The following is a 113,018-nucleotide window of genomic DNA, read 5'->3' on the forward strand; positions in this document are numbered from 1 at the left end:
CAGCCGGAAGTTCTCGCGGGTGGCGTAGGTGCCGGCGTAGCCCTCGCGGGTGGCGCCCTCGGGGACGAAGTCGAGCAGCGACTGCCCGGTGGAGCGGATCACGGCGACGACGTCGGCGCCCTCTCGGGCGGCCGCCTGGGCCTGCGGGATGTCCTCGTAGATGTCGCCGGTCGCCACGATCAGGTAGACCAGCGGACGGGGCGGGTCGGCGGTGTCGGGCGTGGGCAGTCCGGCGAGCAGCCGGTCGCGTTCGGCGCGGCGCCGGTCGATGCGGGCCATGCCGGTGCGGGCCGCCTCGCCGGCGGCCTTGCGGGCGTGGTCGGCCTCGGTCCCGGACGGGAGCCGGAACGGCACTCCTCCCCTGGCGACCGCCCGGGCGAGGTCGCCGAGGGATTCGTGCCCGCCGGTCAGCAGCGCGTCCCAGACCGGCATGGCGAGGCCGTGCTCCAGGCCGACCTGGTCGCGGACGGCGTCGGCGAGGTGGTTGGCCCAGGGGCGTCCCTCGTCGTCGGCGCCGGTGAGACCGGCCAGCCGCAGCAGGGCCCGCTCAACCGAGACGGTGGTGTGGGAGCGCGCCATGTCGATGATGGGCTCGGCGGCCCGGGCGGCGAGCCGCCGGGCGGTGCGCACGGCCTCCGGATCGAGGTCCAGCTTTCCCTGCGGCGCCATTGCCGTCTCCCCTCACGCAGCCGCCCCTCTCAGGCCGGTCCGAACAATCATCCGCCTTGCCGGGTTCTCTACAGGAGATCTTCCGGCATGAACACCGTATTTCACAAGAAGTGCCAGAAGGACTCCCCTCCCCGTTCCCTATCCTCCTCGCATTGACCTCCTTCCCTGGCCGGGCGGTCACGTCACCTCCAGGTGACGGTCAACGCGAAACCCGCCGGTAGCAACGGTCTGTGAAATTACAATCACCTGACGTGACGAACGGTCGGACTGGAGGAGCATGATCGTTTACTGTGCGGCCGCGGCCTGCGCCGTCGGCGTGGTTCTCGTGGCGAGCCGGCTCGTCCGGCGATGGCGCGGCGTCGACGACCCCGACCCCGACGGCCCGACCGCCGGGCACACCGGGGCGATGCTGTCGGCGCTGTTCCTGCTGGCGTTCGCCATCGCCATCGTCGTGCCCTGGACGACCAACGACGCCGCGCGCTCCAACACCTACGCCGAGAGCCAGGCGATCTCCGAGGCGTACTGGTCCGCGAGCCGGCTGCCGGCGCCCCACGCCCAGCACGTCCAGGCCGGGCTGAGCACGTACGTCGCCCTCGTCCGCGGCCCCGAATGGAAGCTCATGGAGCACGGCCGGCTCAGCCCCCGCGGCCAGCGGCAGCTCGACGGCCTGCGCCGCGACGTCATCGCCGTCAAGGCCGACACCGACGAGCTGAAGGACGCCCGCACCTCCGTGCTCGGCCACCTCACCGAGATCTCCGCCGCCCGCGGCCAACGGGCCATGGACGCCCGCACCACCCCGCCCCCGGGGCTGCTCGCCGTCACCGTCCTGACCGGCCTCGCGGTGGTCCTGCTGCCGTTCCTGTCGGGGGCCCGGCCGCGCGGCGCGACCCTGGTGCCGCTGTCGCTGATGGCGGCGCTACTGGCGGCCGGCACCTACCTGACCGTCGACATGTCGCACGTGTTCACCGGCGCCCTGGCGGTCCGCCCCGACGCGTTCATCGGCCTGCAGGCCGAACTGCAGCGCGTCGCCGGGGGTGGCTGACCATGCGCCCGTACGCTCTGCCCGCCGTGCTGCCCTTACTGCCCGCCGCGGTCGCCGGCGCGCTCGCCCTGCCGGCGACCGCGGCCGCCGCCCCGCCCCCGCTGCCGCTGCCCGTGCCCGATGTCAGCATCTGCATCGACGTGCAGATCGGCCTCGGCGCCGATCCGGGCGGCTCCGCCTGCGCGCCGCCCCCGCCGGACACACCAGAACCCCAGCCGCCCGAACCCGCCGAGCCCCCGGACGAACCGCCTCCCGCGCCGAAACCGGAACCCGCGGCGCCCGGCACCCCGGCCCCCGCACCACCGCCGCCAGAGCCGCACCCGCGCCCGGCGGCGGTGCGGCCCACTCCCCCACCGGCCCCGCGTACGCGACCGCGACCCGCACGTCCACGGCCCGCACCTCCACGGCCCACCGCGCCGGAGGCGGAGCCGCCCCGGGAGCACACGGCCCCCGCCGCGGTCGACATGCCGCAGCGGCGCCGCAACCCGCTGAACGCCCCGCTGGTGCTCGTGGTGATCGCGGTGGTGATCAGCGCGGGCACCGCCATCGCGTTCGCCCGCTGACGCGGGTCAGGGAAGGCGGCCCACGCCGCCGAACACCAGGAACCGCTCGGGGTCCTCCACCGTGTCGCCCTCGTCGGGACGCCACAGCGGCACGTACACCAGGCCGGGGTCGAGCAGGTCCCAGCCGTCGAAGAACCGCAGGATCTCCGCGTGCGACCGGGAGACCGCCGGAGAGGTCGCCCGGTCGTAGAGCTTGCCGATCGCGGCGGTCTTGCCCGGCTGCGCCTCGTGGGTGAGGTGGGAGACCACCAGGTGGCCGCCGGGGGCCGCGGCGTCGCGCAGCGTCGCGACGATCCCGGCCGGGTCCTCGGCCGGCTTGACCAGATGCAGCGCCGCCACCAGCAGGAACGCGACCGGCTCGGACAGGTCGATCAGCCGCTTCAGCTCCGGGTCGGCGAGGATGCCGTCCGGGCGGCGCATGTCGGCCTGCAGGATCGCGGTCCGGTCGTCGCCTGCCAGGATGCTGCGGCTGTGCGCGACGGCCACGTCGTCGTTGTCGACGTACACCACCCGCGCGTCCGGGTTGACGCTCTGCGCGACCTCGTGCACGTTGCCCTGCGTCGGGATGCCCGACCCGATGTCGACGAACTGCGCGACGCCGGCCGCCGCCACCGTGCGCACCGCGCGGCGCAGGAAGGCCCGGTTCGCCCGCGCCAGCTCCCGGGCCTGCGGCTCGACGCGCAGCAGCCCGGTCGCAAGGTCACGATCGGACGCGAAATTGTGGGCTCCGCCGAGCAGAAAGTCGTACACCCGTGCGACGCTGGGCCTCTGACTGTCGACCTCGGGTGGGATCCACTCGGAGTCCATGCATCGTCTCCCTTTCGACCGAGGGGTGCCGTCGCGGGGCGGGCTCAGCGTAACGCGGGTCGCTCGGACGTCCCCGAAAACGGGACAGCGAGGACAGATGTCCGAACAGCCCGCAGGGACGGAGCCGGTGACCGTCCTGCTCGCCCCCGACGGCAGGGTCACCGGATGGAGCGGCGGCGCCGCGCGCCTGTTCAGCCGCGCGGCCGACGAGGCGGTCGGCGCGATGCTTCCGGCGCTGCTCGGCCGCCCCGTCGCGGCCGAGCCCCTCGCGGCCGCGCTGAAAGTGGCAGGGTCCGGCCGCTCCTGGTCCGGCGTGCTGCCGCTCGCGGGCGTCGGCGTGTCCGTCACCTGCGCCCCCATCGCCTGCGACGGCGGCGCCACCGTCGTCGCGCTGACCGTGTCGCCGCCGTGGGCCGGCGGCCTGGAGCTGCTGAACGAGGCGGGCCGCCGCATCGGCTCCACCCTCGACCTGCACAGGACGGCCCGGGAGGTCGTCTCCGTCACCGTCCCCCGGTTCGCCGACGCGGGCGCCATCTACGTCCTCGAGCGGCTCCTCGCCGACGACGACCAGCCCGCCGCGGAGGCCGACGGCTCGGCGGTCGTGCGGCGCCTCGCGGTGGCGTTCGCCGAGGACGACCCGCGCGAGTGGTCCCACGAGTTCCCCGTCAACGAGGTCATCGTCTACCCGCCGTCCACCCCGTACGCCCGCTGCCTCACCACCGGAGGCATGATCGAGTTCGGCGGCGACGCCATCCAGGACACGATGGCGCAGCAGACCGGCCGCGTCATCGACGGGCTCCTCGACCACGTGTCGCTGCTGGCGGTGCCGCTGGTGACGCGGGGCCGGGCGCTCGGTTTCGCGGTGTTCAGCCGCAAGCGCGGCAGGCTGCCGTTCGCCGCCGCCGACACGGCGCTGGCCGCCGAGCTCGCCGGGCGCGCCGCGACGTGCGTCGACAACGCCTGCCTGTACCGCCGCGAGCACCGCACCGCGACCGCGCTGAAGGCCGGGCTGGTGCCCGCCGGGGTCACCGCCCCGCCGGGTCTGGAGATCGCGCACCGCTACCTGCCGGCGGCCAGCGGCGTCGGCGGCGACTGGTACGACGTGGTGCCGCTGCCCGGCGACATGGTCGCGGTGGTGATCGGCGACTCGGTCGGGCACGGCGTCACCGCCGCCGCGGCGATGGGGCAGCTGCGGGTCGCCGCGCACACCCTGGCCAGCTGCGAGTTGCCGCCCGCCGAGGTGCTGGAGCGGCTCGACTCGATCGCCCAGGACCTGGACGCCGCCCAGTTCGCGACGTGCCTGTGCATGGTCTGCGACCCGGCGACGCTGCACTGCGAGGTGGCGTGCGCCGGGCACCCGCCGCCGCTGCTGGCCCTCCCCGACGGGACGGCGCGGCGCTTCGCGCTACCGCACGGGCTGCCGCTCGGGGTGTCCGACCCGGCGCACCCGCCCGCGTACGAGCAGGCGGCGGCGGCGATCCCGGCGGGCGCCACCCTCGCCTTCTACACCGACGGGCTCGTCGAGAGCCGGATGCGCAGCGTGGACGAGGGCATCAACCGGCTGGCGTCCGCCCTGGTCGCCTCGCAGGCGGCCGGCTCGCTGGAGGCGACCGCCGACGGCGTCCTGGCCCTGCTGTCCGACCAGCAGGGCCACGACGACATCGCCCTCCTCCTGATCCGCCCGGCGCCCTGACCTGGGCTGGCCGGGCCCTGACCTGGAGCTACAGACCGGGAATCTCGTGGTTGCGGAACGCGTCCACGAAGTAGGCGTGGTCCTGGCGGACGATCTCGGCGTACTGGGTGCCGAACGCGACCATCGCCTCGACGAACGGGGACTCGTCCGCCCCGATCACGGCGTGGATGGCGTCCTCGACCTGGAAGCCCACCAGGCTGTGGTCGGAGTCGGTGTCGGACACGCAGTGCACCTTCGCGGTGGCGCGGCCGAGGTCGTCCAGGACCGACAGCATGTCCTCGGGTTCGGTGAGGCCGCCCCAGTCCAGGTCCTCCTCGTAGGGGGACAGTTCCTGGACGACGTAGCCGACCCCGTCGATCTGGGTGTGCCCGAGCCACGGGTCGCTGTTGGCCTGCAGCGCCCGGCGGGACACGGCGGTGCGGTGACCGTGGTGCTGGAAGTAGTCGCGGATGCGCTCGTCGTGGACGACGCGGCTGGGCGCGGCGACGTTGCCCTGCTTCATCGACAGGATGACGTCGTTCTCCAGCGCCTGCGTGTTGCCCTCCACCAGGATGTTGTAGGCCGACAGCCCGGCCGAGCCGATGCCGAACCCGGACGCGCCCACGATGTCCTTCACCTGGTAGGTGAGGCTGCCGAACCGCTTCTCGGTCGGGATGGTCGTCAGGTACTCCTGGTAGGCGGCCTCGACCTCGGCGCGTTCCGCGTCGTCCAGGCGGCGGACGCCGGCGCGGTCGCGGAACCGGCGGTCGGGCCCGTCCACGACCGTCATGCCCTCCAGCAGCCTGATCCGGGTGCCGCCCATCGCGGCGACGAGCACGTCGCGGACGTAGCCGTCGGTGTTGTCGAGGGTCAGCGCGAACCTCTCGTCGCCCTCGTGCGCGGCGAAGCCGCGGACCTGGTCGACGTAGGCGCGGACGTAGGCCTCGATGAGCCGCCGGATGTCGGCGTCGGAGATCGCCTTCTGCCAGGCCAGCAGCGCCAGGCTCGCGACGAGCCGCTTGACGTCCCAGGTGAAGTGGCCGACGTAGGCCTCGTCGTAGTCGTTGACGTCGAAGACGAAGACCCCGTCGTCGTTCATGTAGGTGCCGAAGTTCTGCGCGTGCAGGTCGCCCTGGATCCACACGCGGGACGTGCGCTCGTCGGCCCACGGGTCGTCGTCGTGGGCGATGTCGGCGTAGAACAGGCAGGCGCTGCCCCGGTAGAACGCGAACGGGTCGGAGGCCATCTTGCGGAAGCGGCGGCGGAACTCGGCGGGGCTGCGCTCCATCAGGTCCGAGAACGCGTCGACCAGGACGGCGACGATCTGCGCCCGGCGTTCCTTCGGGTCCCGGCCGCGCAGCTCCTCGGTGATGCTCGCCATTCTCTCTCCCTCAATGATCGGGTGAGCCCCGCCGCTGCCCCGGGGCGTTCCCGGTCATTGTGCCGAATCCGGACCCGTCCGGGAGGTGAACAGCGCGCGCACGGCCGGTTCCGACCGCACGAGGTCGAGGGCGGTCTCGGCGTGCCCGGGTACGTAGCCGTTGCCGATGAGCATCGTGACGTCGGCGGCGAGGCCCTCGGCGCCGAGCGCGGCGGCCGGGAACGAGGTCGCCATCGAGAAGAACACGACGGTGCCGCCGGGCGCGGTGGCGAGGATCGCGCCGTGCTCGCAGCCGGGCACGTCCACGCACACGACGGTGACGTCCACCGGCTCGCCGATCGCGGCGGCGACGGCGACGGGGTCGCGGGCGTCGGCGCGGACGACGGCGTCGGCGAGCCCGGACGCGGTGAGGCGGTCCTCCTCCTCGGCGGTGGGGACGAGCCCGACCACGCGGGACGCGCCGGCGCGGCGCGCGGCGGCGAGCGCCAGGCAGCCGCTCTTGCCGGCGGCGCCCAGCACGGCCACGGACGGGGCGTCCCTGGATCCGACCACCCGCGCGGTCAGGGCGGGGGCGCCGCACACGTCCATGACGGCGAGGGCCAGCGGCACCGGCAGGTCGGCGGGCAGGACGGCGGCGATGGAGCGGGCGAACAGGATCGCGTGGCCCCGCGCGGGCACCTGCTCCGACAGCCCGTCCCAGCCGGCGAGGCCGTCGGTCACGGCGAGCGGGGTGAGGGTGAGGGAGACGAGCGTGGCGACGCGGTCGCCGGGCTTCAGGCCGAGCGGCGAGACCGGCCCCGCCTCCTCCACGACGCCGACGAGCATGCCGCCGGACCCGGTGACGGGGTTGTGCATCTTGCCGCGCTCCCCGATGATCCGCAGCACCTCGGCGCGGATCGCGTCCGGGTCGCCGCCGTGCGCGGTGTGCAGCTGCCGGTAGGACGCGGCGTCCAGGTTGAGGCGCTCGACGCCGATGCGGACCTCGTCGGGCCGGATCGCCGGGTCGGCGTCCAGCCGCAGCGCGGCCTGCGGCAGGACGCCCGCGGGCTCCAGGACCCGGTGCAGCCCCACCGCCGTCCCTGTGTTCGGACCCGCGCCCGGACCCGTCCCGCCGTCGGTCATCGCCGTCCTGCCTTTCTCCCGAAATCCGCTGGTGTAGCGCAAGATGTACAGGGCATCACTGGTTTCATCGAAAGTCTTCCCGTAACGTCGGGCCTATACAAGACTTTTACGCGATCAATGTGAGGCTAGGAGGCGGTCGACGATGACCACTGCCCTGCACCCGGACGCGGCCGTATCCGGCGACCACGCGTCCGCGGAGACCGCACGCCAGCCGTACGCCTACCGGCGCCGGCCCCTGGAGGAGCCCGACTGGCGGCGCCTGCCCGGATGGCGGGACGTCACGCGGGACGAATGGGAGTCGGCGCAGTGGCAGCGAGCCCACTGCGTGAAGAACCTGCGGCAGCTCCGCCAGGTCATGGGCGACCGGCTGGACGAGAGGTTCTACGCCGACCTGGAGCGCGACCATGCCGAGCGCGCCACGATGTCGATGCTGCTTCCGCCGCAGATGCTCAACACGATGGACTCCTCGTCCACCGGCGCCTTCTACGCCGACCCCGTCCGGCGCTACATGCTGCCGGTGTTCAGCGACCGGCGCACCGACTGGCCGTCCCACCCGCACGCCTCCCGCGACTCGCTCCACGAGGCCGAGATGTGGGCCGTCGAGGGCCTCACCCACCGCTACCCCACCAAGGTGCTGGCCGAGATCCTGCCCACCTGCCCGCAGTACTGCGGGCACTGCACCCGAATGGACCTGGTCGGCAACTCCACGCCGAACGTCGACAAGCACAAGTTCACCGTCAAGCCGCCCGACCGGCTCGGCGCCATGCTCGACTACCTGCGCCGCACCCCGGGCGTCCGCGACGTGGTCGTCTCCGGCGGCGACGTCGCCAACATGCCGTGGCCGCGGCTGGAGTCGTTCGTCGGCTCGCTGCTGGACATCGACAACATCCGCGACATCCGCCTCGCCAGCAAGGCGCTCATGGGCCTGCCGCAGCACTGGCTGCAGGACGACGTCCGCGCCGGCATGGAGCGCCTCGCCGCGAAGGCGCGCGAGCGCGGCGCGCAGATCGCGATCCACACCCACGTCAACGCGGCCCAGTCGGTGACGCCGCTGGTCGCGAAGGCCGCCCGCGCGATGCTGGACACCGGCATCCGCGACGTCCGCAACCAGGGCGTCCTGCTGCGCGGCGTCAACGACACTCCCGAGGCCCTGCTCGACCTGTCGTTCGCCCTGCTCGACGAGGCCGGGATCATGCCGTACTACCTCTACATGTGCGACATGATCCCGAACAGCGAGCACTGGCGGCTCGCGGTCTGGGAGGCGCAGGAGCTGCAGCACGCGATCATGGGGTACCTGCCCGGCTTCGCCACCCCGCGCATCGTCTGCGACGTCCCCTACGTCGGCAAGCGGTGGGTGCACCAGCTCGCCGACTACGACCGCGAGCGCGGCATCTCCTACTGGACGAAGAACTACCGCACCGGCCTGGAGCTGTCCGACCCGGACGCGCTGACCCGCCGGTACGAGTACCACGACCCGATCTACACGCTGCCGGAGGCCGGCCGGGAGTGGTGGCGGGAACGTTCCGAAGCGGCCTGACGCGCTCCCCGCCCGGGACCTTTACGTTGTAGATCAGATATCGGCCGGAATATGCTCGGACGGTGGCCACCGACCTGACCGCCGCCGACCTGACCGCGGCCGTTCTGGCGGACGACCCGCATCCGCACCTCGCGCGGCTGCGGGAGCGCGAGCCGGTCGCCCGTGTCCCCGCGCTCGGCGGCTGGCTGGTGACCTCCCGCGACCTGGCGCTGCGGGTGATGCGCGACGCCCGCACCTACACCGTGGACGACCCGCGCTTCTCCACCGCCCAGGTGGTCGGGCCGAGCATGCTGTCGCTGGACGGCCCCGACCACACCCGGCACCGCGACCCGTTCGCGCGCCCGCTGCGTCCCGCGCGCACCCGCGCGAGGTTCACCGCGTTCGTGGAGGCGGAGGCCGGCCGGCTCGTGGCCGCGCTCGCCCCGGCCGGCCGCGCGGAGCTGCGCGGCGAGCTGGCCGGGCCGCTCGCCGCCGCGGTCGTCACCGAGGCGCTCGGCCTGGACGGCGTGGACGCCGCGACCGTCCGGTCCTGGTACGGGGCGTTCGTCGAGGCGGTGTCCGCGATCACGGCGGGCGGCGACGTCCCGCTGAGCGCGGCCGAGGCGTACCGGCTGCTCACCACCGCGGTTGAGGAGGCGATCACCGCGTCCCGCCCCGGTTCCCTGCTGGCCGCGGCCGCCCGGGACGAGGCCGGGCTCGGCGCCGCCGAGGTCGTCGCGAACTCCGCGGTCCTGATGTTCGGCGGCATCGACACCACCGAGGGCATGATCGCCAACGCCGTGCTGCACCTGCTCGGCCACCCCGACCAGCTCCGGCTCGTCCTGGACGACCGGGGCCTGCTCCCCGCGGCGATCGAGGAGTCGCTGCGGCTGGAGCCCTCGGCGTCGGTCGTCGACCGGTACGCCACCCGCGACGCCGACCTCGGCGGGACGAGGATCCGCGCGGGCGACCTCGTCCGGGTGTCGCTCGCGGGCGCGAACCGCGACCCGGCCGTCTTCCCCGATCCCGACCGCTTCGACGTGCGGCGGCGCAACGCGGCCGAGCATCTGGCGTTCGCGCACGGCCCGCACTTCTGCTTCGGCGCCCCCCTCGCCCGGCTGGAGACCCGGACGGCGCTCACCGCGCTGCTCGACCGCCTCCCGGGGCTGCGGCTCGACTCCGCCCGTCCGGCGCGTCCGCACGGGCTCGTGTTCCGCAAGCCGCCGCGCCTGGACGTCCGCTGGGACCGCTGAAGGCCAGTTCAGGCCCCGTCGCCCCGGCATACGGGCCCTCGGGATATGGGAATATGACGCCATGATCGTGGAACGCCGGGTCGAGCTGCGCTTCGGGGCGGAAAGCCGGGAAGCCGGGACGCACACCAATCTGTCCGCCGTGCGGCAGGACGGCCGCTGCCTGTGGGTGGCGGGCGACGAGACGGCCACCGTCGAGCGGCTGACCGCCGTGCTGGACGGGGACGGGCGCGTCACCGGCTACGAGGGGCAGACCACGGTCGCGCTCGCCGACCTCGTGCCGCTGCCCGCGGGCCCCGGCGAGGAGGCCGACATCGAGGGCCTCGCGCGCGCCAACGGCTGGCTGTGGGCGGTCGGGTCGCACAGCCTCAAGCGCAAGAAGATCAAGCCGGGGCAGAGCGAGGCGAAGGCGCGCAAGCGCCTCGCCACCGTCGTCCGCGAGGACAACCGCTTCATCCTCGCCCGGCTCCCCCTCGTCACCGGCGAGGACGGCCTGCCCGCCGTCGTCCGCGCGGACGGGGACCGCACCGCCGCCGTCCTCGGCCTGGACAAGGACTCCATCACCGACCTGCTGGAGGACGACCCGCACCTCGCGCCGTTCCTGTCCATCCCGAGCAAGGACAACGGCATCGACATCGAGGGCATCGCCGCGCACGGCGACCGCCTCTACATCGGGCTGCGCGGGCCGGTCCTGCGCGGCTGGGCGGTGCTGGTGGAGATCCGCCCCGAGACCGACCCGGGCGACCCGCGGCGGCTGCGGCTGCTGCCCGTCGGCGACGGCGGGGACCGCTACCGCACGCACTTCCTCGACCTCGGCGGCCTCGGCATCCGCGACCTGTGCCCGCACGGCGACGACCTGCTCGTCCTCACCGGCCCCAGCATGGACCTGGACGGCCCGGTGCGGGTCGTCCGGTGGCGGGGGGCGGCCACGGCGGACGCGGCCGAGATCGTCGCCGCGGACGAGCTGGAGACGCTGGGCGAGCTGCCCTACGGCGACGGCGACGACCACGCCGAGGGCATCGCGGTGCTGGACGAGCCGGGCACCCGGCTCCTGGTCGTCTACGACAGCCCGTCGCCCGAGCGGCTCACCGCGGACGGCGGGGTCGTCGCGGACGTGGTGGATCTCGGCTGACGGAACCCGAATAAGCGCTCGCTTTCACGCTCTGCTTGGATGGGCCCCGGCAACCGGCAGCACGCGAAGGGGCAGGACAGAGCATGATCGAGTGGTCCGACGAAGACCTGATGATCCGGGACGCGGTGCGCGGCTGGATCGACGCCGAGGTCCGGCCCAACCTGGACGCCCTGGAGTCGGGCGACCTCCCGCCGTACGACCTGCTCCGCGGCCTGTACAAGACGTTCGGGATGGACGAGATGGCCCGCTCGTCCTTCCAGTCCCGGATCGCCAGGGAGAAGGCGGGCGAGTCCGGGGACGGGGAGGAGCGGTCCGGCGGCGGCAACGCGGCGATGACCATGCTGCCGGTCATCGAGCTGTGCAAGGTCGCGCCCGGTCTGGTGTCGGCGATGGGCGTCGGTCTGGGCCTCGCCGCCGGAACGATCATGAAGCGCGGGACGCCCGAGCAGAAGGAGCGCTGGGCGCTGCCCCTGCTCACCATGGAGAAGGTCGGCGCCTGGGCCATCACCGAGCCCAACTCCGGGTCGGACGCGTTCGGCGGCATGCAGGCCACCGCGAAGAAGGTCGGCGACGAGTACGTCATCAACGGCAGCAAGACCTTCATCACCAACGGCCCCTACGCCGACACGATCGTCTTCTACTGCAAGCTCGACGACGGGAGCGACCCCTGCGACCGCGAGATCCTCACGTTCGTCCTGGACCGCGGCATGGAGGGCCTGGAGCAGAGCAAGCCGCTGCGCAAGATGGGCCTGCACTCCTCCCCCACCGGCGAGCTGTTCCTGAACGACGTCCGCGCCGGCGCCGACCGCCTGCTCGCCTCCGGCTCCCAGGGGGGCAAGGAGTCGGCGAAGCAGAACTTCGTCACCGAGCGCGCCGGCGTCGCCGCGATGGCTCTCGGCGTGATCGAGGAGTGCCTGAAGCTGTCGGTCGAGTACGCCAAGACCCGCGAGCTGTGGGGGCAGCGGATCGGCGACTTCCAGCTCATCCAGCTGAAGCTGGCCAAGATGGAGGTCGCGCGGCTCAACGTCCAGAACCTGGTGTTCCGGCACATCGAGATGCAGCGCGCCGGCCGCGCCCCGACGCTCGCCGAGGCGTCCGCGATGAAGCTGTACGCGGCGCAGGCCGCCAGCGAGGTCGCGCAGGAGGCGGTGCAGCTGTTCGGCGGCAACGGCTACATGAGCGAGTACCGGGTCGAGCAGCTCGCCCGCGACGCCAAGTCGTTCCAGATCTACGCGGGCACCGACGAGATCCAGGTGACGCACATCGCGCGCGACCTGCTGTCCCGCTGACCCGGGGCGGCCGAGCCGGAAATGCGCCGCCCCGCGCGAACTTTCGCGCGGGGCGCGCCGTCGGACAGGTGGGGGGCGGGTGAGGGCGATCATCCGTCCCCGCGGGCCGACGGCCCTTTCTGGACAGCCGACGATGGGGACTGGATACTCACAGCCATGGACGGTCAGCCCTCATTCCCGGTGAGAGCGTCCGACACGCAGCGGGACCGGGCCCTGCGCGTCCTCGGCGACCGCGTGGCCGAGGGCAGGATGTCGACCGACACGTTCGAGCGCCGGGTGGACCAGGTGCTCCGGGCCCGCAACCAGGCCGAGCTGGCCAGCATCGTGCACGACCTGCCGCCGCCCAGCCGCGTCGTCGACCGGCTGACCGGGCTCATCTCCTCGGTGTCGCAGGTGACGGCGCGGATCGAGGCGGCCTGGCGGGCGCCCCGGCTGCCCCGGTTCATGCTGCCGCAGGCCGACCTGAAGCGGATCGTCGTCGGCCGCGCGCCCGCCTGCCAGTTCATCCTCACCGATCTGACCGTCTCGCGCTTCCACGCCGAGATCTACCGGACCGACGAGGGTTGGATGATCTCCGACCTCGGGTCGATGAACGGCACCCGGGTGAACGGGTGGCGGCTGACCGGCCCGATCCGGGTGCGGCCCGGCGACGAGGTCGGCTTCGGCAACTCCTGCTTCATCGCCGCCGTGCCCTGAAACCGGGCTCCGCGCCCACCCCGCCCCTGCCTGCCCACCTGCCCGCGACACGCGATGCGCCGGGTCCCGCCGCCTGCGGCCTTGACGTTGTAAGGTTCGGCTTGGGAGGGCAGAGGCATGCTGATCGGGTTCGCCGTCCCGGGGTCGGGCGCCTGGGCCACCCCGGAGAACCAGTCGCTCGTCGCGCGGCGGGCCGAGGAGCTCGGCTACCACTCGCTGTGGACGCTGCAGCGCGTCCTCACCCCGGCGGGCTCGGACGACCTCACCTACCGAGCCGTCCCCGACCCGCTGGTGACGCTCTCCTACCTCGCCGGCCGCACGAGCCGGGTCCGGCTCGGCGTCGCCATCGTCAACCTGCCGTTCGTGGCGCCCGCGATCCTCGCCAAGCAGGCCGCGACCCTCGACCGCGTCAGCGGCGGGCGGCTCGACCTCGGGCTCGGGCTCGGCTGGATGCCCGAGGAGTTCGCCGCCGCCGGGGCGCCCATGGCCCGGCGCGGCGCCCGCGCCGAGGAGTTCCTCGCCGTGATGCGCGGCCTGTGGAGCGGCGCCGCGACCGAGTTCCACGGGGAGTTCTTCGACTTCCCGCCCGTCGTGATGGAGCCGCCGCCGGTGCAGTCTCCGCTGCCGGTCCTGCTGGGCGGCGCGTCCGAACCGGCGCTGCGCCGCGCCGGGCGGCTCGCCGACGGCTGGGTCAGCTCGAGCCGCGCCGACCTCGCCGCGATCGGCCGCCCCATCGGCATCGTCCGGGACGCCGCCGAGCGGGCCGGGCGGGACGCGGCCGCGCTGCGCTTCGTGTGCCGGGGGGCGGTGCGGGTCCGTCCCGGCGGCCGGGCGGACCGGCGCCCGCTCACCGGGTCCGCCGGCGAGATCCGCGGCGACCTGGAGACGCTCGCCGGCCAGGGCGTCACCGAGACGTTCATCGACCTGAACTTCGACCCCGAGATCACCGGGCCGGACGCCGACCCGCGCGCCTCGCTGGACCGGGCCCTGCAGGCCCTGGACGCCTTCGCCCCGAACTAGATCCGCCCCGCGTTGGATCCGTCCCGTTGGATTCGTCCGCGCTAGAGCGGCGGGCGGCGCGACTCCCAGGGGGTGCTGAGGACGACCGTCGTCCGCGTCGCGACGTTCGCGGCGGCGCGGATCTTCTGGAGCAGGTCCTCCAGCTCGTTCGGCGACGCGACCCGCACCTTTAGGATGTAGCTCTCCTCGCCGGCGACCGAATGGCACGCCTCGATCGCCTGGAGGTGCGCCAGCCGGTCGGGGGCGTCGTCCGGCGCGGCCGGATCGATCGGCTTGATCGACACGAACGCGGTCAGCGGCAGCCCGATGTGCTGGGCGTCCAGCTGCGCGGCGAACCCCGTGATGACGCCGCGCTTCTGCAGCCGCCGGACGCGCTGGTGCACGGCCGACACCGAAAGCCCCGTCTCCTTGGCCAGGTCGGTGAAACTCATCCGCCCGTCGTCGGCGAGCAGCGCCATGATCTGACGATCGATCTCCTCCACGCGGGAAATCTAGCGTGCCGGGGGCGTCCGCGCGTCCCCATTGATCACGGAACCGCCGTCATCGGCGGGTTTCAGCGGCGCGCGGGCCGCAGCGGGCCGCAGCTGCCGCGCACGACCAGCTCGGTCGGCAGCAGCACCGGCTGGCCCCTGCCCCGCCGGGCGGGCTCGCGCAGCAGCAGCTCGCAGGCGCGGTACCCGATGTCGTGCCCGGGGCGGGCGACGGCGGTCAGCGGCGGGTCGCACAGCTCCGCCCACGACACGTCGTCCACCATCGCGATCGACACGTCGGCGGGGACGCGCAGGTCCAGCTCGCGGGCGACCAGCACGGCCGCCTCCCCGAGCAGGTGCCCGGCGGCGAGGACGGCGGTGACGTCGGCGCGGCGCTGTAGCAGCCCCGCGGCGGCGGCGTAGGCGGCGTCGCGGGCCGCGCGGGCGGCGACGACCAGGTCCTCCTCCACCGGGACGCCGAGCTGGGCGAGCGTGTCGCGGAACGCGCGCTCGCGCACCCCGGCGGGGGCGCCGGGGGCGCCGCCGAGGAAGCCGACGCGCCGGTGCCCGAGCCCGGCGAGGTACTCGGTGAGGGAGCGGACGCCGCCCGCGTCGTCGGCGAGCACGGCGGGGATCTCCGGCAGGTCCGGCAGCATCCGGTCGGCGAAGACGACGCTGGAGCACACCCGGGCGGCGGCCCGCCAGTCGGCCCGCGCCCCGGCGGGCACCGCGATGATCCCGTCCACCCGCTGCTCGACGAGCCGCTCCACGATCTCGGCCTCGCGGGCGGGGTCGCCGTACGCGGCGTCGACGATGACGTGCTCGCCCAGGCCGCGGGCGCAGGCGAGGACGCCCGCGACCAGGTCGGCGTGGAAGGGGTCGGTGACGTCCGGGACGATCAGCCCGATGCCGCCGCTGCGGCGCAGCTTGAGGCCGCGGCCGAGGGCGCTCGGACGGTAGTCGAGCTCGCCGGCGGCGGCCAGCACGCGCTCGCGGGTGGCCGCGCTCACCGAGCCGGTCCCGGAGAACACCCGGGACACGGTGGCGATGCCGACGCCCGCCGCCGCGGCCACGTCCTTGATCGTCGCCGTCCGCCGCTGCGCCACCCGAGACCTCCCGTTCCGCGCGGTTGCGGTGATCTTATCCGGCGTATCACTCCCTTGGAAACGATTCCATGATGTTTACTCCCCTGAGAGACATGAAACCCCTGCTCGCCAGGGGGCGGTGGAAACGTTTCCATGGAGGGGTTCGGATGGCCAAGATCGTGCTGGACCGGGTCGACAAGGTGTACAGCGGCGGCGTCAAGGCCGTGGACGGGCTCGACCTGGAGATCCGCGACGGCGAGTTCATGGTGCTGGTCGGCCCGTCCGGCTGCGGCAAGTCGACCGCGCTGCGGATGATCGCCGGGCTGGAGGAGATCAGCGGCGGGAAGATCTCCATCGGCGACCGGGTCGTCAACGACCTCGCGCCGAAGGACCGCGACATCGCGATGGTCTTCCAGAACTACGCCCTCTACCCGCACATGACGGTCGAGCAGAACCTCGCGTTCGGCCTCAAGCTGCGCGGCACGCCGAAGGCGGAGATCAAGCAGAAGGTCCGCGAGGCGGCCAAGATGCTCGGCCTGGAGCAGTTCCTGTCCCGCAAGCCCGCCGCGCTGTCGGGCGGCCAGCGGCAGCGGGTCGCGATGGGCCGCGCGATCGTCCGCGAGCCGCAGGCGTTCCTGATGGACGAGCCGCTGTCGAACCTGGACGCCAAGCTCCGCGTGTCCATGCGCGCCTCGCTCAGCCAGCTGCACGAGCGGCTCGGCGTCACCACCGTGTACGTCACCCACGACCAGGTCGAGGCCATGACGCTCGGATCGCGGGTGTGCGTGCTGCGCGAGGGCGTGCTGCAGCAGGTCGACACCCCGCAGCGGCTGTTCGACAACCCCGTCAACCTGTTCGTCGCCGGGTTCATCGGGTCGCCCGCGATGAACTTCGTCCTCGCCGACCTGGCCTCGAGCGACGACGGCGCGCAGGTCTCCTTCGCCGGGTACACGCTGCCGGTGCCGGCCGCGACGCTGGAGGAGAAGCCGGACCTGCGCGAGTACATCGGCCGCAAGGTCATCCTCGGCGTCCGCCCGTCGGACTTCGAGGACGCCGCGCACGCCGACGCCGGGTGGGCGCCGATGGCGGCCCGCAGCAGCGTCACCGAGGAGCTGGGCAGCGAGATCAACGTGATCTTCGCGATCGACGCCCCGCCGGTCGAGCACAAGGACACCGCCGACCTCGCCGAGGACGCCGAGGCCGACGGCGACATGGCGATCCCGCTGGCCGACAACAAGGCGCTGTGGACGGCCCGCGTCAACTCCCGCTCGCACGTCCGGCCGGGCCAGGACGTGCGGCTCGCCGTCGACACCCGCCGGCTGCACTTCTTCGACCCGTCCAGCGGCCTGGCCATCGGCCACCCCGGCGCCGCGGACCTCGGCGACTAGCGCCCGGACACGCGGACGCCGATGCCCCGGCCCGCGGGGGCCGGGGCATCGGCGTGTCCGATCCGCGCGGCGGCTACTTCACCGAGCCCGCGAGGACGCCCTGGACGAAGTAGCGCTGGAAGGCGAAGAACACGATCAGCGGGACGATCAGCGACAGGAACGCGCCCGGCGCGAGGATGTCGATGTTGCCGGTGAACTGCCGCATCTGGGACTGCAGCCACTTGGTCATCGGCTGCGACTCGGTGTCGGCGAACACCAGCGCCACCAGCAGGTCGTTCCACACCCACAGGAACTGGAAGATGCCGAGCGAGGCGATCGCCGGGCCGCCCAGCGGGAAGATCACCCGGCGGAAGATCGTCCACTCCGAGCCGCCGTCCATCCGCGCCGCCTCGAGGAGGTCCCGCGGGATCGCCGCGAAGAAGTTGCGGAGGAGGAAGATGGCGAACGGCAGGCCGAACGCGACGTGGAACAGCACCACGCCGGTCACCGACCCGAACATGTGGAACCCGCCGAACTCGATCCGGCCGTACAGCTTGGCGACCGGGATCAGCGCGACCTGGACCGGCACCACCAGCAGCGCCACCACGAGGACGAACAGCCAGTCGCGGCCGGGGAACTCCATCCACGCGAACGCGTAGGCGGCCAGCGAGGCGATCATCACCACCAGCACGGTCGCCGGGACGGTGATCAGCACGGTGTTCCAGAACGAGTCGACGAAGTCGCCCTTGTCCAGCAGCGAACCGTAGGACTCCATGGTCAGCTGCGCCGGCTTGCTGAAGACGCTCCACCAGCCGTCGGCGTTGTTGTCCTCGTTGGACCGCAGCGACGCCACCAGCAGCCCGAGCGTCGGCACGAGCCAGAACAGCGCGATCAGCACCAGCAGCGCCTGCGCGGCGCCGCCGCCGACCCTGCCGACGATCCGGGCGGCCAGTCCCCGGCGCGGCGCCCCCGCCGCGCCGTTCCCGCCGGTCGCGGGCGACGGCGTCCCGGCGGCCTTCTCCGCGGTGCTCATTTGCGCTCCTGCCGCAGTCGCCGGATGTTGAACAGCATGGCGGGCAGCACGAGCACGAACAGCAGCACGGCGATGGCGCTGCCGGCGCCCTGGTCGTTGCCGCCGCCGAACGACACCGTCCACATCTGCAGCGCCAGCACGCTGGCGTTCGGATCGCCGCCGCCGATGATGAAGACGAGGTCGAAGACCTTCAGGACGTTGATGACCAGCGTCACCAGCACGACCATGAGGACGGGCATGAGCAGCGGGATCGTCACCCGCCGGAACACCTGCCACTCGGTGGCGCCGTCCACCCGGGCCGCCTCCAGCGCGTCCCGCGGGATGGCGGCGAGCCCGGCGGCGATCAGCACCATCGCGAAACCGGACCACACCCACAGGTAAGACCCGATGATCGCGGGAGTGATCAGCGTGCTGCCGAGCCACTCGGCGCCGCGGTAGGCGGGGGTGAAGTTGTCCTTGGGCAGCCGGAGCGTGAACGCCCCGTCCGGGAGCTTCTTCATCGTGAACGTGCCGTCGGCGTCCGTGGTGGCCTCGGCGACCACCTCGCCGCCCCGCACGGCCTCGACCTTGATGCCGGGCAGCCCCACCTCCCCGGCGTTCGGGGCGTTCAGCTGCCCGCCGCCGCCGCGGGTGAAGTCGAACCAGACCGCCCCGGTCAGCTGCCCGGGCTTGGCCGCCGGCGGCTGCGCGGCGGGTTCGGCGTCCTTGGGCAGGTACTCCGGCTTGACCTTCACCAGCGGGACGAGCACGCTCTGCCCGGCCTGGTAGGACCTGACCGCGACGACGCCCCCGCCGTCCTCGCGGAGGAGCGCGTCACCGCCGCCGCGGGGCCCGGCGCCCGGGTAGGTCGTGCCCTGCGCGAAGGTGTCGTGAATGGCGACCAGCGCCGCGTTCGCGACGCCCTTGTCGGGGTCCATCTGGTACACCAGCCGGAAGATCACGCCGGAGGCGAGGAAGGAGATCGCCATCGGCATGAACACGACGAGCTTGAACACCGTCGCCCACCGGATCCGCTCTGTGAGGACGGCGAACAGCAGGCCGATGATGGTGACCACGGTCGGGGCCACCACGACCCAGACGGCGGTGTTGCGCACCGCGACGAGGTTGTCGTGCCCCTTGAAGACCCCGGTGTAGTTGTCGACGCCGACGAACGTGCCGCCCGAGGCGTCGAAGAAACTGCGGATCACCGAGTAGACGATCGGGTAGACCACCAGGAAGCCGAGCAGCAGCAGCGCCGGCAGCAGGAACGCCATGGCGAGCCACGACGGCGGGGCCAGTTTCTCCCGCCCCCGGCCGGGCCGCCGGGCGGCGGGCGCGGGGGCGGCGGCGCCGCCGGCCGTGACGGCCGGCGGCGCCTCCTCATTCGGAGCGGTCATCCAGGATCCCTACTTGTACGCCTTGGCGGCCTCGGCCTCCAGCTTGGCCTGCGTGCCCTTGACGTCGGTCGGGTGCGACACGAACTGGCGCAGCGCCTCCCACTCGCCCTTGCCGGGGGTCGCGCCGAACGCCGCGGGCGTCAGGTCCGACAGGTCGTAGCGGGCCGCGTCGCCGGACTGCTGCAGCTGGCCGATCAGCTGCTTGGCGATCGGGTCGGAGTAGGCGTCCGGCGGGACGTTCTTGTTCGGCGTCAGGTAGCCGCCGAGCCCGGCCCAGACCTTGCCGGCCTCCGGGGAGGCGAGGAACTTCATCAGCTCCTGCGCGCCCTTGCCGTCCTTCAGCGCGACCGCGACGTCGCCGCCGAGGATCGCCGGGGCGGTGTCGCCGGCCTTCGGGAACGCGAACACCTTGGCGTCGGTGCCGACCTTGGCCTTGGTGGTGGCGATGTTCGCGGCGGCGAAGTCGCCGCCGTAGACCATCGCGGACTTCTGCTGGCCGAAGGTCTGGGTGACCGACTCGTCGAACTTGGTCTTGGTCGCGGTCGCGACGCCGCCGTTCAGGAAGTCGGGCTTGCCCCAGATCTCGGCGAGGGTCTCCAGCGCCTTGCCGACCGTCGGGTCGGTCCACTTGATCTCGTGCTTGGCGAGCTTGTCGTAGTTGTCCGGGCCCGCCTGCGAGAGGTAGACGTTCTCGAACCAGTCGGTCAGCGTCCAGGAGTCCTGCGGGCCGGCGGCCAGGGTGAACGGGGTGGTGCCCGCGTCCTGCAGCGTCCCGGACGCCTTGACCAGGTCGGCCCACGTCGCGGGCGGCTGCACGCCCGCCTCGGAGAACGCGTCCGGCCGGTACCACAGGATCGACTTGTAGGCGGCCTTGACGATCACGCCGTAGGTCTTGCCGCCGGAGGAGCCGAGCTCCTTCCAGTAGGGCGAGAAGTTCTGCCCGACCTGGGCGACGACGTCGTCGCCGAGCGGCTTCAGCGAGCCCTTCCCGGCGTACTGCTGCATCAGGCCGGGCTGCGGCAGGATCGCCACGTCCGGCGGGTTTCCGGCCTCGATGCGCGGGCCTAGGTAGGCGTCGGTGTTCTCACCGGTCGAGGCGTAGTTGACCTTCGCCCCGGTCTTCTTCTCGAACGCCTGCAGCACCTTGCGGAAGTTGGTCTCCTCCGGGCCGGTCCACTTGGCCGCGACCTCGATCGTGGTGCCCTTCAGCTCCCCGCCGCCGGCGGGCGTCGACCCGTCGCCGTCGTCGTCGCCGCCGCACGCGGCGGCCGAGGACAGGAGCAGTCCCGCCGCCACGGCGGCTCCCATCACACGCCTGCTGATCCTCATTCCTCATCCTCCCTGGACGAACCGGCGGCGTCCGATCCCCAGATCGCCGCGCCGGACTCGATATCGAAGAAGTGCAGGCGGCCGGTGTCGACGCGGACCGTCACCGGGTCGCCTACCTTCACGCGGGTGCGCGGGCTGAACCGCGCGACCAGGTCCGTGCAAGGGCCCTCCAGATGCCCCAGCACGTCGGTCCCCGCGTCGCGGGCGAGTTCCTTGGTGTCCTCGGTGACGACCTGGGACGCCTCGATCGCGAAATGGACCAGCACGTCCGAGCCCATCGCCTCCACGAGGTCGGCGGTGGAGACGAGCCCGGACCCTTCGGGCGTCTCCACGAGCTCGGCGTCCTCCATGTCCTCGGGGCGGATGCCGACGACGACGTCGCCTCCGAGGTGGGACGCGAGGGCCGGGCGGTCGGTCAGCACCTCGGCCGGCAGCGCCAGGGTCTGGCCGCCGACCTCCAGGCGCGGGTTCTCCGCGTCCCCGGACAGCGTGCCCTGGACCAGGTTCATGGCGGGTGAGCCGATGAATCCGGCGACGAACAGGTTGACCGGCCGGTCGTAGAGCTCCTGCGGCGGCGCGACCTGCTGCAGCTCGCCCTTCTTCATCACCGCGACCCGGTCGCCGAGCGTCATGGCCTCGGTCTGGTCGTGGGTGACGTAGATCGTGGTGACGCCGAGGTCGCGCTGGATCCGGGCGATCTCGGCGCGCATCTGGACGCGGAGCTTGGCGTCGAGGTTGGACAGCGGCTCGTCCATCAGGAACGCCTGCGGCTCGCGGACGATCGCGCGGCCCATCGCGACGCGCTGCCGCTGCCCGCCCGACAGGTTGCGGGGCTTGCGGGACAGGTGGTCGGTGAGGCCGAGGATCTCCGCGGCGCGGTCGACCTTCTCCCGGATCTCGGCCTTCGGCAGCTTGCGCAGCGACAGCCCGAAGCCGATGTTGTCGCGCACCGACAGGTGCGGGTAGAGGGCGTAGCTCTGGAACACCATCGCGACGTCGCGGTCGCGGGCCGGGACCCGGTTGACGACCCGGCCGCCGATCGTGACCTCGCCCTCGGAGATGTCCTCCAGCCCGGCGACCATCCGCAGCGCGGTCGTCTTGCCGCAGCCGGAGGGGCCGACGAGGACGAGGAACTCCCCGTCGGCGATGTGGAGGGTCAGGTCGGTCACGGCCCGCGTGCCGTCGGGATAGACCTTCCCGACGCTGGTCAGGTCGACCTCTGCCACGGCGTCTCCTCTTCTTCCCGGCACGGCTCCGGCAGGGGCCCGGCCCGTTCCCGCACGGCGGATTCTCGCCATGCGCAGGAGAACGGTTTTACCCCCGCGTAACAACGCATCTAGGTGGTACAGGGCAGACCGCCTCAACCGCAATACGCGCGGTGCTCCCAGACACATTTGGTGCAGAGATCGTTACCGACCCGTTTCCGCCCTAATTTGTGCTGCCCGAAATGGCGCGAGGGTGCGGACGGAAAACCCGTCCGCACCCTCGCGCGGTCTGCTGCCGGCGCGGTCAGTCCACGATCACCAGGCCGCGCCCGACGGCGTTCATCGACTCGTAGCCGTCCTCGGTGCACACGACGATGTCCTCGATGCGGGCGCCGTGCGGGCCGGTGTAGACGCCCGGCTCGACGGAGAACGCCATCCCCGGCTCCAGCGGCTCGCGGTTGCCGGCGACGATGTAGGGGTCCTCGTGCGTCTCCAGGCCGATGCCGTGGCCGGTGCGGTGGAAGAAGTGCTCGCCGTGCCCGGCGGCGGCGATGAGGTCGCGCCCGGCCTTGTCCACCGCCTCGGGCGTCGCGCCCGGCCGGACGGCCTCGCACGACGCGCGCTGCGCCTCCTCCAGCACCGCGTAGTACGCGCGGTACTCGGCGGGCGGCTCCCCGACGCAGTAGTTGCGGGTCGAGTCCGAGCAGTACCCGCTCGGCATCGTCCCGCCGATGTCGACCACGACGGGCTCTCCGGGCCGGATGACGCGGTCCGACAGCTCGGCGTGCGGGTTCGCGCCGTTCGGGCCGGAGCCGACGATGACGAAGTCGACGCGGGCGTGCCCCTCGGCGATGATCGCGTCGGCGATGTCGCGGCCGACCTCCCGCTCGGTGCGCCCGGCCCTGAGGAAGCCGGGGACGCGGCGGTGCACGCGATCGATCGCCGCGCCGGCCTCGCGCAGCGCCGCGACCTCGGCGGCGGACTTGCGCATCCGCAGCCCGCGCAGCACCGTCCCGGCGGCGACCTGCTCGGCGCCGGGCAGCGCGGCGCGGAACCGCAGCGCCATGACCGCCCACATCCGGTCCGCGACCCCGACCTTGGCGATCCCCGCGGGCAGCCGGGCGGCGGTCAGCGCGAACGGGTCGTCGGTCTCGTCCCAGGGCACCAGCTCGACGCCGAGCGACCCCGCCGGGGACTCCCGCGCGGCGGGCAGCTCCAGCCGCGGGACGACCAGGAACGGCTCCCCCTCGGCGGGCACCGCCAGGCACGTGAGGCGCTCCAGCGGCATCGCCTCGTAGCCGGTGACGTAACGCAGGTCCGGTCCGGGCGTCAGCAGCACCGCGCCGAGGCCCGCCGTCGCCGTCGCCTCCTGTACCCGCCCGATGCGCTCGCGCGGATACAACTCCGTTGTCACACCCGTCTCCATTCGTCGGTCCTGTCCGATGGCGGTACCAGGATCGCAGGAGCGGCGGAGCGGCGCGGCGTCGGACCCGCGTGGGAGCATGTCCCCCATGAGCGGGCTGATGCTGCTGGACACGCCGTCGCTGTACTTCCGCGCCTTCTACGGGGTGCCCGAGTCGGTGACGGCTCCCGACGGGACGCCGGTGAACGCGGTGCGCGGGCTGATCGACATGATCGCGCGGCTCGTCCAGGACCGGGCGCCGGACCGCCTCGTCTGCTGCATGGACGCCGACTGGCGGCCCGCGTTCAGGGTCGCCGCGCTGCCGTCGTACAAGGCGCACCGGGTGGCCGAGGACGGCGGCGACCAGACCCCGGACGCGCTGGAGGCGCAGCTCCCGGTCATCGACGCGGTGCTGGACGCGTTCGGGCTGGCGCGTGCCGGCGTCCCCGGCTACGAGGCCGACGACGTGATCGGGACGCTCGCGGTGCGCGGCGCGCCCGGCGGGCCGGTCGACATCGTGACCGGCGACCGCGACCTGTTCCAGCTCGTCGACGACCGCGGCCCCGTCGCCGTCCTCTACACCGCGCGCGGCATCCGCAACCTGCAGATCATGGGCGAGAAGGAGGTCGCGGCCAAGTACGGCATCCCGGGCCGCGGCTACGCCGACTACGCGACGCTGCGCGGCGACCCGAGCGACGGCCTGCCCGGCGTGCCCGGCGTCGGGGACAAGACGGCCGCGGCACTCGTCACCCGGTTCGGGTCGGTCGAGGGCATCCTCGCGGCGCTGGACGCGGGCACCGACGCGGGTTTCCCGGCGGGCGCCCGGCGGCGGATGGAGGCCGCCCGCGAGTACCTGGCGTCCGCCGAGACGGTGGTGCGGGTCGTCACCGACATCGACGCCCCGGAGCTGGCGCTGCTGGACGACCGGCTGCCCGCCGGGCCGCGCGACGCCGAGGCGCTCGTCGAGCTGGCCGACCGGTGGAATCTCAGCAGCCCCGTCAATCGCCTGCTCAACGCCCTTTCCCGCACTTAGGGAGGCGTGGGAGGCGCCCTCTACCGGGAAACGCCGCCTCGATTTCACTGCAATTTTCGCCAAAAGTGTCATAAGACGCAGACAGCGCGTTCACCGGCGTGCAGCATCCGAGTCGGTGACGGGTTGTCCTGGAATGGTGCAGACGACCGGTACCCGCGGCACTGGGCCTCACCGCCCCACTCCCCCCATCTGCCGCGGGTGCCGGTTCCCCGATCCAGGACGGAACGGACGTGGCGTGAGCGAGCGGACCACTTCTCGCGGCGGGCTCGCCGCGGACCCCGGCGGCGGGTTCTGGGACGCGCTGGACGGCCGGGAGCGCGCGGCGCTCCGCGACGCCGGCCGGCCGCGGACCTACCGGCCGCGCGCGCCCCTGTGCTACCAGGGTGACGACTCCGACCACATCATCGTCATCGAGGCGGGCTGGGCCAAGGTCGTCTCGTCCAGCCCGGCCGGGCACTCGGTGGTGCTCGCCGTGCGCGGCCCCGGCGACCTCGTGTGCGAAAGCGCGGTGCTCGGCCGGCGGGAACGGTCGGCGACCGTGCAGGCGCTCGACGAGGTCCGCGCGCTGCTCGTGCCGGCGGCGCGGTTCACCGCCTTCCTGGACGCGCATCCGCGAGTGTGGATGCTGGTCAGCGGGACGTTCGTGCGGCGGCTGGACGACGCGGGCCGGCGGCTGCGGGCGCACGTCTCGGCGCAGGGCGCGCGGCGGCTGGCGATCCTGCTGGCGGGACTCGCCGAACGGTCGGCCCGGCACGTCCCGGCGGGCCCCGGCGGCGAGATCACGCTCGGGCCGCCGCTGTCGCAGGAGGAGCTCGGCAGCTGGATGGACGCCTCCCGGGAGACGGTCGCGCGGGCCCTGGCGGTGCTGCGGGACGCGGGCCTCGTGCACACCGGCCGGCGGCAGATCACCGTGCTGGATCCGCCGGGGCTGCGGGCGTTCGCGGAGAGCCCGGACGACTGAAGGCGCCCGAACCCGCCACGAACCGGTCATCGGACCGGCCGCCCGCCTTTACATTGTAGATTCTGATCGCTTCGGGGCGTTCGTCCCGTACGCTCGACTCTGTGCAGCGCCGACCCCTGCGACTGCGTACCGCCGAGGCCGACGCCGAGGTCCGTGCGGGGCTGGACCGGATCCGCGCCGAGTTCGCGGTGCCCGGCCCGTTCCCGCCCGCCGTGCTCGCGGAGGCCGCACGGCCCGCGGTGCCCTCGGCCGGCCGCGCCGACCTGCGCGGCGTCCCGTTCTTCACCCTCGACCCGCCCGGCTCGATGGACCTGGATCAGGCGATGCACCTGGAGCGGCGCGGGTCCGGGCACCGCGTCCGGTACGCGATCGCGGACGTGGCCGGGTTCGTGCGGCCCGGCGGCGCGCTGGACGCCGAGGCCCGCGCCCGCGGCGTCACCCTCTACCTGCCGGACGCGAACTCGCCGCTGCATCCGCGCCGCATGTCCGAGGGCACCGCGAGCCTGCTGCCGGGCCGCGAGCGCCCGGCCGTCGCGTGGACGATCGACATCGACGACGCCGGGCTGATCACCGGCGTGGACGTCCGGCGCGCCCTCGTCCGCAGCCGGGACCGGCTCGACTACGCGACCGCCCGGCACGATGACGGCGACCCCCGGATCGCGCTGCTCGGCGAGATCGGCGAGCGGCTCATCGCGGCGGAGGCGGCGCGCGGCGGGGTCAGCCTGCCGCTGCCCGAGCAGGAGGTCGTGCACGCCGACGGCGGCTGGGCGCTGAAGCTGCGCGGCGACCTCGCGACCGAGGCGTGGAACGCGCAGATCTCGCTGCTGACCGGGCGGGCGGCGGCCCGGCTGATGCTGGACGGCGGGATCGGGCTGCTGCGCACGATGCCGCCCGCGCCCGCCGAGGCGGAGGCGCGGCTGCGGCTCGCGGCCCGCGCGCTCGGCGTCGCCTGGCCGGCGGGCGCCTCCTACGGCGACATCGTCCGCGCCCTCGACCCGGCCCTGCCCCGGCACGCCGCGTTCCTGCACGACGCGGCGGGGCTGATGCGCGGCGCCGGCTACACCGCGTTCGACGGCGCGCCGCCCGAGCAGGCCGCGCACGCCGCCGTGGCCGCCCCGTACGCGCACGTCACCGCGCCGATCCGGCGGCTGGCGGACCGGTACGCCTCGGAGGTGTGCCTGGCCCTGGCGGCGGGACGTCCAGTGCCGGGCTGGGCGCGGGAGGCGCTGCCGGAGCTGCCCGAGGCGATGCAGCGGGCGCTGCGCCGGGCCGCCGACGTCGACCACGCGTGCGTGGACCTCGTCGAGGCGCTGCTGCTGCGCGACCACGTCGGGGACGTCTTCGACGCGGTGGTCGTGGACGTGAACGGCGACCGGTCGGGCGGGCGGGTCCAGCTGGTGGCGCCGCCGGTGTTCGGCCGCTGCGAGGGCGGGGATCTCCCGCTCGGCGAGCAGGTCAGGGTGCGCCTGGAGGAGGCGGACCCGGCGCGGCGCCGGGTCCGCTTCTCCCGTACCTCCTGATCGTTCAGCGGCGGCGGGCGGAGCGGCGGGGCCGCCAGTTCGTGGACGTCCCGACGCCGGCGAGGTGCAGCGCGATGAGCAGCAGGCCGAGGACGGTCAGCGTCCCGTTGTTGATGGCGTCCGAGGACACGTCGGCCAGGTCGAAGAGCAGGGCGAGAACGAAGACGATCGCGGCGACGATCGCGAGCATGTCGGCCTCCGGTCGGGGGTCGGGGGCCCCGTCGCGGGCCCCTCGGCTGCCTACCGGATGTCCGCAGGCCCGCCGGGCAAACCGCGACCCCTTTTCGGCCCGACCGAAATCTGACCAAAACCCGGCCCGGGTGCCACGGCACAGCTGGTCAGGCGGGACGGGTCAGGCGGCGCTGGGCCGGAGCCGCTCGCCGAGTTCGGCGGTGACGGCGGCGTTCAGCCGGTAGGCGGCCTTGACCTCGCCGATGACGCGGTCCTGCTCGGCGGCGTCCCACGGCGCGGAGTCGAGCAGCTCGCGGTAGCGGTCCTTGTAGCCCTTGGGCTTGCCGGGGAACCGGTAGAAGCGGACGCCGTCGTCTCCCGCGGCCAGGTCCAGCGTCTGCCGGACCTGGCGGCCGATGTACTGGCCGCCGGACAGGTCGCCCAGGTAGCGGGTGTAGTGGTGCGCCACGAAACCGCCGGGCCAGTCGAAGCACACTTCGCGCAGCCGGTCGCAGTACCGGGCGGTGGCGGCGTTCGGCTCGATCCGGGCGCGCCAGCGGGGCCCGTAGAAGTAGCCGAGGTCGGCCTCCAGCGCCTCGCGGCGGCGCAGCCCGGGGAGGTCGAAGCGGCCGGCGACGGGATCGGAGGCCATCCGGTCGGCGGCCTCCTCCAGCAGGTCGTAGACCGGGTGGAGCTGCGCGACCAGGACGGCGTATTCGTCGCGGGCGAGACGGCCCTCGACGAGCGCGCTCATGTAGGCGGAGGTCTCGTTGTCACCGTGGTCGTCCCAGGTCGCGGTGCGCAGCCGCGCCGAGAAGGTCTCATTTTCCGACGCCATGTCGGCTACTTTACCGACAGGGCGTCGGAAACGTCCAGTCCCGGCGGTCAGCCGCCGTGGGGCGGCGCCGCACCGGCCGCCGCACGGGCCTCCTCGGTCATCCGGACGACCTCGTGCCGGACCTGGACGCGCTCGGTGAGCCGCTCGCTGAACGGGATCCGGACGGGACGGTCCGCTCCCCCGTCGGTGACGGCGAACTCGATCCCGTCGGCGTCCAGTCCAGTCATCCGGGCGGCGGTCGCGCCGGGCCGGCCGCCCAGCGCCCGGCAGATCGCGAGGCAGTCGGCGGCGTGGTCGTCGTTCATGTGCCGCATGATCTGCCGCACGACGTCCTCGGTGAACGGGCCGGCGTCGGTCATGGGTCAGTCCTTTCCCGCGGGTGATGGCTGAACGGACAGGCCTCTGTAGACCTGGAGGGCGTCGGCGCCCTCGTCCTCGAAGTAGGCCTCGACCCGCTCGGGCACGAGGGACCCGCCGGCGTCGTAGAGGTCCTGCCAGGGGTGGGACGAGCCGAACTCCTCGCCCCACCGCCGCCACGCCGGGGTCAGGGTCGGCAGGCGGGCGGCGTGCACGTGGGCGTCGATCAGCGGACGTCCGTCGAGCATGGACGCCTCCCCGCCCGGCGTGTGGACGGCCATGCGGCGGAGCCTACCCCCCCGCCGGATCATGCGACGTGCACCGGATCAGGCGACGTCCGCCCGATCAGGCGACGTCCGCCGGATCAGGCGACGTCCGCCGGATCAGGCGACGTCCACCGTGTCCTGGTCGTCCAGCCACGCGACGATGCCCTCGACGGCGGCCCGGCAGCCGCCGCAGCCGGTGCCGGCGCGGGTCTCGCGGCCGACGTCGGCGGCGGTGCGGGCCCCGGCCTGCCAGCAGGCGCGGATCTCTCCCTTGCTGACGTTGTTGCACTGGCAGACGGTGGCGGCGTCCGGCATCCGCAGCGGCGAGGCGGCCTCCGCCGCGCCGCCGGCGCCGGGGAACAGCAGGCCGAGGCGCTCGGCGGGCAGCGGCGCGGCCCGGTCGTAGAGCTGGGTGAGCGTCCCGGCGGTGGAGGTCTCGCCGAGCAGGATCGCGCCGATCAGCCGCCCGTCCCGGATGACCGCCTTCTTGTAGGTGCCGCGCGCGGCGTCGGTGAACCGGACGACCTCGACGTCATCGTCGTCGTCGCCGAAGTGCGTCTCGCCCATCGAGGCCAGCTCGATCCCGGCGGCCTTGAGCCGGGTGATCTGCCGGGCGCCGGTGAAGCGGGCGGCGGGGTCGGTGCCGGCGAGCAGCCCGGCGAGAACGCCGGCCTGCTCCCAGGCGGGCGCGACCAGCCCGTACACCTCGTCGCGGTGCTCGGAGCACTCGCCGATGGCGCGGACGGACGGGTCGGTGACCGACCGCAGCTCGTCGTCCACGATCACGGCGCGGCCGATCGCCAGGCCGGCGTCCCGGGCGAGCGTCACCTCGGGCCGGACGCCGCAGGAGAGGATGACGAGGTCGGTGTCGATGACCTCGGTCCCGCCGCCGGGCAGGGCCAGTTCGACGCCGGTGACGGCGCCGCCCTCGGTGCGCAGGCCGGCGACGTTGGCCTGGAGGCGCGTACCGATGCCGAGCGCGGCGAGGGTGCGGGCCAGGACCTTGCCTGCGGCGGGGTCGAGCTGGCGTTCCATGAGGTGCCCGGCGAGGTGCAGGACGGTCACGTCCAGGCCGCGGCCCATCAGCCCCCGGGCGGCCTCGATGCCGAGGAGCCCGCCGCCGACGACGACCGCGCGGCGCGCAGACGCGGCCAGTTCGGTGATGCGGCGGCAGTCGTCCAGGGTGCGGAACACGAGGGCGCCCTCGGGCAGCCCGTCGCGCAGGCCCGGCATCGGCGGGATGAACGCGGTGCTGCCCGTCGCGAGGACGAGCGTCCCGTACGGGGTGACGGTCCCGTCGGAGGCGTGCACGGTCTTCGCGGCCCGGTCGATGCGGGTGACCTCGACGCCGAGGCGGGCGTCCACGCCGTGCGAGGCGTACCAGGCGGCGTCGACCAGGCTGATGTGGTCGGGCCGCGTCACGCCGGCGAGGACGTTCGACAGCAGCACCCGGTTGTAGGGCCGCTGGGTCTCGGCCCCGAACACCGTGACGGGGGTCGCGGTGTCGCGGTCGCGCAGCTCACCGACGAACCGCGACCCGGCCATGCCGTTTCCCACCACCACTACGGTCATCTCTTCACCTCCAGGGGGAGGGGCTTGATCTGGTCGCGCTCGACCTCGAAGGCGATGCTCGGATCCGGGGTGCGGGGCGCGTTGACGAACGAGACGAACCGGCGGAGCCGCTCGGGGTCGTCGAGGGTGTCGCGCCACTCGTCGGAGTAGGCGGCGACGTGGCGTTCCATGGCCGCGTCGAGGTCGGCGCAGATGCCGAGCCGGTCGTCCACGATGACCTCGCGCAGGTAGTCCAGCCCCCCGTCGAGGGACTCGAGCCAGCTCGCGGTGCGCTGCAGCCGGTCGGCGGTGCGGATGTAGAACATCAGGAACCGGTCGATGCAGCGGATCAGCTCGTCGTCGCTGAGGTCGGTGGCGAACAGGTCGGCGTGCCGGGGCCGCATGCCGCCGTTCCCGGCGAGGTAGAGGTTCCAGCCGTTCTCGGTGGCGATGACGCCGAAGTCCTTGCTCTGCGCCTCGGCGCACTCGCGGGCGCAGCCGGACACGGCCGACTTGAGCTTGTGCGGGGCGCGCAGCCCCCGGTACCGCAGTTCGAGGCGGATCGCCATGGCGGCCGAGTCCTGGACGCCGTAGCGGCACCAGGTGGATCCGACGCACGACTTCACCGTGCGCAGCGCCTTGCCGTAGGCGTGGCCGGACTCGAACCCGGCGTCGACGAGCCGCCGCCAGATGTCGGGGAGCTGCTCGACGCGGGCGCCGAACAGGTCGATCCGCTGCCCGCCGGTGATCTTGGTGTAGAGGCCGAAGTCGCGGGCGACCTCGCCGATGACGATGAGCTTCTCGGGGGTGATCTCGCCGCCGGGGACGCGCGGCACGACCGAGTAGGTGCCGTTCTTCTGCAGGTTCGCCAGGAAGTGGTCGTTGGTGTCCTGCAGCGCGGCCTGCTCGCCCTCCAGGATGTGGCCGTTGCCGAGGCTGGCCAGGATGGAGGCGACGGCGGGCCTGCAGATGTCGCAGCCCCGGCCCGTCCCGTGCTCCTCGACGAGCTGGGTGAAGCTGGTGACCTGCCCGGCCCGGACGATGTCGAACAGCTCGGCGCGGCTGTAGTCGAAGTGCTCACAGATCGCCCTGCTGACCTCGATCCCGGCGGCGGTCAGCTCGGCGTCCAGGATCCGCTTCACCAGCGGGACGCAGCTGCCGCAGCTCGTCCCGGCCCTCGTGCAGCCCTTCACGCCCGGCACGTCGGTGAGGGAGTGCTCGGAGATCGCGCAGCGGATGCCCTCGGCGGTGACGTTGTTGCAGGAGCAGATGACGGTGGCGCCGGGCAGGTCGCCGCCGGCCGCCTCGGTTCCGCCGAACAGCATCTGCTCGGGCGCGCCCGGCAGTTTCCCGCCGACGTAGGCGCGCAGCGTCCCGTAGGACTCGGCGTCGCCGACGAGGACGCCGCCGAGGAGGGTCTGCGCGTCGTCGCTGACGACGAGCCTCTTGTAGACGCCGGCGACGGGGTCGGTGTAGGTGACGCCGAGGGCGTCCTGCTCGGGTCCGGCGAACGGGTCGCCGAAGCTCGCGACGTCGACGCCCATGAGCTTGAGCTTCGTCGACATGTCGGCGCCCTCGAACACGGCGGTGCTCGCGTCCGACAGGAGCCGGTCGGCGACGACCTCCGCCATGGAGAAGCACGGCCCGACCAGCCCGTAGACGGCGCCGCCCACGAGGGCGCACTCGCCGATGGCCCAGATGGCGGGGTCCTCGGTGCGGCACGTCTCGTCCACCACGATCCCGCCGCGCTCCCCCACCGGCAGACCGCAGCCGCGGGCCAGCTCGTCGCGCGGGCGGATGCCGGCGGAGAACACGACGACCTCGGCATCGACGGCCTCGCCGCCGTCGAGAACGATGCGGCGGACGGAGCCGTCCTCCCCCGCCTCCAGGGCGCGCATCGGAGTGCCGGCGTGGACGGCCATGCCGAGGCCCTCGATGTGGCGGCGCAGCATCGCGCCTCCGCCCTCGTCCAGCTGGCGCGGCATGAGCCACGGCGCGACCTCGACGACGCCGCTGCGCAGCCCGAGGCCCTGGATCGCGCGGGCCGCCTCCAGGCCGAGCAGCCCGCCGCCGACGACGGCACCGGTCGTCCTGCCCCGCGCGTACTCGCGGATGGCGTCCAGGTCGTCGATCGTGCGGTAGACGAACACGCCGGGCAGGTCCGCGCCCTCGACCGGCGGCACGAACGGCGCGGACCCGGTGGCGAGGACGAGCGCGTCGTAGGGGACGGAGTGCCCCGCCGAGGTGGTGACCGTCCGCGCGTCGCGGTCGACGCCGGTGACGCGCTCGCCGAGGCGGACGGCGACCTCGCCGCCGTGCGCCGGGTAGGCGAGGTCGGCGCCCTCCAGGTGCGTGGTGAGCGCCACCCGGTCGTAGGCCGCCCGCGGCTCCTCCCCGATGACGGTGATGGTCCAGGTCCCGGCGGCGTCGCGCGCACGCAGGGCCTCCACGAGGCGGTGCGCGGCCGGTCCGTGCCCGGCCACGACCAGCCGCTTGTCGGGTCTGCTGTCGGCTCCCATGAACCCCGATGCTCGGCGGCCCGTATTTCCCGGATGGATCCCCTCTGTCACCCGCGCGTTAAGTGGCCCTCACCGCGGCGCGGTCCCCGAGGCAGGCTCCGGACCGGTCCGGCTGTGCGGCGGCACAGCCGTTCCGGCGCCGCGCGCGGGCCCGTTTCCTTCGGGACGGCGGTGCGGGACACTCGGAAAAGATGAAAGATCGAACGTAATCGCGGTTCCGACTGCGGGCCGGGAGGCGGCAGTGCGACGGATCATCGGTGCGTCCCTCATCGGGCTCGGCGCGTTCCTGCTGGCGGCCGGCGTCCTCACCCGCTTCTACGTCGCCCCCACGCTGATCGGCGCCCCCGCGGACGTGTACCAGGTGACGCGGCTGAAGGCCGAGAACGCCTCCTACTTCGACGCCACCGCGACGACCCCCCGCACGGGCGCGACGATCGTGGCGACCAACACCGTCCGCGGCGATCCCGGCTCCACCCACGACGGCGTCGCCGTGTGGGACTCCGCGACGATCGTCCAGGACGCGGACCGCGGCACCACGATCGAGATCCAGAGGCAGCGGTACGCGTTCGACCGCCGCACCGGTGAGCTGCGCAACTGCTGCGGCGCGGCGATCGGCGGCGACGCGAGCGTCCCGCAGTCCGGGGTGGGCCTGTTCTGGCCGGTGGAGGCCCGCAAGAAGGGCCTGGAGCTGTTCGACCCCGCGACCCTGCGCACCTGGCCGGTCGCGTTCGACGGTGAGGAGCGCGTCGGCGGCGTCCTCACCTACCGCTTCGTCGAGCGCATCCCGGAGACGAGGGTGCCCGGCGCGACGCCGGCCGTTCCGGGCGAGCTGCTCGGCCGCGCCAAGGGCGGCCCGGCGGTGCCGGTGGACCGCTACTACCGGGCCGAGGGCACGTTCTGGGTGGACCCGCGGACGGGCGCGCCGATCGACCAGCGGCAGCGGGTGCTGTCGACGCTGCGTCCCAGGGAGGGGCCCGGGCGTCTCGTGGTGGCGGACCTGACCCTGCGGATGACCCCCGAGTCGCGGCACGCCCTGCGGGCGCGGTCCGCCGACGGCGCCGCGAAGATCCGGCTGCTGGAGACCGGCGTCCCGCTCGCGCTCGGCGGGGCCGGGCCGCTGCTCGCCGCCGCGGGGTCGCTGCTCACCGCGCGCGGCGGGCGGGCCGGCCCGCGGGACGGCGCGGCGCCGGAGCCGGCGCTCAGGCGGGGGTGAGGACGAGCGTCGCGTCGTGCCCGCCGAACCCGAACGAGTTCGACAGCGCGGGCGCGGCGGACGCGATCGTGCGCGGCTCGCCGTGCACGACGTCGATGAGGGCGGTCTCGGCGTCGGGGGCGGTGAAGTTGGCGGTGGGCGGCACCAGGCCGTCCACCGCGCTGAGCAGCGCGACCATCGCCTGCAGTGCGCCGCCGGCGCCGAGGATGTGCCCGGTGACGCCCTTGGTCGCGGTGACGGGCGGGACGCGGTCGCCGAAGCAGCGGTCGATCGCGAGCGCCTCGGCGCCGTCGTTGCCGCGGGTGCCGGTGGCGTGCGCGCTGATGTGCCCGATGCGGGAGGGGCCGAGCCCGGCGTCGGCCAGCGCGGCGGTCATGCACCGCGCGGCGACGGCCCCGTCCGGGCGGGGCTGGACGAGGTGGGCGGCGTCGGCGGCGCAGGCGTAGCCGGCGACCTCCCCGTACACGCGGGCGCCGCGCGCCGCGGCGTGGTCGGCGCGCTCCAGGACGAGGAACGCGGCGGCCTCCCCGACGACGAACCCGTCGCGTTCGGCGTCGAACGGGCGGCCCGCCGTGTGCGGCGCGGGGTCCCTGCGGGCGAGCGTGCCGATGCGGGCGAAGGCGGCCATCACGAACGGGGTGAGGATCGCGTCGACGCCGCCGGCGACGGCGGCGTCGATCCGGCCGGCCCGGATGGCGAGGACGGCCTCGCCGATCGCGGTGGCGCCGCTGGCGCAGCCGGTGGAGAAGGTGAAGCAGGGGCCCTCGCAGGCGTGCCGGATGGAGATGTTCGCGGCGGTCGCGTTCGGCATGATCTTCGGGACGGCGGGGACCGGCACCCGGTCCAGCGTCCCGGCGTGCTCATGGCCGCCGAGCGCGACGGCGGAGGCGAGCCCGGCCGCGGCGGTCCCGACATAGACGCCGCGCCGGGCGGGATCGAGGCGGGGGTCGCCGCCGTGCCGGAGCCCGGCGTCGGCCACGGCGTCGTCGGCGGCGGCCACGCCGAGCTTGGTCATCCGGTCGAGGCGGCGCCGCTCGGGCTTGGTGAAGTAGCGGTCCTCGTCCAGCGGCTGGGCGGGGCAGCCGAATGACACGGCGGTCCCGGCCTCCATCAGCTCGGGGACGTGCACAGCCTGCGACTTGCCCGAGAGGACGGTCGCGAACACCTCCGCCGGCGTGCCGCCCGCCGGGCTCTTGACACCGAAGCCCGTCACCACGACGCGGGGCGTCCCGTCGGCGCGGCGCTGATCGGATCGGTGCTGATCGGATCGGTGCTGACCGGCACGTTGTGCAGGGGTCATCCGCCACCTCGCGGTCTGGGGGGATCCCGCAAGGACAAGCGGGGTTTCGGAAGCTAGCGCGGCGCCGCTCGCGGGGACTTGCCACCCCGGGAACATTCTCCCGGCCGTTTTTGTCACGCGGATGACACGCGACCCGGTGGTATCAGGCGTTTCGTCCCTCACTCGTCCCGGTCGTGCACCATGGAGGGGTGACGCAGGTTGTGGAGAACGCGGCGGGAACGGGGATCACGGAGCCGGGGCTGCGGCTGCTGGCGGACCTCGTGTCGGACGGCGAGGTGGTGGTGCTGAGCGGCGCCGGGCTGTCCACCGAGTCGGGCATCCCCGACTACCGCGGCGAGACGGGACGCCGGCGGCGCGCGGACCCGATGACCTACCAGGAGTTCACCGGGAGCGAGGCGGCGCGGCGCCGGTACTGGGCGCGCAGCCATCTCGGCTGGCGGCACGTCGCGCGGGCGCGCCCGAACGACGGGCACCGGGCGGTCGCGGAACTGCAGCGCCGCGGGCTGATCGCGGGGATCATCACGCAGAACGTCGACGGGCTGCAGCAGTCGGCCGGCGCCGCCGGCGTGATCGAGCTGCACGGGGCGCTGGGCCGGGTCGTGTGCCTGTCGTGCGGGGAGCGGACGCCGCGCGGGCGGCTGGAGGCGCGGCTGCACGCCGCGAATCCCGGCTTCGAGGCGCGCGCGGACGCGATCAACCCCGACGGCGACGCCGTGCTCCCCGGCACGGTCGTCGACACCTTCCAGATCGTGGGCTGCGAGCGGTGCGGCGGCCCGCTCAAGCCCGATGTGATCTTCTTCGGCGAGAACGTGCCGCCGGCCCGGGTCCGGGACTGCTACGCGCTGACCGAGGGCGCGGGCGCGCTGCTGGTGCTCGGGTCGTCGCTGACGGTGCTGTCGGGGTACCGGTTCGTCCGGCACGCGGCCCGGCACGGCGTCCCGGTGGGGATCGTGAACCGGGGCGCGACGCGCGGCGACGAGCACGCCCTGGTCACGCTGGACGCGCCGCTCGGCGGGGCGCTGACGGCCCTCCTCGACGAACTGGGCGGCAGGTAGCAGGGCGAGGGAACAGGGGCGTCATCCTCCCCCGGACAGCACCGTCGTCGCGGCGGGCGCCGGGGCCGCCCGCCCGCCCGGCTGCGCGGGCGGGGGCGGCTCGGTCACCTCGGGCGGGTCGGGCAGCACGTCGCCGGTGACGAACCCGGTGGCCTCCAGCCGCCCCATCTGGTCGTCGACGAGGGGCTGGGCCCGCTGGGCGAACTCGCGCACGAGCGTGTTGCGGGTGCCGGCGCGGACGGCGCCGAGTTCGGCGTAGAGCAGGCCCTGCGCCATCCGCATCCGCGCGACGGCGGTCCTGTCGTAGTCGTTGCCCGACTTTCCGGTGATCTCCGACATCCAGCTCTGCTGGTCGGGGGTGGGCCGGTCGGGCAGCGGGAGGTTCAGCCGGGCGGCGACCTGGCGGTCCAGCAGGTCCAGCCGGACGTGCCCGCGGGCGATCGCGCCCAGGGCGCGGCGGGTCGCGGGACGGGCGGCGCGGCGCTGCGCCTGGCGGGCGACGGCGATCTCCCACAGCGCGGCCTGCCGGACCCGGACGATGACGTCGCGGTCGGCCGGGCCGAGCGGGCCCCAGTCGGTGGTGACGGTGGACTGGGCGGCGGCCTCGTCGCCGGCCTTCGGCGCCACCGCGGCGCCGTCGGCGGCCTGCCGGCCGACCGGCTGGCAGGCGCTCAGCGGCACGGCGCCCAGCAGCACCGCGCCCAGCAGCACGGCGGTCAGCGCCGGCGCGGCGGCCGCGCCGGCCGGTCGGGGTCGGGGCATCCGGGCACCGCCTCTCGGTCGGGGTAGGGGCGTCACGGCAGCAGTACGCGCGTCGCGGCGGCGGGGGTTCGACGGAAGCGACGGCGGGGTTCGGCGGGAGGCGGCCGGGTGCGGCGGCGGGCGGCCGGTTCCGTCAGGCCCAGCCGAGCTCGGCCACGGCGGTGACCGGAGGCTCGCCGCCGGCCTCGGCGAAGGCGCGCAGGGAGTCGACGAGGGCGTGCCGCTGCCCGGCCGGCATCCGGGAGACGACCCGGGCGATGTCGGCGCGGCGGCGGGCGGTGACGTCGTCGACGATGCCGCGGCCGGCGGCGGTCACCTGGATGCGGATCTCGCGGCCGCTCTCCGGGCTGGCCTCGCGGCGCACGAGCCCGGCGGCGGCGAGCCGGTCGACCATCCGCATCGCGGTGGACGGGTTGACCTCCAGCCGGCCCGCGAGCGTCACGAGCTTGGACGGCCCCTGCGCGGACAGCACGACGAGCAGCCGGAACTGCGGCGGCGTGACGGCTCCCCCGACCGCGGCGAGGGAGCGCGCGGAGATCGCCACCAGCAGCCGGGACGCGGTCAGCATCGCCGAGGTGACCTCGTCGACCCCGGCGTCCCCGTCCTCGCTCATGACGACTTTCTACAGGGCCGGGCGCCGCGCGCGCCAACGCGCCCGCGAACGTCCCGGCCTGCGTCCGGCGGACCGCGCCGGCACCGCCGGGACCGGGCCGGCGAGCGACCCGGCGGGCGAGCCCCGGACCCGGCCAGCCGATCAAAGATTCTGTCTTGACAAACTGATTTGTCGGCAGCCATGATGGAGGCATGCTGGACGTGACGGTGATCGAGGACGCGGAGGCCGCGGCGGCCTCCCTGGACCCCATGCGGGCGCGGCTGCTCGCCGAGCTCGGCGAGCCGATGTCGGCCGCGGCGCTGGCGGCCCGCGTGGGGCTGCCCCGGCAGAAGGTCAACTACCACCTGCGGACGCTGGAGCGGCACGGCCTCGTCGAACTGGTCGGCGAGCGCCGCAAGGGCAACATGACCGAGCGGCTGCTGCGGGCGACGGCGGCGTCCTACGTCATCTCCCCGCTGGCGCTCGCGGGCCTGCAGCCCGACCCGGACCGGCATCGCGACGCGCTGTCGGCGCGATGGCTGCTGGCGATCGCGGCGCGGCTGGTCCGCGACGTGGGCGCGCTGATCTCCGGGGCGGCGCGGGCCAACAAGCGGCTGGCGACCTACGCGCTGGACGGGGAGGTCACGTTCGCCTCCGCGGCGGACCGGGCGGCGTTCATCGAGGAGCTGACCGCCGGGGTGGGCGCGCTCGTCCGCAAGTACCACGCCGATCCGGCGGGGGGCGGCCGCGCGCACCGCGTCGTCATCGCCGTCCACCCCGCGGTGAAGAGGGAGACGCTCGACAACGACTCGCCGGAGAGCGAGCCCGGGGCGCCGGCGCGGCCGGACACCCCCGGGGAGATCGAAGCCTGAAAAGCAGCGAGGAGAGCATCATGGGCAGGGAATTCGAGATCGTCCGGGAGTACGAGACCGAGGCGGCCCCCGAGCAGGTGTGGGAGGCCATCACCACCGGCAGCGCCGGATGGCTGTGGCCGATGGAGTTCGAGCCCCGCGAGGGCGGCAGCGCGGGCGGCGGGGGCGTCGTCACGGCGTGGGACCCGCCGCACCGGCTGACCAGCCGCGTGGAGGACCCGGACGGCATCGGCGGCATGCCGCAGACGCTCAACGTCCTGGACACGGTGATCGAGCCGCGCGCGGGCGGCGCCTGGGTCCGCTACGTGCACAGCGGCATCTTCACCGGCAGCTGGGACGACCAGTACGACGGCGCGAGCCGGCACACCGACTTCTACCTGCACACGCTGCGCCAGTACCTGACGCACTTCACGGGCCGGGCGGCGGTGCACTCCGACGTGCAGGGCCCGGAGGCGTCCATGAAGCCGGGGTCGTTCGCGGCGGCCGTCCGGGCGCTCGGGGTGGACGACGCCGCCGAGGGAGACACCGTGCGGGTCGACCTGCCCGGCGCGGGCCCGGTCGACGCCGTGCTGGACTTCCGCAACGAGCACTTCGTCGGGCTGCGGACCGGCGACGCAATGTACCGGTTCTTCGGGCGCGACGCGTGGGGCGGCCCGGTGGGGATCGCCCTGCACCGGTTCGCTCCGGACGCCGCCGCGTCGCGGGACCAGGTGCAGGCGGCGTGGAAGTCCTGGCTGGACGGCCTCTACGCCTGAGCGGACGCGAGGGGGCCCGCACGCGGTCGCGTGCGGGCCCCCTCGCGTGTGTCGCCCGCCCGCGCATGGGCGGCAGGGGAACGGGGCAGGTGCGCAGAGGGGTGCACGAGGAGGCGCACATGGGCTGCAGGAAACCGGCGGCGCGCGGGCCCGCGGTGGTGCGGGCGGGCGCGCGGGGGCTGGTCGCCGCGATGGCGATGACGGGCGTCCGGACGGTCACGGCGGCCGTCGGCCCGCACGAGCAGAGCCCGCCCGCGGCGATCGTGGAGCGGCACGTGCCGGTCGTGCGCCGGCTGCCGGAGCGCTACCGGGAGGCGGTGACCGAACTGGCGCACTGGGCCTACGGGGCGGGCGGCGGCGCGGTCTTCGGGCTGCTCCCGCCGGGCGTCCGGCGGCATCCGGCGGCGGGCCCCGCCTACGGCCTGGCGGTGTGGCTCGGCTTCGAGGCGGGAATCGCCCCGCTGCTGGGCGTCCACCACGTCCACGAACGGAGCCTCGCGTGGCGGGCCGTGGTGGCGCTCGACCACGTCCTGTACGGCGTGGTGGTGGCGGGACGGCTCGCGCCGGAGCATCCCCGCGCCTGACTCGCGGCGGGGACGCTCCGTGAAGCGGGCAGGGCGCCGGACTAGGCGTCGCGGCGTTTGAGGAGAAAGGCGGCGATGGCGAGGAGCGCGGCCGTCCAGAGGGCGAAAACGCCGTAGCCCTGCCAGGGCGTGAGGAGGTCGTCCGGGCCCTGGTGGGCCTTGGCGATCAGGTTGCCCGCCTCGGACGGCAGGTAGGCGTGGACGTGGTCGCCGACGCTGCCGGGCAGCAGCGTCGTGAGCGGCGCCAGCACCAGCACGAACGCGATGACGCCGGTGATGCCGCCGGCGGTGTGCCGCACGATCGCGCCGACGGCGAGCGCGAACAGGCCGAGCATCGCCAGGTACAGGCCGCCGCCGATGACGGCGCGCAGCACGCCCTGGTCGCCGAGGGAGACCTCGACCGTGTCGCTGCTGATCGCCGCGCCGATGAAGAACGACGCGAACGACACCGCGACGCCGAGGACGAGCACGACCAGCGCGAACACGATGGCCTTGGCCCACAGCATCGGCAGCCGCCGCGGCACCGCGAGCAGGCTGGCGCGGATCATGCCGGTGGAGTACTCGGAGGCGATCACCAGCACGCCGAGGACGCAGATGGCGAGCTGGCTGAGGAAGAACCCGCTGCCGAGGATGAAGCTGACCGGGTCGGCGGCGATCTGCGCGCGGTCGGCGGGGCTGGCGTCGTCCCACTGCGCGGTGGTGAGGCCGACGATCAGCGTCGTGAAGCCGAGGTCGAGGACGACCAGCAGGATCAGCGACCACAGGGTGGACCGGACCGTGCGGATCTTCGTCCATTCGGCGAGCAGCAGCCGCCCGAAACCGGGCCGCTGGTGGGCGGCGGCCGGGTCGGTGCCGGGCCGGGCGGTGGCCGTGGTCATCAGGTCTCCCCTTCCTGGCCGGTGGCGGCGCCCGGCACGGCTCCGGGCACGGGCCCGGGGACGGGCGCGTCACCGGCCGCGGGAACGGGCCCGGGAACGGCTCCAGCGGCCGTGCCGTACTCGACGCTTTCTCGGGTCAGTTCCATGAACGCCGACTCCAGGGAGCCTCGGCTCGGGGTCAGCTCGTGCAGGACGATCCCCTCGGCGGCTGCCAGTTCCCCGACGCGGGGCGCCTCCATGTTGGTGACCGTGATCAGGTCGTCGGCTCCCTCGCCGCCCGGGGCGACCTTGCCGCCCGCGGCCGCGACGACGTCGGTGAGCCGCGCGGCGTCGGGGCTGCGCACCGTCACCGTCTTCTCGGTGCTGCGCTCGATGAACTCCTCGGTGGAGCAGTCGGCGATCAGCCGGCCGCGCCCGATGACGATGAGGTGCTCGGCGGTGACGGCCATCTCGTTCATCAGGTGGCTGGAGACGAGGACCGTCCGCCCCTCGGCGGCGAGCCGCTGCATGAGGGTGCGGATCCACACGATGCCCTCGGGGTCCAGGCCGTTGACGGGCTCGTCCAGGATCAGCACGGACGGGTCGCCGAGCAGCGCGGCGGCGATGCCGAGCCGCTGCCCCATGCCGAGGGAGAACGCGCCCACGCGCTTGCGGGCGGGCGCGGTGAGGCCGACGAGGTCGATGACCTCGTCGACGCGCCTCTTGCCGATGCCCTGCGTCTGCGCCAGGCACAGCAGGTGGTTGTATGCGCTGCGGCCGGTGTGCACGGACCGCGCCTCCAGCAGCGCGCCGACGACGCGCAGCGGCGCGTCCAGGTCGCGGTAGTGGCGGCCGTGGATGCGGGCGTCGCCGCGGTCGGGCCGGTCCAGGCCGAGCAGCAGCCGCATGGTGGTCGACTTCCCCGCGCCGTTAGGGCCGAGGAATCCGGTCACCCGGCCGGGGACGACCGTGAACGACAGGTCGTCCACGGCGGTCTTGTCGCCGTAACGCTTGGTGAGGTTCTCCGCCTCGATCATTCGCACTTCCCGGGCCGGTTCGGCGGTCTCGGTGACCCTGATCACACTAGCGCGCCGGGCGGCGTGCCCGGCTCATCCGCCGCGCGGAACCCTCTCCGGCCGAGAACGCCGAACGCCCTCCCGCGACCGGGAGGGCGTTCCTTCGCGAGGCGCATCAGGCGGCGACGCCGTCGGCGGCGTTGACGTCCTTGTGGAACCGCTTGTGCACGTAGAGCTTCTCGCCCAGGGTCTCGCAGCGCCACCACAGGCCGCTCGGCGGGCCGATCCTGGTGCCGCGGGGCAGTTCGCGCAACACCTCGTTGACCGGAGTCATGCGCATCCGCCCGGACCCGCACACGAGGATGCGGCGGTCGGTGACGACGACGACGCGGTAGGCGTTGGCGAAGATGATGATCCAGTAGGAGAGCAGCGCGAAGTACTGGCTCACGGTCTGGGCGCCGAACACCGCCTGGATGTTCTCGCCCGGCTGCAGGACGTGGGCCGCGTTGGCGCGCATCTTGTCGCGGATGGCCACGGTCGGGACCTTTCTCTCTTCCATGGGGGACCCGACTCCCACGAACCGGCTGGTCATCGGGCGCCCTGATTGTGCCACCGATTGCCGTCGTTCCCTACGAATTTCACATCTTTGGCCCGTTCAGGCCGCCGCGCGGCGCGCGACGCTTTATTGACCATTCGTCAATAGTTGGGCCAGGATGGCGGCGAGGTTCCGACCGCCGGGAGGCCCGCTTGCCCGCCACACCCCCGATCCCCACGCCCGGGCGGCTCGACGAGCGGCTCGCCGACCGGGACGTCCTGCGGAAGCTGGCCGCCGAGCCCCTCGTCGGACTCGCCGCCGGGCGGGCCCTGCTCATGCAGCTCGCACACCCGGGCGTCGCCCAGGGCGTCGCCGAGCACAGCGACTTCGCCGACCGGCCCCTCGCCCGCCTCTTCGGCACCCTCGACTTCCTCCTCATCGTCACGTTCGGGACGCCGGAGCAGGTCGCGCGGATCGCCGCGAAGGTCCGCGGCATCCACGGGACGGTCCGCGGCGAGGGCTACTCCGGCAATGACCCCGACCTGCAGATGTGGGTCAACGCGACGCTGATCGACTCGGCCCTGTACATCCACGAGACCCTCATGCGGCCCCGCGACGACGAGCTGCCCGAGGCCTACTACCGGCAGGCCCGCATCGTCGCCGAGGTCCTCGGCTGCCCGCTGGAGTCCCAGCCGGCCGACCTGGCCGAGTTCCGCGCCTACATGGCCGGGACGCTCTCCGCCCTGGAGGTGGGCGACGCCGCCCGCGAAGTCGCCGCCGCCGTGCTGTGGCCGCGCAGGCTGCGCGCCCTGTTCCCCGCCCTGGCCGTCTTCCGGCTGGTCACCACCGCGCTGCTGCCCGAACCTCTGCGCGCCGGGTACGGGCTGCCGTGGACGCCGGGCCGCCGCCGCGCCGCCGGGCTGCTGCTCGGCACCGCGTCCGCCGCCCACCGGCTGACGCCGGGGCCGCTGCGGCGCCCGCCGCAGCCGCTCCTCGTCCGGCTGGCGACCCACCGCGTGAACCGCACCCTGTCCGCCCACCGCGACCGCCGCCGCGGCGAGCGCACCCGCCCAGGCCGGCCCGCCCACGGCCAGGCCGCCCACCGCCGGGCCGCCGGCGCCCAGGCCACCGGGGTTCAGGCCACCGACGAGTAGGCGACGACGCCGCGGCGCATCGCGTCCATGGCGCGGCGGGCGGTCTTGCGGATGTGACTGTTGGCCGGGGCCGCGTCGACGATCTGGCCGAGCAGGTCCAGGAGCTGCTTGACCGCGCGGACGAAATCCCCCGCGGTCAGGTCGCTCTCCAGCAGGACCTCGTCGAGGTCGTCGCCCTTCGCCCACCGGTACGCCGTCCACGCGAACCCGAGGTCGGGCTCGCGCAGGAACGAGACGCGGTTGTCGCGCTCGACGGCGTCCAGCTCCCCCCACAGCCGCACCATCGCGGCGAGGGCGTCCTGCGCCGCGCCGGTCGGGGTGCGGGGCGGGGTCGCGTCGTCGGGCTGCCGCGACTCGTACACCAGCGCGGACACGCACGCGGCCAGCTCGGCGTGGTCGAGCTTCTCCCACAGCCCGTCGCGGAGGCTCTCGGCGGTGAGCAGGTCCAGCTCGTTGTAGATGCGGCCGAGGCGGCGGCCCTCCGCGGTGACGGAGTCGCCGTCGAGATAGCCGAGCTGCTGCAGGACCGCGCACACCCGGTCGAACGTGCGGGCGATCACCTGGGAGCGGCCCTCGACGCGGCGGCGCAGCTGCTCGGTCTCCCGGTCCAGCCGGTGGAACCGCTCGGCCCAGCGGGCGTGGTCCTCCCGCTGGTCGCAGCCGTGCACGGGGTGGCGGCGCAGGTCGGCGCGCAGCCGGGCGATCTCGGCGTCCTCGGTCGCGGCGGAGTCGCCGCGGGCCCGCTTGCGGTCGCGGACGTCGTCGGGCACCCGGTTGCGCAGCGTGGACGCCAGGTCGCGGCGGTCCTGCGGGTTGCGGGGGCTGAACGACTTCGGGATCCGGATCCGGTCGACCGGTTCGACGGCGCGCGGGAAGTCCTGCACCGACAGCCGCTGCACCGACCGGTTGACGGTCAGCACCAGCGGCGCGGGGCCGTCCGAGCGGCGCCCCACCCCCGGGTCGAGGACGACGGCGAGGCCCGACCGCCGGCCCGAAGGCACGATGATCACGTCGCCGGGCCGCAGGTGCTCCAGCGACCTCGCGGCCTCGGCGCGCCGCGCCGACGACCGCTCCCGCGACAGCTCCGCCTCCCGGTCCGACAGCCGCCGCCGCATCGCCGCGTACTCCATGAAGTCGCCCAGATGGCACTGCGCGGCCTTGGCGTACCCCTCCAGGGCCTCCTCGTTCTTGTGCACCTGCCGGGCCAGGCCGACGACGGCGCGGTCGGCCTGGAACTGCGCGAACGACTCCTCCAGCAGCGTCCGGGCGCGCTCGTTCCCGACGGCGCCGACGAGGTTCACCGCCATGTTGTACGACGGCCGGAAGCTGGAGTTCAGCGGGTAGGTACGGGTGCCGGCGAGCCCGGCGACCGACGCCGGCTCCACGTTCGGGCCCCACACCACGACGGCGTGGCCCTCGACGTCGATGCCGCGCCGCCCGGCCCGCCCGGTCAGCTGCGTGTACTCGCCGGGGGTCAGGTCGACGTGCGCCTCCCCGTTCCACTTGTCGAGCTTCTCGATCACGACGGTGCGGGCCGGCATGTTGATGCCGAGCGCGAGCGTCTCCGTCGCGAACACCGCCTTGATCAGCCCGCGGGTGAACAGCTCCTCGACGATCTCCTTGAACGTCGGCAGCATTCCGGCGTGGTGGGCGGCGACACCGCGCGCCAGGCCGTCCAGGAAGTCGCCGTAGCCGAGGATCCGCAGGTCCTCCGGCGCGATGTCGGCGGTGCGCAGCTCGGCGTGCGCGCGGATCTCCTCGGCCTCCTCCCTGGAGGTGAGCCGGATCCCGGCGTGCAGGCACTGCAGGACGGCGGCGTCGCAGCCGGCGCGGGAGAAGATGAACGTGATCGCCGGGAGCAGCCCGGCGCGTTCCAGCCGCTCGATCACGTCCGGTCGGGCCGGCGGCCGGAACCGCTGCGGGCGCGGCGCCCGGCGCCGCCCCGTCCGCCGCCCCTGGTTGACCTTGGCGCGGCGGACCTCCTCCACCGCCATCCGGGTCAGCTGCGGGTTCAGCCGGGCCTGCCGGTCCCTGCCCTTGCCGGTGTCGACGAACAGGTCGTACAGGCGGGTGCCGACGAGCATGTGCTGGAACAGCGGGACGGGACGGTGCTCGTCGACGATCACCGCGGTGTCGCCGCGCACCTCGTGCAGCCACTCGCCGAACTCCTCGGCGTTGGACACGGTCGCCGACAGCGCCACGATCCGCACCGAGTCCGGAACGTGGATGATCACCTCTTCCCACACGGCGCCGCGGAACCGGTCGGCGAGGTAGTGCACCTCGTCCATCACGACGAACGCGAGCCCGGCGAGGGTCTGCGACCCCGCGTACAGCATGTTCCGCAGGACCTCGGTCGTCATCACGACGATCGGGGCCTCGCCGTTCACGCTGTTGTCGCCGGTGAGCAGTCCCACCTTCTCGGGCCCGTACCGGCGGACGAGGTCGGCGTACTTCTGGTTCGACAGCGCCTTGATCGGCGTGGTGTAGAAGCACTTGGTGCCGCCGGTCAGCGCGAGGTGGACGGCGAACTCCCCCACCACCGTCTTCCCGGATCCGGTAGGCGCGGCGACCAGGACGCCGCTGCCGTCTTCCAGCGCCTGGCACGCCTCCAGCTGGAACGGGTCCAGCTCGAAGTCGTACAGGGTGCGGAAGTCGAGCAGGGCCGGGCCGTGCCCCGCGGTGCGCCTGCGGTAGGCGGCGTACCGCTGGGCCGGAGTCTGGTCGGCCGACGTCGTGTCGGGGGTGGTCATACCTTCGAGCCTACGGTTTCGACCGGCCCGATACCCAATCAGCGGACGGACGCTTCACCGGCAGGCGGCACCAGGCGGGCGATCGACGGGCGGCGCGACCAGGCGGGACGATCAGGCGGGACGATCAGGCGGGTGATCGGCGCCGGTCAGCGGGCGGCGTCGCCCTTCTCCAGCTCCGCGTCGATCGCGTCGAGGTCCAGCGGGGACGCCTCGTCGTCCGACAGGCCCTCGTAGGGGTCGGGGCGGCGGGCCCGGCGGCGGTCGTTGAAGAACGCGAGCAGCGCCGCGACCTCGAACAGCAGAACGGTCGGCAGCGCGAGCGCGAGCATCGTGAACGGGTCGGCGCTCGGGGTCGCGACCGCCGCGAACACGAAGATGCCGAACAGGATCATCCGCTGGGACCGGCGGATCCGCGTCGAGCTCAGCACCCCCGCCAGGTTCAGGACCACCACGAACAGCGGAAGCTCGAACGTCAGCCCGAACACCAGCAGCATCGTCAGCACGTAGCTGAGGTAACTGTCGACGGTGATCAGCGGTTTGACGTCGTCGGCGACGAACCCCAGGAAGATCGCCAGGCCCTTGTCGACGGTCAGGTACGCCAGGGCCGTGCCGACGAAGAACAGCGGGACCGCCGCCCCCAGGAACACGTACGTCCAGCGCCGCTCGCGCCCGTACAGGCCGGGCGCGACGAACGCCCACAGCTGGTACAGCCAGACCGGCGAGGAGATGACCGCGCCGATGATGCAGGAGATCTTCAGCTTCAGGAAGAACGAGGAGAAGATCCCGTTGACGAACAGGGAGCATTCGTCCTTGTCCACGACGTGGGACTGCGGGAGGGAGCAGTACGGCTGCTTGAGGAAGTCCCACACCGGGTCGAACAGCAGCCAGCCGACGATCGCGCCGACCAGGAAGGCCAGGATCGCCTTGATCAACCTGTTGCGCAGCTCACGGAGGTGGTCCATGAGGGGCATGCGACCGTCGGGGGCGGCGTCGCGCCTGCTCAGCTTCATCGTGGGCATTCAGGCTCGGGGGCGGGGTGGAGTCGTCGCGGCGGGCCGGGTCCGTCAGCCCTGGCGGAGCCGGTCGGGGTCCGACACCGGCACGCCCTGGATCGGCTCACCGGAACCGAGCACGCCCCGGGGACGCTGCCCGGACTCCGTCGCTGCCGCCTCGCGCTCCAGCCGCGCAGCCTCCTCGCGGAGCCGCGCGGCCTTCTCCCGCGCGTCCGGCTCGCCCTGCTCCTGCGCCGCGGCCTGCTGCTTCGCCTGCTGCGCGGGCGCGTCGTCATCGTCCTCGCGCAGGCCCTTGGTCTCGGCCTTCAGGATCCGCGCCGACTTGCCCAGCGACCGGGCGAGCTGCGGCAGCTTCGCCGACCCGAAGATCAGCACGACCACCAGCAGGATGATGAGCAGTTCGGGAGTCCCGATGTTCGGCATGGCAATCCTCTTCAGCAGACGGCACTCACGCAGATCGTACGCCCTCGCCGGGCGTTTGTGACGATCGGGCGTCGTCGAGGCGGGACAGTTCATCGCGCAGCGCCGAGTGTTTCGGTTCCAGCCGCCGTCTGGTGCGCTCCAGTTCACGACCGAAACGCCGCACGCCCAGCCACACCTTGAAGGCGCACCAGGCGAGCACGGCCAAGCCGGCGAAACCCAGCGACACCGACACCGCGAGCCACATCACCCGGCCACGCTACCCGATCCGCCAGGGGCGCGCCCCGTGCGTGCCGGAGCCGCCCGCGCGGCCGCTTCGCTCAGAGCACGCCGTACCGGGACAGCGCCCTCGCCGCGTCCTCGCGCACCCCGGCCGCGACGCTCGCAGGCGCCACGACGCGGCCCTGGTCGCCGAGCCTCAGCGCCAGCCCCCGCACCCACCGCGCGTCCGGGGTCCGCAGGACGACCCGCAGCCGCCCCTCCCCCAGCTCCTGCACGCTCTCGCACGGGTAGTAGTCGGCCACCCACCGGCCGCGCGGCGTCAGCTCCAGCGTGACCGCCTCGTCCTGCGGCGACGGACGGAACAGGCCCGCGTCCACGTCGATCGGCTCGGCCTCGTCCGGCACCTGCGCCGGCACGTCCAGCACCGACAGGTCGGCGATCCGGTCCAGCTTGAACAGCCGGACCGCCTCCGCCCGCCGGCACCACCCCTCCAGGTAGGTGTTGCCCTCCACGACCAGCAGCCGCATCGGGTCGACGTCCCGGCGGGTGTTCTCGTCCCGCGCCGGCACGTAGTAGGTGAGGCGCACGCGGCGGCCGGCCGCGATCGCGTCGCGCAGCAGCCCGACCGCGGTACGGGCCGGGTCCGCCGTCCCGCCGTAGGCGTCCACCTCCACCGCGACCTGGCTGGACACCGCCGCGGCCTCGCCCGCCGCGCTCTCCAGCTTGGCGATCACCCGGCTCAGCGCGTCCCGGTCGTCCAGGTCGGGGATGCCGGCCAGCATCCGCAGCGCCACCAGCAGCGCGGACGCCTCGTCCACCTTCAGCCGCAGCGGCCGCGCGATCGACTCCGCCTCGGCCACGGTGATCTCCCCGCCCTCGTAGGACAGGTCGATCGGGCAGTACGGGTCGGGCGCGCGCAGCTCCACGCACCACAGCAGGTTCAGGTCGTCGATCAGCTGCTTCTCGGTCACCCCGAACGCCGCCGCCGCCTCGCCGAGCGCCACCGAGTCGCGGTTCACCACGTACGGGACGAGCGCCAGCAGCCGCCCCAGCCGGTCGGTGGACGTCGTCGGCGCGGCCTTCGGCGCCGTCTTGCCGGTCATCGGGCCTCCCCCTCCTCGGCCGGGTGCCCTCCGGCGCCCGCCAGCACCGACTTCAGGTGCTGGATCACCGCCTCCCGCAGATCCGGCGGGTCGAGCACCACCACGTCGTCGGCGAACCGCGCCAGGTACGGCGCGAACCGGTCCACGTCCCGGAAGGTCAGGGTCGCCTCGTCCCAGCCGTCCGCCTCGCCCGCCTCGCCCGCCTCGCCCGCCTCGCCCGCCTCGCCCGCCTCGCCGTCGACCGGGCGGACGTCGCGGGCCCACCGCCGCGGGCCCTGCGCCGCGCCCCGCCGCAGCCGCACCGTGGCGGGCCGCGGCTCGCTCACCGGGTCGCCCCAGTCGAACGCGATGCGCCGCACGTCCACCCCGTCCGGGACCGTCACCGACCCGGCCGGCCCGTCCGGCACGACCTCGCCCACGATGCGGCTCAGCCGGAACACCCGCTGCTCGGCGCGGTCGCGGTCGAACCCCACCGCGTACCAGCGGCCCCGCCGGCTCACCACGCCCCACGGCTCGAGATGCCGCCGCGCCACCGACGTCCGCCCGATGCCCTGGTAGTCGAACGCCACCGGACGGCCGTCGCGCACCGCCTCCCAGAGCGCCGCGAAGGACGGCTCGTGGGTGTTCACCCGCGGCTCGATCCCCACCGCGGGGGCCGCGTCGGTCTCCACCCCGGCCGCCCGCAGCTTCAGCAGCGCCCCCGACGCCGCCTCCGCCATGCTCGCCCGCTGCCACACCCGGGCCGCGAGGCCGAGCACCGCCGTCTCGTCCGGCGTCAGATGGATGTCGGGCAGCTCGTAGGCCTGCGGCGGGATCCGGTACCCGATCTCCTCGCCGCCGCCGCCGAGCAGGTCGCTGCCCACCTCCAGCGGGACGCCGAGCTCGCGCAGCTCCTCCTTGTCCCGCTCGAACATCCGCTTGAACGCCTCGCCCGCATCCGGGTAGCCGGGCACCGCCCGGCGGATCTGCTCGGCCGTCAGATAGCGCCGGGTCGCGAGCAGGCAGACCACCAGATTCAGCAGGCGCTCGGTCTTGCGCCGCGACACTCCGCCACCACCTCGTTCCCTCCGTGGGCCCTGCCCCGCCGGGTGGGCCGGTTCGTCCCCGCGAGCCGTCGTCCAGGACGCTACCGTTTCCCGGTGTGATCCGATGGCGCAAAGGCACAGTCGAGGACATCCGCCGCGAATGGCCGGGGGCGGTCGAGCTGAACGTCTCGATCGGGGGTGACGGCACGCACCGCGCGCTGGCCTATCCCGCCCTGGTGGGACGGCCCGAACCGGGCGACACCGTCCTGCTCAACACTACGGCCTTGGCGATGGGCCTCGGCACCGGCGGCTACGCGATGGTCGTCGCCGTCCCCGACCGGCTCCCACCCGACCCCACCGGCCCCGGCCACCTCGTCAAGGCCCGGTACACGCCCCTCCAGGCCACCGTCCTCGGCGCCGACGAGCAGGACTCGCCCCACCACGAGCTGCTCCGCGACGCCGACTCCCTCGGCGGCATGCCCGTCATCGTCGCCGACCTGCACTCCGCGCTGCCGCCGATCCTGGCCGCGCTCCTGGCCTCCCGCCCGTCCACGCGGGTCGTCTACGTCATGCCGGACGGCGGGGCCCTGCCGTCCTGGTTCTCCATGTCCATCGCCCGGCTGAAGGACGCCGGGGCCCTCGCCGCCACCGTCACCGTCGGGCAGGCGTTCGGCGGCGACCTCGAAGCCGTCACCGTCCACACCGGGCTCCTCGCCGCCCGGCTCGTCCTGGACGCCGAGGCGGTCGTCCTGGCCCAGGGGCCGGGGAACCTGGGCACCGGAACGAAATGGGGGTTCTCCGGCGTCACGGCCGGAGAGGCCGTCAACGCCGCGGCCGTCCTCGGCGGCCGGCCCGTCGGGTCACTGCGCGTCAGCGAGGGCGACAAGCGGGAACGCCACATCGGCGTCTCCCACCACTCCCTCACCGCCTACGGCCGGGTCGCCCTCGCCGCCGCGGACGTCCCCGTCCCCGAACTCGGCGGGCCGTTCGGCGCCCGCGTCGCCGCCGAGGCCGCCCCGCTCGGCGACCGGCACCGGCTCGTCCCCGTCCCCGTCGACGGCCTCCACGAGACCCTGAAGGCCGCCGAGAAGGACTGGGGCATCCGCCTGTCCACCATGGGACGCCGGCTCGACGAGGACCTCCCCTACTTCCTCACCGCCGCGGCCGCGGGCCGCCACACCGCCGCCCTGCTCGGCTGATCCCCCGCCCCGGCGGTGAGCACTCCGGCCACCGGTGACGGGCGGGCACGCTGAGCGAGCGCCGGGCGGGCCCGGCGCTCGCTCAGCGTGCCCGCAGCAAGGTTCCCGCGACGGAGCGCTAGACGAGCCATTCTAAGAACAACGAGGATCCGTTTTAGAGAACGGGGCGAGTACCCAAGGGGTCAGCGCGAACGGGGTCAGCGCGAACGGTATTGGCGCCGGGGTCAGTGGACGCCCAGCAGATCCACCACGAACACAAGCGTGTCACTCCCCCTGATCCCGAACTGGGTGAGCCCCTTCGCCCCGTACCCCAGCGACGGCGGCACCGACAGCAGCACCCGGCTGCCCACCCGCTGCCCCACCAGACCACGATCCCAGCCCTGCATCACCTGACCGGTCCCGATCAACGCCGCCTTCGGATGACCCGCCGACCACGACGAATCGAACACCTTCCCGTCCCGCCAGAAATACCCCCCGTACTGCAGCACCAGCAACTGCCCCTTGCGCACCGCCGGGCCGTCCCCCTGCACCAGCGTCCGCACCTGCAGCCTCTTCGGCGCCGCCGCACGCGGCATCGTCACCACCGGCGCCTGCCCCGCCGGCGCCTCCGCCACCTTCGGCAACCCCGGATCGCTCAACGGCGCCTGCTTCTTCCCCCGTGGACCCGCCGTCCTCGGATACACCGCCCGCACGTCCAGGACGTACACCAGCGTGTCATCCGCCCCCACCTGATGCCCCGGATCCCCCTCGTCACCGAAACCGTCCTCCGGCGGGATCCGCGCCACCACCCGCGACCCCGCCCGCGCCCCCTCGAACGCCCTCACCAGGCCCGGCACCAACTGGCCCGTCGGAAACGCCCCCGGCTGCCCTTTCGCGTAACTGCTCGCCAGCAGCTTCCGCCCGTCCTTGCTCCACCGGTAACCCACATAGTCGGCCACCACCAGATCACCCTTGCGGGCCGCCGTCCCCTTCCCCTCCTTCAGCGTCTCCACCGCGAGAGAGTCACCCGGCGCACCCTTCGGGAACTTCACCTCCGGCAGCTTCCCGAAATCACCCCGCACCGTGACATCGACGCCCCCGCCGCCCCAGCACCCCGCCGACAGCGCCAACGGCGCCGCGAGCACGACGACCACGGACAACGACCGGAAACGACGGCGCATACGGGGGGCCATACAGGGGTCCTTCGGGGGGGTGACGACCGCGACTGAGCGCTCACCCTACCGCCCGGGTGACCTGCCGGTAGCGTCCGGCGCGCGTGTCGCGCCGGAGCCCGCTACATCCCCGCGATCAGCTTGTCCACCCGCTCGTCGACCGACCGGAACGGGTCCTTGCACAACACCGTCCGCTGCGCCTGATCGTTCAGCTTCAGATGCACCCAGTCCACCGTGAAATCACGCCGCTTCTCCTGCGCCTTCCGGATGAACTCGCCCCGCAGCCGCGCCCGCGTCGTCTGCGGCGGGACCGACTTCGCCTCGAAGATGTCCAGATCCCGCGTCACCCGGTCGACCGACCCCCGCTTCTCCAGCAGGTAGTACAGCCCCCGGTCGCGGTGGACGTCGTGATACGTCAGATCCAGCTGCGCCACCCGCGGCGACGACAGCGGCAGATCGTACTTGCGGCGGTACCGCTCGATCAGCTTGTACTTCGTCACCCAGTCGATCTCCCGCGACACGAGGTCCAGATCCCCGGTCTCCACCGCGCGCAGCGTCCGCTCCCACAGCTCCAGCACCCGCTTCGCCGTCGCGTCGCCGCCCCGCGCGTCCACGAAGTCCCGCGCCTTGCCGAAGTACTCCTTCTGGATCTCCAGCGAACTCGCCTCCCGGCCGTTCGCCAGCCGCACCTTCCGCCGGCCCGTCATGTCATGGCTCACCTCGCGGATCGCCCGGATCGGGTTCTCCAGCGTCAGATCACGCATCACCACGCCGGCCTCGATCATCCGCAGCACCAGATCGGTCGCCCCGACCTTCAGCAGCATCGTCGTCTCGCTCATGTTCGAGTCACCGACGATCACATGCAGCCGCCGGAACCGCTCCGCGTCCGCGTGCGGCTCGTCCCGCGTGTTGATGATCGGACGCGACCGCGTCGTCGCCGACGAGACGCCCTCCCAGATGTGCTCCGCCCGCTGCGACACGCAGTACACCGCGCCCCGGGGCGTCTGCAGCACCTTCCCGGCGCCGCAGATGATCTGCCGCGTCACCAGATACGGGATCAGGACGTCCGCCAGCCGGCCGAACTCCCCGTGCCGGCCCACCAGATAGTTCTCGTGACAGCCGTAGGAGTTCCCCGCCGAATCCGTGTTGTTCTTGAACAGGTAGATGTCGCCGGCGATCCCCTCCTCACGGAGCCGCCGCTCGGCGTCCACCAGCAGACCCTCCAGGATCCGCTCCCCCGCCTTGTCATGCGTCACCAGATCCACGACCGAGTCGCACTCCGGCGTCGCATACTCCGGGTGACTGCCCACGTCCAGGTACAGCCGCGCCCCGTTGCGCAGGAACACGTTGCTGCTACGACCCCACGACACCACCCTCCGGAACAGATAGCGCGCCACCTCGTCCGGTGACAGCCGCCGCTGCCCGCGGAACGTACAGGTGACGCCGTACTCGTTCTCAAGCCCGAAGATGCGCCTGTCCACAACCAAGACCCTATGCGGCCCGACCCCCACTTGGCAGTCTCTCGACCCCACCGTTTCCCATGAACCACCCACCGCGCCGCGGCCCCGGAACACGACGGGCCCGCCGCGGCGAGGCGGGCCCGTCGTGTTCCGGGGCCGCCCCACCACGACAGGCCCGTCCCGGCCCGCCGGCGCCCCGCCGGATGGCGGCACGCCTATACGCGCCTCAGTCCTCGTCGGCCGCCGAACCAGCCGAACCAGCGGCATCCGAACCGCCCGGCGCACTCCCCTGCCCGCCGGCACCGTCCGCCGCCGACAGCAGGTCCGCGATCCGCGCCGCCGCCAGCCGCTTGAACAACCGGTGCTCGCGGTTGCGGTCCAGCACCGCGACCTCCAGCGACGTCGCCTCCAGATGCCGGTCCGAATCCTGCGCCTCCAGCGCCCGCACCGCCGTCCGCAACGCCTCCTCCAGCGACGAACCCTCGCGATAGCCGTCCTTCAACGACTGCGCCACCGCGTCGGCCTGCCCGCCCATCGCCACATAGCCGTGCTCGTCCGCCACGGAGCCGTCGAAGGTCAGCCGGTAGATCTGGTCCGTATCCGCGTCCTCCCCCACCTCCGCGACGACCAGTTCCACCTCGTACGGCTTGGTCGTCTCCGTGAAGATCGTCCCCAGCGACTGCGCGTACACGTTCGCCAGCCCCCGCGCCGTCACGTCCCGGCGGTCGTACTGGTACCCGTTGATGTCGGCGTACCGCACCCCGCCCAGCCGCAGGTTCTCGAACTCGTTGTACTTCCCCACCGCCGCGAACGCGATCCGGTCGTAGATCTCACTGATCTTGTGCAGTGCCCGCGACGGATTGTCCGCCACGAACAGGATGCCGTCGTCGTACTGCAGCACCACGACACTGCGGCCACGCGCGATCCCTTTCCGCGCGTAGTCCGCCTTGTCCTTCATCTGCTGTTCGGGCGACACGTAGAACGGCATGGACACCGGTCAGGATCCCTTCTATCGCAGCGGGGCGGTCGGACCGCCCGGCGAGTCGTAACGTCCGTCGACGACGGCCTGCGCCAGGGCGCCCACCTCGTCCTCGCCCAGCCGGCGATACCCCTCCGACGTCACCGACGACACCACCGGGAAGATCCGGCGCGTCAGGTCGGGCCCGCCCGTCGCCGAGTCGTCATCGGCCGCGTCGTACAGCGCCTGCACGCAGACCAGCGCCGCGTCCTCCGCCGGCAGGTCCGCCCTGTAGAGCTTCTTCAGCGCCCCCCGGGCGAACACCGAACCCGAGCCGATCGAGTGGAAGTCCCGCTCCTCGTACCGGCCCCCCGCCGGGTCGTAGGAGAAGATCCGGCCCCCGTCCCGCTCCTCGTCGTAGCCCGCGAACAGCGGCACCGCGGCCAGGCCCTGCATCGCCATCGCCAGGTTCTGCCGCACCATCGTCGCCAGCCGGTTCGCCTTGCCCTCCACCGACAGCGTCCGGCCCTCGCGCTTCTCGTAGTGCTCCAGCTCCACCTGGAACAGCCGCACCATCTCGATCCCGATCCCGGCGGTCCCCGCGATCGCGATCGCGGAGAACTCGTCCGCCCGGAACACCTTCTCGATGTCGCGCTGCGCGATGACGTTGCCCGCCGTCGCCCGCCGGTCCCCCGCCATCACCACCCCGCCGGGGAAGCTCACCGCGACGATCGTCGTCCCGTGCGGGATGTCGCCCCCGGCCCGGGACGCCGGCGGCGTCCGCCCGCCGGGCAGCGACTGCGGGGAGTAGGCCCCCAGGAACTCGGTGAACGACGACGTATCCGGGCTCGCGAACAACCCGGGCAGACGCCCGGTGTGCGAATCGTGGGACGCCACGCGACTCCCTTCCCTCCACCATGGCACCGGCGCTGGACAACCCGCCGGCATGGACGTCTACGACCCTACTGTTCATGGTCGCCCGAGCGCATGCCACGTGATCCCCGCCCGCCTAAGCCCACGGCGAACCCGCGTCGCGCCTTCCGCGCCTCAAGAGCATTACGCACGGACGTGTCCCTCGCCCATCGACCTGTACGAGTCGAGAATCTTGGCCAGGCACACGTCGATCCATTTCGGGCCGTCGCGATCGTCACCCTCCTGCCACGTGCTTCTGCGATGGTGTCCGTCCGCCTCCCGGTACGGCCCCCAGCCCCCCGCAGGCACCGTCCTCGGGTCGACGTCGGGCACCGTGAACGACAGCCGCGTCGGGCCACTCGGGGTGGACACCACTCCGACAAGCTCCCCCAGCAGGTAGTCCGCGGCTCGCCTCAGCGACGTCGGGTCATCGCCGAGTTGGCCCATGCCCGCGTTGCAACCGCCGCACGCCATCCCGCGTACGACGCCCGTCACGTGGTCATGATCGACGTGCTCGGCCGGTGCGCTCCAGCAGACGGCGCACATGCCTCCCTGAACACTGAGCAGCCAGCGCGCGTCCTCGTCGTTGATCCCGTATCGCTGGCGCAGGCGGTTCTGGCGGGGCGTGCCGCTCAGCTTCGCCCTCGTTCCCCAGAGAGTGGTGGCCTCCCCGCGGCGGGCGTGCCCGTCCACGGCGGGGAGGCCCAGTTCCAGCTTCATCCGGTGCGCGTGCGGGCCTTGGAACTCCAGGTAGTTCGCGGCGTCACCGAGGCAGCGGGGGTCGTCCTTGAACTGGCCCAGCGCGCCGTTGCACCTGAAGCAGAGGATGCCGCGGACCCGGCCCGTGAGGTGACTGTGATCGACGTGCTCCGGCTTCGCGCGCAGGCAGATGACGCAGGTGCCGCCCTGATCGGCGATCATCTGACCGACCCCGGCCTCGGTGAGCCCGTACCGAAGCTTCAGCAGGTAGTTACGAACGCTTCCGTGGTTGCGTTCCCGCCCCTCCAGCCCGGCCTTGTTGTGACAGGGGCGGCAGTAACTTGCAAGCCCGGATGATTCGGACCGATTGCTCCCGAAAGCGTCGACAGGCTTTATCTCGTTGCAGTGAGCGCAGTACTTCATCCCCTGCGGAACATCAGAGTGCCTCCGGTAGGCTCTCGCCTCCTTGCCGAGTTCCGCCTGCTTCTTCCGATATGAGCGACTGTTGCGCAGACCGAAGCAGGCCTTGCAGTAGTAGGCGAGCCCATCGTTGGACGATTTGAGCTTCCAGAATTCCGTGGTCGGCCTGCTCTCGCCACAGTCTCGACATCTTTTATAGATCATGGACGGGACTTTAGCAGTCCCGTCCATGATCTACGCGCATTTTAGTTGCCGGAAAGGATTGCCCCTCAGGCCATTGTTGGCGACTTGGACATCCCGGTCAAACCAGGATCACTCGCCGCCTTTTTGGACATATGCACGGACGAAGTCTTCTGCGTTCTCTTCCAATACTTCGTCTATTTCGTCCAGAATCGAGTCCACGTCGTCGGTGAGCTTCTCCTGGCGCTCTTGCACGTCCTCGGTGGTCGTGGCCTCGGTCTCCTCGACCTCTTCCGTGCGCCGGGTGGTCTGCTTCTGACCGCCGGTGTCCTTCGTGGCCATTCCGTACCTCCGCTCTGCCGGTGCCTCCGACCCTAGCCGGGATCTTCGACGGCGAGCGGATCTTGAAACGTCCGTTTCGCCGTCTCCCGTCCCCGAGGGCCGGGGGCATGCTCGGGTTATCGCCGGTCCGCCGACCTGCGAAACGGGCAAAGCGGTCACGAAACAGAGACCTCACCCGTCAGTGCAGGTCAGCGGGACGATTGGGCTCGATAGTCACACTATCCAACGGGTGGAGAAAGAGCCGGGCGGCGCTCGTGCGCCGCCCGGCTCGCAAGGCCGTGAGTCAGCTCTGGCCGGTCAGGGTGGCCACCAGGTCGGCGGCGGTGCGGCAGCGGTCCAGGAGGGCGCCCACGTGCTGCTTGGTGCCGCGCAGGGGCTCCAGCGTCGGGACGCGCTGGAGGGACTCCCGGCCAGGGACGTCGAAGATGACGGAGTCCCAGGAGGCGGCTGCGACGGACTCGGCGTACTGGCGCAGGCACCGGCCGCGGAAGTAGGCGCGGGTGTCCTCCGGCGGGTCCTCCACGGCGGCCTGGACCTCGGCCTCGGTGATGACACGGTCGATGCGGCCGCGGTCCACGAGGCGGTTGTAGAGGCCCTTGTCGGGGCGGATGTCGGTGTACTGCAGGTCGACGAGCTGCAGGCGTGGATGGGACCAGTCGAGGCCGTCGCGGCTGCGGTAGCCCTCCAGGAGGGAGAGCTTGGCGACCCAGTCGAGTTCGCGGGACAGCTGCATGGGGTCGTCGCCGAGGCGGTGCAGGACGGACTCCCAGCGGTCGAGGACGTCCTTGGTCATCTCGTCGACGTCGGAGCCGAAGCGGTCCTCGACGTACTTGCGGGACTGCTCGAGGTACTCCATCTGGAGCTGGACGGCGGTCATCTTGCGTCCGTCGCGGAGCGTGAGCAGATGCTTGCAGGACGGGTCGTGGGAGACCGCGCGGAGTGCGGCGACGGGCATGTCGACGGAGAGGTCGACGGTGAGGAAGCCGTCCTCGATCATGGCGAGGACGAGGGAGGTGGTGCCGAGCTTGAGGTAGGTGGACAGCTCGGCCATGTTGGCGTCGCCGATGATGACGTGGAGCCGCCGGTACTTCTCCGGGTCGGCGTGGGGTTCGTCCCGGGTGTTGATGATGGGCCGCTTGAGGGTGGTCTCGAGCCCGACCTCGACCTCGAAGAAGTCGGCGCGCTGGCTGATCTGGAAGCCGTCCCCGCGGCCGTCGACGCCGATGCCGACGCGGCCGGCGCCGCAGACGACCTGGCGGGAGACGAAGAAGGGGGTGAGGTGCCGGACGATGTCGGCGAAGGGGGTCTCGCGGCGCATGAGGTAGTTCTCATGGCAGCCGTAGGAGGCGCCCTTGTTGTCGGTGTTGTTCTTGTAGAGCTGGATGGGGTGGGTGCCGGGGACGAGGGCGGCGCGCTGGGCGGCGTCGGCCATGACGCGTTCGCCGGCCTTGTCCCAGATGACGGCGTCGCGGGGATTGGTGCATTCGGGCGCGGAGTACTCGGGATGGGCGTGGTCGACGTAGAGGCGCGCGCCGTTGGTGAGGATGACGTTGGCGAGGCCGAGGTCCTCGTCGGTGAGCTGGGTGGGGTCGGCGACCTCGCGGGCGAGGTCGAAGCCGCGGGCGTCGCGGAGGGGGTTCTCCTCCTCGAAGTCCCAGCGGGCCCTGCGGGCCCGTGCCGCCGACGCCGCGAGGTAGGCGTTGACGACCTGGGAAGAGGTCACCATCGCGTTGGCCCCTGGCTGCCCGGGTACGGAGATGCCGTACTCGGTCTCGATGCCCATCACCCGCCGAACACTCATATCGTCGAGCCTATCGGGGCCGCGGGGGTGGAGCCACGGGACCGGGGTGTCGCGGGGGGCGTGGCGTGGCCGCGGCGCCCGTGGACGCGGGCGCGGCGGCCTCCCTTCCGGGGGGCCGCCGCGCGATTGCCGTCATGGTGGCGGGGCGTTACAGGTACTGGCCGGTGTTGGCGACGGTGTCGATGGACCGTCCGGCCTCGGCGCCCTTGGTTCCGGAGACGAGGGTGCGGATGTAGACGATCCGTTCCCCCTTCTTGCCGGAGATGCGGGCCCAGTCGTCGGGGTTGGTGGTGTTGGGCAGGTCCTCGTTCTCGCTGAACTCGTCGACGCAGGCGGCGAGGAGGTGGTTGACGCGCATGCCCTTCTGGCCGGTGTCGAGGAACTGCTTGATGGCCATTTTCTTGGCCCGGTCGACGATGTTCTGGATCATCGCGCCGGAGTTGAAGTCCTTGAAGTAGAGGACTTCCTTGTCGCCGTTGGCGTAGGTGACCTCCAGGAAGCGGTTCTCCTCGCTTTCGGTGTACATGCGTTCGACGGTCCGCTGGATCATGGCGTCGACGGTGGCCTCTTCGGAGCCGCCGTGCTCCTTGAGGTCGTCGGGGTGGAGCGGGAGTCCGTCGAGGATGTACTTGGAGAAGATGTCCCTGGCGGCTTCGGCGTCGGGCCGTTCGATCTTGATCTTGACGTCGAGGCGGCCGGGGCGCAGGATCGCGGGGTCGATCATGTCCTCGCGGTTGGAGGCGCCGATGACGATGACGTTCTCCAGGCCTTCGACGCCGTCGATCTCGCTGAGCAGCTGCGGGACGATGGTGTTCTCGACGTCGGAGGAGACTCCGGAACCGCGGGTGCGGAAGATGGAGTCCATCTCGTCGAAGAAGACGATGACGGGGGTTCCGGCGGACGCCTTCTCGCGGGCGCGCTGGAAGACGAGGCGGATGTGCCGCTCTGTCTCGCCGACGTACTTGTTGAGCAGCTCGGGGCCCTTGATGTTGAGGAAGAAGCTCTTGCCTTCGGCGCCGGTCTGCTCGGCGACCTTCTTGGCCAGCGAGTTGGCGACGGCCTTGGCGATGAGGGTCTTGCCGCATCCGGGAGGCCCGTAGAGCAGGACGCCCTTGGGGGGCCTGAGCTGGTGTTCGCGGAAGAGGTCGGCGTGCAGGTAGGGAAGTTCCACGGCGTCGCGGATCATTTCGATCTGTGAGCCGAGGCCGCCGATGTCGTTGTAGGAGATGTCGGGGACCTCTTCGAGGACGAGTTCTTCGACCTCGGCCTTGTGGATCTTCTCGTAGGCGTAGCCGGACCTGGATTCGAGCATGAGGGAGTCGCCGGCGCGGAGGGGGACTCCGCGGAGCGGTTCGGCGAGCTTGACGACGCGTTCCTCGTCGGCGTGCGCGATGACGAGGGCGCGTTCGCCGTCGTCGAACAGTTCCTTGAGCATGACGACTTCGCCCTGCTCTTCGAATTTGAGTGCTTCGACGACGTTGAGGGCCTCGTTGAGCATGACCTCCTGGCCGCGTTGGAGTTCCTCGATGTCGACGGCGGGGCTGACGTTCACGCGGAGTTTGCGTCCGCCGGTGAAGATGTCGACCGTTCCATCGTCGCGGGCTTCCAGGAAGACGCCGAATCCGGACGGTGGTTGTGCGAGCCTGTCGACCTCCTCCTTGAGCGCCACGATCTGTTCGCGAGCCTCTTTGAGGGTCGCTACGAGTCGCTCGTTCTGGCCGGTTACGGCGGCCAGGTTCGCCTGTGCCTCATGGAGGCGTTCTTCCAGAACACGTACTTGGCGCGGGGATTCCGCGAGCTTGCGGCGCAGCACGGAGATCTCCTCCTCCAGGAAGGAGATCTGCGTTTGAAGGTCCCTGACCTCCTTTTCGTGCTGCGCCCTGCGCGCCCCAGCATCGTCACGAGCGGCCACGCCCCGTCACCTCCTCACGAAGAGAGCCGACGACCTACTGAGACCCTACCTATCTGGAGGGCTTCCGTAACCTGCCCATTCGGTGTTCGTGTCGTGCGGGGGTGTTCCGGGAGGGTTGGGAGGGGTGCTCCGGGGGTGGTGGGGGGTGGGGGGTTACGGGGCGTGGACCTGGGGGTTCGGGGTCGCGGGCGTGTCGTGACGGGGGGTTTGCCGAGTTCGGTGGGTGTGCCGTGGGTCTCTGGGTGCGAGGGGTGTCGGCGTGGCGCGTCGCGGCGCGTCGCGGCGGGTTCGGCCGGAGCGGCGGTGACGCTGCGTGACGGCCGCTCGGGGGCGGGGCCGGGATGTGATCTACGACTCGGCGGGTCGTCCGGGCGTGGCGGCGTCCGCGGCGGGGTGGGCGCCTTTGGCGGGACGGCGGCGGCGGGCGGGCGGGGTGACGCCGTCGGCGAGGCGGCGGGCGGTGACGAGGAAGCCGGTGTGGCCGACCATGCGGTGGTCGGGGCGGACGGCGAGCCCGTCGACGTGCCAGGAGCGGAGCATGGTCTCGAAGGCGTAGGGCTCGGCGAAGCTGCCCTGGGCGCGGAGGTCTTCGACGACGCGGGACATCTGGGTGGTGGTGGCGATGTAGGCGCAGACGAGGCCGCCGGGGACGAGTGCCTTGGCTACGGCGTCGAGGGTCTCCCAGGGGGCGAGCATGTCGAGGACGACGCGGTCGGCGTCGGTCTCGGTGAGGGCGTGTTCGAGGGAGCCGACGGTGAGGCGCCAGGCGGGGTGGGGGCCGCCGAAGAACTTCTCGACGTTGCCGCGGGCGATGTCGGCGAAGTCGGGGCGGCGTTCGTAGGAGGAGACGAGGCCGTGTTCGCCGACGGCGCGCAGGAGGGAGCAGGTGAGGGCGCCGGATCCGGCGCCGGCCTCGACGACGCGGGCGCCGGGGAAGATGTCGGCCATGGCGATGATCTGGGCGGCGTCCTTGGGGTAGACGACGGCGGCGCCGCGGGGCATGCGGAGGGTGTAGTCGGCGAGGAGGGGGCGGAAGGCGAGGTATTCGGTGCCGCCGGTGGAGCGGAAGACGGTGCCTTCGGGGCTGCCGATGATGTCGTCGTGGGGGACGGAGCCCTTGTGGGAGTGGTAGAGCTTGCCGGGCTGGAGGGTGATGGTGTTGATGCGGCCTTTGGGGTCGGTGAGCTGAACCTGGTCGCCGGGGCGGAAGGGACCGTGGGGGATGCGGCCGGGTGAGGTGGGTTCGTTCGGCTGGGGTTCGCTCATGGAGGTCAAGGCTAGCGGCGCGCGCGGGCAGGTCAGGCCGCCGTGGCGGCGGACGAGGGGGGCGGACGAGGGGCGGACGCGGCGGCGGTGGGGCGCCCGGCGTGGGGGTCAGATTCCGGTGAAGGCCTGGTCGACGTCGGCGACGGCGAGGACGCCGTAGACGCGGCCGTCCGGTTCGACGAGGAGGTACTCGCTGGCGGGGGCGCGGCGGAGAGCTTCGAGGAGGTCGTCGCCGGCGAGGTCGGCGGGGAGGGTGAGGTCGTCGTGGACGCCGCGGGAGAGTTCGCCGGCGGTGATCCAGGGGCGGCGGTGCTCGGGGGTGGCGGTGACGGCCTTCTCGTTGACGAGGCCGAGGGGGCGGCCGTCGTGGTCGGCGATGACGATGGCGCCGGCGTGGTCGTCGTGGGCGCGGCGGATGGCCTCGGCGAGGGGGGTGCCGGCGGTGACGAGGGTGGCGCGGCGGGCGAGGCGGCGGGCGGCCAGCAGGGGGATGCGGTCGCGGACGCGCTCGGCGCGGATGGCCTGGGTGGCGCCGACCCAGATGAAGGAGGCGATGAGGGCGGACCAGAGGAGGGCGAGCCAGCCGACGCCGCCGCCCGCCGTGGTGTAGGTGGCGAGGTAGGCGCCGGCGACGAGGCAGCCGATGGCGACGGCGCGGCCGACCCAGCCGGCGAATATGGCGCCGCTGCGGCTGCGTCCGGTGGCCTTCCAGACGGCGGCGCGGACGAGGCGGCCGCCGTCGAGGGGGAGGCCGGGCAGGAGGTTGAAGAGGCCGACGAGGAGGTTGGCGAAGGTGAGGGCTTCGAGGAGCAGGAGCGCGACGTCGGGGAGGGCGAGGGTGGCGTGGGCGAGGAGGCCGAGCCCGGCGAGGACGAGGTTGGTGAGGGGGCCGGCGAAGGCGATGAGGAATTCGCGGCCGGGCGTGGGGGCCTCTCGTTCGATGGAGGTCTCTCCGCCGAGGACGTGGAGGGTGACGGAGCGCACGGGGAGCCCGAAGACGCGGGCGGTGACGGCGTGGCTGAGTTCGTGGACGAAGACGGAGCCGTAGAGGAGGACGGCGTAGGCGAAGGCGACGAGGTAGCTGAGGGGGCGGTCGACGACGCCGTGGACCTGGCCTTCGAACATGACGGTGACGAGGACCGCGACCAGGAACCAGCTGGGCGAGACGTAGACGGGGACGCCGAGGACGCGGCCCATGGAGAGACCGGGTCGTGGGGTACGGCCGTCGTCGGGGCCGGGGCCTCCGGCCGGTGTCCTGCCCTGGGTCGGGGGCGCGCTGTGTGTCACGTCTTCGATGCTACGGCCCCGGCGGGCGGCTTGCGCCGCCGGTGGAGGCCGCGGGGCGGTCCGGAGCGGGGCGGGTGCGGGATTTTCGTCGGCGGTGTCGCCTAGTGTGCTGTGCCATGACGACGACCGAGGCGGGTAGTGAGGCGTCCGTTCCGTCCGCGGGCGGCGGTGGCGGGGATGTGCGGGACATCGCGGTGGTGGGGTCGTTGTCGCCGTCCCGTGCGGGCGATTTCATGACCTGTCCGCTGCTGTACCGGTTTCGAGTGATCGATCGGATTCCTGAGCGTCCGAGCGCGGCGGCGGCGCGGGGGACGCTGGTGCACGCGGTGCTGGAGCGGCTGTTCGATCTGCCGACGGGCACGCGGACGCCGTCGGCGGCGCTGGAGATGCTGGCGCCGGAGTGGGAGCGGCTGCTGGCGGCGGAGCCGGAGCTCGCGGAGCTGTTCGCGGACGGGGACGCCGGGGAGGCGGAGCGGGCGGAGTGGCTGGCCCAGGCGCGGCGGATGGTGGAGCGGTACTTCACGCTGGAGGATCCGCGGCGGCTGGAGCCGGCGGAGCGTGAGCTGTTCGTGGAGACGGTGCTCGATTCGGGTTTGAAGCTGCGCGGGTACATCGACCGGGTGGATGTGGCGCCGAGCGGCGACGTCCGGATCGTGGACTACAAGACCGGGACGGCGCCGCGGGCCGATTTCGAGGCGCGCGCGCTGTTCCAGATGAAGTTCTACGCGCTGGTGCTGTGGCGGCTGCGGGGGCGGGTGCCGCGCCTGCTCCAGCTGATGTACCTGGGGAATGGCGAGATCCTGCGGTACGAGCCGGACGAGGCTGATCTGCGGGCCGTGCAGCGGAAGGTGGAGGCGCTGTGGCAGGCGATCCGGCGGGCGATGGAGACCGGCGAGTGGCGGCCGCGGGCCGGCCGGCTGTGCGACTGGTGTGACCACAAGGAGCGGTGCCCGGAGTTCGGGGGCACTCCCCCGCCGCTGCCGGCGGCTCCGGTGCACCGTCCGTCGCCGGCGGACCTGGAGGGCACGGCGCGGGAACACGGGGATCTGTAGAGCGCGGGAACACGGGGATCTGTAGAGCGCGGGAACACGGGGATCTGTAGAGCGCGGGACAGGGGATCTGTAGGCCCGGAGCAGGGGGATCCGCGGGCGCGGGATCCCGGGGATCTTCGGCTCTCCGGGGCCTGCGGGCCGTCCCCGGGGCGTCGCGGGCTCATCCTTGGGGAGGACGGCGGATCCGCGTCCAGGAGGGCTCGGGGCCTGCGGCGACCTCCTAGGGTGAGTCTCGTGTCACCCCGCATCCGTGGTCTTCGCACCGCCCGTGCCTGGCTGCAGCCGCGCCCGCTGGCGGCCGACGCGCTGCTCGCGGTCGGGCTGCTGGTGGTGGGGTTGCCGCAGCTCTTCCTGCAGGAGCTTCCCGAGGGCTGGGGCTATGAGGCGTTCCGGTCGCCGGACGCCGGGAACGGGCTGCTGGTCGTCGTGGTGACGATGGCGCTGACGTTGCGGCGCCGCCATCCGCTGCCGGTGCTGCTGTTCATCATCAGCGGTGGGCTGTTGACGGCGGCGCTGCGCTATCCGCCGGCGATGCCGGACGTGGTGGCGTTCCTGATCGCGGTCTACAGCGTGGCGGCGCATCGGGGGCTGGCGCAGAGCGCGCCCGGCGGGCTGATCGGGTTCGTGTACTTCCTGGTGTATCTGCTGCTGCTGCCGGTGTCGTCGGATCCGGTGGTGCTGGTCACCGATTCGGCGCTGGTGATCGGCGTGTGGATGCTGGGCCGGAGCCTGCGGCTGCGGCGGGCGTACTTCGCGGAGCTGGAGGACCGGGCGGCGCGGCTGGAGCGGGCGCGGGGGACGGACGCGCGGGCGGCGCGGATCGAGGAGCGGTCGCGGATCGCGCGGGAGTTGCACGACGTGGTGGCGCACCATGTGAGCGTGATGACGGTGCAGGCGGGGGCGGCGCGGCGGATCATCGACCGGGATCCGGGGAGCGCGCGGGAGGCGATGTCGACGATCGAGGAGGTCGGGCGGACGGCGCTGAGCGAGATGCGGCGGATCGTAGGGGTGCTGCGGACGGACCGGGACGCCGAGCAGGCGGGCCGGGAGCTGGCGCCGCAGCCGGGGCTGGGCGATCTCGGGGAGCTGCTCGATCATGTGCGGGAGACGGGGCTGTCGGTGCAGCTGTGGATCGAGGGTGAGGCGCGGCCGCCGTCGCCGGGGGTGGACGTGGCGGCGTTCCGGCTGATCCAGGAGGCGCTGACGAACACGTTGAAGCACGCGGGCCCGCAGGCGCGGGCGTGGGTGCGGCTGTATTACGGCGGTGACGATCTGACAGTGGAGATCGAGGACGATGGGCGCGGCACGGCGACGTTCATGGCCGACAATGGGGACAAGCCGGGGCATGGACTTGTCGGCATGTACGAGCGTGTGGCGCTGTACGGTGGCGAGTTGAAGATCGGGCCGCGGGTCGGCGGGGGGTTCGGCGTGCGGGCCCGGTTCCCGCTGGAGGCGTGAGCCGCCGGACCGGGGTCGGCGCGGGGCGGAGAAGGGCACGCGGGCCGGGTAGCAGGGCAGGAGCGTCGTGAGGCGAGGAGCGGGGACGATGGAGCGACCGGGGCGGCACTGCGCCGGGGTGACGCGATGACGACGGTGCGGGTGCTGCTCGTCGACGATCAGCCGCTGCTGCGGACGGGGTTCCGGCTGATCCTGGAGGCCGAGACCGAGATCGCGGTGGTCGGCGAGGCCGGGGACGGCGCGGCGGCGGTGGAGATGACGCGGTCGCTGCTGCCGGACGTGGTGCTGATGGACATCCGGATGCCGGGGGTGGACGGGATCGAGGCGACCCGGCGGATCATCCGGGAGGGCGCGGCGTCGCACGATCCGAAGGTGCTGATCCTGACGACGTTCGATCTGGACGAGTACGTGATCGAGGCGGTGCGGGCGGGGGCGAGCGGGTTCCTGTTGAAGGACTCGCCGCCGGAGGACCTGGTGCAGGCGATCCGGATCGTGGCGGCGGGCGACGCGATCGTGGCGCCGTCGGTGACGCGGCGGCTGCTGGACAAGTTCGCGACGCGGCTGCCGGCGGTGCGCGACCAGGTGCCGCCGCCGGGGCTGGACACGCTGACCGAGCGGGAGCGCGAGGTGCTGTCGCATGTGGCGCGCGGGCAGTCGAACGCGGAGATCGCGGCGGAGCTGGTGGTGAGCGAGACGACCGTGAAGACGCATGTGGGGAACGTGCTGGCGAAGCTGGGGCTGCGGGACCGGGTGCAGGCGGTCGTGTACGCCTACGAGACGGGTTTGAGCAGGCCGGGGCAGAGCTGACCGGCAGCTGACCGGCAGCTGACCGGCAGCGCCCGGCGGCCTGGACCCCGGCCGGTTTCAGGGTCGGTCCCTGAGGCGCCCCTGACGTTCGCCGTGCGGGCCTACTCCCGGAGTACGACGGCTGAGGCGTGTCTCCTGCCGTGGGTGGACGGACAAGTCCGTTCCTGGGGTGCATCCATCCGGTTCGTGCGACTTCTAGTGTTCTGGGTGTCGGATCGCCGGGGGCTCTTCGCGGTCCGGAGGCGTTCCAGCTCACTGGCATACGCCACCTGCTCACCTACGCCAGCTCACTCACCTACGGGAGTTTCACGTGACGAACACCGCCCCGTCGACCGCCGGGGCGCAGCACGCGCCCGGGGCGGGCGACTTCGCCGCACGGACGCAGCAGATCGCGAAGGTGTACGGGCGCGGCGACGCCCAGGTCGTCGCGCTCGACGGGGTCACCGTCGGCATTCCCCGCGGCCGGTTCACCGCGATCATGGGCCCGTCGGGGTCCGGGAAGTCGACCCTGATGCACTGCATGGCGGGGCTGGACTCGGTGGACTCGGGAGAGGTCTTCATCGGCGACGTCGAGCTGACGGCGCTGAAGGACAAGCAGCTGACCCGGCTGCGCCGCGACAAGATCGGGTTCATCTTCCAGGCGTTCAACCTGGTGCCGACGCTGACGGCGGCGGAGAACATCACGCTGCCGATGGACATCGCGGGCCGCAGGCCCGACCGGGAGTGGCTGGACACCGTGATCGACACGGTGGGGCTGCGGCCGCGGCTGAAGCACCGTCCGGCGGAGCTGTCGGGCGGGCAGCAGCAGCGGGTCGCGTGCGCCCGCGCGCTGGCGTCCCGTCCCGAGATCATCTTCGCGGACGAGCCGACGGGGAACCTGGACTCGCGGTCGGGCGCCGAGGTCCTCGGGTTCCTGCGGGACTCGGTGCGGCGGATGGGGCAGACGATCGTGATGGTCACCCATGACCCGTCCGCGGCGGCGTACGCCGACCAGGTGCTGTTCCTGTCCGACGGGCAGATCGTCGACACGATGACGGAGCCGACGGCGGAGCGGGTGCTGGAGCGGATGAAGGGCTTCGACGCCGCGGGCGCGCCGGACGCCGCGGGCGCGGAGGTCTCGGCGCGATGATGGGCAGGGTCACGCTCCGCAATCTCGCGGCGCACAAGATCAGGCTGGTGCTGACGGCCGTCGCGGTGATCCTCGGCGTGGCGTTCGTGGCCGGCACGCTGATCTTCACCGACAGCATGAACAAGCAGTTCGACGAGCTGTTCAGCCGGGTCGGCAAGAACGTGGCCGTGGACGTGCGGGCCGAGAAGGTGGTGGGCGGCGACGACGACGGCATGGCGGCGCGGCCCGTGCCCGCGAGCGTCCTGAAGGCGCTGCAGGGCGTCGAGGGCGTGCGGGACCCGAAGGGCAACGTCAACGGGTACGCGGCGGTCGTCGGCAAGGACGGCAAGGTCGTGGGGACGGCGCAGAACGGGCCGCCGCAGATCGGCGCGAACTGGACGGCGGGCGGGTCGTACGACCTGGCGTCGGGCCGCGCGCCGCAGGGGCCGGGCGAGGTCGTCATCGACGCGAAGACGGCGGAGAAGGGCGAACTCGCCGTCGGGGACGTCGCGCAGGTCCTCACCGCGGGGCCGCCCGCCCGCATGACGGTCGTGGGCCTGGTCGACACCGGGAACCTGATGGGCGCGACCCTCACCGCGTTCGACACGCCGACGGCGCAGAAGCTGATGCTGAAGCCCGGCTACTTCAGCGACATCCAGATGGGCTCGGCGGGCCCGTCCGAGCAGGAGCTGCGCGACCGGGTCGCGAAGGTCCTGCCGCAGGGTGTCGAGGCGGTGACCGGTGAGAAGCTGCGCGAGGAGTCCAAGAGCGACGTCGCGCAGATGATGAACTTCTTCCGGACGTTCCTGCTGGTGTTCGCGCTGATCTCGATCTTCGTCGGGGCGTTCATCATCTTCAACACGTTCTCGATGCTGGTGGCGCAGCGCACCCGCGAGCTGGCGCTGCTGCGCGCCATCGGCGCGGCCCGGGGGCAGGTGACGCGGGCGGTGATCGGCGAGGCCGTCGCGGTCGGCGCGGTCGGCTCCACGCTGGGGCTGGCGGCCGGGGCCGGGCTGGCGTCGCTGCTGCAGACGCAGATGGGCGACGCCGGGCAGGGCGGCCTGACGTTCACCGCGACGCCGGTGATCTGGTCGTACACGGTCGGGATCGTGGTGACGGTCGTGTCGGCGTACTTCCCGGCGCGGCGGGCGGCGAAGACCCCGCCGGTGGCGGCGATGCGCGACGACGTGGCGCTGCCGCAGCGGTCGCTGCGGATCCGGGTCGCGCTCGGTTCGCTGGTCACCCTCGCGGGCGCGGGCCTGATCGCCGCCGGGCTCGCCGGCACCGGCGACAATCCGGCGATTCCGGTCGGTGCGGGCGCGTTCGGGGTGTTCGTCGGCGTCGCGATGCTCGGGCCGGTGATCAGCGTCCCGGTGATGAAGGTGCTCGGCGCGCCGTTCGCGCGGCTGCTCGGCTCCCCCGGGCGGCTGGCCCGGCAGAACGCGCTGCGCAACCCGCGCCGCACGGCCGCGACGGCGGCCGCGCTGATGATCGGCCTGGCGCTGATCACGACGGTGAACGTGCTGGGCGCGACGATGCGGGCGTCGGTCGACGAGCGGGTGGACTCCCAGTTCGGCGCGGACTACCTGGTGCAGTCGCAGGGCGCGGGCGGGGTGAACGCCGAGGCCCAGCAGAAGATCAAGGACACGCCCGGCGTGGTGGCCGTGTCGCCGACCTACGACGCCAAAGCCCAGATCGAGGGCAAGGACGCGTTCTATGTGGCGGGGGACCTTCCGGCGCTCGCCAAGGCGGCCCGGCTGAAGCTGGTGTCGGGTTCGGCGGCCGGCGGACCCGCGTCGATCATGGTGGACGAGGGCACCGCGAAGAACCGCGGCTGGAAGGTCGGGACGCCGGTGCCGGTGCGGTTCGCCGACGGCGGGGTCGAGCGGCTCACGCTGAGCGGCGTGTACGCCAAGAGCAACCTCGTCGGGCCGCGGCTGATCTCCGCGCAGGCGCATCTGCGGCACGCGGTGCGGCCCACGGTCGGGATCATGGTGGTCGACACGGTGGCCGCGAACGCCGCGACGAAGGCGGCGCTGGATTCGGCGGTGAAGGCCTACCCGAACCTGGAGGTCGCCGACCAGGCGACGCTCAAGGACGACGCGCGCAAGCAGGTCGACGGGTTCGTGACCTTCCTGACGATCCTGCTGGTCATGTCGGTGATCATCGCGGCGGTCGGGGTGGTGAACACCCTCGCCCTGTCGGTGATCGAGCGGACCCGGGAGATCGGGCTACTGCGCGCGATCGGGCTCTCCCGGCGGCAGTTGCGCCGCATGATCCGGCTGGAGTCCATCATGATCGCGCTGTTCGGCGCGGTCCTCGGCATGGGCATCGGGGTGGCGTTCGGGGCGGCGCTGCAGAACGCGCTGGCCGACCAGGGCCTCGGCGTCCTCTCCGTCCCGTACGGGACGCTGCTGGTCTACCTGGTGGTGGCCGCGGTGATCGGTGTGCTGGCCGCGCTGTGGCCGGCGTGGCGGGCGGGGCGCATGGACGTCCTGAAGGCCATCTCGACCGGATAGCGCCCGTCCGCGGGACCGATATGGCGAAGGACCCGGCCCCCTCCACGTGGAGGGGGCCGGGTCCTTCGCCGTGCGGGAGGCCGCGCCGGGAAGGCCCGGCCGCGGCGCGTTCCGCGGTGACCCGCGGGGGCGTTACTCGGGCGCGGGCTCGGCCGAGCCCGCGGGCGCCGCGTCGGCCGCCGGTGCGGCGGGCGCGACCGCGGCCTTGGCGACCGCGTCGGTGGCGCTGACGGTGGTGTTCTCCGGGAAGTGGCAGGCGGCCTGGTGGCCGGGGCTGAGCTCGACCAGCGGCGGCTCGACCTGCTTGCAGATGTCCTGCGCCTTCCAGCACCGGGTGTGGAACCGGCACGCGGGCGGCGGGTCGAGCGGGCTCGGCACGTCGCCCTGCAGCCGGATCCGCTTGCGCTCGCCGCGCTCGCTCGGGTCCGGGATCGGCACCGCCGACAGCAGCGCGTTCGTGTAGGGGTGCATGGGCCGCTGGTACAGGTCCGCGCGGTCCGCGATCTCGACGATCTTGCCGAGGTACATGACGGCGACGCGGTCGGAGATGTGCCGGACGACCGACAGGTCGTGCGCGATCACCACGTAGGTGAGGTCGAGCTCGTCTTGCAGGTCCTCCAGCAGGTTGACGACCTGCGCCTGCACCGACACGTCCAGCGCCGACACCGGCTCGTCCGCGACGATCAGCTTCGGCTTGAGGGCGAGGGTGCGGGCGATCCCGATGCGCTGCCGCTGACCGCCGGAGAACTCGTGCGGGTAGCGGTTGTAGTGCTCGGGGTTCAGGCCGACGAGTTCCAGGATCTCCTGGACGGCCTTCTTAACGCCCTGCTTGGCCTCGATGTTCTGCAGCCGGAACGGGGCCCCGACAATCGCACCGACGGTCTTGCGCGGGTTCAGCGACGAATACGGGTCCTGGAAGATCATCTGGAGGTCGCGGCGGAGCGGCCGGAGCCGGCCCTGCGACATCTTGGTGATGTCGTGCCCCTCGAAGGTGATCTTCCCGAAGCTCGGGTCCAGCAGCCGCATGATCATCCGGCCGGTGGTGGACTTGCCGCAGCCGGACTCCCCCACCAGCCCGAGGGTCTCGCCCTTGCGGACCGAGAAGGACACGCCGTCGACGGCCTTCACCGCCCCGACCTGCCGGCGCAGCAGCCCCGCGGTCACGGGGAAGTGCTTGCCGAGGTTCTCCACCTCCAGCAGCGGCTCGCCGTCCGCGGGACGCTTCGGCGCGGGCCGGGTCTCCTCGGCCGGGGTCTCGCCGGCCGGGGTCTCCTCGGCCGGGGTCTTGGATGTGCTCACAGTCTCGTTCCCACCCGTGCTCGTCACAGCTTCGGCCGGATCTCGTCGTTCCAGATCTCCCGCTTCTTCGCCAGCGGGAGATGGCACGCCGCCCTGTGGCCGGGCTCGACCTCGACCAGCTCGGGCCGCACGGTCGTGCACTTGTCGCCGTTCAGGTCCTTGTAGGGGCAGCGCGGATGGAAAGCGCACCCGGACGGGACGTTGATCAGGCTGGGCGGCGAGCCCTTGATCGGCAACAGCCGTTCGCTGCGCTCGCGGTCCAGCCGCGGCATCGACCCGAGCAACCCCCACGTGTAGGGGTGCAGCGGCCGGTGGAAGGCGTTCTCGACGGAGGCGTACTCCACGGCCCGGCCCGCGTACATGACCAGGATGTCGTCCGCCAGCTCCGCGACCACCCCGAGATCATGGGTGATCATGATGACCGCCGAGTTGAACTCCTGCTGCAGGTCGCGGATCAGGTCCAGGATCTGCGCCTGGACGGTCACGTCCAGCGCCGTCGTCGGCTCGTCGGCGATCAGCAGCTCGGGGTCGCAGGACAGCGCCATCGCGATCATCGCGCGCTGCCGCATGCCGCCGGAGAACTGGTGCGGGTAGTCGTCGACCCGCTTGTCCGGCTTCGGGATGCCGACCCGGCCGAGCATGTCGATGGCGTGCTTGCGCGCCACCTGCTTGGAGACGTCGTTGTGGACGCGGTACGCCTCGACGATCTGGGCGCCGACCGTGTAGAAGGGGTGCATCGACGACAGCGGATCCTGGAAGATCATCGCCATGTCCCGGCCGCGGAGCCGGCGCACCTCCGACTGCGGGGCGTTCACCAGCTCCTTGCCGTTCAGCCAGATCTCCCCCGACACGGCGGCGTTGCGCCGGTTGTGCAGGCCGAGGATGCCGAGGCTGGTCACGCTCTTGCCCGAGCCGGACTCTCCGACGATGCCGAGCGTGCGGCCCCGCTCCAGCTGGAACGACAGCCCGTCGACGGACTTGACCAGCCCGTCGTCCGTCGGGAAGTGGATCTTGAGGTCCCGGACCTCCAGGAACGCGGTCGGGGCCTCGCCGGTGCCCGCGGTGTCCGAGGCGGGAGCGGTGCCGGTCATCAGCCAAGCCTCACTCTCGGGTCGACGACCGCGTACAGCATGTCGACGATCAAGTTGATCAGGACGATCGACGCCGCCGTGAGCAGCGTCACGCCGAGCACCATGGGCAGGTCACCGCCGCGGATCGAGCTGATCGCGAGCTGGCCGAGCCCCGGGATGCCAAAGGTGTTCTCCGTCAGGACCGCGCCGCCGAGCAGCAGGCCGAGGTCGAGTCCGAAGATGGTGAGGATCGGCGTCAGCGAGGCCCGCAGCGCGTGCTTGGTGACGACGGTCGTCTCCGGCAGGCCCTTGGCGCGGGCGGTGCGGATGTAGTCCTCGTTCATCGTCTCCAGCATGCCCGCTCTGGTGAGCCGCGCGTACATCGCCGCGTACAGGAACGCGAGCGTCACCCAGGGAAGCACCAGCGCCTGGAACCACATCACCGGATTGTCGGTGAAGGGGGTGTAGCTGCCGCCCCCCGGGAAGATCTTGAGGGTGTAGGAGAACAGGGCGAGCGAGACCAGGCCGGTGAAGTAGATCGGCAGCGACACGCCGCTCAACGCGATGATCATCGTCGCCCGGTCCCAGAGCGATCCTCTGCGCAGCGCCGACACCACACCGGTGGCGATGCCGCCGATGAGCCAGACGACCGCGGCGCCGAGCGACAGCGACAGCGTCGCGGGGGCGCGGTCGAGCAGCGTCTCCAGGACCGGCTGGCTGCTGCGGAACGAGTAGCCGAGGCAGGGCGCGGGGCAGTGGTCGGTGACGGGGCCGGCCTTGTAGTCCTTGCCGACCGCGATCGCCTTCAGGTAGTTGCCGTACTGGACCACGACGGGCTTGTCGAGACCCAGCCGCTCCTTGGTGTCCTGGATGGCCTCGGCGGTCGGCGCCTTGCCCACGTAGGAGGCCGCGATCTGGTCGGTGGTCTGCCCCGCCAGCTTCGGCAGCCAGAAGAAGATGCCGAAGGTCACCAGGCTGACCAGCAGCAACATGACGACGGCCCCGATGAGGCGCCGGATGATGTATGCGAACACATTGCTCGGCCCCACCCGCCGGCCGGCGGGACCTGTGGGTCCCGGCCGGCCGGCGGGCGTCGCCTTCACCTGCCTTCAGATGCGCACGGACGAGCGGAGTGTTACTCCACGCCCATGTTCAGGTAGTCGTACATTCCGCCGTAGTAGTACGTGATGCCCGCGTTCGTGACGCGCTTCGGCCGGTACATCAGGGCCTTGGCGTAGATGAGCGGGACCTCGGTGGCGGTCTGCATGACCAGCTTGTCGACCTCACCGTAAGCCTTCAGGCGGGCCGCCTTGTCCGAGGTGGCGATCGCGTCGTCGAGACCCTTGTTGACCTTCGGGTCGTCGAGCTCGGCGAGGTTGTTGCCACCGGACGGCTTGATCGCCGCACCGTGCACGATCTGGGAGAGGAAGCCGTAGCCGGTGGGCCAGTCGGCCGCCCACGCCATGATCATCATGCCGATGCCGTGGTCGTGCACGTACTTCGGAACGCCGACGTACTTGTTGAAGTAGTCACCGGCCGGGAACTGCACGATGCTGACCTTGATGCCGACCTTGGCGAGGCTCTGCTGGATCGCCTCGGCCATAGCGACTTCCTTCGGCCGGTCCGACCGCGCCGAGATCTTGCTGCTGAAGCCGTCCGGCTTGCCGCACGCCTGCAGCTCCTGCTTGGCCTTGTCCAGGGTCGCCTGGTCGAGGCCGCCGCCCGACGCCTGCTTCTGCGGGTACAGGTCGAACTTGGTGTAGCCGTCCACCGACGGGGGCAGCACGGTGGTGGCGATGTCGCCGCCGGCCAGCGGGCCTCCGTAGGCGGTCTGCGCGGCGACCTTGTCGGTCGCGTACTGCACGGCCAGCCGGCAGTGGATGTTGTCAAGCGGCTTGACGTGCTGGTTCAGCGACATGAACCGCAGGAAGCCCTGGACCGGGTTGTCGACGTACGGCTTCTGCTCGGGGGTCAGCACCTTCGGCTGGGTTCCGGCCTGGACGCCGACGCCGGCGATGTCCATGTCCAGCGAGCCGGCGAGCAGCCGCTGGTCGATGTCGTCGCTGTTCTGCTTGATCTGGACTTCGATCTTGTCCGGCAGCGCCTTGCGGAGCGGGTCGGTGCTCTGGTTCCAATGCGGGTTGCGCGACAGCGTCATGGACTTGCCGCGCGTGTAGTTGTCGACCTTGTACGGACCGCTGGAGAGCATCGCGGTCTCGTACTTGGTGCCGGTGTCCTTGGCCTTCGGCACCGGGATGGTCTGCGACATCGCGACCAGGTAGTCGAACTCCTGGAACGGCTCGTTCAGGTGGAACACGATCGTCTGGTCGTCGGGGGTCTCGATCGACTTCAGACCCTCGTCGCTCTTGTCGTCGTACGGGCCCTTGTAGGCGGGCTTGTTGTCGACGAGGTACTGCTTGAAGTACTTCGGCCCGAGCTGCAGCTCCTTGGTGAAGTTGCTGCGCTCGACGGCGTACTTCACGTCCTTGGACGTGACCGTGGTGCCGTCGTCGTACTTGACGCCGGTCCGCAGCTTGTACGTCCAGGTCTTGCCGCCGTCGCTGGACTGGCCCATGTCGGTGGCCAGGTCAGGGACGATCTCCAGGCTGTCGGTGCCCGCCGCCGCCTTGGCGGTGGTCAGGCCCCGGCCGTAGAGACGGGCGAAGTTCTGGGAGAACGCGTAATAGGTGTTGCCGGGGTCCGGCGAGTCCCAGTCGTCGGAGTCGGCCAGCTTGAGCGTGCCGCCCTTCTTGTCCGACTTGTTGACGACCTCGTTGACACCGGCGTTGTAGCCGGGGCCGCTCCCCGACCCTCCCGAGTCACCGCCGCCGCAGGCGGCGAGCCCCGCGGCCGCGACCAGACCGGCCGCGAAGACCGCGATTGGTCTCATTGTTTTCATGTGCAGGCGCACCCCTTCAAATAGACGGGCCGAATGGACCCGAGTCACTTGCCCCGAGGGTCGAGAGCGTCCCGCAGCCCGTCACCGAAGAGGTTGAAGGCGAGGACGGTGATGAAGATCGCCATGCCGGGGATGATCATGTACATCGGGTCCGAGGAGTAGATCGGCACGGCCAGTGTGAGCATGCCGCCCCACGACGGCGTCGGCGGGATCACTCCGACGCCGAGGAACGACAGCGCCGCCTCGAACAGGATGTTGGTCGGGATCAGCAGGGTCGAGTAGACCAGGATCGGCGCGACGAGGTTCGGCAGGACCTCTTTGAACAGCACGTAGGAGTTGCGCGCGCCCATGCTGCGGGCGGCGTCGACGAACTCCCGTTCGCGCAGCGACAGCGTCTGGCCCCGGATGATGCGGCCGATGTAGGGCCAGTTGAAGAACCCGATGACGACGACCAGGACCGAGATCCGCAGCCCGTTGCCGTTCAGGCCGAACGCTCCATCGGACACCACGCCGACCAGGGCGATCGCGAACAGCAGCAGCGGGAACGCGAGGAAGGCGTCCATGGCGCGGCTGATCAGGTAGTCGACCCAGCCGCCGAAATAGCCGGCGGTGATGCCCATGACCGTCCCGATGACCACCGACAGCAGGGTGGCGAGGAAGGAGACCAGCAGCGAGATCCGGGCGCCGTGCACGATGCGGGCCAGCAGGTCGCGGCCGGTGCCGGGCTCGACGCCGAGCCAGTGGTCGCCACTGATCCCCGAGTGCCAGAAGCCGGTCTTGGGCCGGTTGTAGGTCGGGTCGATCAGGTTCTGGTGGTACGTCAGCGGGTTCTGCACGAAGATAGGGCCGAAGATCGCGACCAGGATCAGCACGATCACGATGACGGCGCCGGTCAGCGCGACCTTGTCGCGCTTCAGCCTCATCCAGGCGATCTGACCGAGGGAGCGGCCCTGGATCTTCTTGCTGTCGACACCGGCGAGAACCGATTCCGGCTGCGCCTCGGTGTCGGACCCGGTCACCTCAAGGGGTGCGGCCACGCTCCATACCTCCTACCGTCCGGCCACTGGTTCGGCCATGCCGCCGGCGTCCGACCGGCGGTCGCGGGATCATCCGCTGCCCCCGTGCCCGTTACGCCGCGTTTGCTGAAGGGAAACGTAGTCCTTCGGGCACGACTGTCCATCCGTGAAGCGACCTTCGCCAGTACCCGTATCTGACTTGTGATCTCGTCGTCACCTGGGACACACGCACCCGAACGCCACTTCCGACAAATCGCCCGAATAGTACGTTCGCCACTACCGAGACAGGCAACTCAAAGCCGGTCTAGACCGGCAAGCTTTACCGTACTGAGTCCGTTCTGAGACCGATTCTCCGCAGGTCAGCCCGTCCCAGCACAGAATACGGCGGGCCGGGACGTCCCCGGGTCGCCTGGGGACGTCCCGGCCCGCCGGCCCGCGCCGCTCGGAACCGGTCCGGTTCCGGTCAGGAGATGCCGCGGTCGCGCAGGATCTTCTCGATCTCCGCCATCTCCGGGTCGCGGCCCCCGGCGGGCCCCTGCACGGCCCCCTTGGACTCGGCGCCGCGGCCCGCGGCCTTGCGGCCCCCCTCGCCGGCGGCCTTCCCGCCGCCGGAGGCCGCGTCGCGGCGGCTGAGCATCGCCCCGGACGTCAGGTAGAGCAGCACCGCGAGCCCGGCCACGCCGACGCCCGCCCACTTCACGGGGCTGAACGCGAGGTCGATGAAGAACTCCGTCACCCCCGTCAGCGCCGCCGCCAGCGGCACCAGGGACAGGGCGGCGCCGCGCAGGCCGGTGCCCGCGCCGCGGCGGCGGTAGGCGCCCCAGCTGATCACGAGCCCCACCAGGGTCACTCCGAGGCTGATCGCGAAAATGGCTGCGTCACTCATGCCGGCCCCTCACTCCGTACGGTGGTGCTCTTCCCATCGTCACACGTGAAGTGCCGTTTCCGCTCCTCCGGGCGGACGGTTTGCGGGCGGGCGGATCTCCTCCTCCGGCGTGAGCCGTCCCCTAGGTACCGCCCCCTGGGCGGCAGCCCCCAGGTATCGGGTGGGCGGGGGTCGGGTGAGGCGCTCAGGCGGCGAGCGAGCGGAGCATCTCCGGGTCGACGTCGCGGAGCGAGGAGACCACGGTGCGTCCCGGCGCGGGCGGGATCGGCAGGAGGCCGGGGACGGCGACGACGGCGCAGCCGGCGGCCTCCCCCGACGCGACACCGTTCGGGGAGTCCTCCAGGACGACGCAGCGGGCCGGGTCGGCGCCGAGCCCCGCGGCGGCGGTCAGGTACGGCTCGGGGGCGGGCTTGGTGCGGGCGACCTCGTCACCGGCGACGCTCAGCGCGAAGTGCTCGCGGCCGATGGCGTCGAGCACCGGCTCGATCAGCCGCCGGTGGCTGGAGGACACCAGCGCGGCCGGGACGCCCGCGGCGCGGACCCCGGCGAGCAGCTCCTTCGCGCCGGGCATCATCGGGACGCAGGCGGTGAGCCGCTCGGCCATGCCGTCCAGCATCCGCCGGCCGACCTCCGCGGGGTCGGCGGCGGCGCCGGTCAGCTCCAGCATGTAGTCGACGGCGACGGAGAGGGAGCCGCCGACGAGCCGTTCCTGGTGGGCCGGGCTCCACTCCCCGCCCAGCCACGCCATCACCTCGGACTCGACCTCCAGCCAGATGCGCTCGGAGTCGATGAGGAGGCCGTCCATGTCGAACAGCACGGCCTGCAGGCCGCCCCGGGTCCCGGCGCTCATGCGCGGCGTTCCGCTACGGGGCGATGCGGGGGACGCGGTGTGGGGGTTCTCATGTAACCCCACCATAACCGTAGGGTCGCGGGACGCTCACGGCCGCCCGCGCGCCGGGACGGGCGCCCGAGCCCCGCCGGGCGCGCGGCTTCTCTTGGACGGTGTGTGCAAAGAGACGGTGACGGACGGGTCACCGGACCGATACCGTGCCAGCAGTGACTACCAACGGGTAAGGAACGGCATGAGCGCGTACCGCATCATCCTCGTCGGCACCGACGGCTCCGACTCCTCGTTCCGCGCGGTGGACCGCGCCGCGCAGCTGGCCGCGGCCACCGGCGCCACCCTCCTGCTGGCCTCCGCCTACAGCCCCATGCCCGAGCGGGAGCGCGCGACCGCCGCCGACCGGCTCGGGGACCTGGCCTACAAGGTGCAGGGCTCCACGCCCGCCGACGACGCGCTGCGGGCCGCGCGGGAGCGGGCGGTCGCGGCGGGCGCCACCGACATCGAGCAGGTCGCGGTGGAGGGCGACGCCGTCGACGTGATCTCCAAGCTGGCGAAGGAGCGCGAGGCGGGACTCGTCGTGATCGGCAACCGGGGCCTGAACAGCCTGGCCGGCCGGATCCTCGGGTCCGTCCCGGCGAACCTGTCGCACCGGGCGACGTGCGACGTGCTGATCGTGCACACCACCCCGCACGGGAAGTGACCCGGCCGTGACCCGCGGCCGGCCTGCGGCCCCTTTCCGGGCCGCGAACGTCGTCCGGCGTTCCGCCGCGGGCGTACAGCGCGGGGGTCTGGCTCGTGAGGGGTGGGGTACGTCACTGTCAGGACGTAGGCTGACAGCCACCGATCATGAGCGGGGCCCCCGACCCCGGGAATGACGCCCCCATCGGTGACGCTGTACCCGGGCGTCGGAAGGAGGCAGCGCGTGGTCGAGCTCGAAAGCGTGCCGGAACTCGTCGATCCGGTGCTCGTGGCCGCCTTTGAGGGGTGGAACGACGCGGGGGAGGCCGCCAGCGGGGTGATCGCGCATCTGGAGTCGACCTGGGAAGCGGTGCCCATCGCCGAGCTCGATCCCGACGACTACTACGACTTCCAGGTCACCCGCCCGATCGTGGAGATGGCCGACGGGGAGACCCGCGGCATCACCTGGCCGACGACGCGGGTGTCGTGGGCGCGGCTGCCGAGCGGCAAGGACGTCGTCCTGCTGCACGGGATCGAGCCGAACATGCGGTGGCGGTCGTTCTGCCGGGAGCTGGTCGGGCTGATGCTGGAGCTCGAGATCCGCAACGTCGTCCTGCTGGGCGCGCTGCTGGCCGACGCCCCGCACACCCGGCCGGTGCCCGTCACCGGCGCCGCGTCGGAGGCCGGGCTCGTCAGCACGCTGCATCTGGAGCCGGCCCGCTACGAGGGGCCGACCGGCATCCTCGGGGTGCTGCAGGACGCGTGCGCGAAGGCCGACCTCGACACGGTGTCGCTGTGGGCGGCGGTCCCCCACTACGTCGCGCAGCCGCCGTCGCCGAAGGCGACGCTCGCGCTGCTGCGCCGGGTCGAGGATCTGCTGGACGTCACCGTCCCGCTCGGCGAACTGCCGGAGGAGGCGCGCGCCTGGGAGCACGGCGTCAACGAGCTCGCCGAGGAGGACTCCGAGGTCGCCGAGTACGTCCGGACGCTGGAGGAGCAGAAGGACGCCACCGAGCTGCCGGAGGCGAGCGGCGACGCCATCGCCCGCGAGTTCGAACGCTACCTGCGCCGCCGTGATCCCGGGCGGGGGCCGGCGTAGCGGGTTACACTCGATCGCGTTGCATCCCCGGTGACGGCCCGCGCACGCCGCGAAGTGCGCCGATCATGATCTTCTCTCTGCTGGAGGGCGGTAGCGCCCTGCCCTGGTGAGCCGGCGGTCGAGCGGCTCGGCGATCCGGGTCCGGGCCCCGCGCGAGCTCCGCAGGCAGCGCCGCCACCGCGCCCATTCCTGCTGGGACCATCTCGTCGTCGCGCCGCTGTGGCCGCTGCACGGCGCCAACCTCGGGACGCTGCTGCGCACGTGCGACGCGGTCGGCGCCTGCATGGCCGTCCCCCGGTTCTCCTGGGTGCCGGAGGCCCTCGAACGCGGCAACACGCTGCGGCGGCCCGCCTGCGTCCACTGGGTGAACGACCCGCCCGGCTGGCTGGAGCGTCAGCGGGAGGCCGGGTCCAGGGTCGTCGGCGTGGAACTCGCCGACGAGGCGGTGCGGCTCGCCGACCTGCCCGCCGCCCGGGTCCGGACGGTCGCCGTGCTCGGGCACGAGCAGACCGGCATCCCCGCGGAGGCGCTCGACCTGCTCGACCTCGCCGTGGAGATCCCGATGGTGGGGCATGGCAGCAGCCTGAACGTGGCCGTCGCCGGCTCGCTGGTGCTGTACAAGCTGGCGGGCCTGCTGTGACGTGCGGCCGCTACGTGCTCGAGGTGAGCCGCCCGGGGGTCAGAGGGCGATGCCGAGGAGTGCGTCGGCGATGGCCCTGACCTGGGCCGGGGCCTGCTCGTCGGGGCCGTCGTGGGCGGCCCAGGCGTCGATGGCGGCGAGTGCGGCGGGGGCGTCGAGGTCGTCGGCCAGGTGCCCGCGGACCGTGGCGGCCAGCGGGGCGGCGGGCGGGCCGGACGGGCGGGCCGCCGCGGCGCGCCAGCGGGCGAGGCGGCCGGCCGCCCCGTCCAGCGCGTCGCCCGTCCACTCCCAGTCGGCGCGGTAGTGGTGGGCCAGCAGCGCCAGCCGGATCGCCATCGGGTCGGTTCCGGCGTCCCGCAGCTTCGACACGAACACCAGGTTGCCACGCGACTTGGACATCTTCTCGCCGTCCAGGCCGACCATGCCGGCGTGGACGTAGGCGCGGGCGTGGGGGCGCTCGCCGGTGGCGACCTGGGCGTGCGCGGCGCTCATCTCGTGGTGCGGGAAGGCGAGGTCGGAACCGCCGCCCTCGACGTCGAACGCCATGCCGAGGTACTCGACGGAGATCGCCGAGCACTCGACGTGCCAGCCGGGGCGGCCCTCGCCGAACGGGGAGTCCCAGCCGGGCTCGCCGGTGCGGCGCGCCATCCACAGCAGGGGGTCGAGGGGGTCGCGCTTGCCGGGCCGGTCGGGGTCGCCGCCGCGCTCGGCGAACAGCGGCGCCATGCCCGCGCGGGTCAGCCGGCTGACCCGCCCGAACGAGGGGTCGGACTCGACCGGGAAGTAGACGTCGCCGTCGACCTCGTAGGCGGCGTCGCGGCCGCGCAGCTTCTCGATCATCTCCACGACGAGCGGGATCGCCTCGACCGCGCCGATGTACCGGTCCGGCGGCAGGATCCGCAGCGCGGTCATGTCCTCGCGGAACAACTGGATCTCCCGGTCGGCGAGGGCGCGCCAGTCCTCGCCGGTCTGCTCGGCACGTTCCAGGAGCGGGTCGTCGACGTCGGTGGCGTTCTGCACGTAGCAGACCCGGTGCCCGAGGTCGCGCCAGACGCGGTTGACGAGGTCGAACGCCAGGTAGGTGTTGGCGTGGCCGATGTGGGTCGCGTCGTAGGGGGTGATGCCGCACACGTACATGCGGGCGGTGTCGCCCGGGGCGGTGGGACGCGCCGTGCCCGTGCCGGTGTCGTGGAGGGCCAGCGGACGGTCGGCCGCGGGGAGGCCCGCGTCGGGCAGGCTGGGGACTTCGGAGGCGGGCCACGATCGCATACCGAAAGCTTATCCATGCGCTGCTCGTGACATTCCTCCGAGATCACGGCAAATGTCCCCAGGAGGGGCGGGGGAACCGCGCCCGGACCGGTCAGGCGTGGCGGAGACGCGGGTCCAGGAACGCGTAACCGATGTCGACCAGGAGGTTCGCCACGGTCACCGAGAACGTCACCAGCAGCGTCACCCCGATGATCACCGGGGTGTCGCCGGCCGCGATGGACTGGTAGACGAGCTGCCCCACGCCCTGCAGCCCGAACACCTTCTCGGTGACGATCGTGGAGCCGATCAGGCCGCCGAGGTCGATGCCGAGCTGGGTGACGACCGGGGTCAGCGCCGCCCGCAGCGCGTGCCGGCGGACGACGCGGCGCTCCGGCAGCCCCTTGGCCCGCGCCGTGCGCACGTAGTCCTCACTCAGGACGTCCAGCATCGACGCGCGGGTGAGGCGCGAGTAGGCGGCCATCATCAGGAACGCCAGCGCGAACCACGGCAGGACCATCCGGCGGAGGAAGTTCTCCTGCAGGGGCGGGCCGGCCTCGAACACGTGGACGCCGGCCGCGCCGAGCCCCGTCGTGAACAGGTACAGCAGCGCCAGCGCCATCACGAACGGCGGCGTGGACAGGCCGGCCAGCACGAACACCGTGACGGTCCGGTCCCGCACGCTCCGCGGCCGCGCCGCGCACGCCACGCCGGTGACGAGGCCGCCCGCGAACCACAGCACCGCCGCGCCGGAGACCAGGCAGAGCGTCGTGGGGAGCCGGTCGCCGATCAGCGCCGTGACCGGCGACCCGTTGACGTAGGAGTCGCCGAGGTCGCCGCGCGGCAGCCGCGCGAGAAACCGCCAGTACTGGACGAGGATCGGCCGGTCCAGGCCCAGGTTGCGGCGGATCTGCGCGAACGTCTCGGCGGTGGCGAGGGGCCCGCCGAGGACGCGCTCCACCGGGACGGGCGAGACGTGCAGGATCACGAACGTCAGCGTGGACACCAGCCACAGCACCACGACCGCGTACAGCAGGCGGCGGACGACGAGCCTCGGCACGGGCCGGTCACCTCCCGCCGGCGGCGCGTTCGCCGCGCGGGTCCAAGGCGTTGCGGACGCCGTCGCCGAGCAGGTTGAACGCCAGCGTCGTCGCCAGCAGCAGGGAGCCGGGGACGGCGAGCAGCCACCAGGCGGTGCGGAACGCGTCGCCGCCCTCGCCGAGCATCGACCCCCAGCTCGGCATCGGCGGCCGCACCCCGACGCCGAGGAAGGACAGCGTCGCCTCCGACACGATCGAGGACGGGATGAGCAGCGAGGTCAGCACGGTGATCGGCGCGGCGAGGTTCGGCAGGATCTCCCCCGCCATGATCCGGGCGTCGGACGCGCCGAGGGCGCGGGCCGCCTCGATGAACTGGCTCTGCTTCAGCGACAGCACCTGCCCGCGGATGGTGCGGCCGTACGCGGCGAACGAGAAGAACGCGATGACGAGGATCGTCATCGCGAGGCTCGCGGCGGAGGAGGAGACCCGCACGGTGGTCGCCAGCATGATCGCCACGAGCAGGTAGGGCAGCGCGAGGACCATGTCCATCAGCCGGGCCAGCAGCGTGTCCAGGGCTCCCCCGGCGAACCCGGCGAGGGTCCCGGCGAGGGTCCCGGCGGCCGAGGCGAGCGCCGCCGCGCCGATCCCGGCGGTCAGCGAGATCCGCGCCCCGTAGGCGGCGCGGACGAGGACGTCGCGGCCGAGCTGGTCGGCGCCGAGCGGGAACCCGGCGCCGGGGCCGCGGGGCTGCCCGCCCGCGTCCAGGCCCGTGCGCGGGAACGTCGCGGCGTAGGGGTGGCCGGTCAGGTGCGCCCACAGCGGCGCCAGCGCCGCGAACGCCGTGATCAGCATCAGCACGGCGAGGGACGCGACGGCGGTCCGGTCGCGCCGGAACCGCTCCCACGCGAGCCGGGAGGGGCTGCGGCTCCGCACCGGCTCCGCCGCGGCGCGGTCCGCGGCGTCCGCCGGCGGCTTGCGCGCCTCCAGGCCGGCGTGCGCGGTCATGAGAACGCGGTCTGGTCGAGGTGGCGGGCCCGGAACCGCGGCGGGCGGCGGGCCTCCGGCGTCCCGTCCGCGACGCGGCCCTCACCGCCGCCGCGTCCCGCCGGCGCGACGAGCCGGGCGGCGACGGGCGCGGCCCCGCCGGCCACCCCTGACGAAGATCGCATTAAGTGGCCAATTTAGCACCCAGCGTCACACCATCGCAGCCGGAATCGTCTACAGCACCCGGGACCAGGCGTCGCCCTCGCCCGGCGCGGCGGAGAAGTCGTACCGGACGCCCCGGCCGAGCGCGACCAGGCTCACCGAGGTCGTGCCCCAGACCCGCCCGTCGCCGAGGTCCAGCAGCGGGAGCAGCGCCCGGTGGTCGGCTCGGGGCAGCCCGTCCCCGTTCACCAGTGGGAACCAGGCGCCCCACGCCCGTTCCACCGGCTCGTCCGCCCCGGGTTCGGGACGCGGCGCGGCGGCCAGCCGCGGCCGGAAGTGCGCCAGCCGCGCCGCCATGTAGGCGTCCTCGGTCTCCCCCTCCAGCTGCCCCTCGCCCTCCAGCCCGCTGTTGACGATCATGTGCAGGCCGGGCCCGAGCTCCCGCTCGCCGAGGGTCTCCCCGTCCCAGCTCCACAGCCGGACCCGGTCCGGTTCCGCGCCGACGAGATGGAACGGGTCGAACAGCGCCAGATCCAGCTCGCCGAGCTTGCCCTCGGCCGCCACCCGCAGCGGCAGCTCCCCGCGCGAGGACCGCGCCGCCTCCGGCGCCATCCGCCCGCGCCCGTTCAGCACGACCGCCAGCCGCGGCGCCGCCGGCTCCACCGCCAGCCATGTCCCGCCCGCCCGCAGGTCACGCCCCCCGACGAGCCCGGGCCGCTCCGCCCAGTGCCGCCCCGGCCCCTCCCACTGCCGCGCGATGAACTCGTCCCGGACCCCCACCACGAGGACCGGCACCGGAGAGGAGGGCTCGACACTGACGATCGCCGTACACATCCCCCAATTCCAGCACTTCGCCAATTTCCCCTAAACCTCGACCCCACCCCCGCCGGCGCGGGTTCCTTGGGCCCTGGGCTAGAGGGGCGGCCAGGGAATCGCCGGCCAGTCTTCCGGGGGGTAGGGGTGGATGCGGTGTTTGAGCATGAGCTCCACCCGGCGGCGGGTGGCGTCGACCTCGTCTGCGGTGAGGAGTTCGGCGAGGCGGGCGCCGAGGTCGCCGTCGCCGCGGAGGCCCGCCTCGACCCGGCCGAGGGCTTCGAGCGCCTCGGGAGTGAGCGGCTTGCCGCGCCACTGCCACAGGACGGTGCGGAGCTTGTACTCGGTGGAGAAGCAGACGCCGTGGTCGCAGCCGTAGACGCGGCCGTCACCGGGCGGCAGCATGTGGCCGATCTTCCGGTCGGCGTTGTTGACGACCGCGTCGAACACCGCCATGCGGCGGATCGCCTCGTCGTCGGAGCGGGACAGGACGACGAGGTCTACGTCGGGGTCGGGCTCCACCCAGAGCTGCACCATGCCGGGGCCGTAGGGGCCGTCGCGGTGGACGGTGGGCGGGACGGTGCCCCACCCCATGGTCTTGGAGACTTCGTAGGCGGCGACCTCGCGCTCGGCGAGGGTGCCGTCGGGGAAGTCCCACAGCGGGCGTTCGCCGGCGACGGGCTTGTAGACGCAGTTGGCGGTCCGGCCGTCGTGCTCGATCGAGCAGTACAGGGTGGCGTTGGACGCCTGGACGAGGCGGCCCTCCACGGCGAGGCGCCCGGCCGACAGCAGCCGCTCGGCGGCGGCCGCGTCGCGGGGGGACACCGGGCGTCCGGGCGCGTCGCCGCCGGCGCCGCCGGCGGGCGCCCGGTCCCGGGAGGACTGCGTCATGCGCTCATTCTCCCGGCCGCGTCGTCCATGATCCAGCACGAAGGGGGGGTCATCTCAGCCCAGATAGCCGTTCTGGCGGGGGCAGACGTGCCCGTCGCCGTCGAGCGGCAGGCCGCACAGCGGGCACGGGGGGCGCCCGGCGGCGACGACCTTCAGCGCGCGCTCGGCGAACGCGCGGGCCTGCGCGGCGCTGATCCGGACCCGCAGCACCACGATGGCGGGGTCGTCCTCGCCGACCTCGGGTTCCTCCTCGGTCTCGGTGACCTCCTGCGCCTCGATGACGACCTGCTCGTCGTCGGGGTCCCAGGCGAGCGCCATCGCGCCGACCCTGAACTCCTCCTCCACCGGCTGGTCGAGGGGGCCGTCGTCCTGCAGCTCGGACGGGGCGACGGCGGGCACCGGGGCGTCCCCGCCGCTGCGCCGCAGCACCTCGTCCAGCAGTTCCTCCAGGCGCTCGGCGAGCAGCGTCACCTGGAACTTCTCCAGCCCGACGCTGGTGACGCGGCGGCCGGAGCGGGCCTGCAGGTAGAAGGCGCGGTCGCCGGGCCGCCCGACGGCGCCGGCGACGAAACGCTCCGGCAGGTCGTAGGAGATGACGGGCATGGCATTGACCCTACGCGCCGCCGCCGACGGCTGCGTCACTCGCCCCGAGTCCGTCTTTTCCGGAACGTTCCGCCGCCGGTTCGGGAACCAGGGCGGCGACGTCGCCGCCGGTGTCGTTGACCCGGACGACGAACGGCCGCGTCTCGGTGTAGCGGATCACGGTGAGCGACGCGGGATCGGCCTGGATCCGCTGGAACTGGTCCAGGTGGAGGCCGAGGGCGTCGGCGACGATCGACTTGATGATGTCGCCGTGGCTGCACACGGCGTACAGGGCGTCCGGGCCGTGCTCGGCGGCGACGCGCGCGTTCCAGTCGCGGACGGCGGTGACGGCTCGGTGCTGCGCGGCGGCGAGGGACTCGCCGTCCTCGCCCGGGAACCGCGCGGCGCTCGGATGCGCCTGCACGACCCGCCACAGCGGCTCCTCGGCGAGCTCCTTGAGGGGGCGGCCCGTCCAGTCGCCGTAGCGGACCTCACCGAACCGCTCGTCGGACTCGATCTTCTCGATGGGCGGGGCGTGCCCGGACGCGATCGCCCCGGCGGTCTCGGCGCAGCGTTCGAGGGGGCTGGACACGACTGCGGCGAGCGGGAGGGACGCCAGCCGGGCGGCGAGCGCGGTGACCTGGGCGCGGCCGCGGTCGTCGAGGCGCACGCCGGGCGTCCATCCGGCGAGCACCGGGCCGGTCATCGCGGTCAGGCCATGCCTCACCAGGAGAAGGGTTGTCACAGCGGCCACTCTAGGAGATCTCCGGCATTCAGCCGGAGCTCGGCGCGGATGCGGGAGAATGCGTACCGTGATCGTGGACAAGGCCATCTACGCGGGCGGGACGCGCCGCGACATCGACGGCGACATCAGCGACGCCTTCGACCTCGCCCGCGAGGACGGCGACTGCTTCCTGTGGATCGGCCTCTTCGAGCCGGACGAGGCCGAGTTCGACCTGGTCAAGGAGGAGCTGAGCCTGCATCCGCTGGCCGCCGAGGACGCCGTGTCCGCGCACCAGCGGCCCAAGATGGAGCGCTACGACGACACGCTGTTCGTGGTGCTGAAGACGCTCACCTACATCGACGAGACGTCCGACATCGAGGTCGGCGAGATCATGGTCTTCCTCGGCCGGGACTTCGTCGTCACCGTCCGGCACGGCGCGGGGAACCCGCTCGGCCCGGTCCGCGCGCGGCTGGAGGAGTCGCCGGAGCTGCTCAAGCACGGCGCGACCGCCGTCCTCTACCTGGTGTGCGACGAGGTCGTCGACCGGTACGGGCTCGTGGCGCACGAGGTGGAGGTCGACATCATCGGGCTGGAGCGGGCCGTGTTCGACCCGCGCGCGCGGGACGTCACCGCCGACATCTACTCCCTCAAGCGGGAGGTGCTGGAGTTCCGCGGCGCCGAGGACCCGCTCGTCCCGGTGCTGCAGGAGATCGTCAAGGGCCGGGTCGCCGAATGCGGCTCCACCCGCGAGTACTTCCGCGACGTCCTGGACCACCTGCTGCGCGTGGACGGGCAGGTCGACGCGCACAACGAGCTGCTCAACAGCGTGCTGACCGCACATCTGGCGCTGCTCGGCAAGCAGCAGAACGAGGACATGCGCAAGATCTCCGCGTGGGCGGCGATCATCGCGGTGCCGACCGCGATCGCCGGGATCTACGGGATGAACTTCGACCACATGCCGGAGAAGCACTGGACCGTCGGGTATCCGCTGGTCATCGCGGTGATGGCCGTCGCGTGCGTGCTGCTGTTCCGGCGGCTCCGCAAGAGCGGCTGGCTCTGATCGCCGGGGGCGCGGCCCGGTCCGCGGGAGGACTGCCGCCGGGGAAGGCTACGACGCGTCGGCGGGCGGGGGCGGCGGGGCCGCGAGCAGGACGGCCCACAGGTGCGTCTCGGCGCCCAGCGACTCCAGCCGCCGCCGCATCCGCTCCACTCCGCCGCGCGTGGGCAGCGCCAGCCAGACCAGCATCGGGTAGCCGACCGCGAACCCGGCGACGAACACCAGCTCGCTGTGCCCGACCATCGCCAGCGGCAGGCCCAGCAGGATGACGCCCTCGGCCAGCGCGAACCGCAGCAGCACCGCCTGCCGGAACACCATCAGCGCCGCCCGGGCCGCCGCGGCGGGCGCGGCGGGCGCGGCCCCCGGCCGGATCGGCCGCGGCGCGCGCGGGCCGGCCAGCAGCGCGACCAGCGCGGCGGCGGCCAGCGGCGCGTAGATCCACGGGGGCGTGTCCCCGCGGCCGTCCTCCACGATCAGCGGCATGATCGCCAGGATGAGGACGGGCGCGGCGAGCAGCACCAGCATCATCGCGCGCAGCCGGCCGAGCTCGGTCCCGGCGCGCAGCGAGGCGAGGTAGCCGGGATCGTCGCCCGGCCCCGCGCCGAACACCGGCGCCACGGCCGGGCCGAAGTCGCCGTCCGGCGACTTCGGCGAGTACATGGAGAACGGGGGTGGCGCCATGGCTGCGAACTTTAGCCCGGCGGCGCCCCCCGGCAATAGATCCCACCAGGGATCTTTGCGCCGGACGGGGAGATCCGCGCGGATGATCGCTCGCTTTCCGCGCGCCCGGCGCGGACCGCTACATTGGCCGCCTATGAAAGAGCGTCACCTCGGGCGGAGCGGGCTGCTGGTGTCCCGGCTGGGCCTCGGCACCATGACCTGGGGGCAGGACACCGACCCGGACGAGGCCGCGGCGCAGCTCGTCGCGTTCGTGGAGGCCGGTGGCACGCTGGTGGACACCGCCGACGTCTACACCGGCGGCGTCAGCGAGCGGATCCTCGGCCACCTGCTGCGCGAGACGGTCGACCGGGACGGCCTCGTGATCGCCACGAAGGCCGCGATCAGGCCGAACGGCCGCTACGACGGCTCCCGCCGGCACCTGCTGCGCGCCCTGGACGCCTCCCTGGACCGGATGGACCTGGACCACGTCGACCTGTGGCAGCTGCACGTCTACGACCCGGCGACGCCGCTGGAGGAGACGCTGTCGGCGCTGGACGAGGCGGTCGCGTCCGGCCGCACCCGCTACGTCGGGGTGTCGAACTACGCCGGCTGGCAGGTCGCCAAGGCCGCCGCCTGGCAGCGCGCCTGGCCGGGCCGCGCGCCGGTGGTGTCGGCGCAGCTGGAGTACTCGCTGCTGCGCCGCGACATCGAGCGCGAGGTCGTGCCGGCCGTGCTGGACGCCGGGGCCGGGCTGCTGCCGTGGTCGCCGCTCGGCCGGGGCGTGCTCACCGGGAAGTACCGCACCGGCATCCCCGCCGGGTCGCGCGCCGCGGCCCCGCACTTCGCCGAGTTCGTCCAGCCGTACCTGGACGAGGAGTGCGCCCGCATCGTGGAGTCGGTGGTGACCGCCGCCGAGGGCCTCGGCCGCTCGCCGCTCGCGGTGGCGCTGGCGTGGGTCCGCGACCGCGAGGGCGTCGCCGCGCCGATCGTCGGCGCCCGCACCGCCGCGCAGCTCGGCGCGATCCTGGAGAGCGAGGACGTGACGCTCCCGACCGAGATTCGCGGCGCGCTCGACGACGTCTCCGACACCGCTACAGGAAGCCCGTGACCGACAGCACCGACCGCACGCCAACCGACCGCACGCCGGACGGCCGCACGCCGGACGAGCCCTCTCCGGCCGACCGGGCCGCGCGCGCCGCGGCGGCCATGCGCGCCGCCGAGGCCGCCGCCGGGGCGCTGGAGGGCCGGCGAGCAGCGGAACCCGCTCCGCCGCCGGCCCCGGAGCCGGCCCGGAACGCGCAGGACGGCCTGCGCGACCTCGCCGAGCTGTTCGGCTCGGCGGGGGTGCCCGCACGGCTGGCGGCCCGCGCCGCCGCCCGGCTCGGCCCCGACGCCGCCGAGCGGCTGCGCGCCGACCCGTGGCGGCTGCTGCTCGTCCCCGGCGTCCGGCCCGCGCAGGCCGACCATTTCGCGCGCGCCGTCCTCGGTGCGCAGGCCGTGCCCGGCGACGTCCGGCGCGGGCGGGCCCTCGTCCTGTACCTGCTGACCGAGGCGGCGCGCGGGGGCCACACGGTCACGCCCGCCGCCGAGGTGACGTCCGCGCTGGAACGCGCCGGGGTCCCCGACCCGCGTCGGGCCGTGGAGGCCGCGCTGGACGAGGCCGAGGTCCTCTCCCTCACCGAGGAGCCCGAGTTCGACGAGGAGTCCTTCGACGAGGACGCCGAGCCGGAGGAGCCCGAGGAGATGCTCGGCGCGGCGCGGTGGGCGCTCGCGGAGGAGGCGGCCGCCGAGGGGTTCCAGCGGCTCACGCTCACGGCGGCGCCGCTGCTGGACGACGCGGCCGTCAAGGGCCTGCGGGACGGGCTGCCGGAGGACCGGTCGCTCGCGCTCACCGCCGCGCTCCGCACCGGGGTGAGCATCCTGCGCGGCACGCCGGAGGACCTCGCGGCGACCGCCGCCGCCATCGCCGGCGCCGCGGCGAGCGAGGGACTGCGGGCCGCCGTCGCCGCGCCGACCGACCGCGCCGCCGCGGGGCTGGCCGCCCCCGACGGGGTCGCGGTCACCGGCCTGCACCGGCTCCTCGAACCCCGGGAGGACCCGTCGGCCGCGCCCGGAGCCGTCGTCTACGGGCGTGGCGAGCGGTCCCCGCTCGACCTCGACCTGCTCATCGTTTCGGACGCCTCGGCGCTCGACGTCGAGCTGTGCGCGGTGCTGGCCGAGGCGTGCCCCGACGGCGCCCACCTGGTGCTGTGCGCCGAGCCGGGCGCCGCGCCGCCCGCCGGGCCCGGCCGCCCGCTGGACGACCTGGAGGCGTCGGAGACCGTCCCCGTCGTCGCGCTGGACGCGGCGGCGCCGTCCGGGCCGCTCGGCGCGCTGGCGGAGGCGGTACGCGGCGGCGCCCTCGCCGCGGTGGACGCGCCCGGCCGGGAGGTCGTCATCGTGCCCGCCGCCGATCCCGGCGAGGCGGTGCACCGGGCCGTCCAGCTCGTCACCGACTCGATCCCCCGCGCGCTCGGCATCCCCGTCGAGGACGTCCAGGTCGTCGCGCCGGCCGCCGGCGGGCCGGCGGGCGCCGGCGCGCTGAACGCGGCGCTCAAGGCGCGGCTGAACCCCGGCCCCGGCGCGTTCGGCGGGATGGACCCCGGCGACCGCGTGGTCGTCGCGGCGCCGCTCCCTCAGGCCGCGGCCGGCGAGACCGGCGTGGTGACCGGCGGCGGCCCGCACGGCCTCGACGTCGAGTTCCCGGCCGGGCCGGTCGTGGTCGCCCCGGCGGAGGCGTCCCGGCTGCGGCACGGCTGGGCCGTGCCCGTCGCGCAGGCGCGCGGGACCCGCCGCCCCGCCGTCGTCGCGGTCATGTCCGGCGAGGGACTGTCACGGCCGCTGGTGGCCACAGCGTTCGGGCTGGCCCGCCGGCACCTGTCGGTCGTCCAGGCGGCCGGGCCCGCGCTGGCCAGGGCCGTCCGCGAGGACGGGACGCCGCCGCGGCGCACCCGGCTCGCGACGCTGGTGGTCCAGTGAGGCCGTGACGGGGTAAAGAAACCCTCGTGTCCCGGTTTACGGACGGCCCCGTATGGGACACGATGTCAACAGGGTCAGGCACGGCATCGGGTGGAGGAGCGACATGCCCCAGGGGCTCAGGCGGCTCGGTTCGGCTTCGGCGGCGGTCTCGGTGGGCGCGCTGGTCCTCGTGCTCGCCGCCCCGGCGGCCGGGGCGGCGGAGACGTGCAAGGAGGGCGTCGACCCGGAGAGCACGATCGAGAACTGGAAGTGCAACCTCGGCAACCTGCGCGAGGCGCTCACCCCGAAGAGCCCCACGCCGACGCCGACGCCCACTCCGAAGAGGACCGGCCAGAACGACACGAAGAAGACCACGAAGCCGTCGGCGGGCGGTTCGCCGGCGAAGGCCCCGAGCCGGCCGGCCACGTCCCCGAGCGGCGGCCAGGGCGCCGGGGCCGGGCCGTCCACGATGACCGGCGGCGAGGGCCTCAAGCCGTTCTCCGGCGGCGCGGCCGCGGCCGGGCTGCCCGGCATCCTGCCGACCCCCGAGATCGCCGCGGACCCGAACGCCTACCGGAACGCGTCCGGCGGCACCGCGGCCATGCCGCAGACGCGGCTCATCTCCCCCGTCGCCGCGTCCGGCGCGGGGAACGACCAGATGCTCGTCGTCGCGGCCGCCGCGGGCGCCGCGGGCGCCGTCGGCGCCCTCAACGTCAGCGTCGCCGGACGCGCCCTCCGCCGCCGGAGGGCGCGCTGACGGCCCGCGATCGGCGCCGCGGCCAGTACCCGGCCAGTACCCGGCCAGTACGCGGCTAGTACGCGGCGCCGATGGCGTGGATGCCGCCGTCGACGTGGACGATCTCGCCGGTGGTGGCGGGGAACCAGTCCGACAGCAGCGCCGCGCACGCGCGGGCGGTGGGCTCGCTGTCCTTCACGTCCCAGCCGAGCGGGGCCGCCTTCGGCCACATGTCCGTCATGCCCTCGAAGCCGGGGATGCTCTTGGCGGCCATCGTGGCCAGCGGCCCCGCGGCGACGAGGTTGACGCGGATGCCCTGCGGGCCCAGGTACTTGGCGAGGTAGCGGGCGCACGACTCCAGGCCGGCCTTCGCCACGCCCATCCAGTCGTACACCGGCCACGCCTTGGTGGCGTCGAAGTCCAGGCCGACGACCGAGCCGCCGTCCTTCATCAGCGGCAGGCACGCCATCGTCAGCGACTTCAGCGAGTAGGTGGAGGCGTGCACGGCGGTCGCCACGTCCTCCCACGGCGTCTCCAGGAAGTTGCCGCCGAGCGCGGTCTGCGGCGCGAACCCGATGGCGTGGACGATGCCGTCGAGATGGTCGAAGCCGCTGTCGCGCAGGTTCCCGGCGAGGGCACCCAGCTGCTCGGCGTTCGTGACGTCCAGCTCGATGACCGGCGGCGGCGCGTCCGGGCCGGTCGGCAGCCGCTTGGCGGTCCGCTGCGTCAGCGTCGGGCGCGGGTAGGCGGTCAGGACGACCTCGGCGCCCTGCTCCTGCGCGACCCGCGCGACGTGGAAGCCGATGGAGGCGTCGGTGAGGACGCCGGTCACCAGGATGCGCTTGCCTTCGAGGATTCCCATGATCGTCAGTGCCCCATTCCCAGTCCGCCGTCGACCGGGATCACGGCCCCGGTGATGTAGGCGGCGTCCTCGCTCGCCACGAAGCGCACCGCCTTCGCGATCTCCTCCGGCCGCGCGATCCGCCCGAGCGGGACCGCGGCCGTGATGGCCTTCTGCTGGTCCTCGCTGAGGACCGCCGTCATGTCGGTGTCGACGAACCCGGGCGCCACCACGTTGACCGTGATGTTGCGGGAGCCGAGCTCGCGGGCGAGGGAGCGGGCGAACCCGACCATGCCCGCCTTGGACGCGGCGTAGTTGGACTGCCCGGGCGAGCCCATCAGCCCCACGACCGAGGAGACCAGCACGATCCGGCCCGTCCGCTTGCGCATCATGCCCTTCACGGCCCGCTTCGCGACCCGGAACGCGCCGGTCAGGTTGGTGTCGAGGACCGACGTGAACGTCTCCTCGCTCATGATCGCGAGCAGGGTGTCCTTGGTGATGCCGGCGTTGGCGACGACGACCTCGACCGGTCCCTGCTCGGCCTCCACCTTGCCGAACGCGGCGTCGACGTCCTCGGCGTCGGTGACGTCGCAGCGGACGCCGAACAGCCCCTCGGGGGGCTCGCCCGACCGGTAGGTGACGGCGACCGCGTCGCCCGCCGCGGACAGCTCGCGGGCGATGGCCAGGCCGATGCCCCGGTTACCGCCGGTCACGAGGACAGAGCGACTCATCACGACCCTCTCATCGACTTTCCTGCTCAGATGACTGCTGCACGACCCTAGCGGCCCGTGCGGCGCCCTGCGGATGTGCCGAACCGACAAGATCCGCCGACCCCGGTTTGTTCACCGCCCCGGCCCGGGTCCGGCGGGTAGGTTGCTGAGGGTGCATGACATCGATCCCGCCTTCACCGCGCTGCCGCTTCGCGCGCTGGCCGACGCGGCCCTGACCCGGGCCCGGGAACTGGGCGCCGAGCACGCCGACTTCCGCCTCGAACGCATCCGCAGCCAGACGCTGCGACTGTACGACGCCGCCCTGGAGACCGCCATCGACGCCGACGACGTCGGCCTGTCGGTCCGGGTCGTCAAGGACGGCACCTGGGGCTTCGCCGCCGGCATCGACCTCACCCCCGACGGGGCCGCCCGCGTCGCCGCGCAGGCCGTCGAGGTCGCGGTCGTCGCGAAGCCCGTCAACCGCGAGCCCGTCGAGCTGGCGCCCGAACCCGTCCACAGGGAGCGCGTCTGGGTCTCGGCGTACGAGACCGACCCGTTCGCGGTGCCGACCGGCGACAAGGTCGCGCTGCTGGCCGGCTGGAGCCGCCGGCTGCTCGGCGACGACCGCGTCGACCACGTGGACGCGACGCTGCTGCAGGTCAAGGAGAACAAGTTCTTCGCCGACCTCGCCGGGACCGTCACCACCCAGCAGCGCGTCCGCCTCCACCCGGTCGTGAACGCCGTCGGCATCGGCGACGGCGTGTTCGACACCATGCGCACGCTGGCGCCGCCCGCCGGGTACGGGTGGGAGTGGCTGTCCGGCGAGCACTGGGACTGGGACGGCGAGCTCGCCCGCATCCCCGAGCTGCTCGCCGAGAAGCTCGCCGCGCCGTCGGTCGACCCGGGCGTGTACGACCTCGTCATCGACCCGTCCAACCTGTGGCTGACGATCCACGAGTCGATCGGGCACGCCACCGAGCTGGACCGGGCGCTCGGCTACGAGGCCGCCTACGCCGGCACCTCCTTCGCCACGCCCGACAAACTCGGCACCATGCAGTACGGCTCCAAGGTCATGAACATCACCGGCGACCGCACCACCGAGCACGGCCTGGCCACAATCGGCTACGACGACGAGGGCGTGCGGACCCGGTCGTTCGACATCGTGTCCGAGGGCCTGTTCACCGGTTACCAGACCGACCGGCGCATCGCCCGCCTCACCGGCGCCGACCGCTCCAACGGCTGCGCGTTCGCCGACGCGGCGTCCAGCATGCCGATCCAGCGGATGGCGAACGTCTCGCTCGAACCGGCCGAGAACGGCCCGTCCACCGAGGAGCTGATCTCCGGGGTGGAGCGCGGCGTCTTCATCGCCGGCGACAAGAGCTGGTCGATCGACATGCAGCGGTACAACTTCCAGTTCACCGGGCAGCGCTTCTACAAGATCGAGAACGGGCGGCTGGCCGGGCAGCTGCGCGACGTCGCCTACCAGGCCACCACGACCGACTTCTGGAACTCGATGGAGGCCGTCGGAGGGCCGGCGACCTACGTGCTGGGCGGCGCGTTCAACTGCGGCAAGGGCCAGCCGGGGCAGGTCGCGCCGGTCAGCCACGGCTGCCCGGCCGCGCTGTTCCGCGGCGTCAACGTCCTCAACACCCTGAAGGAGGCGGGCCAGTGAGCGCCATCGGGCCGCAGGAGGCCGTCGAGCGGGCGCTGGCGCTGTCCCGCGCGGACGACTGCGTCGTCATCGCCGACGAGTCGAGCACCGCGAACCTGCGGTGGGCGGGCAACACCCTCACCACCAACGGGGTGACCCGCTCCAGCCGCCTCACCGTCATCGCGCTGCGCCGCACCGCAGACGGCGTCGCGGCGGGGGTCGTCTCCCGCTCGGCGGTCGGCGCCGACGCCATCGAGGACCTGGTCCGCGCCGCCGAGGCCGACGCCGCCGGCAACGAGCCCGCCGAGGACGCCCAGCCCCTGGTCGCCGAGGGTTCTGGGGCGGGCTGGGACGACGAGCCCGCCGAGACCGGCATCGGCGTCTTCGAGGGGCTCGCGCCCGCGCTCGGCGAGGCGTTCGCCGCGGCGCAGGCCGCCGACCGGCGCCTGTACGGGTTCGCCAACCACGTCCTGACCTCGACGTTCGTCGGCAACTCGGTGGGGCTGCGGCTGCGCCACGACCAGCCGACCGGGCTGCTGGAGCTGAACGCCAAGGGCACGGGCGGCTCGGCGTGGGCCGGGGTCGGCACCCGCGACTTCGCGGGCGTCGACGTCGCCGCGCTCACCGGCGACCTCGCGCGGCGGCTGGAGTGGGGCGAGCGGCGCGTGGACCTGCCCGCCGGGCGGTACGAGACGATCCTGCCGCCGTCCGCCGTCGCCGACCTGATGATCTACCTGTACTGGTCGGCGGGCGCGCACGACGCCGAGGACGGCCGGACGGTGTTCAGCGCCCCCGGCGGCGGCACCCGCGTCGGGGACCGCCTCGCGAGCCTCCCCGTCACCCTGTCCAGCGACCCGTCCGCGGCCGGGATGGAGTGCCCCCCCTTCGTCATCGCGCACGCCTCCGACCGCGAGTCGTCGGTGTTCGACAACGGCCTCCCGCTCGGCGCCACCGACTGGATCCGGAACGGGGCGCTGCACTCCCTCACCCAGACCCGGCACTCGGCGGAGCGGACCGGGCTGCCGGTCACCCCGCCCATCGACAACCTCGCGCTGGTCGGACCGGACGGCGGCGCGTCCCTGGAGGAGATGGTCGCCCGGACCGAGCGCGGGCTGCTGCTCACCTGCCTGTGGTACATCCGGGAGGTCGACCCGCAGAGCCTGCTGCTGACCGGCCTCACCCGCGACGGCGTCTACCTGGTCGAGAACGGCGAGGTCGTCGGGGCGGTGAACAACTTCCGGTTCAACGAGAGCCCCGTCGACCTGCTGTCGCGGCTCGCCGAGGTCGGGGAGACCCGGCCGACGCTGCCGCGCGAATGGTCGGACTACTTCACCCGCACCGCCATGCCGCCGATCAGGGTCGGCGACTTCAACATGTCGACGGTCTCACAGGCGTCCTGACGCCCCTCGGGGCCCGCCTCCGGCCGGGGGCGGGCCCTTCGCCGTTTCGTGGGTGGCCCGTCCGTGGCATCCGTTCACGGCGTCCGGTTCACGGCGGGCTCAGGCGTCCTCCAGGCGGAAGCCGACCTTCATCGTGACCTGGAAGTGGGCGACCTCCCCGTCCTCGATCTGGCCGCGGACCTCGGCCACCTCGAACCAGTCCAGATGGCGGAGGGTCTGCGCGGCGCGCCGCACGCCGTTGCGGATCGCGGTCTCGACGGACTCCGGGGACGTCCCCACGATCTCCGTGACCCGGTACGTGCGATCGGTCATGTCGTCCTCCCGATGCGATGTTTTGACCCGTACTGCCGTCGCAGGCCGGACCCCATGGGCTTACCGTGGAAACGTGAAGGTCAATCCCCGCCACCACAGGGAGCCGGAGGTCTACACGGTCACCGACGCTCCCCGTCCCATGTCCGAGGACATCGGCTACCGGCAGCGCCGGTACCTGATCTCCATGGGAGTCCGCACCCTCTGCTTCGTCGGCGCGGTCGTCGCCGCGATCGCGGGGGCGCCGTGGTGGCTGGCCGTGCTCATGGTGGTCGGGGCGGTCCTCCTCCCCTACATCGCGGTGATCTTCGCGAACGGGGGGCGGGAGCCGACGGCCTCGGCGACCTTCGGGGACCGGACGGGCCGGGAGCTCGGCAGGTCGGACGTAGAGCCGGGACAGAAGCCCGATTCCGGACAGCGACCGGAAATCGGGTCGTGACATTCCCTTGACTAACCGCGGGGGGTTTCGGTGTACGATTTGTACCGGCGCTCTGGTCCCCCGTCGGAGCGCCCGTGCCGGTGTTCCGGGCCCCCGTCGGAACACCGATGATGCGGCGCCGGGTGGATTGCCCCCGTATCCACCCGGCGCCGCTTTTCAATGTCCGGGGGTTCTCCTGGGACTCCGCCGATCCGGCGACGGCACCCCCGTGACCCGCCCTTGACGGCCCGCCCGGCCTGAAGCACATTCCCGCGGCGGCGGCAAGCCCGGGCGATGGCCTGCTCCGGCCACCGACCGAAACCCGGCCGGTCCGAACTTCTCGCCCGCGAATCCGTGCGGCGGCGCGGACGTCCCGGCCGAGCGCCCTCCCTCGGCACGGCCTGCTGCAGACCGATCCATTCCGGGACGCGGTGGTACTGCAGAGCGGCGACAACGCCATCCTCGCGCCCGAGCGGGTCTGGTGGACCCAGGATTCCGGCTGGACGGCCGCTACCGCACGGCACGCCGCGTCTGCCGGCGTGGCCGGGCCCGGTGTGGTGCGCGCACGACGAGCCGCTCGCCCGCCGCATCGCGGTGACGCTCGTCACGTCCGGCGGACGCCGCCACGGCGGCCGCCGGCCGAAGTCCCCGCCAGGTCCTGAGCGGCCCCTTGACGATGGACGCCCATGAGACGAACATCACACCTAGCCCTACGAGACAGATCACGGATATGTCTCAGAAGCGAACCGGGCCGCTGGGCCAGCGGCTCGGGTCCGCCACGCGGCGCCAGCGCATGCTGAGCGCGTTCGCGCAGATCAAGGTGAAGAAGCGCGGCGACACGGGCCTGTACGAGACGGTCATGGCGGCGTTCGACTACATGGAGCGGACCTACAAACCGGAGTACGTGAACTCGATCCTGCTGTGGACGGACGGCCGGAACGAGGACCCGGGCGGCCCCTCGCTCGCCGAGACGCTGGACCACATACGGCGCGAGTACGACCCCGAGCGCCCCATCCTGATCAACATGTTCGGCAACGGCGAGGACGTGGACGTCAACGAACTGCGGCAGATCGCCCGGCTCACGCGCGGCGACGCGTACGTGGCCGAGACGCCCGGTCAGGTGCAGGCGCTCGTCCTCCGGGCGCTGTCCCAGCGGGTCAGCCCCTGACCTCCCGGAGCCTCGCCGACGGAACGCCGCCCACGCACCCGGCGCTCCTCCCCGCCCGCGAGCCCGCACGCGTTCTCATATTTGATTCTAGAACTGCATTCGAGTTAAGTTAGCGTTCTGTTAGTAACGCAGCGGAGAGGGGACGGCGTGCGCCGCACCGTTTTCAACGAGGACCACGAGGCGTTCCGGGACACGATCCGCGCCTTCATCGACGCCGAGGTCGCCCCGGTCTACGAGGAGTGGGAGAACGCCGGCCACCCGCCGCGCGACTTCTACCTCAAGCTCGGCGAGCTGGGCGTGTTCGGCATCCAGGTGCCCGAGGAGTACGGCGGCGCCGGCGAGACCAGCTTCAAGTACCAGGCGGTGATCTCCGAGGAGTGCGCCCGCGCGGGCGTGAGCTTCGGCGGCTACGGGGTGCACGTCAACCTCGTCCTGCCCTACCTGCTCAAGTACGGCAACGAGGAGCAGAAGAAGCGCTGGCTGCCGCCGTTCGCGTCCGGCGAGATGATGACGGCCATCGCGATGACCGAGCCCGGCACCGGCTCCGACCTCGCCGGGATGCAGACCACGGCGAAGCGCGACGGCGACCACTACGTCCTGAACGGCGCCAAGACGTTCATCACCGGCGGCGTCCTCGCCGACCGGGTGCTGGTGGTGGCCCGCACCTCCCCCGCCACGCCGGAGAACCGCCGGGCCGGGCTATCGATCCTCGCCGTCGACACCAGGAGCGAGGGCTACGCGGTCGGCCGCAAGCTGGAGAAGATCGGGCTGCGCAGCTCCGACACCGCCGAGCTGTCGTTCACCGACGTGCGGGTGCCCGTCGAGGACCTCCTCGGCGAGGAGGGGCGCGGCTTCGAGTACCTCACCCACAACCTGGCCGAGGAGCGCCTCGGCATCGCGACGAGCTCCTACGCGTCCGCCGCCGCCGCGGTCGAGTTCGCCCGCGCCTACGTGCGGGAGCGGACCGTCTTCGGCAAGACCGTCTCGTCGTTCCAGAACACCAAGTTCGTCCTCGCCGAGTGCGCCACCGAGGTCGAGGCGGCCCGCTCGCTCGTCGACCGCTGCATCGAGGCGCTGGACGCCGGGGAGCTCACCCCCGCCGACGCCGCCGTCTGCAAGCTGTTCTGCACCGAGGTGCAGGGCCGCGTCGTCGACAAGTGCCTGCAGCTGCACGGTGGCTACGGCTACATCCTGGAGTACCCGATCGCGCGCCTGTACGCCGACGCCCGCGTCGCCCGGATCTACGGCGGCACCAGCGAGGTCCTCAAGACCATCATCGCCAAGGACATCCAGGTCTGACGGGGGGAACGGAAATGACCGGCAACCGGGTCGCCCTCGTCACCGGCGCGGCGCGCGGCATCGGCGCCGCCGTCGCCGTCCGGCTCGCGCGGGAGGGCTTCGCCGTCGCGGTCTGCGACCTCGACGAGGCCGCCTGCGCCGGCACCGTCCAGGCAAGACCCTGGCGATCGAGCTGGGCGGGTTCGGCGTGACCGCCAACGCGATCGCGCCCGGGTTCATCGCGACCGAGATGACGGCCGCGACCGCCGCCCGCGTCGGCGTCGACTTCGAGGACTTCAAGGCCGCCGCCGCCAGGGAGATCCCCGTCCGCCGCGTCGGCGTCCCCGAGGACATCGCGGGGACGGTCGCGTTCCTGGTCGGCGACGACGCGTCGTTCGTGTCCGGCCAGGTGATCTATGTGGCCGGTGGTCCCCGCGCGTGAGGAGGCGCCCCGCGGGCGGGACCGGGACGCGACGGAGGAGTCGCTGCGGGCGGCGGCGGTCGCGCTGCTGCGCCGCGGCGGCGTCCTCGCCGGGCTCAACCTGCGGCAGGTCGCCGACGAGGCGCGCGTCAACCGCGGGCTGGTCTACCAGTACTTCGGGTCGCGGCGGTCGCTGCTGCGCTCGGCGCTGTTCCACCGGTCGCGGCCGAACGCCGAGGACGCGGTGGACGCGGCCGGGCTGCCGCTGCGCGAACGGCTGGCCCGGCTGTTCTGGACGAGCCTGCGCGACCCCGAACCGGTGCGGCTGGCGACGCTGCTGGTGCTGGACGGGGACACCCGGCCCCGCGTCCTGCTGAACCGCGGCGCTGGCCGCGACGACCTCGCCGCCGAGGCCGAGCGGGGCGAGTTGCCGGTCGAGGACGTCGCGGCCGTCCAGGCGGCGATCGCGTCCACGATCTACGGGTACACCCTGCTGCGCGATCATCTCGCCCGCGAGATCGGCCTCCCGGCGGAGGATCTGGACGAGCGCATGGCCGAATGCGTGGAGGCCATGTTCAGCCGCGGGCCCGAGGCCGGCCCCGCCGGCCCGGCTGGCCGGCCCGGCTAGTACGTCCGCGCCCCGGCGAGCTGCCGCGCGAGAGCCGCCGGGGCGTCGGCGAGCGACGGGCCATACCAGGTCAGATGCCGGCCGTCGACGAGCGCGACGTCGAGGCCGGGAAACGACTCGGGGCCGTCGTCCTCGGTGAACCGGTACGGCTCGTCCGGCAGGACGACGAGGTCGGCGACGGCGGCGTTCAGGTCGGCCAAGGGGATCTTGGGGTAGCGCTCGGGGTGACCGGCGTACACGTTGGACACGCCCAGGCGGGACAGCACGTCGCCGGTGAAGGTGTCGCGGCCGACGACCATCCACGGCCGCCGCCAGATCGGGATGACGGCCGCTCGCTCCCGCTTCGGGACAACGTCCGACCAGACCCGGGACGCCTCGTCCAACCAGCCCGGTACGGGGACGCGGCACGCCTCCGTGAGCACTCGGCGCAGCGAGACCAGAGCCTCGTCGACCGTGCGGATCTCCGTCATCCAGACGGCGATGCCCGCGGCGCGCATCGCCTCGACGTCGGCGGGCCGGTTCTCCTCGGTGTTGCCCAGGACGACGTCGGGCCGCAGCTCCGCGATCCGGCCGAGGTCGGGATTCTTCGTGCCCTTCACGCGCGGCACGTCCAGGCCCTCGGGGTGGGTGCACCAGTCGGTGGCCCCCGCCAGCAGGCCCGGCGCGGTCACCGCGACCGTCTCCGTCAGGGACGGCACGATCGAGACGACGCGGCGCACCCGGTCCGGGACCGCGACCGGGTGGCCGGTGTCATCGCGCGGAATCACACCCCCACACCCCCGGTTCGCCCGCTCATGGGTGTTCCCCGCGGGAACCCCGCCTCATACGTTTCGGCGGTACTGCCCGCCGACCTCGAAGAACGCGTCGGTGACCTGCTGGAGGCTGCACACACGCGCCGCGTCCATCAGGACGGCGAACACGTTCTCGCCCGCCCGCGCCGCGTCCTTGAGCGCGGCGAGGGCGGCCTCGGCCTGGTCGCGGTGCGCGTCCTGGTAGGCGCGGACGCGGTCGAGCTGGGAGCGCTTCTCGTCCTCGGTGGCACGGGCCAGCTCGATCGTCTCCGGCGTCCCGTCGCCGCCCTCCGCCGGGCGGAACGTGTTGACGCCGATGATCGGCAGGGAGCCGTCGTGCTTGCGCTGCTCGTACAGCATCGACTCGTCCTGGATGCGGCCGCGCTGGTAGCCGGTCTCCATCGCGCCGAGGACGCCGCCGCGCTCGCTGATGCGGTCGAACTCCGCGAGCACCGCCTCCTCGACCAGGTCGGTCAGCTCGTCGATGATGAACGACCCCTGCAGCGGGTTCTCGTTCATCGCGAGGCCCCACTCGCGGTTGATGATGAGCTGGATCGCCAGCGCCCGCCGCACCGACTCGGCGGTCGGCGTGGTCACGGCCTCGTCGTAGGCGTTGGTGTGCAGGCTGTTGCAGTTGTCGTAGATGGCGATGAGCGCCTGCAGCGTCGTGCGGATGTCGTTGAAGTGCATCTCCTGCGCGTGCAGGGAGCGCCCGGACGTCTGCACGTGGTACTTGAGCTTCTGGCTGCGCTCGTTGGCGCCGTACCGGTCGCGCATGGCCACGGCCCAGATGCGGCGGGCCACGCGCCCGAGGACGTTGTACTCGGGGTCCATGCCGTTGGAGAAGAAGAACGACAGGTTGGGCGCGAAGTCGTCGATGTCCATGCCGCGCGCCAGGTAGGACTCGACGTAGGTGAACCCGTTGGCGAGGGTGAACGCGAGCTGGCTGATGGGGTTCGCGCCGGCCTCTGCGATGTGGTAGCCGGAGATCGACACCGAGTAGAAGTTGCGGACGCCGTTGGCGATGAACCACTCCTGGATGTCGCCCATCATCCGCAGCGAGAACTCGGTGGAGAAGATGCAGGTGTTCTGCCCCTGGTCCTCTTTGAGGATGTCGGCCTGCACGGTGCCGCGCACGGTCGACAGGACGCGCGCGCGGATCGCGGCGGCCTCGTCCCCGGACGGCTCCCGGCCGTGCTCCTCGCGGAAGGCGTCCAGCCCCTGGTCGATGGCGGTGTTGAGGAAGAACGCCAGGATCGTGGGCGCGGGACCGTTGATGGTCATCGACACCGACGTGGTGGGCGAGGACAGGTCGAACCCGTCGTACAGGGCCTTCATGTCGTCCAGCGTCGCGATCGACACGCCCGACGTGCCCACCTTGCCGTACACGTCGGGGCGCTCGTCCGGGTCGCGCCCGTAAAGGGTGACCGAGTCGAACGCGGTGGACAGCCGGGTCGCGGGCTGGCCCTCCGACAGCAGCTTGAAGCGGCGGTTGGTGCGGAACGGGTCGCCCTCCCCCGCGAACATGCGGGCCGGGTCCTCGTTGTCGCGCTTGAACGGGAAGACCCCGCCGGTGAACGGGAACCTGCCCGGCAGGTTCTCGTTGCGCAGGAACCTCAGCAGTTCCCCGTGGTCGGTGTAGCGGGGCAGCGCGACGCGGGGGATGCGGCTGCCCGCCAGCGACTCGCGGGTCAGCGTGGTGTGCAGCTCCCTGTCGCGGATCTTCACGACCTGCTCGTCGCCGGAGTAGGACTCGACGACGGCCGGCCAGCTCTCGATCAGGCCGGCGTTGCCCGGCGCCACGCCGCGGCGCGCCTTCTCCAGCAGCCCCTCGACCTCGGACGCGTCGGTCAGCTCGGCGCGCACCTCGTCCAGCCGCTGGACGCGCCGCACGGCCCCCATCTGCTCGACCGTGTCGGCGTGGTAGCCGCGCACGGTCTCGGCGATGTCGGACAGGTACCGCACCCGGCCGGGCGGGATCACGGTCGCGGCGCCCGTGGAGGTCCTCGTCGCGGCCTTCGGCAGGACGCCGCCCGCCGGCTCCAGCCCATGCTCGGCCAGCAGCCCGCAGAGGTGCTGGTAGAGGGCCGTGACGCCGTCGTCGTTGAAGGTCGCCGCGCTGGTGCCGAACACGGGCATGTCCTCGGGCCGCTGCCCGAACGCCTCCCGGTTGCGGACGAGCTGCCGCGACACGTCCCGCAGCGCGTCGGCCGCGCCGCGCCGCTCGAACTTGTTGATCGCCACCACGTCCGCGAAGTCGAGCATGTCGATCTTCTCCAGCTGGGACGCGGCGCCGAACTCCGGCGTCATCACGTACAGCGACACGTCCACCAGCGGGACGATCGCCGCGTCGCCCTGGCCGATGCCGGGCGTCTCCAGGATGACCAGGTCGTACCCGGCGGCCTTGCAGGCGTCGACGATGTCCTCGATGTTCTCCGGCAGCTCCCGCGCGCCCCGCGTCGCCAGCGAGCGGAAGTACACGCGGTCGCCGTCCAGGGAGTTCATCCTGATCCGGTCGCCGAGCAGCGCGCCGCCGCCGCGCCGCCGGGTCGGGTCCACGGCGAGCACCGCGACGCGCAGCCGGTCGCCCCGGTCGACGCGGAACCGGCGCACCAGCTCGTCGGTGAGGGACGACTTCCCGGATCCGCCGGTCCCGGTGATCCCCAGCACCGGGACGCCGCGCCGCCCGGCCGCCTCGGCGAGCCGCGCCCGGTCGCCGTCCGGCAGCTTCCCGGCCTGCAGGCAGGTGATGGTCCGTGCCAGGGCGCGCCGGTCCCCCGCCGGCACGGCGCCGGCCGCCGGGGGCTCGGCGGCGAGGTCGACGTCGCAGTCGCGCACCAGCTCGTTGATCATTCCGGGCAGGCCGAGCCGCTGCCCGTCCTCCGGCGAGAAGATCCGCACGCCCGCGCCCGACAGCCGCGCGATCTCCTCGTGGACGATCACGCCGCCGCCCCCGCCGAAGACCTTCACGTGCTCGGCGCCGGCCTCCTTGAGGCCGCGCGACAGGTACTCGAAGTACTCGACGTGGCCGCCCTGGTAGGAGCTGATCGCCACGCCCTGCGCGTCCTCCTCCACGACGGCGTCGACCACCTCGCGGACCGAGCGGTCGTGGCCGAGGTGCACCACCTCGGCGCCCTGGGACTGCAGGATCCGCCGCATGATGTTGATGGCCGCGTCGTGGCCGTCGAACAGCGCCGCCGCCGTCACGAACCGCACCGGATGAACCGGCGCGTGCAGCTTCCCCGTCACCGTCTCCACCCCAAACCTTGGACATCCAATATTTGGAAGTTAAAATAGTTTCCGTGCGCGAACGAGTCAAGACCGCATACGGTGACCGGGTGTCCGACACCCCCGACCCCATCGCCGAGGCCCACCGTCAGTGGAGCAGCCGCTGGCCCGAGCACGCCGACCACATGGCGGCCGTCACCTCGGTGATGCGCGCCCAGCAGCTCCTGCTCAGCCGCATCGAGGCGGTCCTCAAGCCGTACGGGCTCACGTTCGCCGCATACGAGGCGCTGCGCCTGCTCGCCTTCACCCGCACCGGGACACTACCCATGGGCAAGATGGGCACACGCCTGATGGTGCACCCAGCCTCCGTCACCAACGTGATCGGCCGGCTGGAGCGGCGCGGGCTCGTCGGCCGCGGCCCCTCCCCGGACGACCGCCGCGTCGTCCTCGCCACGATCACCCCCGCCGGCCGCGACATCGCCGAGGACGCCACCCTGGCCCTCAACCGGTCCGGCTTCGGCATCGCCGACCTCCCCGCCGCCGAGGCCGCCGAGATCACCGCCGCCCTCCGCTCCGTCCGCGTCTCCGCCGGCGACCTCCCCTGACCACGGCGGAGCGTCCGTGGCACCGGATCGCGGACGCCACGGCGGCGTGAGCGTCAGCGGGCACGGACCCAGGCGTCGACGAGGTCGGCGACCTGGGGGCGCGAACGGGGCAGGTAGTGGGTGTCCTTGACGAATTCGAGGGCCTTGTCGGACACGGCGAGCGCGTCGAAGATCGCGCGGGCGTCGCTGTCGTAGACGCACTCGTCCGCCGTCGCGTGGACCACCAGGGAGGGGACGGTGATGCGCGCGAGGTGCGGCGCGGCGGCGCACTGCGAGGTGCGCAGGCTCCACATCGACAGCCAGGAGCGGAGCGTGCAGAGCGAGCCGAGGCCGAACACGCCGTAGTTGGCCTTGAGGGGGTCGCCGAGGTAGCAGCGGTTGGGCTCGCGGTCGGACGGCTCGATGGACGCGTCGATCATGCGGAGGTCGGCCCAGGTGCGGTGCACGTTGAACAGGGCGTCGCGGGCGCGGGTGCCCTGCAGGGCGTCCAGCCGTTCGAGGACCCGGTCGGTGATGCGTTCGTTCCGGGCGTGCTGGGCGGCGCGGTAGCGGGCCTGGAACGCCGCGCTGTAGGGCGGGCCGTTCTCCGGGTCGAACGGGTCGAGGGACGGGTCCACCGACAGGGCGTCGGTCTCGTCCGTCACCGACGGGTCCATCCACGCGGTGAGGACCTCCGGACGGCCGGAGTGCGCGGCGAGGGCGATGAACAGGTCACCGGCGGGCAGGTCCTCTATGGCGGGGACCGGGCGCATCCCGGCGACCGGGGCGACGTTCGGCTCGACGGCCTGCGACTGGTAGGCGGCCATGAGCGAGCCGCCGCCGGAGTTGCCGAGCAGCACGACCCGCTCGGCGCCGGCCCGCTCGCGGAGCCACCGGACGCCGACGCCGATCTCGGCGAGCGCGTGGTCGAGCAGGAAGTACGCCTCGTTGCCGCGGAAACGGGTGTTCCAGCCGAGGAACCCGTAGCCGCGCTCGGCGAGGTGCTCGGCGAGGTAGTGCTCGGAGAAGTCGACGTTGTAGTGGGTCGCGATGAAGGCCGTCCTGGGCGGGTTCCCGGCGGGGCGGTGGTAGACGCCCTGGCACGGGTGGCCGCCCGCGCCCGCGCGGCCGGTGAGGGGCGACGGCAGCCCTACGAATTCCCTGGTCATCACGATCCCCTATGCTGCGGCTCATATCCGTTGTGTCGCAAGGAGGCATGATGGCGGATTCGCCGACGATGACGTACGGCGGCTACCTGCGGCTCGATGATCTTCTTTCCTGCCAGGAGCCGAAGACCCGCGCGCACGACGAGCTGCTCTTCGTGATCATCCACCAGGTCTACGAGCTGTGGTTCAAGCAGATCCTGCACGAGGCGGCGCTGCTGCAGCGCAGGCTCGAGGACGGCAACAGCGCCGGATCGCTGCACACCGCCCGCCGGATCGCCAAGATCCTCAAGACCGTGGTCGGGCAGCTGGACGTGCTGGAGACGATGACGCCCCGCCAATTCGCCGCGTTCCGCGACGTCCTCGGCAGCTCCAGCGGGTTTCAGAGCGAGCAGTTCCGCGAGATCGAGGCCGTCCTCGGGCGGCGCTCGTTCCCCGCGTCGGTGCTGCGCGACGACGAGCGGCTGCGGGCCGCGGTCTCCCGCCCGTCGATCTTCGACTCGCTGCTGCGCTACCTGGCCGACCGCGGGTTCCGCGTCCCGCGCGAGGCCCTCGACCGCGACCCCTCCACGCCCTGGGAGCCGCACGCCGGCGTCCAGAAGGCCCTCCTCGCCGTCTACGCGGACGAGTCCGGCCCGGCCGTCGAGGTGTGCGAGGCGCTCGTCGACATGGACGAGGGCGTCCAGGAGTGGCGGTACCGGCACCTGAAGATGGTCGAGCGGACGATCGGCGCGAAGATCGGCACCGGCGGGTCGGCGGGCGCCGACTACCTGCGCCGGACGCTGTCCGCCCCCGCCTTCCCCGACCTGTGGGAGGTCCGCTCGCAGACCGAGTCGGCGAGCGCCGAGGAGGCCCCCGGTCATGGCGGGTGACGGCCCCCCGGCGGGCAGGGAGCGGGTCGCGATCGTCGGCGCGGGCCTCGCGGGCTGCCTGCTGGCGGTGCTGCTCGGCCGGCGCGGCGTCCCGGTCACGGTGTACGAGCGGCGCCCCGACCCGCGTGTCGCCGGCGCCGAACGCGGACGGTCGATCAACCTGGCGATCTCCGCCCGCGGCCTCGCCGCGCTGGAGCAGGTGGGGCTGCGCGACCAGTCCCTCAAGCAGGCGCTGCCCATGCACGGGCGGATGGTGCATCCGCTGCCGGGCGCGCAGAACTTCCAGCCCTACAGCGCGGACGGCGAGCGCGCCATCAACTCCATCAGCCGCGCCGAGCTGAACCGGTCGCTGCTGGACACCGCCGAGGCCACCCCCGGCGTCACGCTCCGGTTCTCCCGGCGCGTCACCGGCGTGGACACCGAGGCCGGCGAGATCCTCTTCGAGGACGCCGACGCTGAGCCGGCCGACGTCGTCCTGGCCGGGGACGGCGCCTACAGCGCGGTCCGCCGGTCGCTGGGATTCGAGCACGACGCCGATTTCCTGGAGCACGGGTACAAGGAGCTGACCGTCCCGCCCCGGGACGGCGGGTTCGCGCTCGACCCGGACGCGCTGCACATCTGGCCGCGCGGCACCTCGATGATGATCGCGCTGCCGAACCTCGACCGGTCGTTCACCTGCACGCTGTTCTGGCCGAAGGGCGACTTCGCTGCGCTCGACACCCCGGCGAAGGTCACCGCGTACTTCGCGAAGCACTACCCGGACGTCGCGGGCCTGATGCCGGACCTGACCGACGACTACGCGCTCAACCCGGTCGGGTCGCTGGTGACCGTCCGGTGCCGGCCGTGGACCCGGTACGGCGACGGCGCGATCGTGGCGCTGCTCGGCGACGCGGCGCACGCGATCGTCCCGTTCTTCGGGCAGGGCGCCAACTGCGCGTTCGAGGACTGCATCGAGATCGACCGGTGCCTGACCGAGACGGGCGGCGACTGGCGGCGCGCGCTGGCGCGCTACGAGGAGCGGCGCAAGCCCAACACCGACGCGATCGCCGAGATGGCGCTGGACAACTTCGTCGAGATGCGCGACCGGGTGTCGTCCCCGGTGTACCGGGCGAAGCAGGCCGCCGCGCACGCGCTGGAGCGGCGCCTCGCCGGACGGTACGTCTCCCGCTACGAGCTGGTGTCGTTCTCGACGCTGCCGTACGCGGAGATCCCGGCCCGGATCAGGCGGCAGAACCTGATCCTCGCCGCCTCCGCCGCGGGCGGCGCGGCCGTCCTCGGCCTGGCGCTGCGCGCCGCCCGGCGGCGCTAGCGGGGCTCCCGGCGCGAGCGGCGCAGGCGGTGTCCGGCGACCAGGTCGACGACGGCCGCCGCCAGCGCCGCCAGCACGAACCCGAGGACGACGATCAGGCCGTGCCGGAACGCCGTCGCCCAGTCCCCGCGCGTGCTCGCCAGGGTGGCGAAGAACACCGAGCCGACGGCGGCGATGCCCATCGCGGTGCCGACCCGCTGGCCGGTCTGCAGGACGCCCGCCGCGCTGCCGCCCTCGGTGTAGTGGACCTCCGACAGCGTCAGCGTCTGGTTGGGGGCGATGACCAGGCCGGTGCCGAACCCGGCGACCAGCAGCGGCGCCGCGGTCGCCCAGGCGACGCCGCCGCCCGGCCTGAGCTCGACGGCGACCCAGGCGGCGCAGAGCCCGATCACCACCAGGACGAGCCCGGCGGCGACGAGGGGCCGCCCGTACCGCGACACGATCCGGCCGCCGACCGCCGAGGCCAGCCCGGACCCGACCGCGAACGGCGTGATCGCGAAGCCGGCGCCGAGCGCGCTGTAGCCGAGGCCGTTCTGCAGGTAGAGGGTGAAGATGAAGAAGATCGCGGTGAACCCGGCGAAGAACAGCAGCGCGATCGCCGTCCCGAGCGTGTAGGAGCGGAGCCGGAACAGGCCCAGGTCGATCATGGGCGCCCGCGCGCGGCGCTCCCAGGCGACGAACAAGGCGATCAGCACGGCGCCCGCGAGGACCAGCAGCCACTTGAGCCCGCCGTGCCACTGCTGCTCCTGGACGAACGGCAGCAGCACGCACACGACGCCCGCGCCCAGCAGCAGGACGCCGAGCGGGTCCAGGCCCTGCCGCTCGCCGTAGATCGGGGCGGGCAGCAGCCGCCACGCGAGGAACAGCGCGACGACCCCGACCGGGACGTTGACGTAGAACACCCACCGCCAGCCCTCCGCGGAACCGCCGGCCGCGATCAGCGCGCCGCCGAGCAGCGGGCCGACGGCGGTCGCGACCCCGATGACGGCGCCGAGCGCGCCGAACGCCCGCCCCCGCTCGGCGCCCTGGAACAGCTGCTGGATGAGGCCCGCGACCTGCGGGTTGAGGATGCCGCCCGCGACGCCCTGCACGAGCCGGGCGAGGACGAGGACGAGGATGGTCGGCGCCACCCCGGCCCCCGCGCTCGCCGCCGTGAACAGCGCGAGCCCGGACATGAACACGGCGCGGCGGCTGCGGGCGTCGCCGAGCCGTCCCGCCGGGACGAGGACGAGGCCGAACGTCAGCGCGTAGCCCGACAGGATCCACTGGAGCTCCGCCTCGGAGGCGTGCAGCCCCTCCCGGATCGAGGGCAGCGCGACGTTGACGATGCTGACGTCCAGCAGCGTCATGAACGCCGAGACCAGGCAGACCGAGAGCGCCTGCCAGCGGCGGCGCCGGTCCCAGCCGGGACCGGGGGCGCCGGCGGCCTCTGTCTGCACGGCGGGGTCCTATCCGCGGAGCACCGTGGTGAAACGCGGGGCGGGAACGTTCCCGCCCCGCGGCTGTGCCAAAGTTGCCGGATGACCGACTCCGCGCCCGGGACCGGCCCCGAGGAACTGCTGTGCTCCGCCAAGGGCTGCCGCGCCGCCGCCGTGTGGGCGCTGCGGTGGAACAACCCGAAGATCCACACGCCGGACCGGCGGAAGATCTGGCTGGCCTGCGACGAGCACCGCGAGAGCCTGGCGGCGTTCCTGTCCCTCCGCGACTTCCTGAAGGACGTGGTGCCGGTCGCCGACCGCGACGCGCCCCCGGCGGACGGCTAGGCGCGCGGGTTCAGGCGTCGAGGACGGGTTCGCCCGCCTGTTCCGGCACCTCAAGCACCTCGGCGGTCCCGGACTTCTCGGGCTCCTCGGGCTTCCAGCCCTCGGCCATCTCGGTCAGCCGCGCGGCGGCGTCCCGCGCGGGCGTGCCGCGCCCGACCGCGAGGCCGAGCAGGTACGCCGTCAGCGGCGCGCCCGGCCGCGCGACCCCGTGCGCGACGTCGCGGGCGAGGTCGAGGATCAGGCTCTGGTCGATGTCGCCGCGTTCCAGGCCCAGTTCGAGGCAGGCCGCGTTGATCCATTCCTCCAGCGTCGACATGGGGTCCCCCTTCGCGCGTGGTCCAGGCATCACTGCCCACTCTCCCACGATCAAAGCAGGCGCTCGGCGGCGGCCAGTTCCTCGGGGGTGTCGCAGTCGTACCAGGCGGGACGCGCACCGAGGGGCACCGTGACCGTGACGGGCGCGAGCGGCCCGAGCAGGCCGCGCAGGGACGCGCCCGCGTAGCCGTCCAGGGCCGCGCGCAGTGCTCCGGAACGCCAGCAGCCGGCGAGCCACTGCTCGCGGCCCTCCTCGTCCAGCAGCAGGGCGCCGGGCCGCTCCCCCATCGCCTCCAGCAGCCGGGCGACGTGCGCGGGGCGCAGGAAGGGCAGGTCGGCGGCCAGCAGCGCCAGCCGCGGCGCGCGGACCTCGGCGAGCCCGGCGCGCAGCGCGGGCACCGGCCCGGCGCCGGGCGGGTCCTCGCGGACGACGACGGCGCCCGGCAGGACGTCGCGCCGCGGCCCGACCACGATCAGCCGGGACGCCCCGGCCGCGGCGGCGGCCGTCCACTCGATGAGCGAGCGCCCGCCCACCGGCGCGGCCGGCTTGTCGGCGCCGAACCGCCGGGCCCGCCCGCCCGCGAGCAGGATGGCGTCGAAGCCCGTGCCGGACTCCACCGGCTCAGCCGCCGATCGCCGACATGGGCCGGGCGGGCTGCAGGAACGAGGGGTCGTCGATGCCGTGCCCGGCGCGCTTGGCCCAGACCGCCTTGCGCCACCGGTCGGCCAGCTCGGTGTCGGTGGCGCCGCCGCGCAGGGCGTCGCGGAGGTTGGACTCCTCGGTGGCGAACAGGCAGTTGCGGATCTGCCCGTCGGCGGTCAGCCGCACCCGGTCGCAGGCGCCGCAGAACGGCCGGGTCACCGAGCCGATCACGCCGACCGTCTCCGGGCCGCCGCCGATCAGGAACGACTCGGCGGGGGCGCTGCCCCGGTCGTGCCGCTCGTCGGGGGCCAGGTCGAACTCGGCGGACAGCCGGTCCAGGATCTCGTCCGCGGTGATCATGTTCTCCCGGGTCCAGCCGTGCTGGGCGTCCAGCGGCATCTGCTCGATGAACCGCAGCCGGTAGCCGTGCTCCAGGCAGTACCGCAGCAGCGGCACGGCCTCGTGGTCGTTGATCCCGCGCATCAGCACCGTGTTGATCTTGACGGGTTCGAGCCCGGCGGCCCGCGCGGCGGCGAGGCCCGTGAGGACGTCGCCGAGCCGGTCGCGGTGCGCGAGCCGCTTGAACGTGTCGCGGTCCAGGGTGTCGAGGGAGACGTTCACCCGGTCGAGCCCGGCCTCGGCGAGCGGCCCGGCCAGCCGGTCGAGCCCGATGCCGTTGGTGGTGAGGGAGATCTGCGGGCGCGGGGACAGCGCGGCCGTCCGCGCCACGACGTCGGGCAGGCCGCGCCGCAGCAGCGGCTCGCCGCCGGTGTAGCGGACCTCGGTGATCCCGAGCTCGCGGA

At 72.9% G+C, this 113,018-nt stretch carries 108 protein-coding genes and 1 pseudogene (2 of these 109 cut by a window edge); 44 read left to right on the plus strand and 65 right to left on the minus strand.

Annotation, left to right across the window (positions count from 1 at the left end):
• Positions 1-669 carry the beginning of a lysine 5,6-aminomutase subunit alpha gene (gene kamD, locus SM418_RS12720; protein ID WP_371942088.1) on the minus strand. 951 nt of this gene lie to the left of the window's left edge, so 669 of the gene's 1,620 nt are visible here — the first part of the coding sequence; its start codon is at positions 667-669; the stop codon falls past the left edge of the window.
• Between the two features lie 277 nt (positions 670-946).
• Between kamD and SM418_RS12725 the strand changes: the two genes are divergently transcribed.
• Together SM418_RS12725 and SM418_RS12730 are read left to right on the plus strand one after the other, a co-directional pair.
• A complete protein-coding gene (locus SM418_RS12725; RefSeq protein WP_371942089.1) occupies positions 947-1,711 on the plus strand; it encodes a bestrophin-like domain in 765 nt (254 codons plus the stop codon).
• A gap of 2 nt (positions 1,712-1,713) precedes the next feature.
• A complete protein-coding gene (locus SM418_RS12730; RefSeq protein WP_371942090.1) occupies positions 1,714-2,274 on the plus strand; it encodes a hypothetical protein in 561 nt (186 codons plus the stop codon).
• A 6-nt stretch (positions 2,275-2,280) separates the two neighbouring features.
• On the opposite strand, the gene SM418_RS12735 is transcribed toward SM418_RS12730, so the two are convergent.
• Entirely contained in the window at positions 2,281-3,081 is an 801-nt protein-coding gene (locus SM418_RS12735; protein WP_371942091.1) for an SAM-dependent methyltransferase, read from the minus strand.
• 97 nt (positions 3,082-3,178) lie between these two features.
• On the opposite strand from SM418_RS12735, the gene SM418_RS12740 reads away from it, so the two are divergent.
• Complete coding sequence (locus tag SM418_RS12740; RefSeq protein WP_371942092.1) at positions 3,179-4,774, plus strand: SpoIIE family protein phosphatase; 1,596 nt, start codon at positions 3,179-3,181, stop codon at positions 4,772-4,774.
• Positions 4,775-4,802: 28 nt separating this feature from the next.
• On the opposite strand, the gene SM418_RS12745 is transcribed toward SM418_RS12740, so the two are convergent.
• Positions 4,803-6,134, minus strand: a complete 1,332-nt coding sequence (locus SM418_RS12745; protein WP_371942093.1) for a DUF2252 domain-containing protein — start codon at positions 6,132-6,134, stop codon at positions 4,803-4,805.
• A gap of 54 nt (positions 6,135-6,188) precedes the next feature.
• Positions 6,189-7,205 (minus strand): L-erythro-3,5-diaminohexanoate dehydrogenase, encoded by a 1,017-nt coding sequence (gene kdd, locus SM418_RS12750; RefSeq protein ID WP_371942094.1) that lies wholly within the window; start codon positions 7,203-7,205, stop codon positions 6,189-6,191.
• Between the two features lie 193 nt (positions 7,206-7,398).
• Here kdd and SM418_RS12755 point away from each other — a divergent pair, with 193 nt between their 5' ends.
• The 6 genes from SM418_RS12755 (at position 7,399) to SM418_RS12780 (ending at position 14,159) form a co-directional block, all read left to right on the plus strand.
• Complete coding sequence (locus tag SM418_RS12755) at positions 7,399-8,793, plus strand: KamA family radical SAM protein (RefSeq protein WP_371942095.1); 1,395 nt, start codon at positions 7,399-7,401, stop codon at positions 8,791-8,793.
• A 62-nt stretch (positions 8,794-8,855) separates the two neighbouring features.
• Positions 8,856-10,025, plus strand: coding sequence for a cytochrome P450 (locus tag SM418_RS12760; protein ID WP_371942096.1), 1,170 nt, complete (start codon positions 8,856-8,858; stop codon positions 10,023-10,025).
• Positions 10,026-10,086: 61 nt separating this feature from the next.
• Positions 10,087-11,154: a DUF3616 domain-containing protein gene (locus SM418_RS12765; protein WP_371942097.1), complete on the plus strand. Its 1,068-nt coding sequence runs from the start codon at positions 10,087-10,089 to the stop codon at positions 11,152-11,154.
• 83 nt (positions 11,155-11,237) lie between these two features.
• Positions 11,238-12,443 carry an acyl-CoA dehydrogenase family protein gene (locus SM418_RS12770; protein WP_371942098.1) on the plus strand — a complete coding sequence of 402 codons (1,206 nt, stop codon included), beginning with the start codon at positions 11,238-11,240 and terminating at the stop codon, positions 12,441-12,443.
• 156 nt (positions 12,444-12,599) lie between these two features.
• Positions 12,600-13,139, plus strand: coding sequence for an FHA domain-containing protein (locus tag SM418_RS12775; protein WP_371942099.1), 540 nt, complete (start codon positions 12,600-12,602; stop codon positions 13,137-13,139).
• 117 nt (positions 13,140-13,256) lie between these two features.
• Positions 13,257-14,159, plus strand: coding sequence for a TIGR03619 family F420-dependent LLM class oxidoreductase (locus SM418_RS12780; protein WP_371942100.1), 903 nt, complete (start codon positions 13,257-13,259; stop codon positions 14,157-14,159).
• A 41-nt stretch (positions 14,160-14,200) separates the two neighbouring features.
• Here the strand turns inward: SM418_RS12780 and SM418_RS12785 are convergent, their stop codons facing one another.
• Both SM418_RS12785 and SM418_RS12790 read right to left on the minus strand, forming a co-directional pair.
• Positions 14,201-14,641 (minus strand): Lrp/AsnC family transcriptional regulator, encoded by a 441-nt coding sequence (locus tag SM418_RS12785; RefSeq protein ID WP_371942101.1) that lies wholly within the window; start codon positions 14,639-14,641, stop codon positions 14,201-14,203.
• Positions 14,642-14,712: 71 nt separating this feature from the next.
• Entirely contained in the window at positions 14,713-15,735 is a 1,023-nt protein-coding gene (locus tag SM418_RS12790; RefSeq protein WP_371942102.1) for a LacI family DNA-binding transcriptional regulator, read from the minus strand.
• A 146-nt stretch (positions 15,736-15,881) separates the two neighbouring features.
• On the opposite strand from SM418_RS12790, the gene SM418_RS12795 reads away from it, so the two are divergent.
• The gene (locus SM418_RS12795; RefSeq protein ID WP_371942103.1) at positions 15,882-17,102 is read left to right on the plus strand and encodes an ABC transporter ATP-binding protein; all 1,221 of its coding nucleotides are present in this window, start codon (positions 15,882-15,884) and stop codon (positions 17,100-17,102) included.
• A gap of 73 nt (positions 17,103-17,175) precedes the next feature.
• Here SM418_RS12795 and SM418_RS12800 read toward each other — a convergent pair whose 3' ends face one another.
• The 5 genes from SM418_RS12800 to SM418_RS12820 all read right to left on the minus strand — a co-directional run bounded on the left by SM418_RS12800 (position 17,176) and on the right by SM418_RS12820 (position 23,438).
• The gene (locus SM418_RS12800) at positions 17,176-18,114 is read right to left on the minus strand and encodes a carbohydrate ABC transporter permease (protein WP_371942104.1); all 939 of its coding nucleotides are present in this window, start codon (positions 18,112-18,114) and stop codon (positions 17,176-17,178) included.
• Complete coding sequence (locus SM418_RS12805) at positions 18,111-19,490, minus strand: carbohydrate ABC transporter permease (RefSeq protein WP_371942105.1); 1,380 nt, start codon at positions 19,488-19,490, stop codon at positions 18,111-18,113. The genes SM418_RS12800 and SM418_RS12805 overlap by 4 nt, the downstream gene beginning before the upstream one ends.
• A gap of 9 nt (positions 19,491-19,499) precedes the next feature.
• Entirely contained in the window at positions 19,500-20,819 is a 1,320-nt protein-coding gene (locus tag SM418_RS12810; RefSeq protein WP_371942106.1) for an ABC transporter substrate-binding protein, read from the minus strand.
• The gene (locus SM418_RS12815; protein WP_371942107.1) at positions 20,816-22,045 is read right to left on the minus strand and encodes an ABC transporter ATP-binding protein; all 1,230 of its coding nucleotides are present in this window, start codon (positions 22,043-22,045) and stop codon (positions 20,816-20,818) included. Before SM418_RS12815 ends, SM418_RS12810 begins: the two co-directional genes overlap by 4 nt.
• Positions 22,046-22,328: 283 nt before the next feature.
• Entirely contained in the window at positions 22,329-23,438 is a 1,110-nt protein-coding gene (locus SM418_RS12820; RefSeq protein ID WP_371942108.1) for a M24 family metallopeptidase, read from the minus strand.
• A 97-nt stretch (positions 23,439-23,535) separates the two neighbouring features.
• Here SM418_RS12820 and SM418_RS12825 point away from each other — a divergent pair, with 97 nt between their 5' ends.
• The 3 genes from SM418_RS12825 (at position 23,536) to SM418_RS12835 (ending at position 26,940) form a co-directional block, all read left to right on the plus strand.
• The gene (locus tag SM418_RS12825) at positions 23,536-24,459 is read left to right on the plus strand and encodes a 5'-3' exonuclease (protein ID WP_371942109.1); all 924 of its coding nucleotides are present in this window, start codon (positions 23,536-23,538) and stop codon (positions 24,457-24,459) included.
• A gap of 235 nt (positions 24,460-24,694) precedes the next feature.
• Positions 24,695-25,420, plus strand: a complete 726-nt coding sequence (locus SM418_RS12830; protein ID WP_371942110.1) for a Crp/Fnr family transcriptional regulator — start codon at positions 24,695-24,697, stop codon at positions 25,418-25,420.
• Positions 25,421-25,521: 101 nt separating this feature from the next.
• Positions 25,522-26,940 (plus strand): RNB domain-containing ribonuclease, encoded by a 1,419-nt coding sequence (locus SM418_RS12835; RefSeq protein WP_371942111.1) that lies wholly within the window; start codon positions 25,522-25,524, stop codon positions 26,938-26,940.
• Positions 26,941-26,944: 4 nt separating this feature from the next.
• Here the strand turns inward: SM418_RS12835 and SM418_RS12840 are convergent, their stop codons facing one another.
• The 6 genes from SM418_RS12840 to nirB all read right to left on the minus strand — a co-directional run bounded on the left by SM418_RS12840 (position 26,945) and on the right by nirB (position 32,642).
• A complete protein-coding gene (locus tag SM418_RS12840) occupies positions 26,945-27,130 on the minus strand; it encodes a hypothetical protein (protein ID WP_371942112.1) in 186 nt (61 codons plus the stop codon).
• 162 nt (positions 27,131-27,292) lie between these two features.
• Complete coding sequence (locus SM418_RS12845; protein WP_371942113.1) at positions 27,293-27,949, minus strand: biliverdin-producing heme oxygenase; 657 nt, start codon at positions 27,947-27,949, stop codon at positions 27,293-27,295.
• A gap of 47 nt (positions 27,950-27,996) precedes the next feature.
• Positions 27,997-28,308, minus strand: coding sequence for a DUF2470 domain-containing protein (locus SM418_RS12850; RefSeq protein ID WP_371942114.1), 312 nt, complete (start codon positions 28,306-28,308; stop codon positions 27,997-27,999).
• Between the two features lie 3 nt (positions 28,309-28,311).
• A complete protein-coding gene (locus SM418_RS12855) occupies positions 28,312-28,587 on the minus strand; it encodes a hypothetical protein (RefSeq protein ID WP_371942115.1) in 276 nt (91 codons plus the stop codon).
• Positions 28,588-28,689: 102 nt separating this feature from the next.
• Positions 28,690-30,144 carry an FAD-dependent oxidoreductase gene (locus SM418_RS12860; protein ID WP_371942116.1) on the minus strand — a complete coding sequence of 485 codons (1,455 nt, stop codon included), beginning with the start codon at positions 30,142-30,144 and terminating at the stop codon, positions 28,690-28,692.
• Positions 30,141-32,642, minus strand: coding sequence for a nitrite reductase large subunit NirB (gene nirB / locus SM418_RS12865; RefSeq protein ID WP_371942117.1), 2,502 nt, complete (start codon positions 32,640-32,642; stop codon positions 30,141-30,143). The genes SM418_RS12860 and nirB overlap by 4 nt, the downstream gene beginning before the upstream one ends.
• A 241-nt stretch (positions 32,643-32,883) precedes the next feature.
• Here nirB and pgfA point away from each other — a divergent pair, with 241 nt between their 5' ends.
• Positions 32,884-33,855, plus strand: a complete 972-nt coding sequence (gene pgfA, locus SM418_RS12870) for a cell envelope lipid trafficking protein PgfA (RefSeq protein ID WP_371942118.1) — start codon at positions 32,884-32,886, stop codon at positions 33,853-33,855.
• Here the strand turns inward: pgfA and SM418_RS12875 are convergent.
• The gene (locus SM418_RS12875; protein WP_371942119.1) at positions 33,842-35,155 is read right to left on the minus strand and encodes a beta-ketoacyl-[acyl-carrier-protein] synthase family protein; all 1,314 of its coding nucleotides are present in this window, start codon (positions 35,153-35,155) and stop codon (positions 33,842-33,844) included. The genes pgfA and SM418_RS12875 overlap by 14 nt on opposite strands.
• Before the next feature lie 188 nt (positions 35,156-35,343).
• On the opposite strand from SM418_RS12875, the gene SM418_RS12880 reads away from it, so the two are divergent.
• Entirely contained in the window at positions 35,344-36,210 is an 867-nt protein-coding gene (locus SM418_RS12880) for an NAD-dependent protein deacetylase (protein ID WP_371942120.1), read from the plus strand.
• 21 nt (positions 36,211-36,231) lie between these two features.
• On the opposite strand, the gene SM418_RS12885 is transcribed toward SM418_RS12880, so the two are convergent.
• Positions 36,232-36,972 carry a DUF4142 domain-containing protein gene (locus tag SM418_RS12885; protein ID WP_371942121.1) on the minus strand — a complete coding sequence of 247 codons (741 nt, stop codon included), beginning with the start codon at positions 36,970-36,972 and terminating at the stop codon, positions 36,232-36,234.
• A 133-nt stretch (positions 36,973-37,105) separates the two neighbouring features.
• Complete coding sequence (locus SM418_RS12890) at positions 37,106-37,585, minus strand: MarR family winged helix-turn-helix transcriptional regulator (protein ID WP_371942122.1); 480 nt, start codon at positions 37,583-37,585, stop codon at positions 37,106-37,108.
• Positions 37,586-37,776: 191 nt separating this feature from the next.
• On the opposite strand from SM418_RS12890, the gene SM418_RS12895 reads away from it, so the two are divergent.
• From SM418_RS12895 to SM418_RS12905, 3 genes are all read left to right on the plus strand, one after another.
• Positions 37,777-38,436: an ArsR/SmtB family transcription factor gene (locus SM418_RS12895; protein ID WP_371942123.1), complete on the plus strand. Its 660-nt coding sequence runs from the start codon at positions 37,777-37,779 to the stop codon at positions 38,434-38,436.
• 20 nt (positions 38,437-38,456) lie between these two features.
• Complete coding sequence (locus tag SM418_RS12900; RefSeq protein WP_371942124.1) at positions 38,457-39,191, plus strand: hypothetical protein; 735 nt, start codon at positions 38,457-38,459, stop codon at positions 39,189-39,191.
• A 119-nt stretch (positions 39,192-39,310) separates the two neighbouring features.
• Entirely contained in the window at positions 39,311-39,775 is a 465-nt protein-coding gene (locus tag SM418_RS12905) for a hypothetical protein (RefSeq protein WP_371942125.1), read from the plus strand.
• A 41-nt stretch (positions 39,776-39,816) separates the two neighbouring features.
• Here SM418_RS12905 and SM418_RS12910 read toward each other — a convergent pair whose 3' ends face one another.
• The 3 genes from SM418_RS12910 to SM418_RS12920 all read right to left on the minus strand — a co-directional run bounded on the left by SM418_RS12910 (position 39,817) and on the right by SM418_RS12920 (position 42,207).
• A complete protein-coding gene (locus SM418_RS12910; RefSeq protein WP_371942126.1) occupies positions 39,817-40,653 on the minus strand; it encodes an ABC transporter permease in 837 nt (278 codons plus the stop codon).
• Positions 40,653-41,669 carry an ABC transporter ATP-binding protein gene (locus SM418_RS12915; RefSeq protein ID WP_371942127.1) on the minus strand — a complete coding sequence of 339 codons (1,017 nt, stop codon included), beginning with the start codon at positions 41,667-41,669 and terminating at the stop codon, positions 40,653-40,655. Before SM418_RS12915 ends, SM418_RS12910 begins: the two co-directional genes overlap by 1 nt.
• 154 nt (positions 41,670-41,823) lie before the next feature.
• A complete protein-coding gene (locus SM418_RS12920; protein WP_371942128.1) occupies positions 41,824-42,207 on the minus strand; it encodes a hypothetical protein in 384 nt (127 codons plus the stop codon).
• A gap of 188 nt (positions 42,208-42,395) precedes the next feature.
• On the opposite strand from SM418_RS12920, the gene SM418_RS12925 reads away from it, so the two are divergent.
• On the plus strand, positions 42,396-43,337 hold the full coding sequence (locus SM418_RS12925; RefSeq protein WP_371942129.1) for an oxygenase MpaB family protein: 942 nt from the start codon (positions 42,396-42,398) through the stop codon (positions 43,335-43,337).
• On the opposite strand, the gene SM418_RS12930 is transcribed toward SM418_RS12925, so the two are convergent.
• The 6 genes from SM418_RS12930 to SM418_RS12955 form a co-directional block, all read right to left on the minus strand.
• The gene (locus SM418_RS12930) at positions 43,319-46,087 is read right to left on the minus strand and encodes a DEAD/DEAH box helicase (RefSeq protein ID WP_371942130.1); all 2,769 of its coding nucleotides are present in this window, start codon (positions 46,085-46,087) and stop codon (positions 43,319-43,321) included. The two genes, SM418_RS12925 and SM418_RS12930, sit on opposite strands and share 19 nt — an antisense overlap.
• 146 nt (positions 46,088-46,233) lie before the next feature.
• On the minus strand, positions 46,234-47,049 hold the full coding sequence (tatC, locus tag SM418_RS12935; RefSeq protein ID WP_371942131.1) for a twin-arginine translocase subunit TatC: 816 nt from the start codon (positions 47,047-47,049) through the stop codon (positions 46,234-46,236).
• A 102-nt stretch (positions 47,050-47,151) separates the two neighbouring features.
• Positions 47,152-47,523, minus strand: a complete 372-nt coding sequence (gene tatA, locus SM418_RS12940) for a Sec-independent protein translocase subunit TatA (protein WP_371942132.1) — start codon at positions 47,521-47,523, stop codon at positions 47,152-47,154.
• Positions 47,524-47,548: 25 nt separating this feature from the next.
• A complete protein-coding gene (locus tag SM418_RS12945) occupies positions 47,549-47,767 on the minus strand; it encodes a hypothetical protein (RefSeq protein WP_371942263.1) in 219 nt (72 codons plus the stop codon).
• A 73-nt stretch (positions 47,768-47,840) separates the two neighbouring features.
• Positions 47,841-48,845: a helix-turn-helix transcriptional regulator gene (locus SM418_RS12950; protein WP_371942133.1), complete on the minus strand. Its 1,005-nt coding sequence runs from the start codon at positions 48,843-48,845 to the stop codon at positions 47,841-47,843.
• Positions 48,842-49,891, minus strand: a complete 1,050-nt coding sequence (locus SM418_RS12955) for a helix-turn-helix transcriptional regulator (RefSeq protein ID WP_371942134.1) — start codon at positions 49,889-49,891, stop codon at positions 48,842-48,844. The genes SM418_RS12950 and SM418_RS12955 overlap by 4 nt, the downstream gene beginning before the upstream one ends.
• Before the next feature lie 95 nt (positions 49,892-49,986).
• On the opposite strand from SM418_RS12955, the gene SM418_RS12960 reads away from it, so the two are divergent.
• A complete protein-coding gene (locus SM418_RS12960; RefSeq protein WP_371942135.1) occupies positions 49,987-51,069 on the plus strand; it encodes a DUF3866 family protein in 1,083 nt (360 codons plus the stop codon).
• A 224-nt stretch (positions 51,070-51,293) separates the two neighbouring features.
• Here the strand turns inward: SM418_RS12960 and SM418_RS12965 are convergent, their stop codons facing one another.
• From SM418_RS12965 to SM418_RS13010, 10 genes are all read right to left on the minus strand, one after another.
• Positions 51,294-52,202 carry an FKBP-type peptidyl-prolyl cis-trans isomerase gene (locus SM418_RS12965; protein ID WP_371942136.1) on the minus strand — a complete coding sequence of 303 codons (909 nt, stop codon included), beginning with the start codon at positions 52,200-52,202 and terminating at the stop codon, positions 51,294-51,296.
• A gap of 140 nt (positions 52,203-52,342) precedes the next feature.
• Complete coding sequence (gene pafA, locus SM418_RS12970; protein WP_089325990.1) at positions 52,343-53,701, minus strand: Pup--protein ligase; 1,359 nt, start codon at positions 53,699-53,701, stop codon at positions 52,343-52,345.
• A 205-nt stretch (positions 53,702-53,906) separates the two neighbouring features.
• Positions 53,907-54,668: a proteasome subunit alpha gene (gene prcA / locus SM418_RS12975; RefSeq protein WP_371942264.1), complete on the minus strand. Its 762-nt coding sequence runs from the start codon at positions 54,666-54,668 to the stop codon at positions 53,907-53,909.
• A 21-nt stretch (positions 54,669-54,689) separates the two neighbouring features.
• Complete coding sequence (gene prcB / locus SM418_RS12980) at positions 54,690-55,535, minus strand: proteasome subunit beta (RefSeq protein WP_371942137.1); 846 nt, start codon at positions 55,533-55,535, stop codon at positions 54,690-54,692.
• Between the two features lie 159 nt (positions 55,536-55,694).
• Complete coding sequence (locus tag SM418_RS12985) at positions 55,695-56,873, minus strand: endonuclease VII domain-containing protein (RefSeq protein WP_371942138.1); 1,179 nt, start codon at positions 56,871-56,873, stop codon at positions 55,695-55,697.
• A gap of 108 nt (positions 56,874-56,981) precedes the next feature.
• Entirely contained in the window at positions 56,982-57,191 is a 210-nt protein-coding gene (locus tag SM418_RS12990) for a ubiquitin-like protein Pup (protein ID WP_067886731.1), read from the minus strand.
• Positions 57,192-57,474: 283 nt separating this feature from the next.
• A complete protein-coding gene (gene dop / locus SM418_RS12995) occupies positions 57,475-58,992 on the minus strand; it encodes a depupylase/deamidase Dop (protein ID WP_371942139.1) in 1,518 nt (505 codons plus the stop codon).
• 148 nt (positions 58,993-59,140) lie between these two features.
• A complete protein-coding gene (gene arc, locus SM418_RS13000; protein ID WP_371942140.1) occupies positions 59,141-60,904 on the minus strand; it encodes a proteasome ATPase in 1,764 nt (587 codons plus the stop codon).
• A gap of 348 nt (positions 60,905-61,252) precedes the next feature.
• Positions 61,253-62,170: a tRNA (adenine-N1)-methyltransferase gene (locus SM418_RS13005; RefSeq protein WP_371942141.1), complete on the minus strand. Its 918-nt coding sequence runs from the start codon at positions 62,168-62,170 to the stop codon at positions 61,253-61,255.
• Between the two features lie 108 nt (positions 62,171-62,278).
• Positions 62,279-63,457, minus strand: coding sequence for a site-2 protease family protein (locus SM418_RS13010; RefSeq protein WP_371942142.1), 1,179 nt, complete (start codon positions 63,455-63,457; stop codon positions 62,279-62,281).
• 116 nt (positions 63,458-63,573) lie between these two features.
• Between SM418_RS13010 and SM418_RS13015 the strand changes: the two genes are divergently transcribed.
• The 5 genes from SM418_RS13015 (at position 63,574) to SM418_RS13035 (ending at position 70,401) form a co-directional block, all read left to right on the plus strand.
• Positions 63,574-64,509, plus strand: a complete 936-nt coding sequence (locus SM418_RS13015) for a RecB family exonuclease (protein ID WP_371942143.1) — start codon at positions 63,574-63,576, stop codon at positions 64,507-64,509.
• 234 nt (positions 64,510-64,743) lie between these two features.
• Complete coding sequence (locus tag SM418_RS13020) at positions 64,744-65,967, plus strand: sensor histidine kinase (RefSeq protein ID WP_371942144.1); 1,224 nt, start codon at positions 64,744-64,746, stop codon at positions 65,965-65,967.
• A gap of 126 nt (positions 65,968-66,093) precedes the next feature.
• Complete coding sequence (locus SM418_RS13025; protein WP_371942145.1) at positions 66,094-66,774, plus strand: response regulator; 681 nt, start codon at positions 66,094-66,096, stop codon at positions 66,772-66,774.
• Between the two features lie 310 nt (positions 66,775-67,084).
• Positions 67,085-67,903 (plus strand): ABC transporter ATP-binding protein, encoded by an 819-nt coding sequence (locus SM418_RS13030; protein ID WP_371942146.1) that lies wholly within the window; start codon positions 67,085-67,087, stop codon positions 67,901-67,903.
• Positions 67,900-70,401: an ABC transporter permease gene (locus SM418_RS13035; RefSeq protein ID WP_371942147.1), complete on the plus strand. Its 2,502-nt coding sequence runs from the start codon at positions 67,900-67,902 to the stop codon at positions 70,399-70,401. Before SM418_RS13030 ends, SM418_RS13035 begins: the two co-directional genes overlap by 4 nt.
• A gap of 132 nt (positions 70,402-70,533) precedes the next feature.
• On the opposite strand, the gene SM418_RS13040 is transcribed toward SM418_RS13035, so the two are convergent.
• From SM418_RS13040 to SM418_RS13070, 7 genes are all read right to left on the minus strand, one after another.
• Complete coding sequence (locus SM418_RS13040) at positions 70,534-71,700, minus strand: ABC transporter ATP-binding protein (RefSeq protein WP_371942148.1); 1,167 nt, start codon at positions 71,698-71,700, stop codon at positions 70,534-70,536.
• 23 nt (positions 71,701-71,723) lie between these two features.
• Positions 71,724-72,791 (minus strand): ABC transporter ATP-binding protein, encoded by a 1,068-nt coding sequence (locus SM418_RS13045; protein ID WP_371942149.1) that lies wholly within the window; start codon positions 72,789-72,791, stop codon positions 71,724-71,726.
• Positions 72,791-73,804: an ABC transporter permease gene (locus SM418_RS13050; protein ID WP_371942150.1), complete on the minus strand. Its 1,014-nt coding sequence runs from the start codon at positions 73,802-73,804 to the stop codon at positions 72,791-72,793. Before SM418_RS13050 ends, SM418_RS13045 begins: the two co-directional genes overlap by 1 nt.
• A gap of 101 nt (positions 73,805-73,905) precedes the next feature.
• Entirely contained in the window at positions 73,906-75,660 is a 1,755-nt protein-coding gene (locus tag SM418_RS13055; RefSeq protein ID WP_371942151.1) for an ABC transporter substrate-binding protein, read from the minus strand.
• Between the two features lie 53 nt (positions 75,661-75,713).
• The gene (locus SM418_RS13060) at positions 75,714-76,706 is read right to left on the minus strand and encodes an ABC transporter permease (protein ID WP_371942152.1); all 993 of its coding nucleotides are present in this window, start codon (positions 76,704-76,706) and stop codon (positions 75,714-75,716) included.
• A gap of 442 nt (positions 76,707-77,148) precedes the next feature.
• Positions 77,149-77,571 (minus strand): hypothetical protein, encoded by a 423-nt coding sequence (locus SM418_RS13065; RefSeq protein WP_371966070.1) that lies wholly within the window; start codon positions 77,569-77,571, stop codon positions 77,149-77,151.
• A 184-nt stretch (positions 77,572-77,755) separates the two neighbouring features.
• Positions 77,756-78,421, minus strand: coding sequence for an HAD family hydrolase (locus SM418_RS13070; protein WP_371942154.1), 666 nt, complete (start codon positions 78,419-78,421; stop codon positions 77,756-77,758).
• A 232-nt stretch (positions 78,422-78,653) separates the two neighbouring features.
• Here SM418_RS13070 and SM418_RS13075 point away from each other — a divergent pair, with 232 nt between their 5' ends.
• The 3 genes from SM418_RS13075 to SM418_RS13085 all read left to right on the plus strand — a co-directional run bounded on the left by SM418_RS13075 (position 78,654) and on the right by SM418_RS13085 (position 80,832).
• Complete coding sequence (locus tag SM418_RS13075; protein WP_371942155.1) at positions 78,654-79,115, plus strand: universal stress protein; 462 nt, start codon at positions 78,654-78,656, stop codon at positions 79,113-79,115.
• 222 nt (positions 79,116-79,337) lie between these two features.
• Positions 79,338-80,192, plus strand: coding sequence for a PAC2 family protein (locus SM418_RS13080; protein ID WP_371942156.1), 855 nt, complete (start codon positions 79,338-79,340; stop codon positions 80,190-80,192).
• 106 nt (positions 80,193-80,298) lie between these two features.
• Positions 80,299-80,832 (plus strand): TrmH family RNA methyltransferase, encoded by a 534-nt coding sequence (locus SM418_RS13085; RefSeq protein ID WP_371942157.1) that lies wholly within the window; start codon positions 80,299-80,301, stop codon positions 80,830-80,832.
• A 39-nt stretch (positions 80,833-80,871) separates the two neighbouring features.
• Here SM418_RS13085 and mshC read toward each other — a convergent pair whose 3' ends face one another.
• The 8 genes from mshC to SM418_RS13125 all read right to left on the minus strand — a co-directional run bounded on the left by mshC (position 80,872) and on the right by SM418_RS13125 (position 87,294).
• Positions 80,872-82,101, minus strand: a complete 1,230-nt coding sequence (mshC, locus tag SM418_RS13090; RefSeq protein WP_371942158.1) for a cysteine--1-D-myo-inosityl 2-amino-2-deoxy-alpha-D-glucopyranoside ligase — start codon at positions 82,099-82,101, stop codon at positions 80,872-80,874.
• A 91-nt stretch (positions 82,102-82,192) separates the two neighbouring features.
• A complete protein-coding gene (locus SM418_RS13095) occupies positions 82,193-83,137 on the minus strand; it encodes an ABC transporter permease (RefSeq protein WP_371942159.1) in 945 nt (314 codons plus the stop codon).
• Between the two features lie 7 nt (positions 83,138-83,144).
• Positions 83,145-84,122, minus strand: coding sequence for an ABC transporter permease (locus tag SM418_RS13100; RefSeq protein ID WP_371942160.1), 978 nt, complete (start codon positions 84,120-84,122; stop codon positions 83,145-83,147).
• On the minus strand, positions 84,119-84,286 hold the full coding sequence (locus SM418_RS13105) for a hypothetical protein (RefSeq protein ID WP_371942161.1): 168 nt from the start codon (positions 84,284-84,286) through the stop codon (positions 84,119-84,121). The genes SM418_RS13100 and SM418_RS13105 overlap by 4 nt, the downstream gene beginning before the upstream one ends.
• 49 nt (positions 84,287-84,335) lie before the next feature.
• The gene (locus tag SM418_RS13110) at positions 84,336-85,097 is read right to left on the minus strand and encodes an NRDE family protein (protein WP_371942162.1); all 762 of its coding nucleotides are present in this window, start codon (positions 85,095-85,097) and stop codon (positions 84,336-84,338) included.
• 78 nt (positions 85,098-85,175) lie between these two features.
• Positions 85,176-85,967 (minus strand): SCO1664 family protein, encoded by a 792-nt coding sequence (locus SM418_RS13115; protein ID WP_371942163.1) that lies wholly within the window; start codon positions 85,965-85,967, stop codon positions 85,176-85,178.
• A 54-nt stretch (positions 85,968-86,021) separates the two neighbouring features.
• Entirely contained in the window at positions 86,022-86,570 is a 549-nt protein-coding gene (locus SM418_RS13120) for a DUF3090 domain-containing protein (protein WP_371942164.1), read from the minus strand.
• Positions 86,571-86,580: 10 nt separating this feature from the next.
• Positions 86,581-87,294 carry a histidine phosphatase family protein gene (locus SM418_RS13125; protein WP_371942165.1) on the minus strand — a complete coding sequence of 238 codons (714 nt, stop codon included), beginning with the start codon at positions 87,292-87,294 and terminating at the stop codon, positions 86,581-86,583.
• 58 nt (positions 87,295-87,352) lie between these two features.
• Here SM418_RS13125 and SM418_RS13130 point away from each other — a divergent pair, with 58 nt between their 5' ends.
• Entirely contained in the window at positions 87,353-88,333 is a 981-nt protein-coding gene (locus SM418_RS13130) for a magnesium and cobalt transport protein CorA (RefSeq protein ID WP_371942166.1), read from the plus strand.
• Positions 88,334-88,381: 48 nt separating this feature from the next.
• Here the strand turns inward: SM418_RS13130 and SM418_RS13135 are convergent, their stop codons facing one another.
• Positions 88,382-89,011: a hypothetical protein gene (locus SM418_RS13135; RefSeq protein WP_371942167.1), complete on the minus strand. Its 630-nt coding sequence runs from the start codon at positions 89,009-89,011 to the stop codon at positions 88,382-88,384.
• 133 nt (positions 89,012-89,144) lie between these two features.
• On the opposite strand from SM418_RS13135, the gene SM418_RS13140 reads away from it, so the two are divergent.
• The 3 genes from SM418_RS13140 to SM418_RS13150 all read left to right on the plus strand — a co-directional run bounded on the left by SM418_RS13140 (position 89,145) and on the right by SM418_RS13150 (position 92,744).
• Positions 89,145-90,098 (plus strand): aldo/keto reductase, encoded by a 954-nt coding sequence (locus SM418_RS13140; RefSeq protein WP_371942168.1) that lies wholly within the window; start codon positions 89,145-89,147, stop codon positions 90,096-90,098.
• Positions 90,095-92,008, plus strand: a complete 1,914-nt coding sequence (locus tag SM418_RS13145; RefSeq protein WP_371942169.1) for a helix-hairpin-helix domain-containing protein — start codon at positions 90,095-90,097, stop codon at positions 92,006-92,008. The genes SM418_RS13140 and SM418_RS13145 overlap by 4 nt, the downstream gene beginning before the upstream one ends.
• Before the next feature lie 103 nt (positions 92,009-92,111).
• On the plus strand, positions 92,112-92,744 hold the full coding sequence (locus SM418_RS13150; RefSeq protein WP_371942170.1) for a hypothetical protein: 633 nt from the start codon (positions 92,112-92,114) through the stop codon (positions 92,742-92,744).
• A 55-nt stretch (positions 92,745-92,799) separates the two neighbouring features.
• On the opposite strand, the gene fabI is transcribed toward SM418_RS13150, so the two are convergent.
• The gene (gene fabI / locus SM418_RS13155; protein WP_371942171.1) at positions 92,800-93,585 is read right to left on the minus strand and encodes an enoyl-ACP reductase FabI; all 786 of its coding nucleotides are present in this window, start codon (positions 93,583-93,585) and stop codon (positions 92,800-92,802) included.
• A 5-nt stretch (positions 93,586-93,590) separates the two neighbouring features.
• On the minus strand, positions 93,591-94,295 hold the full coding sequence (locus SM418_RS13160) for a beta-ketoacyl-ACP reductase (protein ID WP_371942172.1): 705 nt from the start codon (positions 94,293-94,295) through the stop codon (positions 93,591-93,593).
• A gap of 151 nt (positions 94,296-94,446) precedes the next feature.
• On the opposite strand from SM418_RS13160, the gene SM418_RS13165 reads away from it, so the two are divergent.
• Positions 94,447-95,946, plus strand: a complete 1,500-nt coding sequence (locus SM418_RS13165) for a TldD/PmbA family protein (protein ID WP_371942173.1) — start codon at positions 94,447-94,449, stop codon at positions 95,944-95,946.
• A gap of 5 nt (positions 95,947-95,951) precedes the next feature.
• The gene (locus SM418_RS13170; RefSeq protein ID WP_371942265.1) at positions 95,952-97,325 is read left to right on the plus strand and encodes a metallopeptidase TldD-related protein; all 1,374 of its coding nucleotides are present in this window, start codon (positions 95,952-95,954) and stop codon (positions 97,323-97,325) included.
• A 99-nt stretch (positions 97,326-97,424) separates the two neighbouring features.
• On the opposite strand, the gene SM418_RS13175 is transcribed toward SM418_RS13170, so the two are convergent.
• Positions 97,425-97,637, minus strand: coding sequence for a dodecin (locus SM418_RS13175; protein WP_371942174.1), 213 nt, complete (start codon positions 97,635-97,637; stop codon positions 97,425-97,427).
• A gap of 73 nt (positions 97,638-97,710) precedes the next feature.
• Here SM418_RS13175 and SM418_RS13180 point away from each other — a divergent pair, with 73 nt between their 5' ends.
• The 6 genes and pseudogenes from SM418_RS13180 (at position 97,711) to SM418_RS13205 (ending at position 101,547) form a co-directional block, all read left to right on the plus strand.
• Positions 97,711-98,073 carry a DUF3099 domain-containing protein gene (locus SM418_RS13180; RefSeq protein ID WP_371942175.1) on the plus strand — a complete coding sequence of 121 codons (363 nt, stop codon included), beginning with the start codon at positions 97,711-97,713 and terminating at the stop codon, positions 98,071-98,073.
• Positions 98,074-98,782: 709 nt separating this feature from the next.
• Positions 98,783-99,220: a vWA domain-containing protein gene (locus tag SM418_RS13185; RefSeq protein ID WP_371942176.1), complete on the plus strand. Its 438-nt coding sequence runs from the start codon at positions 98,783-98,785 to the stop codon at positions 99,218-99,220.
• Positions 99,221-99,367: 147 nt separating this feature from the next.
• Positions 99,368-100,519 (plus strand): acyl-CoA dehydrogenase family protein, encoded by a 1,152-nt coding sequence (locus SM418_RS13190; RefSeq protein ID WP_371942177.1) that lies wholly within the window; start codon positions 99,368-99,370, stop codon positions 100,517-100,519.
• A gap of 14 nt (positions 100,520-100,533) precedes the next feature.
• Positions 100,534-100,710 carry an SDR family NAD(P)-dependent oxidoreductase gene (locus SM418_RS13195; protein WP_371942178.1) on the plus strand — a complete coding sequence of 59 codons (177 nt, stop codon included), beginning with the start codon at positions 100,534-100,536 and terminating at the stop codon, positions 100,708-100,710.
• A pseudogene (locus SM418_RS13200) lies at positions 100,674-100,940 on the plus strand (SDR family oxidoreductase); the annotation flags it as partial. The gene SM418_RS13195 and the pseudogene SM418_RS13200, both read left to right, overlap by 37 nt.
• Positions 100,915-101,547 (plus strand): TetR/AcrR family transcriptional regulator, encoded by a 633-nt coding sequence (locus tag SM418_RS13205; RefSeq protein WP_371942179.1) that lies wholly within the window; start codon positions 100,915-100,917, stop codon positions 101,545-101,547. The pseudogene SM418_RS13200 and the gene SM418_RS13205, both read left to right, overlap by 26 nt.
• Here SM418_RS13205 and SM418_RS13210 read toward each other — a convergent pair.
• A complete protein-coding gene (locus SM418_RS13210) occupies positions 101,544-102,314 on the minus strand; it encodes a helical backbone metal receptor (RefSeq protein ID WP_371942180.1) in 771 nt (256 codons plus the stop codon). The two genes, SM418_RS13205 and SM418_RS13210, sit on opposite strands and share 4 nt — an antisense overlap.
• Positions 102,315-102,368: 54 nt before the next feature.
• Positions 102,369-105,596, minus strand: a complete 3,228-nt coding sequence (gene icmF / locus SM418_RS13215) for a fused isobutyryl-CoA mutase/GTPase IcmF (RefSeq protein ID WP_443098378.1) — start codon at positions 105,594-105,596, stop codon at positions 102,369-102,371.
• 44 nt (positions 105,597-105,640) lie between these two features.
• Here icmF and SM418_RS13220 point away from each other — a divergent pair, with 44 nt between their 5' ends.
• The gene (locus SM418_RS13220) at positions 105,641-106,171 is read left to right on the plus strand and encodes a MarR family transcriptional regulator (RefSeq protein ID WP_371942181.1); all 531 of its coding nucleotides are present in this window, start codon (positions 105,641-105,643) and stop codon (positions 106,169-106,171) included.
• 53 nt (positions 106,172-106,224) lie between these two features.
• Here SM418_RS13220 and SM418_RS13225 read toward each other — a convergent pair whose 3' ends face one another.
• Entirely contained in the window at positions 106,225-107,319 is a 1,095-nt protein-coding gene (locus tag SM418_RS13225) for an alpha/beta hydrolase family protein (RefSeq protein WP_371942182.1), read from the minus strand.
• A gap of 47 nt (positions 107,320-107,366) precedes the next feature.
• Between SM418_RS13225 and SM418_RS13230 the strand changes: the two genes are divergently transcribed.
• Both SM418_RS13230 and SM418_RS13235 read left to right on the plus strand, forming a co-directional pair.
• The gene (locus SM418_RS13230) at positions 107,367-108,185 is read left to right on the plus strand and encodes a tryptophan 2,3-dioxygenase (protein ID WP_371942183.1); all 819 of its coding nucleotides are present in this window, start codon (positions 107,367-107,369) and stop codon (positions 108,183-108,185) included.
• Positions 108,175-109,494 (plus strand): FAD-dependent oxidoreductase, encoded by a 1,320-nt coding sequence (locus SM418_RS13235; protein ID WP_371942184.1) that lies wholly within the window; start codon positions 108,175-108,177, stop codon positions 109,492-109,494. The genes SM418_RS13230 and SM418_RS13235 overlap by 11 nt, the downstream gene beginning before the upstream one ends.
• On the opposite strand, the gene SM418_RS13240 is transcribed toward SM418_RS13235, so the two are convergent.
• Positions 109,491-110,933, minus strand: a complete 1,443-nt coding sequence (locus tag SM418_RS13240) for a DHA2 family efflux MFS transporter permease subunit (protein ID WP_371942185.1) — start codon at positions 110,931-110,933, stop codon at positions 109,491-109,493. The two genes, SM418_RS13235 and SM418_RS13240, sit on opposite strands and share 4 nt — an antisense overlap.
• A gap of 81 nt (positions 110,934-111,014) precedes the next feature.
• On the opposite strand from SM418_RS13240, the gene SM418_RS13245 reads away from it, so the two are divergent.
• A complete protein-coding gene (locus tag SM418_RS13245) occupies positions 111,015-111,257 on the plus strand; it encodes a hypothetical protein (RefSeq protein WP_371942186.1) in 243 nt (80 codons plus the stop codon).
• Between the two features lie 10 nt (positions 111,258-111,267).
• Here SM418_RS13245 and SM418_RS13250 read toward each other — a convergent pair whose 3' ends face one another.
• The 3 genes in view from SM418_RS13250 to moaA are tightly spaced (at most 50 nt apart) and all read right to left on the minus strand, a layout consistent with a single transcriptional unit that may run on beyond the window.
• Positions 111,268-111,573 (minus strand): DUF6457 domain-containing protein, encoded by a 306-nt coding sequence (locus tag SM418_RS13250; RefSeq protein ID WP_371942187.1) that lies wholly within the window; start codon positions 111,571-111,573, stop codon positions 111,268-111,270.
• 50 nt (positions 111,574-111,623) lie between these two features.
• Entirely contained in the window at positions 111,624-112,190 is a 567-nt protein-coding gene (gene mobA / locus SM418_RS13255; protein WP_371942188.1) for a molybdenum cofactor guanylyltransferase, read from the minus strand.
• 4 nt (positions 112,191-112,194) lie between these two features.
• On the minus strand, positions 112,195-113,018 hold the 3' portion of the coding sequence (gene moaA / locus SM418_RS13260; RefSeq protein WP_371942189.1) for a GTP 3',8-cyclase MoaA. 166 nt of this gene lie beyond the right edge of the window; the window shows 824 of its 990 coding nt (coding positions 167-990); its start codon lies beyond the right edge, outside the window — the gene reads right to left on this strand; the stop codon is at positions 112,195-112,197.

Source organism: Actinomadura chokoriensis (genome assembly GCF_041463665.1).
In the GTDB taxonomy this organism is placed as follows: Bacteria; Actinomycetota; Actinomycetes; order Streptosporangiales; family Streptosporangiaceae; genus Spirillospora; species Spirillospora chokoriensis_A.

Excerpts from the sequence above, each read along its gene's own strand:
- SM418_RS12890 (WP_371942122.1), bottom strand. The coding sequence starts at position 37,585 with ATGAGCGAGGACGGGGACGCCGGGGTCGACGAGGTCACCTCGGCGATG.
- SM418_RS12795 (WP_371942103.1), top strand. The coding sequence starts at position 15,882 with ATGGCCAAGATCGTGCTGGACCGGGTCGACAAGGTGTACAGCGGCGGC.
- SM418_RS13025 (WP_371942145.1), top strand. The coding sequence starts at position 66,094 with ATGACGACGGTGCGGGTGCTGCTCGTCGACGATCAGCCGCTGCTGCGG.
- SM418_RS13140 (WP_371942168.1), top strand. The coding sequence starts at position 89,145 with ATGAAAGAGCGTCACCTCGGGCGGAGCGGGCTGCTGGTGTCCCGGCTG.
- SM418_RS12895 (WP_371942123.1), top strand. The coding sequence starts at position 37,777 with ATGCTGGACGTGACGGTGATCGAGGACGCGGAGGCCGCGGCGGCCTCC.
- SM418_RS13070 (WP_371942154.1), bottom strand. The coding sequence starts at position 78,421 with ATGAGCGCCGGGACCCGGGGCGGCCTGCAGGCCGTGCTGTTCGACATG.
- SM418_RS12905 (WP_371942125.1), top strand. The coding sequence starts at position 39,311 with ATGGGCTGCAGGAAACCGGCGGCGCGCGGGCCCGCGGTGGTGCGGGCG.
- SM418_RS13100 (WP_371942160.1), bottom strand. The coding sequence starts at position 84,122 with ATGACCGCGCACGCCGGCCTGGAGGCGCGCAAGCCGCCGGCGGACGCC.
- SM418_RS13205 (WP_371942179.1), top strand. The coding sequence starts at position 100,915 with ATGTGGCCGGTGGTCCCCGCGCGTGAGGAGGCGCCCCGCGGGCGGGAC.
- prcA (WP_371942264.1), bottom strand. The coding sequence starts at position 54,668 with ATGCCGTTCTACGTGTCGCCCGAACAGCAGATGAAGGACAAGGCGGAC.
- SM418_RS12810 (WP_371942106.1), bottom strand. The coding sequence starts at position 20,819 with ATGAGGATCAGCAGGCGTGTGATGGGAGCCGCCGTGGCGGCGGGACTG.
- SM418_RS13130 (WP_371942166.1), top strand. The coding sequence starts at position 87,353 with ATGCGTACCGTGATCGTGGACAAGGCCATCTACGCGGGCGGGACGCGC.
- SM418_RS12860 (WP_371942116.1), bottom strand. The coding sequence starts at position 30,144 with ATGACCGTAGTGGTGGTGGGAAACGGCATGGCCGGGTCGCGGTTCGTC.
- SM418_RS13105 (WP_371942161.1), bottom strand. The coding sequence starts at position 84,286 with ATGCGATCTTCGTCAGGGGTGGCCGGCGGGGCCGCGCCCGTCGCCGCC.
- SM418_RS12915 (WP_371942127.1), bottom strand. The coding sequence starts at position 41,669 with ATGATCGAGGCGGAGAACCTCACCAAGCGTTACGGCGACAAGACCGCC.
- SM418_RS12755 (WP_371942095.1), top strand. The coding sequence starts at position 7,399 with ATGACCACTGCCCTGCACCCGGACGCGGCCGTATCCGGCGACCACGCG.
- tatC (WP_371942131.1), bottom strand. The coding sequence starts at position 47,049 with ATGGACCACCTCCGTGAGCTGCGCAACAGGTTGATCAAGGCGATCCTG.
- SM418_RS13075 (WP_371942155.1), top strand. The coding sequence starts at position 78,654 with ATGAGCGCGTACCGCATCATCCTCGTCGGCACCGACGGCTCCGACTCC.
- SM418_RS13120 (WP_371942164.1), bottom strand. The coding sequence starts at position 86,570 with ATGCCCGTCATCTCCTACGACCTGCCGGAGCGTTTCGTCGCCGGCGCC.
- SM418_RS12845 (WP_371942113.1), bottom strand. The coding sequence starts at position 27,949 with ATGGCGTCGGAAAATGAGACCTTCTCGGCGCGGCTGCGCACCGCGACC.
- SM418_RS12745 (WP_371942093.1), bottom strand. The coding sequence starts at position 6,134 with ATGGCGAGCATCACCGAGGAGCTGCGCGGCCGGGACCCGAAGGAACGC.
- SM418_RS13175 (WP_371942174.1), bottom strand. The coding sequence starts at position 97,637 with ATGACCGATCGCACGTACCGGGTCACGGAGATCGTGGGGACGTCCCCG.
- SM418_RS12990 (WP_067886731.1), bottom strand. The coding sequence starts at position 57,191 with ATGGCCACGAAGGACACCGGCGGTCAGAAGCAGACCACCCGGCGCACG.
- SM418_RS12825 (WP_371942109.1), top strand. The coding sequence starts at position 23,536 with ATGAGCGGGCTGATGCTGCTGGACACGCCGTCGCTGTACTTCCGCGCC.
- SM418_RS13195 (WP_371942178.1), top strand. The coding sequence starts at position 100,534 with ATGACCGGCAACCGGGTCGCCCTCGTCACCGGCGCGGCGCGCGGCATC.
- SM418_RS13035 (WP_371942147.1), top strand. The coding sequence starts at position 67,900 with ATGATGGGCAGGGTCACGCTCCGCAATCTCGCGGCGCACAAGATCAGG.
- SM418_RS13185 (WP_371942176.1), top strand. The coding sequence starts at position 98,783 with ATGTCTCAGAAGCGAACCGGGCCGCTGGGCCAGCGGCTCGGGTCCGCC.
- SM418_RS12930 (WP_371942130.1), bottom strand. The coding sequence starts at position 46,087 with ATGACCACCCCCGACACGACGTCGGCCGACCAGACTCCGGCCCAGCGG.
- SM418_RS12765 (WP_371942097.1), top strand. The coding sequence starts at position 10,087 with ATGATCGTGGAACGCCGGGTCGAGCTGCGCTTCGGGGCGGAAAGCCGG.
- SM418_RS13015 (WP_371942143.1), top strand. The coding sequence starts at position 63,574 with ATGACGACGACCGAGGCGGGTAGTGAGGCGTCCGTTCCGTCCGCGGGC.
- SM418_RS13045 (WP_371942149.1), bottom strand. The coding sequence starts at position 72,791 with ATGACCGGCACCGCTCCCGCCTCGGACACCGCGGGCACCGGCGAGGCC.
- SM418_RS13160 (WP_371942172.1), bottom strand. The coding sequence starts at position 94,295 with ATGAGTCGCTCTGTCCTCGTGACCGGCGGTAACCGGGGCATCGGCCTG.
- SM418_RS12800 (WP_371942104.1), bottom strand. The coding sequence starts at position 18,114 with ATGAGCACCGCGGAGAAGGCCGCCGGGACGCCGTCGCCCGCGACCGGC.
- SM418_RS12735 (WP_371942091.1), bottom strand. The coding sequence starts at position 3,081 with ATGGACTCCGAGTGGATCCCACCCGAGGTCGACAGTCAGAGGCCCAGC.
- nirB (WP_371942117.1), bottom strand. The coding sequence starts at position 32,642 with ATGGGAGCCGACAGCAGACCCGACAAGCGGCTGGTCGTGGCCGGGCAC.
- SM418_RS13065 (WP_371966070.1), bottom strand. The coding sequence starts at position 77,571 with ATGAGTGACGCAGCCATTTTCGCGATCAGCCTCGGAGTGACCCTGGTG.
- SM418_RS12885 (WP_371942121.1), bottom strand. The coding sequence starts at position 36,972 with ATGCCCCGACCCCGACCGGCCGGCGCGGCCGCCGCGCCGGCGCTGACC.
- SM418_RS13250 (WP_371942187.1), bottom strand. The coding sequence starts at position 111,573 with ATGTCGACGCTGGAGGAATGGATCAACGCGGCCTGCCTCGAACTGGGC.
- dop (WP_371942139.1), bottom strand. The coding sequence starts at position 58,992 with ATGAGTGTTCGGCGGGTGATGGGCATCGAGACCGAGTACGGCATCTCC.
- SM418_RS12775 (WP_371942099.1), top strand. The coding sequence starts at position 12,600 with ATGGACGGTCAGCCCTCATTCCCGGTGAGAGCGTCCGACACGCAGCGG.
- SM418_RS12770 (WP_371942098.1), top strand. The coding sequence starts at position 11,238 with ATGATCGAGTGGTCCGACGAAGACCTGATGATCCGGGACGCGGTGCGC.
- SM418_RS13055 (WP_371942151.1), bottom strand. The coding sequence starts at position 75,660 with ATGAGACCAATCGCGGTCTTCGCGGCCGGTCTGGTCGCGGCCGCGGGG.
- SM418_RS12900 (WP_371942124.1), top strand. The coding sequence starts at position 38,457 with ATGGGCAGGGAATTCGAGATCGTCCGGGAGTACGAGACCGAGGCGGCC.
- SM418_RS13135 (WP_371942167.1), bottom strand. The coding sequence starts at position 89,011 with ATGGCGCCACCCCCGTTCTCCATGTACTCGCCGAAGTCGCCGGACGGC.
- SM418_RS13225 (WP_371942182.1), bottom strand. The coding sequence starts at position 107,319 with ATGACCAGGGAATTCGTAGGGCTGCCGTCGCCCCTCACCGGCCGCGCG.
- SM418_RS12855 (WP_371942115.1), bottom strand. The coding sequence starts at position 28,587 with ATGGCCGTCCACACGCCGGGCGGGGAGGCGTCCATGCTCGACGGACGT.
- SM418_RS13235 (WP_371942184.1), top strand. The coding sequence starts at position 108,175 with ATGGCGGGTGACGGCCCCCCGGCGGGCAGGGAGCGGGTCGCGATCGTC.
- SM418_RS12920 (WP_371942128.1), bottom strand. The coding sequence starts at position 42,207 with ATGGAAGAGAGAAAGGTCCCGACCGTGGCCATCCGCGACAAGATGCGC.
- SM418_RS12950 (WP_371942133.1), bottom strand. The coding sequence starts at position 48,845 with ATGACCGGCAAGACGGCGCCGAAGGCCGCGCCGACGACGTCCACCGAC.
- SM418_RS12730 (WP_371942090.1), top strand. The coding sequence starts at position 1,714 with ATGCGCCCGTACGCTCTGCCCGCCGTGCTGCCCTTACTGCCCGCCGCG.
- SM418_RS12910 (WP_371942126.1), bottom strand. The coding sequence starts at position 40,653 with ATGACCACGGCCACCGCCCGGCCCGGCACCGACCCGGCCGCCGCCCAC.
- SM418_RS13005 (WP_371942141.1), bottom strand. The coding sequence starts at position 62,170 with ATGAGCGAACCCCAGCCGAACGAACCCACCTCACCCGGCCGCATCCCC.
- SM418_RS12805 (WP_371942105.1), bottom strand. The coding sequence starts at position 19,490 with ATGACCGCTCCGAATGAGGAGGCGCCGCCGGCCGTCACGGCCGGCGGC.
- SM418_RS13230 (WP_371942183.1), top strand. The coding sequence starts at position 107,367 with ATGATGGCGGATTCGCCGACGATGACGTACGGCGGCTACCTGCGGCTC.
- SM418_RS13110 (WP_371942162.1), bottom strand. The coding sequence starts at position 85,097 with ATGTGTACGGCGATCGTCAGTGTCGAGCCCTCCTCTCCGGTGCCGGTC.
- SM418_RS12850 (WP_371942114.1), bottom strand. The coding sequence starts at position 28,308 with ATGACCGACGCCGGCCCGTTCACCGAGGACGTCGTGCGGCAGATCATG.
- SM418_RS12875 (WP_371942119.1), bottom strand. The coding sequence starts at position 35,155 with ATGACCCCTGCACAACGTGCCGGTCAGCACCGATCCGATCAGCACCGA.
- SM418_RS12780 (WP_371942100.1), top strand. The coding sequence starts at position 13,257 with ATGCTGATCGGGTTCGCCGTCCCGGGGTCGGGCGCCTGGGCCACCCCG.
- SM418_RS12725 (WP_371942089.1), top strand. The coding sequence starts at position 947 with ATGATCGTTTACTGTGCGGCCGCGGCCTGCGCCGTCGGCGTGGTTCTC.
- SM418_RS13115 (WP_371942163.1), bottom strand. The coding sequence starts at position 85,967 with ATGACGCAGTCCTCCCGGGACCGGGCGCCCGCCGGCGGCGCCGGCGGC.
- SM418_RS13245 (WP_371942186.1), top strand. The coding sequence starts at position 111,015 with ATGACCGACTCCGCGCCCGGGACCGGCCCCGAGGAACTGCTGTGCTCC.
- mshC (WP_371942158.1), bottom strand. The coding sequence starts at position 82,101 with ATGCGATCGTGGCCCGCCTCCGAAGTCCCCAGCCTGCCCGACGCGGGC.
- SM418_RS12740 (WP_371942092.1), top strand. The coding sequence starts at position 3,179 with ATGTCCGAACAGCCCGCAGGGACGGAGCCGGTGACCGTCCTGCTCGCC.
- SM418_RS12945 (WP_371942263.1), bottom strand. The coding sequence starts at position 47,767 with ATGTGGCTCGCGGTGTCGGTGTCGCTGGGTTTCGCCGGCTTGGCCGTG.
- SM418_RS12985 (WP_371942138.1), bottom strand. The coding sequence starts at position 56,873 with ATGATCTATAAAAGATGTCGAGACTGTGGCGAGAGCAGGCCGACCACG.
- SM418_RS13150 (WP_371942170.1), top strand. The coding sequence starts at position 92,112 with ATGCCCCAGGGGCTCAGGCGGCTCGGTTCGGCTTCGGCGGCGGTCTCG.
- fabI (WP_371942171.1), bottom strand. The coding sequence starts at position 93,585 with ATGGGAATCCTCGAAGGCAAGCGCATCCTGGTGACCGGCGTCCTCACC.
- SM418_RS12840 (WP_371942112.1), bottom strand. The coding sequence starts at position 27,130 with ATGCTCGCGATCGTCGCCGCGATCGTCTTCGTTCTCGCCCTGCTCTTC.
- tatA (WP_371942132.1), bottom strand. The coding sequence starts at position 47,523 with ATGCCGAACATCGGGACTCCCGAACTGCTCATCATCCTGCTGGTGGTC.